At 60.9% G+C, this 104438-nt stretch carries 59 protein-coding genes and 5 tRNA genes; 36 read left to right on the top strand and 28 right to left on the bottom strand.

Translation table 11 applies throughout. From position 1 onward, the window contains the following. Positions 1-306 precede the first annotated feature (306 nt). The gene (locus tag ACWR1S_RS13485; RefSeq protein WP_368968547.1) at positions 307-672 is read left to right on the top strand and encodes a DUF6124 family protein; all 366 of its coding nucleotides are present in this window, start codon (positions 307-309) and stop codon (positions 670-672) included. Positions 673-1452: 780 nt separating this feature from the next. On the opposite strand, the gene ACWR1S_RS13480 is transcribed toward ACWR1S_RS13485, so the two are convergent. The 4 genes from ACWR1S_RS13480 to inhA all read right to left on the bottom strand — a co-directional run bounded on the left by ACWR1S_RS13480 (position 1453) and on the right by inhA (position 5632). After that, positions 1453-1923, bottom strand: a complete 471-nt coding sequence (locus ACWR1S_RS13480) for a hypothetical protein (RefSeq protein WP_454563837.1) — start codon at positions 1921-1923, stop codon at positions 1453-1455. Positions 1924-2254: 331 nt separating this feature from the next. After that, positions 2255-3820, bottom strand: coding sequence for a methyl-accepting chemotaxis protein (locus ACWR1S_RS13475; RefSeq protein ID WP_053118810.1), 1566 nt, complete (start codon positions 3818-3820; stop codon positions 2255-2257). A 102-nt stretch (positions 3821-3922) separates the two neighbouring features. Beyond that, positions 3923-4714, bottom strand: coding sequence for a CPBP family intramembrane glutamic endopeptidase (locus tag ACWR1S_RS13470; RefSeq protein WP_454563836.1), 792 nt, complete (start codon positions 4712-4714; stop codon positions 3923-3925). A gap of 231 nt (positions 4715-4945) precedes the next feature. Beyond that, positions 4946-5632, bottom strand: a complete 687-nt coding sequence (gene inhA, locus ACWR1S_RS13465; RefSeq protein ID WP_454563835.1) for an isonitrile hydratase — start codon at positions 5630-5632, stop codon at positions 4946-4948. Positions 5633-5721: 89 nt separating this feature from the next. Here inhA and ACWR1S_RS13460 point away from each other — a divergent pair, with 89 nt between their 5' ends. Then, positions 5722-6696, top strand: a complete 975-nt coding sequence (locus ACWR1S_RS13460; protein WP_454563834.1) for a GlxA family transcriptional regulator — start codon at positions 5722-5724, stop codon at positions 6694-6696. Positions 6697-6718: 22 nt separating this feature from the next. Here the strand turns inward: ACWR1S_RS13460 and ACWR1S_RS13455 are convergent, their stop codons facing one another. The 3 genes from ACWR1S_RS13455 to ACWR1S_RS13445 form a co-directional block, all read right to left on the bottom strand. Next, positions 6719-7108, bottom strand: a complete 390-nt coding sequence (locus ACWR1S_RS13455; protein WP_454563833.1) for a hypothetical protein — start codon at positions 7106-7108, stop codon at positions 6719-6721. 359 nt (positions 7109-7467) lie between these two features. Then, positions 7468-9294: a glycoside hydrolase family 15 protein gene (locus ACWR1S_RS13450; protein ID WP_454563832.1), complete on the bottom strand. Its 1827-nt coding sequence runs from the start codon at positions 9292-9294 to the stop codon at positions 7468-7470. Continuing rightward, the gene (locus ACWR1S_RS13445; protein WP_454563831.1) at positions 9287-10087 is read right to left on the bottom strand and encodes a glucose 1-dehydrogenase; all 801 of its coding nucleotides are present in this window, start codon (positions 10085-10087) and stop codon (positions 9287-9289) included. Before ACWR1S_RS13445 ends, ACWR1S_RS13450 begins: the two co-directional genes overlap by 8 nt. 260 nt (positions 10088-10347) lie before the next feature. Here ACWR1S_RS13445 and ACWR1S_RS13440 point away from each other — a divergent pair, with 260 nt between their 5' ends. Next, positions 10348-11520, top strand: coding sequence for an MFS transporter (locus tag ACWR1S_RS13440; protein WP_454563830.1), 1173 nt, complete (start codon positions 10348-10350; stop codon positions 11518-11520). A 50-nt stretch (positions 11521-11570) separates the two neighbouring features. Here the strand turns inward: ACWR1S_RS13440 and ACWR1S_RS13435 are convergent, their stop codons facing one another. Beyond that, positions 11571-12704 carry a cupin-like domain-containing protein gene (locus ACWR1S_RS13435; RefSeq protein ID WP_454563829.1) on the bottom strand — a complete coding sequence of 378 codons (1134 nt, stop codon included), beginning with the start codon at positions 12702-12704 and terminating at the stop codon, positions 11571-11573. A gap of 131 nt (positions 12705-12835) precedes the next feature. On the opposite strand from ACWR1S_RS13435, the gene ACWR1S_RS13430 reads away from it, so the two are divergent. The 5 genes from ACWR1S_RS13430 to ACWR1S_RS13410 all read left to right on the top strand — a co-directional run bounded on the left by ACWR1S_RS13430 (position 12836) and on the right by ACWR1S_RS13410 (position 45869). Continuing rightward, positions 12836-13573, top strand: a complete 738-nt coding sequence (locus ACWR1S_RS13430) for a thioesterase II family protein (RefSeq protein ID WP_454563828.1) — start codon at positions 12836-12838, stop codon at positions 13571-13573. A 244-nt stretch (positions 13574-13817) separates the two neighbouring features. Further along, positions 13818-26231 carry a non-ribosomal peptide synthase/polyketide synthase gene (locus tag ACWR1S_RS13425; protein ID WP_454563827.1) on the top strand — a complete coding sequence of 4138 codons (12414 nt, stop codon included), beginning with the start codon at positions 13818-13820 and terminating at the stop codon, positions 26229-26231. Further along, positions 26231-39814, top strand: a complete 13584-nt coding sequence (locus tag ACWR1S_RS13420) for a non-ribosomal peptide synthase/polyketide synthase (RefSeq protein ID WP_454563826.1) — start codon at positions 26231-26233, stop codon at positions 39812-39814. Before ACWR1S_RS13425 ends, ACWR1S_RS13420 begins: the two co-directional genes overlap by 1 nt. Continuing rightward, positions 39811-43041, top strand: coding sequence for a non-ribosomal peptide synthetase (locus ACWR1S_RS13415; RefSeq protein ID WP_454563825.1), 3231 nt, complete (start codon positions 39811-39813; stop codon positions 43039-43041). The genes ACWR1S_RS13420 and ACWR1S_RS13415 overlap by 4 nt, the downstream gene beginning before the upstream one ends. Positions 43042-43379: 338 nt before the next feature. Further along, complete coding sequence (locus ACWR1S_RS13410; RefSeq protein ID WP_454563824.1) at positions 43380-45869, top strand: TonB-dependent siderophore receptor; 2490 nt, start codon at positions 43380-43382, stop codon at positions 45867-45869. 162 nt (positions 45870-46031) lie between these two features. Here ACWR1S_RS13410 and ACWR1S_RS13405 read toward each other — a convergent pair whose 3' ends face one another. From ACWR1S_RS13405 to pvdM, 5 genes are all read right to left on the bottom strand, one after another. Next, positions 46032-50207 (bottom strand): amino acid adenylation domain-containing protein, encoded by a 4176-nt coding sequence (locus ACWR1S_RS13405; RefSeq protein ID WP_454563839.1) that lies wholly within the window; start codon positions 50205-50207, stop codon positions 46032-46034. A 125-nt stretch (positions 50208-50332) separates the two neighbouring features. Then, positions 50333-51994 (bottom strand): cyclic peptide export ABC transporter, encoded by a 1662-nt coding sequence (locus ACWR1S_RS13400; RefSeq protein ID WP_454563823.1) that lies wholly within the window; start codon positions 51992-51994, stop codon positions 50333-50335. A gap of 134 nt (positions 51995-52128) precedes the next feature. Beyond that, positions 52129-53040, bottom strand: a complete 912-nt coding sequence (gene pvdO, locus ACWR1S_RS13395) for a dihydropyoverdine dehydrogenase (RefSeq protein ID WP_454563822.1) — start codon at positions 53038-53040, stop codon at positions 52129-52131. Positions 53041-53087: 47 nt separating this feature from the next. Further along, positions 53088-54368 (bottom strand): pyoverdine-tailoring periplasmic protein PvdN, encoded by a 1281-nt coding sequence (gene pvdN, locus ACWR1S_RS13390; protein WP_454563821.1) that lies wholly within the window; start codon positions 54366-54368, stop codon positions 53088-53090. Then, entirely contained in the window at positions 54365-55735 is a 1371-nt protein-coding gene (gene pvdM, locus ACWR1S_RS13385) for a pyoverdine-tailoring dipeptidase-like protein PvdM (RefSeq protein ID WP_454563820.1), read from the bottom strand. The genes pvdN and pvdM overlap by 4 nt, the downstream gene beginning before the upstream one ends. Before the next feature lie 185 nt (positions 55736-55920). Between pvdM and pvdP the strand changes: the two genes are divergently transcribed. Further along, positions 55921-57540, top strand: coding sequence for a pyoverdine maturation tyrosinase PvdP (gene pvdP, locus ACWR1S_RS13380; RefSeq protein WP_454563819.1), 1620 nt, complete (start codon positions 55921-55923; stop codon positions 57538-57540). Positions 57541-57661: 121 nt separating this feature from the next. Here the strand turns inward: pvdP and ACWR1S_RS13375 are convergent, their stop codons facing one another. Genes ACWR1S_RS13375 through ACWR1S_RS13365 form a run of 3 tightly spaced genes read right to left on the bottom strand, consistent with a single transcriptional unit; the run spans position 57662 to position 62210 of the window. Continuing rightward, on the bottom strand, positions 57662-59056 hold the full coding sequence (locus ACWR1S_RS13375) for an efflux transporter outer membrane subunit (protein WP_454563818.1): 1395 nt from the start codon (positions 59054-59056) through the stop codon (positions 57662-57664). 7 nt (positions 59057-59063) lie between these two features. Further along, positions 59064-61037: a MacB family efflux pump subunit gene (locus ACWR1S_RS13370; RefSeq protein ID WP_454563817.1), complete on the bottom strand. Its 1974-nt coding sequence runs from the start codon at positions 61035-61037 to the stop codon at positions 59064-59066. Further along, on the bottom strand, positions 61038-62210 hold the full coding sequence (locus ACWR1S_RS13365; protein WP_454563816.1) for an efflux RND transporter periplasmic adaptor subunit: 1173 nt from the start codon (positions 62208-62210) through the stop codon (positions 61038-61040). 319 nt (positions 62211-62529) lie between these two features. Here ACWR1S_RS13365 and ACWR1S_RS13360 point away from each other — a divergent pair, with 319 nt between their 5' ends. From ACWR1S_RS13360 to ACWR1S_RS13330, 7 genes are all read left to right on the top strand, one after another. Then, positions 62530-63012: a sigma-70 family RNA polymerase sigma factor gene (locus tag ACWR1S_RS13360; RefSeq protein ID WP_454563815.1), complete on the top strand. Its 483-nt coding sequence runs from the start codon at positions 62530-62532 to the stop codon at positions 63010-63012. A 131-nt stretch (positions 63013-63143) separates the two neighbouring features. Next, complete coding sequence (locus tag ACWR1S_RS13355) at positions 63144-64478, top strand: lysine N(6)-hydroxylase/L-ornithine N(5)-oxygenase family protein (RefSeq protein WP_454563814.1); 1335 nt, start codon at positions 63144-63146, stop codon at positions 64476-64478. Positions 64479-65053: 575 nt separating this feature from the next. Further along, complete coding sequence (gene mgtA, locus ACWR1S_RS13350; RefSeq protein WP_454563813.1) at positions 65054-67753, top strand: magnesium-translocating P-type ATPase; 2700 nt, start codon at positions 65054-65056, stop codon at positions 67751-67753. A gap of 140 nt (positions 67754-67893) precedes the next feature. Then, the gene (locus ACWR1S_RS13345) at positions 67894-68610 is read left to right on the top strand and encodes an MgtC/SapB family protein (RefSeq protein ID WP_007913384.1); all 717 of its coding nucleotides are present in this window, start codon (positions 67894-67896) and stop codon (positions 68608-68610) included. Positions 68611-68722: 112 nt separating this feature from the next. After that, a complete protein-coding gene (locus tag ACWR1S_RS13340; protein ID WP_454563812.1) occupies positions 68723-69166 on the top strand; it encodes a chemotaxis protein CheY in 444 nt (147 codons plus the stop codon). Positions 69167-69301: 135 nt separating this feature from the next. Next, entirely contained in the window at positions 69302-69928 is a 627-nt protein-coding gene (locus ACWR1S_RS13335; protein WP_454563811.1) for a response regulator, read from the top strand. 52 nt (positions 69929-69980) lie between these two features. Further along, the gene (locus tag ACWR1S_RS13330) at positions 69981-73154 is read left to right on the top strand and encodes a transporter substrate-binding domain-containing protein (RefSeq protein ID WP_454563810.1); all 3174 of its coding nucleotides are present in this window, start codon (positions 69981-69983) and stop codon (positions 73152-73154) included. 18 nt (positions 73155-73172) lie between these two features. Here the strand turns inward: ACWR1S_RS13330 and dkgB are convergent, their stop codons facing one another. Together dkgB and ACWR1S_RS13320 are read right to left on the bottom strand one after the other, a co-directional pair. Then, positions 73173-73976 (bottom strand): 2,5-didehydrogluconate reductase DkgB, encoded by an 804-nt coding sequence (gene dkgB, locus ACWR1S_RS13325; RefSeq protein ID WP_454563809.1) that lies wholly within the window; start codon positions 73974-73976, stop codon positions 73173-73175. A gap of 218 nt (positions 73977-74194) precedes the next feature. Further along, the gene (locus tag ACWR1S_RS13320; RefSeq protein WP_454563808.1) at positions 74195-75103 is read right to left on the bottom strand and encodes a LysR substrate-binding domain-containing protein; all 909 of its coding nucleotides are present in this window, start codon (positions 75101-75103) and stop codon (positions 74195-74197) included. Between the two features lie 105 nt (positions 75104-75208). Between ACWR1S_RS13320 and ACWR1S_RS13315 the strand changes: the two genes are divergently transcribed. From ACWR1S_RS13315 to ACWR1S_RS13305, 3 genes are all read left to right on the top strand, one after another. After that, complete coding sequence (locus tag ACWR1S_RS13315; protein WP_454563807.1) at positions 75209-76075, top strand: pirin family protein; 867 nt, start codon at positions 75209-75211, stop codon at positions 76073-76075. An 86-nt stretch (positions 76076-76161) separates the two neighbouring features. Further along, positions 76162-76788, top strand: a complete 627-nt coding sequence (gene ycaC, locus ACWR1S_RS13310) for an isochorismate family cysteine hydrolase YcaC (protein WP_454563806.1) — start codon at positions 76162-76164, stop codon at positions 76786-76788. 218 nt (positions 76789-77006) lie between these two features. Next, a complete protein-coding gene (locus tag ACWR1S_RS13305; protein ID WP_454563805.1) occupies positions 77007-78449 on the top strand; it encodes a mechanosensitive ion channel domain-containing protein in 1443 nt (480 codons plus the stop codon). Positions 78450-78452: 3 nt separating this feature from the next. On the opposite strand, the gene ACWR1S_RS13300 is transcribed toward ACWR1S_RS13305, so the two are convergent. Further along, complete coding sequence (locus ACWR1S_RS13300; RefSeq protein WP_454563804.1) at positions 78453-79034, bottom strand: GNAT family N-acetyltransferase; 582 nt, start codon at positions 79032-79034, stop codon at positions 78453-78455. Positions 79035-79163: 129 nt separating this feature from the next. Between ACWR1S_RS13300 and xth the strand changes: the two genes are divergently transcribed. Further along, complete coding sequence (gene xth / locus ACWR1S_RS13295; protein WP_454563803.1) at positions 79164-79958, top strand: exodeoxyribonuclease III; 795 nt, start codon at positions 79164-79166, stop codon at positions 79956-79958. Between the two features lie 101 nt (positions 79959-80059). Then, positions 80060-80893 carry an arylamine N-acetyltransferase family protein gene (locus ACWR1S_RS13290; protein WP_454563802.1) on the top strand — a complete coding sequence of 278 codons (834 nt, stop codon included), beginning with the start codon at positions 80060-80062 and terminating at the stop codon, positions 80891-80893. Here the strand turns inward: ACWR1S_RS13290 and ACWR1S_RS13285 are convergent. Both ACWR1S_RS13285 and ACWR1S_RS13280 read right to left on the bottom strand, forming a co-directional pair. After that, on the bottom strand, positions 80890-81216 hold the full coding sequence (locus ACWR1S_RS13285) for a BrnA antitoxin family protein (protein ID WP_454563801.1): 327 nt from the start codon (positions 81214-81216) through the stop codon (positions 80890-80892). The two genes, ACWR1S_RS13290 and ACWR1S_RS13285, sit on opposite strands and share 4 nt — an antisense overlap. A gap of 3 nt (positions 81217-81219) precedes the next feature. After that, the gene (locus ACWR1S_RS13280) at positions 81220-81504 is read right to left on the bottom strand and encodes a BrnT family toxin (RefSeq protein ID WP_454563800.1); all 285 of its coding nucleotides are present in this window, start codon (positions 81502-81504) and stop codon (positions 81220-81222) included. A 254-nt stretch (positions 81505-81758) separates the two neighbouring features. Between ACWR1S_RS13280 and ACWR1S_RS13275 the strand changes: the two genes are divergently transcribed. Continuing rightward, positions 81759-83282 (top strand): nucleobase:cation symporter-2 family protein, encoded by a 1524-nt coding sequence (locus tag ACWR1S_RS13275; RefSeq protein WP_064116831.1) that lies wholly within the window; start codon positions 81759-81761, stop codon positions 83280-83282. Positions 83283-83415: 133 nt separating this feature from the next. On the opposite strand, the gene ACWR1S_RS13270 is transcribed toward ACWR1S_RS13275, so the two are convergent. Beyond that, a tRNA-Asn gene (locus ACWR1S_RS13270) sits at positions 83416-83491 on the bottom strand. A 220-nt stretch (positions 83492-83711) separates the two neighbouring features. Between ACWR1S_RS13270 and ACWR1S_RS13265 the strand changes: the two genes are divergently transcribed. Continuing rightward, positions 83712-83942: a hypothetical protein gene (locus ACWR1S_RS13265; protein WP_034152784.1), complete on the top strand. Its 231-nt coding sequence runs from the start codon at positions 83712-83714 to the stop codon at positions 83940-83942. Here the strand turns inward: ACWR1S_RS13265 and ACWR1S_RS13260 are convergent. Together ACWR1S_RS13260 and ACWR1S_RS13255 are read right to left on the bottom strand one after the other, a co-directional pair. After that, entirely contained in the window at positions 83939-84139 is a 201-nt protein-coding gene (locus ACWR1S_RS13260; RefSeq protein ID WP_454563799.1) for a hypothetical protein, read from the bottom strand. The two genes, ACWR1S_RS13265 and ACWR1S_RS13260, sit on opposite strands and share 4 nt — an antisense overlap. A 224-nt stretch (positions 84140-84363) precedes the next feature. Then, positions 84364-85560, bottom strand: coding sequence for an amino acid aminotransferase (locus tag ACWR1S_RS13255; RefSeq protein ID WP_454563798.1), 1197 nt, complete (start codon positions 85558-85560; stop codon positions 84364-84366). A 337-nt stretch (positions 85561-85897) separates the two neighbouring features. Here ACWR1S_RS13255 and uvrB point away from each other — a divergent pair, with 337 nt between their 5' ends. Beyond that, positions 85898-87913: an excinuclease ABC subunit UvrB gene (gene uvrB / locus ACWR1S_RS13250; RefSeq protein WP_007913411.1), complete on the top strand. Its 2016-nt coding sequence runs from the start codon at positions 85898-85900 to the stop codon at positions 87911-87913. Positions 87914-88029: 116 nt separating this feature from the next. Here uvrB and ACWR1S_RS13245 read toward each other — a convergent pair whose 3' ends face one another. Together ACWR1S_RS13245 and ACWR1S_RS13240 are read right to left on the bottom strand one after the other, a co-directional pair. Next, on the bottom strand, positions 88030-89520 hold the full coding sequence (locus tag ACWR1S_RS13245; RefSeq protein ID WP_454563838.1) for an MDR family MFS transporter: 1491 nt from the start codon (positions 89518-89520) through the stop codon (positions 88030-88032). 49 nt (positions 89521-89569) lie between these two features. Then, positions 89570-90619, bottom strand: coding sequence for an HlyD family secretion protein (locus tag ACWR1S_RS13240; protein WP_454563797.1), 1050 nt, complete (start codon positions 90617-90619; stop codon positions 89570-89572). Positions 90620-90848: 229 nt separating this feature from the next. Here ACWR1S_RS13240 and gltX point away from each other — a divergent pair, with 229 nt between their 5' ends. The 12 genes from gltX to ACWR1S_RS13180 all read left to right on the top strand — a co-directional run bounded on the left by gltX (position 90849) and on the right by ACWR1S_RS13180 (position 100437). Then, positions 90849-92330: a glutamate--tRNA ligase gene (gltX, locus tag ACWR1S_RS13235; protein WP_454563796.1), complete on the top strand. Its 1482-nt coding sequence runs from the start codon at positions 90849-90851 to the stop codon at positions 92328-92330. A 256-nt stretch (positions 92331-92586) separates the two neighbouring features. Next, positions 92587-92662, top strand: a tRNA-Ala gene (locus ACWR1S_RS13230). Positions 92663-92742: 80 nt separating this feature from the next. Then, positions 92743-92818 (top strand) — tRNA-Glu (locus ACWR1S_RS13225). Between the two features lie 52 nt (positions 92819-92870). Further along, positions 92871-92946, top strand: a tRNA-Ala gene (locus ACWR1S_RS13220). Positions 92947-93025: 79 nt separating this feature from the next. Next, positions 93026-93101, top strand: a tRNA-Glu gene (locus ACWR1S_RS13215). Between the two features lie 182 nt (positions 93102-93283). Next, entirely contained in the window at positions 93284-93823 is a 540-nt protein-coding gene (locus tag ACWR1S_RS13210) for a TetR/AcrR family transcriptional regulator (protein ID WP_007913421.1), read from the top strand. A gap of 30 nt (positions 93824-93853) precedes the next feature. Continuing rightward, on the top strand, positions 93854-94687 hold the full coding sequence (locus tag ACWR1S_RS13205) for an alpha/beta fold hydrolase (protein WP_454563795.1): 834 nt from the start codon (positions 93854-93856) through the stop codon (positions 94685-94687). A 46-nt stretch (positions 94688-94733) separates the two neighbouring features. Then, positions 94734-95183 (top strand): acyl-CoA thioesterase, encoded by a 450-nt coding sequence (locus ACWR1S_RS13200; RefSeq protein WP_454563794.1) that lies wholly within the window; start codon positions 94734-94736, stop codon positions 95181-95183. 167 nt (positions 95184-95350) lie between these two features. Further along, on the top strand, positions 95351-96310 hold the full coding sequence (locus ACWR1S_RS13195; RefSeq protein ID WP_116031011.1) for a tRNA dihydrouridine synthase: 960 nt from the start codon (positions 95351-95353) through the stop codon (positions 96308-96310). 121 nt (positions 96311-96431) lie between these two features. Beyond that, on the top strand, positions 96432-96878 hold the full coding sequence (locus ACWR1S_RS13190) for an Hsp20 family protein (RefSeq protein ID WP_016985252.1): 447 nt from the start codon (positions 96432-96434) through the stop codon (positions 96876-96878). Between the two features lie 188 nt (positions 96879-97066). Further along, on the top strand, positions 97067-97762 hold the full coding sequence (locus tag ACWR1S_RS13185; protein ID WP_454563793.1) for a DUF1266 domain-containing protein: 696 nt from the start codon (positions 97067-97069) through the stop codon (positions 97760-97762). After that, complete coding sequence (locus tag ACWR1S_RS13180; protein WP_454563792.1) at positions 97759-100437, top strand: DUF805 domain-containing protein; 2679 nt, start codon at positions 97759-97761, stop codon at positions 100435-100437. Before ACWR1S_RS13185 ends, ACWR1S_RS13180 begins: the two co-directional genes overlap by 4 nt. Here ACWR1S_RS13180 and ACWR1S_RS13175 read toward each other — a convergent pair. Further along, the gene (locus ACWR1S_RS13175) at positions 100434-102125 is read right to left on the bottom strand and encodes an Hsp70 family protein (protein WP_454563791.1); all 1692 of its coding nucleotides are present in this window, start codon (positions 102123-102125) and stop codon (positions 100434-100436) included. The two genes, ACWR1S_RS13180 and ACWR1S_RS13175, sit on opposite strands and share 4 nt — an antisense overlap. A gap of 86 nt (positions 102126-102211) precedes the next feature. Continuing rightward, on the bottom strand, positions 102212-104438 hold a 2227-nt coding region (locus ACWR1S_RS13170; protein ID WP_454563790.1), incomplete at its 5' end, for a putative bifunctional diguanylate cyclase/phosphodiesterase.

Genomic DNA, 104438 nt, shown 5'->3' with positions numbered 1-104438 from the left:
CTACAACACCTTGCGCCGTTACCTACGCGTACGCCAGAATCCGCCGGCTTACACGACCATAGCGCGGGCTATATCGTTTGCCTGCCACTGCCCATCAGTGGTCGGGTTTAGTAGCCCGTATGGTTTTAGTAAGTGCATAGGTCCCATTAAGTCAGGCGCATCTGCCTGTACTCAATGGTGGCTGTGCTCAGGGCGCTTTCGAGCGCGCCGGTCTTGCTAATTCCTCCGGTCTACTAACCTGCGCACAGCCGCCACCCTTCTTTTAGTAGAGAACGGTCGCGGCCCTTGTTCAGGAATTAGATATTTATGTTCAAAGCCACGCCAAACCCTCCGGGCACAGACCCAACCCCTCACGACCCAGCGCTTGAGTCTCAAAAGACAAAAGAAGCGACTGATCGCGCCCTCGACTACTACCTCCGACCCGAAGCACTGGGGGCCCCGCCAAACTCGCCCAAGTTTCGCCCCGTCTACCTCGTCGACCCCACGCTGGATGACGAAACCCTACTGGTCGAAGCGAGCGAATCGCTTTCATACGCCCACGCCATGGCCGGTAACATCGCCAACTCGGTGGGTGGCCCGGAACGCAAACCATTGCTGGCGCTGCAACAGGTGATCATGCTCAACGAGCTGTTGGTTAATCGACTGTTGGATAAGCTGAAATTGCCTCGGTAATTTCGCTGGCTGTTATGGCCTCATCGCGAGCAGGCTCACTCCTACATTGGATCTGCGGTGATCACTGATTGAGTGCCCGACAACGATCCCCTGTAGGAGTGAGCCTGCTCGCGATGGCGGCCTAAGAGTCGACCAACCTCTAACTGATTGCATCCGGTCCAAATGTGGGAGCGAGCTTGCTCGCGAAAGCGGTCTGACAGACACCATCAAAAGAACAGGGCATTTGCGGATTTTTCTGTCGGTAAACGCAATCCTGTAAGCACGTTTAAATCACACAATCCGTTACGCCGCAGGGCCTACAACACCTTGCGCCGTTACCTACGCGTACGCCAGAATCCGCCGGCTTACACGGCTATGGGCCGGGCTATATCGTTTGCCTGTCACTGCAAATCAGTGATCGGGTTTGGTAGCCCGTCTGTAATAGCTGTGTGGCAACACCTTATGGAGCCTCTTTCTTGAGGTTCGGCTTTATGGTGGTCATGCGTGGGGCTCACTCGTGAGCGCCGGGTTCCTATTGCAGCCGGTCTACCAACCCGCGTACGGCCACCACCCACTCGAAGTTGCCTCAGTAATTTCGCTGGCTGTTATTACCTCATCGCGAGCAGGCTCACTCCTACAGGGGATTGTCGTCGGGTACATAACCTGTGGCCACCGCATCTCTAATGTAGGAGTGGGCCTCTTCGCGAAAACGTTACACGGCTATAAGGTGTGCTATATCGATTGCCTGTCACTGAAATATCTTTTTATGGCAGAGCGGGTCGAAGCGTTGTTTGCAGAAGATCACAAATCATCTCTTAACAAGTTGAAAGTTCCTTTCGGCTGTGTACGGTACCCATGACTTTTAAACTTTGCTTCAAATGTACCTTTGGCAATCCCTTTGGTGGGATGGATGTCGATATTGACTGTGGCCTCATCAGCATCAATGTAGGTGAATCCATAAAATCCAGACGGCCCAGGCGATGAGTGGCCGTGCTGGAATCTCAGTCCATCGTTCAACGTATAGGTTTTATGGAACGGGGCGTCATTGGTATAGGGGATCGAGAAAAGGTAGAGAAAGATATTTTCGTCCTCCAGCGTTCCTGTCGATCCTGAGATTGACCAGCTCTTTTCGCCTGTCGGAATAAAATGGTGTAGATCAAAAAAAGTTTTTACGGCCGTCGTTTCGGGATTGGTGCCGAATTGCCAAGTGAGGACATTTCCCTGCTTCTGAGTAAAATCTGTTTTCGGTATGTAAATAAGTTGTGCAGTCATCTTCAACTCCTTGGTCTTATCGTGTGAACAGTTGCGAGTGTCTGTTCGACGATTTATAAATAAACCCATGAAAGTTGACTGTCTACTGTCAGGTCTGACAGTAGACGGTTGTAATGTTTTGTGGGTTGATTTTGGAATGTTCAACACAAGATTTATTAAAGAAGTGCACCGTGGGTATTAGATTCCTCGGTCGGCGGTTGTGGCGAAATGAGTGACTGAGCTCTTCATGCGCAGCTCAACTCAAACCGAACCCCGGATTGGGTAATTTCAATGACACAATAAAAAACCCGGAAGCTCTCGCCATCCGGGTTTTTTGTTATCACCAGTTCAATCAGCGGTTAAACCGCTCCACCAACGAGTACTGCGTATTCGCCGTCTTCGTCAGCTCTTCACTCAACAACGCCGAGTTATGCGCTTGTTCCGAGGTCTGATCCGCCAGCTCCGAAATATTGCTGATGTTGCGGCTGATCTCTTCAGCCACCGCACTTTGCTCTTCGGTCGCCGCAGCAATCTGGGTGGTCATGTCGGTGATGTTGGCCACCGCTTCACTGATCCCGACCAACGCCTGATCCGCTTCCAGCACCCGCGCTACACCTTCTTCTGCCTGGCGATGCCCGGCTTCCATGGTCTGCACGGCACTCGAAGCCGTCTGCTGCAGCTTGGCGATCAGGGCATGAATCTGCCCGGTGGATTCGCTGGTGCGTTGCGCCAGTTGGCGCACTTCGTCAGCGACTACGGCAAAGCCACGGCCCATCTCGCCGGCACGTGCAGCCTCGATGGCGGCGTTGAGGGCGAGCAGGTTGGTCTGGTCGGCGATGCCTTTGATCACGTCGACCACGCCGCCGATTTCGTCGCTGTCCTTGGCCAGTTGCGTCACGGTCAGGCCGGTTTCCCCAACAACCACTGACAAACGCTGAATGGCTTCGCGGGTTTCGCCGGCGATGTCACGGCCGCGACCGGTCAGGCGATTGGCTTCCTGAGTGGCGTCAGCAGTGCGCTGCACGTGGCTCGCCACTTCCTGAGTGGTGGCGGCCATCTGGTTGACGGCGGTGGCGACCTGTTCGGTTTCCACGCGCTGACGTTCCAGGCCGCTGGAGCTGTTGTGCGCCAGGACGTCGGACTGTTTGGCCTGATCGGTCAGGTGTTCGGCGGTGTCCTGCAGACGGGTCAGGCAGGTTTTCAGACGGGCTTCCTGGCTGAGGATCGACATTTCCAGACGCGCCTGGGCGCCACGGCTGTCGGTGTACATCTGCGCGATCAGCGGGTCGGAGGTGGTTTGCTCGGCCAGGCGCAACAGGCGCTTGAGTCCGCGTTGCTGCCATTGCAGGCCCATCAGGCCCAGTGGCACCGACAAACCGGCGGCGAGGGCGAAGCCCCAGTGCGAGTTGAGGGTCGCGCCGATCACGAAGCTCAGTTGGCTGACCAGAATGAACGGCAGCCAGTCTTGCAGCACCGGCAGCCATTTATCGCTGGAAGGGATCGCCGACTTGCCTTGGTTGATGCGTTGGTAGAGCGCTTCGGCACGGCGGATCTGTTCGGCGGTGGGTTTGATCCGCACCGACTCGTAACCGACCACCTGATTGCCGTCGAACACCGGTGTGACATAGGCGTTAACCCAGTAATGATCACCGGTCTTGCAGCGATTCTTGACAATGCCCATCCATGGCAAGCCTTGTTTCAGTGTGCCCCACATGTGCGAAAACACCGCCGCCGGTACGTCTGGGTGACGGACCAGGTTGTGCGGCGCACGGATCAGTTCCTCACGCGAAAACCCGCTGATTTCGACGAAAGCGTCGTTGCAGTAGGTGATCACGCCCTTGGCGTCGGTTGTGGAAATCAACCGCTGCTGAGCCGGGAAAGTCCGTTCGCGTTGTGTAATGGGCTGGTTATTACGCATGGTTTTTCAATCCGCAAGGCTTTGAAAGGTTGTCGGCGGTGACAGCTTTTTATTGAAATTTTTTTTCAATAATCAGCACGGCGTCGCAAAACGGCGCTTGCTTCAGCCGGCGAGCATCGGATAGGTGAACAGGCCGAAGTGCAGCAGGTTCAGGCCGAAATGCGTGGCGATCGCCGCGCCGAGTCCGCCAAAACGGTAGGCCAGACCATAGCCGACCCCCGCCAGCCCTGCCAGCAACACCCAGGTCCAGCCCGCGCCGGCATGCACCAGGCCAAACAGCAGCGAGGCCAGCAGCAGGGCGAGGTTGTCGCCGTAAGGCAGGTGTTTGAAGCGTTGACTGAGGCCGCCCTGTATATAGCCGCGAAACAGCGCTTCCTCGACCAAGGTCACCAGCAGCAGGTTGTTCAGCACCCACAGCCACGCCTGATCCGGCCACTTCGGCGCCCAGGCAATCACGCCCAGCAACAGCGCGCCACCGAGGGCCAGAACCGCGCTCAAGGTCAGGGCGAGGGCGGTGGCGTACACGCTCAGGCGCAGCGAACGTCGCCCGACAATCCACGGGCAGGCCAGCAACAGCCAGAAGCCAACCAGCGGTTTATCAAGATTCAGGTACATCGAGAACGGCACGGCGTTATCGGTGAAGCGTTGCGGATCAATGGCGCGACCATTGGCGAAGCCCGGCAGCCAGTGCAATGCCAGCGCGAGGGCCAGCACGATGAACAGGCCATGGCCGAGAAAACGCGCGACCGGCACCTGTTGTTGGCGCACGGCAAAGCCGGCGAACACTAGCAATCCAACAGAAATCAAAGCCAGCCAGCCGAGGTGGCCGAAGCTCAGCGCCCATCCATAACCGAGGCTGAGAAGCGCAAGATAGAGCCATGGCAAAGCCTTCATCGAAAGTCCCTGTGCAAATTTGTGGAAGGGCTTTCTACACGGGTGGGGGCGTGGGGACAAGTGAAGGTGTGGTGGCAAACCGGGACAGTGCGCGAACCTGCGGCAACCCCCGATCAACTGTAGGAGTGAGCCTGCTCGCGATAGCGGTGTGTCATTCAACGCAGATGTTGGCTGATCCACCGCAATCGCGAGCAGGCTCACTCCTACAGGGTTTTGCGTTTGGCGTGGGATCTAGCGCAAGTTAAGTTTCGCCGCCGCACGCTCGGTGATTTCCGTGCGCAGCTTCAACGATGGCGCTGCACGCAAACGTGCTTCATCGACAATTGCGCTCGGCGCAGTCTCCGGGCTGCCCGCGTTGAACGGCGGCGCCGGTGCGTATTCCAATTGCAACTGAATCAGTTGCGCCGCGTCAGCACTCACCAACTCTTCAGCCAACACCAAGGCAAAATCGATCCCCGCGGTAATTCCGCCACCGGTAAACAAATTGCCGTCACGCACCACCCGATCCTTCACCGCAATCGCCCCCAGTGTTGGCAGCAGATCGTGATACGCCCAATGCGTAGTCGCCCGTTTGCCTTGCAGCAGGCCCGCCGCGCCGAGCACCAGCGAACCGGTGCACACCGATGTCACGTACTTCGCCTGAGCAGCCTGACGCTTGATGAAGGCCAGCGTTACCTCGTCTTCCATCAACGCGCCGACACCGCCGCCACCGGGAATGCAGATCACATCCAGACAAGGGCAATCTTCAAACGTGGTGGTCGGTTTAAGTAGCAGCCCGGTGCTGGCGGTGACCGGCATCAGATCCTTCCAGATCAAGTGCACCTGCACGCCCGGCAACGAGGCGAGCACGTCATACGGCCCGGTCAGGTCGAGTTGCTGAACCTGTGGAAACAACAGAAAACCGATCTGCAGCGTCATCGTTCTTGCTCCGTGAAAAGGGGTGGACGGCTTCACTGTAGGCGCGTAGGTTCTGGCGCATACGCCAATCACCCCACGAATTACGCCAAATGCCCAAAGCCATCCACGTACTCGCGTTTGCCAACATGCAGATCCTCGACGTCACCGGCCCATTGCAGGTGTTCGCCTCGGCCAATGACATCGCCCGTCAGCGCGGCTTGCCGATCCCGTATGCGCCGAGCGTGATTGCCAGCAGCGGCGGGGCGGTGATGTCGTCGGCGGGGTTGGCGGTGTTAGCGGAACCTTTGCCCGAAGCGCCCAGCGATACGTTGATCATCGCCGGTGGCTGGGGCATTTATCCGGCGGCCGAAGATGTGCTGTTGGTGGATTGGGTGCGCGAACATGCCGGCAAATGTCGACGCGTGGCTTCCGTGTGTACCGGTGCATTTCTGTTGGCCGCCAGTGGCTGGCTCGACGGTCGTCGCGTGGTCACTCACTGGACTCGCTGCGAACAACTGGCGCAGCAACACCCCAATCTGCACGTTGAGGCGAATCCGATTTTCATCAACGACGGCCCGGTGTGGACCTCGGCGGGTGTCACGGCTGGCATCGATCTGGCCCTGGCGATGGTTGAAGGAGACTTGGGCAGTGAAATCGCCTTGGACGTCGCCCGGCATCTGGTGGTGTTCCTCAAGCGCCCGGGCGGGCAATCGCAATTCAGCGTGACCTTGTCGTTGCAGAATCAGGGCAATCGCTTTGATGAACTGCACGCGTGGATCGCCGAAAACCTCACCTGCGACCTCGGCATTCCGACCCTGGCCGAGCAGGCTGGCATGAGCGAACGCAGCTTCGTCCGCCATTACCGCGCCGACACCGGCCAGACCCCGGCGCGGGCGATTGAACTGATCCGCGTCGAGACGGCGCGGCGATTGCTCAGTGACACCGGTTTGCCGGTCAAACGCATAGCCGCCAATTGCGGGTTTGGCAGTGAAGAGACGTTGCGGCGCAGTTTCTTGCGCGCGATCGGCGTGACGCCGCAAGCCTATCGTGAGCGGTTCTCGGTCAATGCAGTGGTTAACCCGTAATGCCTTGGGGGTTCTCCTTCAACTAAACCTCAGCTTCCGCCACCTGATTGAAATACTTCGTCCGATCCGGCGTAAACGTCACTCGCATCTTCGTCCCTGAGCACGTCAGCGAACGCTCTTCACTCAAATCAATATCCAGATCCTCGCCACGCAAGCCCTGCCACTGGGCCAGGTATTTCAGTGAGCCATATTTCTCGTTTTTCTTCAGGCTGCGGCTAACGCCACCTTTCCAGCCGAGCACGGGCAGTTCGCCGGCGAGGCATTTTTGTGCGAGGTCGGGGAAGCGTGCGGCGCGCTGGCGGCCGATTTCCCAGCATTTGATCAGGCCTTTGTCCGCGGCTTCCCAGAGTTGGGTGCGGGTCAGGCCGCTGCGAAGGGGCGTGTCGATGGTGCGCTGGACGTGCTGGGACATTCTGGTTCCTTGAATTCGGGTTTTATTGGACAGCTCCGCTGTGCCCGTTGCGGTGGATGGTAGGGGCGGATGTAACAGGTGGCAACAGGGTATTTCCGGGTGTGACTGCGAGTTGCGGGGGAGGGATGAGAGGGGGGATGTTGAACCGCTGTAGTCCGCAGGTGTGCCCAAATGTGGCGAGGGGATGTATCCCGTTAGGCTGCGCAGTGGCCCAAATCTCAGAAGCTCCGGTACTTCTGGATGAATGAGTCGAGTGGTTTTGGGGCTGCTTAACAGCCCATCGGGGATAAATCCCCTGGCCACAGGGGTCCTACAAAGTCATCGTTTTGTGGGCTATTTCCTACAGTCACTGGCGAACATTACGGCTGCCACTCACTCTTTTCCCCGCTCAAACGTCGATCCAGAAAGCTCGCTGCACTGATCAACGCCAGATGTGTTAACGCCTGTGGCGTATTGCCAAGGTGCCGGCCATGGCTGTCGAACTCTTCTGCATACAACCCGAGCGGGTTGGCGTAACGCAGCAGTTGCTCAAACTCCAGATGGGCTTTTTCCACCTGGCCGGCGCGGGCCAGGCATTCGACGTACCAGAATGAACACGCAGCGAAGGCGCCTTCGGTGCCGGCCAGGCCATCGATATTGCTGTCGTCGTTGCGATAGCGATACACCATGCCATCGCGCACCAGATGCTTTTCAATCGCCTCGAGCGTCGACAGCCAACGTGGATCCTTGGCGCTGACGAAACGCACCAGCGGCATCAACAGCATCGAACCGTCGAGTGCGGTGCCACCCTTGTACTGGACGAAATGCCCGCGCTCTTCATTCCAGAAGTTGTCCCAGATGTCGGCGTAGATTGCCTGCCGGGTCTGGTCCCATTGCGCAAACGGTGCTGGCAGCGAGCGCTTTGAGGCCAATCGAATCGCCCGGTCCAGCGCCACCCAGCACATCAGCCGCGAGTGCAGGAAGTGGTGCTGTTCACCGCGCATTTCCCAAATCCCTACATCTTTGGTCTGCCACGTCTCACAGACTTGATCGACCACTTCGCGCACATGCTTCCAGCCTTCGTGGGAAATCGCATCGCCGTATTTGTTGACCAGATACACCGCGTCCATCAGCTCGCCGAAGATGTCGAGCTGGATCTGGTCGTACGCGCCGTTGCCGATGCGCACCGGTTTCGCGCCGCCGTGTCCGGACAGGTGATCGAGTTCGGTTTCCGGCAATTCCTGTTGCCCGTCGATGGCGTACAAAATGTTCAGTTTCATCGGTTGCCCATGACAATCGCTGACACGTCCGCGCAGCCAGCCCATGTAGGCGTTGGCTTCGCCGACAAAGCCCAGGCGCATGAACGCGTACACCGTGAACGAGGCGTCGCGGATCCATGTGTAGCGGTAGTCCCAGTTGCGTTCGCCCCCCGGCGTTTCCGGTAGACCGAAAGTGGCGGCGGCGAGAATCGCGCCGTGTTTGCGTGAGGTCAGCAGCTTCAACGCAAGGGCCGAACGGTTGACCATTTCGCGCCAGCGCCCGCGGTAAATCGACTGACCGATCCAGTCGCGCCAGAACTTCAGCGTGCGCTCCATGCACAAGTGTCCGGCGCCTTCGGCGAATCGTGGATCATCGGTCGCACCGAGCATGAACGCCGCCGTTTCATCCTGCTTGAGCGTGAATTGCGCCACCGCTGCTTGCGCGTCGATCTGCATCGGCTGGTCCGAAGCCAGGCGCAGTGACGGCTGGCCAGCCGCGCTGAACGTCACGTCTTGTTGATCCATCTCTGCTCGGGTGTCGGCTCGGGCGTAATCGTGGCGCACGGCGCAGCGCATCGTGAAAGTCGCCGAGCCGCTCACTACACGAACCCGCCGCATCAGCAGCGGCAGGGCATCGTCACTGTCTCCGATGGGCAGCAGATCGGTCACTTCCACCACCGCGCGCTCACTCAGCCAACGGGTTTGCAGGACATTGGTGTCAGGCAGGTAAATCTGCTCGCGTCGAGCATCGGGCAAGTCCGGCGCCAACTGGAAGATCCCTGCGTCAGGGGTGTCCAGCAAAGAGCAAAAAATCGATGGACTGTCGAACTCCGGCCAGCAGAAAAAATCCACGCTGCCACGGTCGTTGACCAGCGCCGCGCTGCGCATGTCGCCGATGATGCCGTGGGCATCGATCGGACTTTGTCGTTCCAGGTGATGCTCAGCCATTGCCGCGAAACTCCGGATAGAGGCTCATGCCGCCGTCGATGAACAGGGTGGTGCCGACGATGTAATCGGAGGCGTCGGAAGCGAGGAAGACGACCGCATTGGCGACGTCTTCGACATCGCCGATGCGCCCGTAGGGAATCAGTTTGAGCAGGTCTTGTTCGGCATCTCCCGTGGTCGCCGCAGCATTGATCGGCGTACGAATCGCCCCCGGCGCAATGCCATTGATGCGAATGCGTTGGTGGCTGACTTCCTGTGCGAGGGTCTGCATCAACTGGTCGACGCCACCCTTGGACGCGGCGTAATTGACGTGCCCGGCCCAGGGAATGCGCTGGTGCACCGAACTCATGTGGATGATCTTGCCGGCCGCGCGCGACACGCCTTCACGAACGCCCTGGCGATTGAAGATCCGCAGGGCGGCGCGGGCGCAGAGGAACTGCCCGGTGAGATTGACGCCGATCACCGCGTTCCAGTCGTCCAGCGACATATCCACAGCGGCGGCGTCTTTTTGCAACCCCGAGTTGGCCACCAGAATGTCCAGCGAACCGAAGGCATCGAGGGTTTCGGCGAACAGCCGTTCAACTTCGTCTTCCTTTGAGACATCGGCGCCAATGGCGAGGGCCTGGCCACCGTCAGCGATGATCTGCCGGGCCAGTGCTTCGGCAGGTTCTGCCTGGCGGTTGTAGTTGATGACAACTGCGGCGCCGGCAGCGGCCAGGGCTTTGGCGCACGCCTGGCCAATGCCGGAGCTGGCGCCCGTGATCAGGGCTGTTTGTCCGATGAGGGAGATGTGCATGCAATGGCGCGCCTTGAGTGAGGGCCTACATAGCTGACCGGTTGCCATTAGTGAGAGTTCATTCGGCAGAAAGGGCTGCGGTGATTTCGCCGCCGCTTTCGCGAGCAGGCTCGCGCCCACAGGGGGATTTGTGTACACCACTGATCCAGTGTGGGAGCGAGCCTGCTCGCGAAGGGGCCTTCACATTCCACCAACAATTCCCTACTTCCACGCCACCCGACCCTATGGCAACTTGGCGGCCCTAGTTGAGGCTGCAACCCATGGCAAACCCCTACCGCGAATTGTTCAACGCCCCCGGCGCACGCAATTTTGTGCTGGCCGGGATGATCGCGCGCATGCCGATCTCCATGACCGGTATCGGCGTGATCACCATGCTTTCGCAGTTGAAGGGTGGCTATGCCTTGGCCGGTGCGGTGGCGGCGACGTTCGCACTGGCAACGGCGTTTTGCGCGCCACAGGTGTCGCGTCTGGTTGACCGTTATGGCCAGCGAAAAATTCTCCCGGTGTCGGCGTTGGTTGGCGGCGGGGCGCTGTTGATGTTGCTGCTCTGCACCCGCTTGCAGGCGCCGACCTGGACGTTATTTGTGTTCGCCGCGCTGGCCGGGTGCATGCCGAGCATGTCGGCGATGGTGCGCGCACGCTGGACCGAAATCTATCGCGGCCAGCCGCAATTGCAGACTGCGTATGCGCTGGAATCGGTGCTCGATGAGGTGTGTTTCATCGTCGGCCCGCCGCTGTCGGTGGGTTTGTGCGTGGCGGTGTTTCCCGAAGCCGGGCCGCTGGCGGCATTGCTGGCGCTGGCGATCGGCGTGACGGCGTTTGTTGCCCAGCGCAGCACCGAGCCACCGGTGCATCCGCATGCGTCCGGGCATCAAGGCTCGATCATTGGTTCGACTGACGTTCAGTTGCTGCTGGCGCTGATGATCGCCATGGGCGTCATCGTCGGTGTGATCGACGTGGTCAGCGTCGCGTTCGCCCAACAACAGGGCCAACCGGCGGCCGCCAGTATTGTGTTGTCCGTGTACGCCATCGGTTCGTGCCTGGCCGGCATCGCCTTCGGTGCGATGCGCTCGAAATTGCCATTGCCGCAGTTGTTCCTGTACGGCGGTGTGGCGACAGCGGTGACGACGTTGCCGCTGTTGCTGGCGAGCAATATTCTGGGCTTGTCGCTGGCGGTGTTTATCGCCGGGCTGTTCTTCTCGCCGACGCTGATTGTGGCGATGGCGTTGATCGAACGCATTGTGCCAGCGGCCAAACTCACCGAAGGTTTGACCTGGCTGGTGACCGGTCTGAGTATCGGCGTGGCAGTCGGGGCCGCCGGCTCCGGTTGGCTGGTGGATGCCTTTGGCGCGCGCAGCGGATTCTGGCTGGCGATCGCGGCGGGGGCGGTGGTGTTGGGTTCGGCGGTGCAGAGTCACCGCCATTTGAAATGAGATCGCCAAGGGTGTGAGCGAGCTTGCTCGCTCACACAGGGTTTGCAGTGTTACCACCCCCGTGCCGAATTCACCCAGAAGTTCACCGACAGTGAGGTCGACACCGACTCCACCTGATGGAACCAGCCCTCCGGCAAAAACAGCAAATCCCCGGCCTCCAGCGTCACGCGCAGGAATGGCACCTCACGTGCCGCCGGGAAGCGCTCATAGTCCGGTGCATCCGGGTTGAAATCGCAACCGTCCAGCCCACCCTCCGGAGCCGTCGACCAAGTGCCCAGCGCTTCCCGGTGATGCGGGGCGGCGAGGGTGAATTTTTTCTGTCCCCAGACCTGGGCGAACAGATTATCGGTGTCATCGCGGTGCAACGGCGTCAACGTGCCCTTCGGCCCGATCCAGATTCGCGGCGGTATAAACAGCGCGGCATCGAAGTAGGCCGGGTACTGGATCTGTTGCATCAGCGCGGCGGGCAGGATGTTGTTGCCCATGTAGGCCGGCGGTTCGCCGTCCGTCCCTTTTACTGCCGGGCGGTCCAGCGAAGCAATGAAATCGGCCATGGACGTTGAGCGGAAATCACGTTCGGTGGAAAAGGTTTTCTTCACGTAATCGCCGTGGCGGGTGATGCCTTGCAACTCGGCGAAATGCACCAGTGACGCTTCGCGGCTGAGCTTGAACAACGGCCAGTCGTGCAGCGCATGACTGATGATCACCGGAATACCGTTGCGCAAGTAATGGCGTTCGAACTCGGCGACTGACAACTCGCTGCGCGGGCGACGCTCGACAGTGAGTTGGGTCGGCAGGCCACGGGTGAGTCTTTCGCTGAAGCGTGGCGGCGTCGGATAGCGCTTGTTCATGTCGACCTTTTCCACCACCGCACTCCCGTGGCGGGCATGGTCGATGATTTGCGGCAGCAGCGTCGCCAGGCCCATGTTGCCGCCGATCTTCAAGCGACCGCTGGCAAACAGCTCTTCGACATTGGCCGTGCCATGCATGATCCCGACGAAGTCCTGTTGCGCAACTTCGATGGTCACGTCCGGGCTGGCGTGGTGCCCGGCCTCGGTGCGGCTACCGGCCTTGACCTCGGACCAGTAGGCCTGTTGCGGGCCAAAAACGAATTGGAAAACACCTTCGATGCCGACGGCACCGGCATTGGCGAACAGCTTGCCCAGAATGCTCTGCAAGTCCACGGCGAATCCTCGTTATTGGTTTTGGTCTGAACAGTTAACGAGCGCCTGTGGGGGGGGATTTAGCTCGCACCGACTAATTTGTGTGGTCGGCGATCCGTTTCTCTTTACAGACGAATTTTTTTGAGGAAAGTGTGGTGACCCAGCTGACTCTGCTGTGCCTGCCGTATTCCGGTGCCAGTGCGATGGTCTATAGCCGCTGGCGGCCGAAGTTGCCGCAATGGCTGCAACTCAAACCGGTTGAGTTGCCGGGCCGTGGCGCGCGCTTTGATGAGCCGCTCCAGACCGACATGCGCGCTCTGGCGATGCAATTGGCCAAGGAGTTGCAACCCACGCTGAAGACGCCTTATGCGTTGTTCGGTCATAGCCTCGGCGCCTTGCTGGCGTGCGAAATGGCTCATGCCCTGCGTACGTTGGGTTGCCCGGAGCCGGTGGCCCTGTTTGCCTCTGGTACCGCGGCGCCGACGATGCGCCTTGATTACGATCGCGGCTTTGCCGACCCCAAGACCGATGCCGAGTTGATCGATCAGTTGCGCACACTCAATGGCACCAGCGAGGAAGTGCTGGCCAATGCTGAGTTGATGAGCCTGACTTTGCCGATCCTGCGCGCCGATTTCCTGTTGTGCGGCAAGTTCGAGCCGCTGCAGCGACCACTGCTCAATTGCCCGGTGCATGTACTGGGCGGCAAGACCGATCGCGCCACTACCGAGCAATTGATTGGCTGGAGCAAGGAAACCCGCGGCAGCTTTTCGGTGGACATGCTGGCCGGCGGGCACTTCTTCATCCATGAGCACGAAGCGAAAGTGCTCAAGGTGATCAAGGATCAGCTCGACGTACACCACCGCCGCCACACCATGGTCGCGACCGCCTGAACAGCGCATAACCTGTGGGAGCGAGCCTGCTCGCGAAAGCGTCGTCACAGTCGACATTTTCATTGCCTGACATACCGCTTTCGCGAGCAGGCTCGCTCCCACCTTTGATTTGTGCTGCCCGAAAAAGCCCCGCTCTGCCTCCCGCCTGACAGTTGTTCTCAATCGCTAATTTTTCCGTTGTGCATTCGTTTTATAGGGATGACGTGCCTTTGTGCTTCCTGCCTACTGATCCGGATGCTAAGAAATGAATGCTGAAGACTCCCTGAAACTTGCTCGCCGGTTTATCGGGCTGCCCCTGGAAAAGCGCCAGATGTTCCTCGCGGCCTTGCAGAGGGAAGGGGTGGATTTTTCCCGGTTTCCGATCCCCGTTGGCGTTGAGGCCGAGGATCGTCAGGCGCTGTCCTATGCGCAGCAACGCATGTGGTTTCTCTGGCACCTGGATCCGCAGAGCGGCGCTTACAACCTGCCGGCGGCGGTGCGTCTGAGCGGGCGCCTGAATCAGCCGGCGCTGGAGCAGGCGTTTGCCAGCCTGATCGAACGCCACGAAACCCTGCGCACGGTGTTCCAGCAACAGCCCGATGACAGCTTGCTGCAAGTGCCGTTGCAACAACCACTGGATATTCAGCGCATCGACCTCAGTGCCTTGCCGGCGGCCGAGCGCGAAACCCGTGTAGCGGCGGCGGCCGAAGAGCAATCGTTAGTGCCGTTCGATCTGGCCAACGGTCCGCTGTTGCGCGTGCGTCTGCTGCAACTGGCCGAGCAGGAACACGTGCTGCTGCTGACCCTGCATCACATCGTTTCCGATGGCTGGTCGATGAACGTGTTGATCGACGAGTTCTGCCGTTTCTACGATGCCCATGATCAGGGTCGGGTCGCTGAACTGCCGGCGATGACTGTGCAGTACAGCGATTACGCGCTGTGGCAACGGCGTTGGCTGGAGGCGGGTGAACAACAGCGGCAACTCGATTACTGGCTGGCGCAAATGGGTGATGAGCACCCGGTGCTGGAGCTGCCGCTGGACCGTCCGCGCCCGGTCATACCGAGCAATCGCGGGCGTCGCCACGAGCACGTGGTGGACGCGGCGCTGGTCGAGCAGCTGCGCGGTGTGGCGCGCCAACACGGCGTCACGCTGTTCATGCTGCTGCTCGGCACCTTCAATGTTCTGCTGCACCGCTACACCGGGCAGAACGATTTGCGCGTCGGTGTGCCGATTGCCAACCGTAACCGCCGCGAGATCGAAGGTTTGATCGGCTTCTTCGTCAACACTCAGGTGCTGCGCGTACAGCTCGACGGTCAGACCGCATTCGCTGATCTGCTCAGCGCGCTCAAGGAAACCGCGCTCGGTGCCCAGGCGCATCAGGATCTGCCGTTCGAGCGGCTGGTCGAAGCGCTGAAACTGGAACGCAGCCTGAGTTACAACCCGCTGTTCCAGGTGATGTACAACCATCAACCGGAAGTGGCCGACGTCACCACCCTCAAGGTCGGCAGCGGTCTGGAACTGGGCGTGATCGAATGGGAAAGCCGCAGCACCCAGTTCGACCTGAGCCTGGACACCTATGAAAAGGGCGGCCAACTGCACGCCGCGTTCACCTATGCCAGCGACCTGTTCGACGGCGAAACCATCGAGCGCATGGCGCGGCACTGGACGCACGTGCTGCACAGCATCGTCAACGATCCGCTGCAGCGGGTTGGCGAGATCGGTTTGCTGCACGCGCAAGAGTTCGAGCAACTGACACGGGATTGGGGGCGTCACGATACGGTCTGGCCGAGCCAGCGCCCGGTGCACGAACTGTTTGCAGCGCAAGCCGCGCAAACGCCGGATGCCATCGCGCTGATGTTCGACGCTCAGCAACTGACCTATGCACAGCTCAACGCCCGCGCCAACCGTCTGGCCCGTACGTTGCTGGCGCAGGGTGTCGGCCCGGAAGTGCTGGTCGGCGTGGCCGTTGACCGGGGACTGGAGCTGATCGTTGCGATACTCGCCGTGCTCAAGGCTGGCGGCGCGTATGTGCCGCTGGATCCGCAATACCCGCGCGATCGCTTGCTGTGCATGATCGAAGACAGCGGCAGTCGCTTGCTGCTGACCCAAAGCCATTTGCTGGAACGTCTGCCGCTGCCGCACAACGTGCAGAACCTGTGCCTGGATCAGGCCGAGGCTTGGCAGCACGCCGACGAAAGCAATCCGCAGCGCGCGGTGTGGGCGGATAACCTTGCCTACGTGATGTTCACCTCCGGCTCCACCGGCCGCCCGAAAGGCGTCGGCATCAGCCATGGTGCGTTGAGCAGGCATGCCTTTGCCTCGCAGTATTACTACGACTTGAGCGCCGCCGATTGCGCGCTGCAATTTGCCACGTTCAACTTCGATGCCTTTGGCGAACAACTGTTCGGCCCGCTGACCTGCGGCGCCTCGGTGCTGTTGCGCGGCAACGAGGTGTGGGACAGCGAAACCCTGTACCGCAACATCGTCGAGCACGGCGTTACGGTGATGGACTTGACCACCGCCTACTGGAACATGATCGCCAAGGAGTTCGCCGCCGCCGGCCCGCGTGACTACGCCGCGCTGCGTCAGGTACACAGCGGTGGCGAAGCGATGCCGCCGGAAGGTGTGCAGGCCTGGCGTCTGGCCGGGCTGGAGCACGTCAAACTGCTCAATACTTATGGCCCGACCGAAGCCACGGTCACCGCGACCACCCTCGATTGCAGCGATTACGTATTCGGTCGTCAGCCGTTGCCGCTGACCCTGCCGATTGGTCAGCCATTGCCGGGGCGCCATGCCTATCTGCTGGATGCTGACGGTCAGCCGACGCCGATTGGCGTGGTCGGTGAATTGTTGATTGGCGGCGAGTTGCTGGCGCGCGGTTACTTCCAGCGAGCGGACTTGACCGCCGAGCGTTTTATTCCTGATCCGTTTTCCACGACGGGCGCGCGTCTTTACCGTACCGGCGACCTTGCGCGCTTCAACGCCAAAGGCCAGCTCGAATACGTCGGCCGCGTCGACCATCAAGTAAAAATCCGAGGCTTCCGTATCGAGCTGGGCGAAGTCGAAGCGCGCCTGCTGGAACTCGATGCCGTCAAAGAAGCCGTGGTGCTGGCGGTGCAGGGCGGTAGCAGCCTACAACTGGTGGCGTACGTGGTGCCGCAAGACGCCATGGTGGTTTCGGCGTCCAGCGAAGCCCAAGGCGCCAAGCGCGACGCGATCAAAGCGCAACTCAAGGACAGCCTGCCGGATTACATGGTGCCGACGCAGCTGTTGTTCCTCGACGCTTTGCCGCTGAGCCCGAACGGCAAACTCGATCGCAAGGCCTTGCCGGCGCCGGACGCCAGCCAGATGCAGCAGGCCTTTGTGGCGCCGCGCAGTGAGCTGGAACAGAAAATCGCGGCGATCTGGCAGGACGTGCTCAAGCTCGAACAGGTCGGTCTGACCGACAATTTCTTCGAGCTGGGCGGTGACTCGATCATCTCGATTCAAGTGGTCAGCCGTTCGCGTCAGGCCGGGATTCATTTCAGCCCCCGCGACCTGTTCCAGCACCAGACTGTGCAAGGTCTGGCCAGCGTCGCCCGGCAAGGCAACCTCGCTGTGAGCATCGATCAAGGCCCGGTCATCGGTGAGCTGCTGTTGCTGCCGATCCAGCAGACCTTCTTCGCTGAAGACATTCCCCAGCGTCATCACTGGAACCAGGCGGTGCTGCTGCGCAGTCATCAAGTTCTGGATGCCGAGGCGCTGTTGCAAGCGCTGAATGCCTTACTGGTGCAGCACGATGCTTTGCGTTCGCGCTTCGTCGAAAGCGCTGAGGGTTGGCGTGCAGAAGTGGCGCCGGTCGCGGCGGATCCTGAGCTGTTGTGGACGGCTGACCGTCTCGACGCTGATGATCTGCAAGCGCTATACGCCAAGGCCCAGCAAAGCCTGAACCTGCAAAACGGCCCACTGTTGCGCGCGGTACTGGCGACCGTCGCTGATGGCAGTCAGCGTCTATTGCTGGCCGTGCATCACTTGGCGGTAGACGGTGTTTCGTGGCGGATTCTGCTCGAGGATTTGCAACAGGCTTATCAGCAAGCAGTGCAAGGCACGAGCATCAAACTGCCGGCCAAGACCCGTTCGTACAAGGCCTGGGGCGAGCATCTGCAAGCCTATGCCGCGACTGACGCGGTGCAGGCCGAGTTGCGTTTCTGGCAGCAGCAACTCGACGGCGCGGCGCTGGATCTGCCGTGCGACAACCCGCAGGGCAGCCGGCAAAGTCGCCACGCTCAAGTGCTGCACAGCCGCCTCGACACAACCTTCACCCGCCAACTGCTGCAACAGGCACCGGCGGCGTATCGCACCCAGGTCAACGACCTGCTGCTGACCGCACTGGCGCGGGTGATCTGCCGCTGGAGCGGGCATGCCGACACGCTGATTCAACTGGAAGGTCACGGTCGTGAAGACCTGTTCGACGACGTCGATCTGACCCGCACCGTCGGCTGGTTCACCAGCCTGTTCCCGGTGCGCCTGACCCCGGTGGAATCGCTGCCGGGCGCGATCAAACAGATCAAGGAGCAACTGCGCGCGATCCCCAACAAGGGCATCGGTTTTGGTCTGCTGCGCTACCTTGGCGACGCGTCGGCGCAGGCCTCGCTCAAAGCGCTGCCAGTGCCGCGCATCACCTTCAACTACCTCGGCCAGTTCGACGGCAGTTTCGATGCCGAGGAGGGCGCACTGTTCAGCCCGGCCGGTGAACGTGGCGGGCTCGAGCAGAATCCGGACGCGCCGCTGGACAATTGGCTGGGCGTCGAAGGCCAGGTCTACGACGGTGAACTGGATCTGCGCTGGACCTTCAGCCGCGAACAGTTCAACGAGGCGACCATCGCTCGTCTGGCTGACGAATACGCCGCTGAACTGCAAGCGCTGATCAGCCATTGCTGCGAGCCGCAATCGATGGGTGTTACGCCGTCGGACTTCCCGCTGGCGCACATCGCCCAGGCACAACTGGACGCAATCCCGGTCGCCGCTGCCGGTATCGAAGACATCTATCCGCTGTCGCCAATGCAGCAGGGCATGCTGTTCCACACCTTGTACGAGCAGGGCAGCGGCACTTATATCAATCAGCTCTGTGTCGATGTCGACGGCCTCGATCCCGAGCGTTTCCGCGCCGCGTGGCAGGCGACCATGGACGCCCATGACATCCTGCGCAGTGGCTTTGTCTGGCAGGGCGAACTGCAGGAACAACTGCAGATCATCCATCGCCGTCTCGAATTGCCGTACACGCTGCTTGATTGGCGCGCGCGCGCCGACATCGCTCAGGCGCTCAAGGATTTCACCGCTGCCGATCTGGCGCAGGGCTTCGATTTGACCGAGGCCGGCCTGCTGCGCGTGACGCTGATTCAAATCGCTGATCAGCGTCATCACTTGATCTTCACCAACCATCACATCCTCATGGACGGCTGGAGCAGCGCGCAGATGCTCGGCGAAGTGCTGCAGCGTTATGCCGGCCAGCAACCGCCGCGTCCGCTGAGCCGTTACGCCGATTACATCCAGTGGCTGCAACGTCAGGACGGTGCCGTCAGCGAAGCGTTCTGGCTGGCGCAACTGGCCGACTTCCACGAGCCGACCGTGCTGGCGCAAGCCGCTGCGGGTGGCGGTGAAGTGCGTGCCGAGCGCGGTCATGCGCTCACCCATTACCAGCTCGACGCACCGCGCACGCAACGCCTGAACGAGTTCGCCCGGCAGCAGAAAGTCACCGCCAATACCTTGGTGCAAGCCGCGTGGTTGCTGCTGTTGCAGCGTTACACCGGCAGTGCTTGCGTGGCGTTCGGCACCACCGTCGCCGGGCGTCCGGCGGAACTGGTCGGCATCGAGCAGCAAGTCGGCCTGTTCATCAACACCTTGCCGGTAATTGCCGGTTCGCGTCCGGATCAAAGCGTTGCCGCGTGGCTGGCGGCGGTGCAGGCGCAGAACCTCAGCCTGCGCGAGTTCGAGCACACGCCGCTGGCGAACATTCAGCGTTGGGCCGGGCAGGGCGGCGAGTCGTTGTTCGACACGCTGCTGGTGTTCGAGAACTTCCCGATTTCCGAGGCGCTGCAACACGGCACTGCGCAAGGCGTGGTGTTCGGCGAAGTGGCCAACCAGGATCAGACTCACTACCCACTGACCCTGGGCGTGACGCTGGGCGAAACCCTGGCGCTGCACATGAGCTTTGATCAGGCGCATTTCAGTGTCACGACTGTCGAGCGTCTCAGCGCGCAACTGCTGCATCTGCTGGAGCAATTCGCCGAATCTGCCGAGCGTCGTCTCGGTGAAATTGCCTTGGCAACGGCGGAGGAACACACCCGGCAGATCCTCGAAAATCAACCGCAGGCCTACCCGGTCGATCTCGCCGTACATCAGCGTTATGCGCGACTGGCGGCGCAACAGCCGGATCGCACCGCGGTCATTTTCGACGGCAAGCATTTCAGCTACGGCGACATCGACGCCCGTGCCAACCGTCTCGCCCATGAGCTGGTGGCGCGTGGCGTTGGCGCCGAAGTGCGCGTCGGTGTCGCGCTGCCGCGCAGTGAAGGTTTGATTGTCGCGCTGCTGGCGGTGCTCAAGGCCGGTGGCGCCTATGTGCCGCTGGACACCAGTTACCCGCGTGAGCGTCTGGCCTACCTGATGCAGGATTGCGGTCTGGCGCTGCTACTGACCGATTCGCGAGTGACGGCGCAATTGCCGATCGCTGACACACTGACCGTGCTGGAACTCGATCACCTCGACCTGCGCGCGCATTCGGCGCAGGCACCTGCCGTGGTGCTGGATCCGCACAACCTTGCCTACGTGATTTACACCTCGGGTTCCACCGGCAACCCGAAAGGTGTCAGCGTCAGTCACGGCCCGCTGGCCATGCACTGCCTGGCGATCGGCGAGCGTTACGAAATGCGCGACAGCGATTGCGAATTCCACTTCATGTCGTTCGCTTTCGACGGCGCCCACGAGCGCTGGCTGACCAGCCTGACCCACGGCGGCTCGCTGCTGATTCGCGACGACAGCCTGTGGACACCCGAGCAAACCTACAACGCGATGATCGAACACGGCGTGACCGTGGTCGCGTTCCCGCCGGTGTACCTGCAACAACTGGCCGAGCACGCCGAACGTGTCGGCAATCCACCGAAGGTGCGTATCTACTGCTTCGGCGGTGATGCGGTGCCGAACGCCAGTTTCGAGCGGGTCAAGCGTGCACTGAATCCCGAGTACATCATCAATGGCTACGGCCCGACCGAAACCGTGGTCACGCCATTGATCTGGAAGGCCGGTCGCGACGAACCGTGTGGCGCCGCGTATGCGCCAATCGGCAGCCGTATCGGTGACCGCAGCGCCTATGTGCTGGACGCCGATCTGAACCTGTTGCCGCAAGGCATGGCCGGTGAGCTGTATCTGGGCGGCAGCGGCGTGGCGCGGGGTTATCTGAACCGTCCGGCGATGACCGCCGAGCGGTTTGTCGCCGACCCGTTCAGCCGCAGCGGTGGCGTGCTCTATCGCACCGGCGACCTGGTGCGTCAGCGTGTCGATGGCACGTTCGACTACCTCGAACGGATCGACAATCAAGTGAAAATCCGTGGCTTCCGCATCGAACTGGGCGAGATCGAAGCCCGTCTGCAAGCCCTCGACGACGTGCGCGAGGCGGTGGTCGTGGCGCAGGAAAGTGCCGGCAGCAAACGCTTGGTCGCGTACGTGGTCAGCGATTCGCCGCGGGCAGATTTCGCCGAGCAACTGCGCGAACAACTCAAGGTCACGCTGCCGGCACACATGGTGCCGGCTTACGTGTTGCGTCTGGAGCGCATGCCACTGACGCCGAACGGCAAACTGGATCGCAAGAACTTGCCCAAGCCGGATGTCAGTCAATTGCAGCAAGTATATGTCGCGCCGCAAAGCGCGCTGGAGCAGCAACTGGCGACGATCTGGCAGGACGTGCTGAAGCTGGAACGCGTGGGTCTCAGTGACAATTTCTTCGAGCTGGGCGGCGACTCGATCATCTCGATTCAAGTGGTCAGCCGTGCCCGTCAGGGCGGTTTGCGCTTCACCCCGAAAGATCTGTTCCAGCACCAGACTATTCAGGCGCTGGCCACCGTGGTGCAAACCGGCGAGCCGCTGCAACTGATCGATCAGCAACCAGTGACTGGCGACACCGCGCTGCTGCCGATTCATCAGTGGTTCTTCGCTCAGCCGATTCCCGATCGTCATCACTGGAACCAGTCGGTGATGCTCAAACCGTCGCAAGCGCTGGACGCGCAGGTGCTGGAGCAGGCACTGGATGCGCTGGTGGTGCATCACGACAGCCTGCGACTGAATTTTGCCGAGCAGGCGCAGGGCTGGTCGGCGCAGTACCGCGATGTCGCGACGCAAGCAGGGGAAACCATTGTGTGGCAGGTCGAGGTCGCTGATCTGGCGGCACTTGAGGTGTTGGGCAATCAGGCCCAGCGCAGCTTGCAACTGAGCGGCGGATCGCTGATCCGCGCGGTGCTGGCCAATCTCGCCGATGGCACTCAACGCTTGTTATTGGTGGTTCACCACTTGGTGGTCGACGGCGTGTCGTGGCGGATTCTGTTCGACGATCTGCAAAGCGCTTATCGGCAGATTCAGTCGGGTGCGGCCGTGCAATTGCCGGCCAAAACCAGTGCCGTCAAAGCCTGGGCCGAAGCACTGCAAGACTATGCCGCCAGCGCGCCGTTGCAGGCGGAGCTGGGCTTCTGGCAACAACAACTGCAAGGTGCCTCGAGCGAGTTGCCGTGCGATAACCCGCAAGGTGCTCAGCAACACAACCAGGCGCAATCGATCCGCACGCAACTGGACAAAACCCTGACCCGGCAGCTGTTGCAGGAAGCGCCGGCGGCCTACCGCACGCAAGTCAACGACCTGTTGTTGACCGCACTGGCGCGAGTGATGGTGCGCTGGACCGGTGACGACAGTGTGCTGGTGCAACTGGAAGGTCATGGTCGCGAAGACTTGTTCGATAATGTCGATCTGACCCGCACCGTCGGCTGGTTCACCAGTGTGTTCCCGGCCCGTTTGGTGCCGGTCGCCGACCTCGGCGCTTCGCTGAAACAGATCAAGGAACAACTGCGCGCGATCCCCAACAGAGGCATCGGTTTCGGTGCGCTCGCGCACCTTGGCGACGCGTCTGCACGGCAAGCGCTGCAAGCCTTGCCGAAGCCGCGCCTGACCTTCAACTACCTCGGGCAGTTCGACGGCAGCTTCGAGGCTGGCGACGAGGCCTTGTTCGTGCCGACCAGCGAGTCCGGCGGCGAAGAGGTGAACATGGCAGGCCCGTTGGGCAGCCCGTTGGCGCTCGACGGCAAAGTGTTCGGCGGTGAGCTTGATCTGAGCTGGACGTTCAGCCGTGAGATGTTCAACCCGGCGACGATCCAGCGTCTGGCCGACGATTACCTGCAGGAACTCACTACGCTGATCGCGCATTGCTGCGACAGCGCCAACCGTGGCGTGACCCCTTCGGACTTCCCGCTGGCGACGCTGACGCAGGCGCAACTGGACGTGTTGGTGCCACAGCCGCCAACCGTCGACGACATCTACCCGCTGTCGCCGATGCAGCAGGGCATGCTGTTCCACACCTTGCTTGAACAGGGCGGTGGCGACTACGTCAACCAGATGCGTCTGGACGTTGACGGCGTCGATCCGCAGCGTTTCCGCGCGGCGTGGCAAGCAGTGGTCGATGCTCATGACATTCTGCGCACAGGCTTTTTCTGGCAGGGCGATCTGCCGCAACCGGTGCAAGTGGTGCAGCGTCATCTCGACGTGCCGTTCCGAATTCTCGACTGGAGCGCGCAGCCGGACCTGGACGCCGCGCTGCAAAAACTCGCTGATGAGGAGCGTGCGCAAGGTCTGGATCTGACCGCTGCACCGCTGATGCGTCTGGTCCTGGTGCGTACTGCTGCTGACCGTCATCACCTGATCTACACCAACCATCACATCCTCATGGACGGTTGGAGCAGCGCGCAGTTGCTCGGCGAAGTGCTGCAGCATTACAGCGGTGAAGCGGTGGCCCGGTCGAGTGGGCGTTATCGCGATTACATTGGCTGGTTGCAGCGTCAGGATGCTGCGCTGGCGCAAGGGTATTGGCAGGCCGCGCTGGCCGATCTGCAAGAACCGACACGTCTGGCCCACGCTATCGCTAAACCGCACGACCATCACGCGGTGGTCGGTTACGGCGATCATTTCCAGACGCTCGACGCTGATCTGACCCGACGTCTGGGCGAGTTCGCCCGTGCTTCGAAAGTCACCGTCAACACGCTGGTGCAAGCCGCATGGTTGTTGCTGTTGCAGCGCTACACCGGCAAGGATTGCGTGGCGTTCGGCGCCACGGTTGCCGGGCGTCCGGCGGATCTGCCGGGGGCCGAACAGCAGATTGGCCTGTTCATCAACACCCTGCCAGTGATTGCTGCGCCACAACCGCAACAACGTCTGGCGGCGTGGCTGCAAGCGGTGCAGGCGCAGAACCTGCAACTGCGCGAATTCGAGCACACGCCACTGGCGGATATCCAACGCTGGGCCGGGCAGGGCGGTGACGCGCTGTTCGACAGCCTGATGGTGTTCGAGAACTACCCGATTGCCGAGGCACTGGCGCAGGGCGCGCCGCAAGGTCTGCGTTTCGGTCCGGTCATCAACCATGAACAAACCAACTATCCGTTGACGCTGCTGGTGCACATGGGCGCTGAGCTTTCGGTGCATTTCAGCTACCAGCGCGACTGCTTTGCAGGCACCAGCGTGGCGCAGTTGGGCGTGCACCTTGAGCATTTGTTGAGCCAGATGACCGAGGTGGGTGAATGCTCGCTCAGCGAGTTGACGCTGATTGAGCAAGCAGCAACCGTTGCCAGCGAATTCGCTACAGAGCTGTGCATTCATCAAGGCATTGCCCACCAAGTCGCTTCGACGCCGGATGCACTGGCCGTGACTTTTGGCACTGTGCAACTGACGTACGCGCAACTGGACGCACAGGCCAACCGTCTGGCGCACAAACTGATCGAACTCGGTGTTGGCCCGGAAGTGCGGGTGGGCGTGGCGATGCCACGTTCCGAACAGTTGCTGGTTGCCCTGTTGGCCGTGCTCAAGGCGGGCGGCGCCTACGTGCCGCTGGACCCGGACTACCCCCCCGATCGCGTCGCCTACATGCTTGAAGACAGCCGTGCGCGGGTGCTCCTGACCGAGCAAGTCGTTGCGCAGACGCTGAGCGTGCCAGGTGGTACTCAAACGCTGCTGATGGATCAACAGGGGCTGGATGCCTGGCCGGCTCACGCGCCGCAAACGACGGTGCAAGCAGATAACCTTGCCTATGTGATCTACACCTCCGGCTCCACCGGCAAGCCGAAAGGCGTGGCCATCGCCCATCGCAACGTCATGGCGTTGATCGACTGGTCGGCCAAGGTCTATGGCCGCGACGACATCCAGGGTGTGCTGGCTTCGACCTCGGTGTGCTTCGACCTGTCGGTGTGGGAGTTGTTTGTCACGTTGGCCAATGGTGGCTCGCTGATCATCGCGCGCAATGCACTGGAGCTGCCGCAGTTGCCGGCGCGCGACAGCGTGCGTTTGATCAACACCGTGCCGTCGGCCATCGCTGCGCTGCAACGCGCCGGGCAGATTCCACCGAGCGTGCGCATCATCAATCTGGCTGGCGAGCCGCTCAAGCAAGGGCTGGTTGACGCTTTGTATGAGCAGTCGACGGTCGCGCACGTTTACGACCTGTACGGCCCGTCGGAAGACACCACCTATTCGACCTGGACCCGCCGCAATGCCGGTGGCCAGGCGCGCATTGGTCGTGCCCTCGACCACAGCGCCAGCCATCTGCTCGACGCCGATCTGCAAGCGGTGCCACAAGGGGTTTCAGCTGAGCTGTACTTGTCCGGCGCCGGCATCACGCGCGGTTATCTGGGGCGTGCGGCGATGACCGCCGAGCGCTTTGTGCCGAACCCGTTCGTCGGCCATGGCGAGCGCATGTACCGCACCGGCGACCTGATTCGCCAGCGTGAAGACAGCGATCTGGAGTACATGGGGCGCATCGACCATCAGGTGAAAATTCGTGGATTCCGCATCGAACTGGGGGAGATCGAGGCGCGATTGCTCGCTCAAGCCGAGGTTACCGAGGCGGCGGTGCTCGCCGTCGACAGCGCCACCGGCGCGCAACTGGTGGCCTATGTGGTCGCCCCGGCACTGGATCTGTACGACGGCGAAGCGCAACGGCAACTGCGCGACGGACTAAAGACTGGCCTCAAGTCTTCGTTACCTGACTACATGATTCCCGCGCACCTGCTGTTCCTTGAGCAGTTGCCACTGACCCCCAACGGCAAACTCGACCGCAAGGCCCTGCCAGCGGTGGATGCCAGCCAGATGCAGGCCGCGTACGTCGCGCCGCAGAGTGAGCTTGAGCAGCAGGTCGCGGCGATCTGGCAGCAAGTGCTCGACGTCGAACGCATCGGTCTCAACGATCACTTCTTCGAACTGGGCGGGCACTCGCTGCTGGCGGTCAACGTGGTGTCGCGCATCGCCCTCGAACTGGGCCTGACGCTGACCCCGCAACTGTTATTCCAGCACCCCGTCCTGAGTGACTTTGTCGCTCGACTCGATACAGGAGGCGGGGCAATCAACGAACAGAAACTGAGCAAGCTGGAAGCCCTGCTTGACGATATGGAGGAAGTCTGATGGACAAGAGTGTTGCTTTGAGGGTTGCCAAGCGCTTTATCACTCTGCCGCTGGACAAACGTAAGCTGTACCTGGAAAAGATGCTCGAAGAGGGCGTCTCGCCGGCCAACCTGCCGATTCCGCAAACGCGCAGCGGCTTTGCGGCGATCCCGCTGTCCTATGCCCAGGAACGTCAATTGTTCCTGTGGCAGATGGATCCGCACAGCAGCGCTTACCACATTCCCAGTGCGCTGCGTCTGAAGGGGCGTCTCGATGTCGCGGCGCTGGAGCGCAGCTTCAATGCCTTGGTCGCGCGTCACGAAAGCTTGCGTACGACATTCACCGAGCAGGGCGAGACGTTCTGTCAGGTGATCCATCCGCAGATGCCGTTGAGCATCCGTGTCGAGCCGTTGCCGCAAGGCCTGGGCGCCGAAGGTGTCGAAGCCTGCATCAAGGCGTTCGTCGAAGCGCAAACGTCGCGTCCGTTCAACTTGCAGCAAGGGCCGTTGCTGCGCGTGTCGCTGCTGAAAGTCGCGGAAGACGATCACGTGCTGGCGCTGATTCAGCACCACATCATCTCCGATGGCTGGTCGATGCAGGTGTTGGTCGGCGAGTTGATCCAGCATTACGCCGCCGACACCAGCGGCCAGTCGCTGACCCTGCCGGAACTGGACGTGCAATACGCCGACTACGCGATCTGGCAGCGCCACTGGCTGGAAGCCGGTGAGCGTGAGCGTCAGTTGGCTTACTGGGTCAAGACCCTGGGCAGCGAGCAAGCGGTGCTGGAGTTGCCGATCGATCAGCCGCGCCCGGCCGTGCAAAGTTTCCGCGGGGCGCGCCTCGACCTGCAATTGCCGCCGGCGCTGGGCGATGCGCTCAAGCAACTGGCGCAACGTGAGGGTGCGAGCCTGTTCATGGTCTTGCTGGCGTCGTTCCAGGCCTTGCTGCACCGCTACAGCGGTCAGTCGCACATTCGTGTCGGCGTGCCGACAGCCAACCGCAACCGGGTGGAAACCGAAGGCCTGATTGGCTTCTTCGTCAACACCCAAGTGCTCAGCGCCGAGGTTCACGGGCAACTGCCGTTCAATCAGTTGCTGGCTCAGGTCAAGCAATCGGCGATGGCGGCTCAAGCGCATCAGGATTTGCCGTTCGAGCAACTGATCGAAGCGCTGCAACCGGAGCGCAGCCTGAGCCACAGCCCGTTGTTCCAGGTGATGTACAACCATCAGGCGGTCAACGACCAGACCCAACGTCAGAGCCAGATGCAGTTGCCGCAACTGAGCGTCGAGGACATTGTCTGGGAAGGCCGCACGGCGCAATTCGACCTGACGCTGGGCACGTACGAGTCCAGCACAGGCGTGGCGGCAGAGCTGACGTACGCTACCGATCTGTTCAAACCTGAAACCATCGAGCGTCTGGCGCGGCACTGGCAGAACCTGCTGCAAGGCATTGTGGCCGCGCCAACCCGGCGCATTGGCGAATTGCCGCTGCTGGACGACCGCGAGCACGACGTGCTGTTGCAAGACTGGTTCCGCGTCGCTGATCACACCGCGCAAGCCGAATGCGTGCAACAGGCCTTTGCCTTGCAGGCGCAACAAACCCCGGACGCCAGCGCACTGATCATCGGCGAAGTTGTGCTGACCTATGGCGAGCTGGAGGCCCGCGCCAATCAACTCGCGCACAAGCTGATCGAAGAGGGCGTCGGCCCGGATCGTCTGGTCGGCATTGCGGTCGAGCGCAGCGTGGAAATGATCGTTGGCCTGCTGGCGATCCTCAAGGCCGGCGGCGCGTATGTGCCGCTGGACCCGGCGTACCCGGAAGATCGTCTGGCCTACATGATCGAGGACAGCGGCCTGCAATTGCTGCTGACCCAAGCGCACCTGCAGACGCAATTGCCGATCCCGGCGGGCGTGCAGACGCTGCTGCTGGATCAGCCACAGGGCTGGCTGGCGGCTTATCCGCAGACCGCACCGAACGTTGCCATCAATGGCGAGCATCTGGCTTATACGATCTACACCTCCGGCTCCACCGGTAAACCCAAAGGCGTGATGGTGCGTCATGCGGCGCTGAGCAACTTCGTCGCGAGCATGATCAAACAGCCGGGTATCGCGGCGTCGGACCGCATGCTGTCGCTGACCACGTTTTCGTTCGATATTTTTGGCCTGGAACTCTACGGCCCGCTGCTCGCGGGTGCCTGTGTGGTGCTGACCGGCAAAGACGTGCATCAGGACCCGCAAGCGGTGCTGGAGCTGATCGAGCGTCACGCCGTCAGCATTCTGCAAGCCACGCCGTCGACCTGGCGCATGCTGCTCGACAACGAACACGCGGCGATTCTCGATGGCCGCACGTTCCTGTGTGGCGGTGAAGCGCTGCCGCAGGAACTGGCCCACCGCATGCTGGCGCTGACGCCGAGCGTGTGGAACCTCTATGGCCCGACCGAAACCACTATCTGGTCGGCGCAACATGCACTCAGTGCGGACAACAGCCGCCCGTTCCTCGGCACGCCGATCGATAACACGGGCTTGTACATTCTCGGTAGTGACCTTGAGCTCAATCCGCTCGGCGCGCCGGGTGAATTGCTCATCGGTGGCGAAGGCCTGGCGCGCGGTTACTTCCAGCGTCCGAGCCTGACTGCCGAACGATTTGTACCGGATCCGTTCGCGAAAAATGGTGCGCGTCTGTACCGCACCGGCGACCTGACACGCTACCGCGCAGAAGGCGTGATCGAGTACATCGGTCGTATCGACCATCAGGTGAAGATTCGCGGTTTCCGTATCGAGCTCGGCGAAATCGAAGCGCGCCTCCTGGCACTGGACAGCGTGCGCGAAACCGTCGTGGTCGCGCAGGACGGCCCGACCGGTCCGCAGCTGGTGGGCTACGTTGTGCCATCCGCCAGCGATGTTCCGGACGCCGATTTGCGTGCTGCGCTCAAGGCCAGCCTCAAGGCTGAACTGCCGGAATACATGGTGCCCGCGCACTTGCTGTTCCTCGCGCAATTGCCGCTGACCCCCAACGGCAAAGTCGATCGCAAAGCCTTGCCGGCCCCGGATGCCAACCAGTTGCAGTCGACCTATGTCGCCCCGCAAACCGCTACCCAGCACACGGTTGCCGAGATCTGGCAAGCGGTGCTCAAACTTGAGCAGGTCGGCCTGAGCGACAACTTCTTCGAGCTGGGCGGCCACTCGCTGCTGGTCACGCAAGTGGTCTCGCGGGTGCGCCAGGCGCTCAACGTACAAGTGCCGCTGCGGACCTTGTTCGAACACAGCACGCTGATCGATTTCGTCGCGGCACTGGGTGTCGAACAGGCGCAGCAACAACCGCCGATTGTCGCGTTGCCGCGTCTGCAACCGCTGGCGCTTTCGTATGCGCAGGAACGCCAATGGTTCCTCTGGCAACTGGAGCCGACCAGCACCGCCTATCACGTCCCGGCCGCGCTGCGTCTGCGTGGCGAGCTGGATCTGCCGGCGTTGCAACGCAGCTTCGATGCCTTGATCGCGCGTCATGAATCCCTGCGCACCTGCTTCGTTGAAGAACAGGGCCAGACACTGCAAGTGATTCAGGCCGAGGCGACGCTGGATCTGCAGGTGCAGAATGTCGGCAATGTCGATGAGTCTGCCTTGCAGGCGCTGGTGGCTGAAGAAACCCTGCATCTGTTCAATCTGCAGCAAGGCCCGTTGCTGCGGGTCAAGCTGCTGCGTCTGGCCGCCGATGACCATGCGCTGATCATCACCTTGCACCACATCGTTGCCGATGGCTGGTCGATGAGCATCATGGTCGACGAACTGGTCGCCCTGTATGCCGCCCACAGTCAAGGCCAGACGGCCAGGTTGCCAGCGTTGCCGGTGCAATACGCCGATTACGCGGTGTGGCAGCGCCAGTGGATGGACGCCGGCGAGCGTGAGCGGCAATTGAATTACTGGACGGCGCAGTTGGGGGACGGCGACCAGCCGCTGCTGGAACTGCCGACTGACCGTCCGCGTCCGGCCGAGCAAAGCTATCGCGGCGCCCGTCAGGACATTGCGTTGAGCGCTGAACTGGCGGCTGGCCTCAAAGCACTGGCACAGCGTGAAAACGTCACCCTGTTTGCGCTGTTGCTGGCGTCGTTCCAGACCGTTTTGCACCGTTACAGCGGTCAGGCCGATATTCGCGTCGGCGTCCCCGTGGCCAACCGCAACCGGGTCGAGACCGAAGGCCTGATCGGCTTCTTCGTCAACACGCAGGTGCTCAAGGCCGAATTCGACAGTCAGCAGACGTTCCGCAGCCTGTTGCAACAAGTGAAAAATACCGTGCTCGGCGCCCAGGCCCATCAGGATCTGCCGTTCGAGCAATTAGTCGATGCACTGCAGCCGCAGCGCAGCCTGAGCCACAGCCCGTTGTTCCAGGTGTTGCACAACCATCAAAGCCAGACTCGCCAGGCGCAGGGCGCGACACGCCTGCCGGATATCGCCATCGAAGGCTTGAGCTGGGTCTCGCACACCGCGCAGTTCGATCTGACGCTGGACACCTTTGAATCGGCCGATAACGTCTGGGCCGAGCTGACTTACGCCACCGACCTGTTCGACGCCGACACCATGGCGCGTTTCGCCCGCCACTGGAGCAACCTGTTGCAAGCGATCGTCGCCGATTGCGGGCAGCGCATTGCCGAGCTGCCATTGCAGGATCTGGCCGAGCGTGAGGCAACGTTGTTGCAGTGGAACCCGGCGGTGGTCGATTTCCACAGCGAACAATGCCTGCATCACTTGATCGAGGCGCAGGCGGCGCGAGCACCGCAAGCGATTGCCGTGACTTACGCCGGGCAATCGCTGAGCTACGGTGAGCTCAACAGCCGCGCCAACCAACTGGCACACAAGTTGATCGACAGCGGTGTCGGCCCGGACGTGCGCGTCGGTCTGGCGGTCGAGCGCAGCCTCGACATGCTGGTTGGCCTGCTGGCGATCCTCAAGGCCGGCGGCGCTTATGTGCCGCTGGATCCGAGCTATCCGGAAGAACGCCTGAGCTACATGATCGGCGACAGTGGCATTGGTCTGCTGTTGAGCCAAAGCCATTTGCTCGCGCGCCTGCCGGTACCCGATTCGGTCCGCAGCCTGATCCTCGATCAGGATCGCGAGGACTACAGCGACAGCAATCCGTCTGTGCGCATGAGCGCCGACAACCTGGCGTATGTGATCTACACCTCGGGTTCGACCGGTCAGCCGAAGGGCACTTTGCTCGCCCATCGCAACGTGCTGCGCCTGTTCGAAGCCACCGCTGCGTGGTTCGATTTCGGTGCACAGGACGTCTGGAGCCTGTTCCATTCCTACGCGTTCGACTTCTCCGTGTGGGAGATTTTCGGTGCGCTGTTGTACGGCGGCAAACTGGTGGTGGTGCCTTACGAGGTCAGCCGCTCGCCGGAAGATTTCTTTGCCTTGCTCGGCCGCGAAGGCATCACGGTGCTCAACCAGACGCCGTCGGCGTTCAAGCAATTGATGCAAGTGGCCTGCGCCCCGGAACACTCGGTGCAGCCCTTGGCATTGCGGCATGTGGTGTTCGGCGGTGAGGCGCTGGAGGTGAAAAGTCTGCGGCCGTGGTTCGAACGTTTCGGCGATCAAACGCCGCAACTGATCAACATGTATGGCATCACTGAAACCACCGTGCACGTGACCTACCGGCCGATCTCGTTGGCTGATTTGCAGCGTGACGCCAGCAGCCCGATCGGCGAGCCGGTTCCGGACCTGTCGTGGTATTTGCTCGACGGCGACCTGAACCCGGTGGCCAAGGGTTGCATCGGTGAGTTGTACGTCGGTCGCGCCGGTCTGGCGCGCGGTTACCTGAACCGTGCCGATCTGACGTCGTTGCGGTTCATTCCCGATCCGTTTGCCGCTGACGGCGGTCGCCTGTACCGCACCGGCGACCTGGCGCGCTACCGCGCCGACGGTGTGATCGAGTACATCGGGCGGATCGACCATCAGGTGAAGATTCGCGGCTTCCGTATCGAGTTGGGCGAGATTGAAGCGCAACTGCTCGAACAAGTCGCGGTGCGCCAGGCCGTGGTGCTGGCCCAACCGGGCCTGAGCGGTCAGCAACTGGTCGCGTATCTGGTGCCGAGCGAAGCGGCGTTACTTGACGCAAGCCCGGCTGAACAGGCGCAGTGGCGCGACAGCGTGCGTGCCGAACTCAAGGAAAACCTGCCGGATCACATGATCCCGGCGCACCTGTTGTTGCTTGCGCAATTGCCATTGACCGCCAACGGCAAACTCAACCGCAGCGCGTTGCCGTCCCCGGATGCCAGCCAGGCGCAGCAGGCTTATCAGGCGCCGCAAAGCGAGCTGGAACAACGCTTGGCCGCGATCTGGCAAGACGTGTTGAAGCTGCCGCAAGTGGGGCTTAACGATAACTTCTTTGAACTGGGTGGCGACTCGATCATCTCGATTCAGGTGGTCAGCCGTGCGCGTCAGGCCGGCATTCGCCTGAACCCGAAAGACCTGTTCCAGCACCAGACCATTCAACGTCTGGCGCTGGTCGCGCAGTGGGGCGATGACGAATCGAGCATCGACCAACAAGCGGTGACCGGCGCGGCGTTGCTGCTGCCGATTCAACAGCAGTTCTTTGAGGATGAAATTCCTGAGCGTCACCACTGGAACCAGTCGGTGCTGCTCACACCGCGCCAACCGCTGCACGCGGACAAAGTCGAACACGTGCTGCGTGCGCTGGTCGCTCATCACGACGCCCTGCGCTTGAGCTTCACCCGGCACAACGGTGCATGGCAGGCCGAGCACCGCGCGGTTGAAGATCAATCACAAAACCTGCTGTGGCAGGAAGACGTTGTCGATGCCGCCGGCCTTGAAGCCCTGGGCAACCGTGCCCAGCGCAGCCTCGATCTGCAAAACGGACCGTTGCTGCGTGCGACCGTGGCGACGCTGGCCGATGGCACCCAGCGGTTGCAGTTGGTGATTCATCACCTGGTGGTGGACGGTGTGTCGTGGCGGATTCTGCTGGAAGACCTGCAAAACGCGTATCAGCAATTGCTCGACGGCCAGCCACTGAAATTACCGTCGAAAACCAGTGCTTTCAAAGACTGGAGCGAGCACCTGCAGCGCTACGCCAACAGTGCAGCATTGCGGCAGGAGCTGGCGTACTGGCAGGCCTGTCTGAGTGACGTCAGCACCGATCTGCCGTGCAAGCGTGTGGACGCCGGCCAGCAAAATCGCCTGGCGCACACCGTGCAGACCCGACTGGATGCCGAGCTGACCCGCCAATTGCTGCAAGAAGCCCCGGCGGCCTATCGCACCCAGGTCAACGATTTACTGCTGACAGCACTGGCACGGGTCATTGGCCGTTGGAGCGGGCAGGCGTCGACGCTGATCCAGCTCGAAGGCCATGGTCGTGAAGAGCTGTTCGACGGGGTCGACCTGACGCGCACCGTCGGCTGGTTCACCAGTCTGTTCCCGGTGCGCCTGACGCCGGCCGCGACGACGCAGGACTCGATCAAACAGATCAAGGAACAACTGCGCTCGATCCCCGACAAAGGCATTGGTTTCGGCGCACTGCGTCACCTCGGTGATGCTCAGGCGCAGGAAAGTCTGCGTGCCTTGCCGAGCCCGCGCATCACCTTCAACTACCTCGGCCAGTTCGACGGCAGTTTCGCCAGTGATGACGGTGCGCTGTTTGTGCCTTCGCCGGACAATGCCGGCCTTGATCAGAGCGAAGAGGCGCCGCTGGGCAATTGGCTGACCCTCAACGGTCAGGTGTATGGCGGGGAGTTGCGCGTGGGCTGGACGTTCAGCACCGAGCGTTTCGACAGCGCGGTGATCGAAGCATTGGCCGAGGAGTACGCCGCAGAGCTGGCCGTGCTGATCCGCCACTGCCTGACGCCGGGCGTCGAAGGGCTGACGCCGTCGGACTTCCCGCTGGCCGGCCTGAACCAGGTGCAGCTCGATGCCTTGCCGGTCGTGCCGCGCCAGGTCGAGGACATTTATCCGTTGTCGCCGATGCAGCAGGGCATGCTGTTCCACACCCTGTACGAACAGCAATCGGGCGATTACATCAATCAGATGTGCGTGGCGGTTGATGGCCTGCAGGTCGAGCGTTTCCGCGACGCCTGGCAAGCCGCGATGGACAGCCATGACGTGCTGCGCAGCGGTTTCGTCTGGGAGGGGGGGCTGCAACGTCCGCTGCAAGTGGTGCACAAAGGCTTGCAGGTACCGTTCAGCGTGCTCGACTGGCGTGATCGCAACGATCTGCCTCAGGCCCTGCGTGAGCTGGAGCGTGCGCAACGTCTGCAAGGTTTCGATCTGCACGCTGCGCCGCTGCTGAGATTGGTGGTGGTGCAGGTCGCGACTGAGCGCTACCACCTGATTTACACGTCGCACCACATTCTGATGGATGGCTGGAGCAACTCGCAGTTGCTCGGCGAAGTACTGCAGCGCTATCACGGCCAGGCGCCGGTGATGGGGGCGGGCCGCTATCGCGACTACATCGAGTGGCTGGCGCAACAGGATGTACAGGTCACCGAGCACTTCTGGAAAGGCCAGTTGGCCGACTTCGACACACCGACGTATCTGGCCGATGCCGTGCCGCACGTCGCTGACGTGATGGTCGCAGGACAAGGCGAATACCTGCTGACGCTGGACAGCGCTGCGACGGCAGAACTCAACCGCTTTGCCCGTGCGCAAAAAGTCACGGTCAACACGCTGGTGCAAGCTGCGTGGTTGCTGCTGTTGCAACGTTACACCGGGCAGGACAGCGTCGCGTTCGGTGCCACCGTTTCGGGACGACCGGCGCAGTTGAGCGGTGTCGAAGGGCAGATCGGTCTGTTCATCAATACGCTGCCGATCATCGCCAGCCCGCGTGCCGAACAGCCATTGACGCAATGGTTGCAACAGGTGCAGGCACAGAACCTGTTGCTGCGCGAGCAGGAACACACGCCACTGTTCGACATCCAGCGTTGGGCGGGGCAGAGCGGTGAGGCACTGTTCGACAATATTCTGGTGTTCGAGAACTACCCGATTGCCGAGGCGTTGCAGCAAGCCGAATCGGCGGAGCTGCGCTTTGGCGAGGTTGATCGTTATGAGCAGACCAACTATGCAATGACGTTGATGGTCAATCTGGATCAGCAACTGAGCGTGCATTTCAGCTATCAGCACGCCAGTTTTGCTGCCGACACCGTGGTCAATCTGGCGACACAGTTGCAACAGCTCTTGAGCGGCATGAGCGCCAGTGCCGAAGGGCCCCTGGGCGACTGGAACATGCTGGGTGCGGCTGACGAGCAACACATGCTGCGTGACTGGAACCCGGCCGTGGCCGACTTCCCGAGCGAGGCGTGCCTGCATCAACTGATCGAAGCGCAAGCCGAGCGCGCGCCGCAAGCGATTGCCGTGACTTGTGCCGGGCAGACCCTGAGCTACGGCGAGCTCAACCGTCGCGCCAACCAAATGGCTCATCAGTTGATTGCCAGTGGCGTCGGGCCGGACGTGCGCGTCGGGCTGGCGGTGGAGCGCAGCCTGGACATGCTCGTGGGGTTGCTGGCCATTCTCAAGGCCGGTGGCGCGTATGTGCCGCTGGATCCGACCTACCCGGAAGATCGCCTGGCCTACATGATCGCTGACAGTGGCATTGGCCTGCTGCTGACCCAGCGTCATTTGCTCGGCCGCTTGCCGGTCCCGGACTCGGTGCACAGCCTGGTGCTCGATCAGGATCCAGCGCGTCTTCAAGGCTATAGCGAACGTAATCCACAGGTCCGCATGAGCCCGGATAACCTGGCGTATGTGATTTACACCTCGGGTTCCACGGGGCAGCCCAAAGGCACGTTGCTGGCTCATCACAACGTATTGCGTCTGTTCAAAGCCACTGATGCGTGGTTCGATTTCGGCGCACAGGATGTCTGGAGCCTGTTCCATTCCTTCGCGTTCGACTTCTCGGTATGGGAAATCTTCGGCGCGTTGCTGTACGGCGGCAAACTGGTGGTGGTGCCTTACGACGTCAGCCGCTCGCCGGAAGATTTCTTCACCTTGCTGAGCCGTGAAGGGGTCACCGTGCTCAACCAGACGCCGTCGGCGTTCAAGCAACTGATGGCGGTGGCGTGCGCGCCGGAACAGGCGGCGCAGACGTTGTCGCTACGTTACGTGGTGTTCGGTGGCGAGGCGCTGGAGGTCAGAAGCCTGCGCCCATGGTTCGAGCGTTTCGGCGACCAGGCGCCGCAACTGATCAATATGTACGGCATCACCGAAACCACCGTGCACGTGACCTACCGGCCGATCTCGCAGGCCGATTTGCAACGTGATGCCAGCAGTCCGATCGGCGAGCCGATTCCGGACCTGTCGTGGTACTTGCTCGATGGTGATCTGAACCCGGTCGCCAAGGGTTGCACCGGTGAGTTGTATGTCGGTCGCGCCGGGCTGGCGCGGGGCTATCTGAACCGTCCTGACCTGACCACGTTGCGCTTTATTCCCGATCCGTTCGCCGCTGATGGCGGTCGTCTGTACCGCACCGGTGACCTGGCGCGTTATCGCACCGATGGTGTCATCGAATACGTCGGGCGGATCGACCACCAAGTGAAGATTCGCGGCTTCCGTATCGAACTCGGCGAGATCGAAGCGCAACTGCTCGAGCAAACGGCCGTGCGCCAGGTTGTCGTGCTGGCGCAGCCGGGCCCGAGCGGTCAGCAACTGGTCGCCTGGCTGGTACCGGACGACGCGGCATTGCTCGACGCCAGCCCGGCCGAACAAGCCCTGTGGCGTGACCGCGTACGTACAGAACTCAAGGAAAACCTGCCCGATCACATGATTCCGGCGCACCTGTTGCTGCTGGCGCAACTGCCGTTGACCGCGAATGGAAAACTCAACCGCAAAGCCTTGCCGAGCGTTGATGCCTTTGTTTCGTCGGGAGACTTCGTGGCGCCGGTGGGTGAGCTGGAACAGCAGATCGCGGCGATCTGGCAGAACGTGCTGGAACTCGATCAGGTCGGCCGCGAGGATCATTTCTTCGAGTTGGGCGGGCACTCGCTGCTGGCCACGCAGGCGGTGTCGCGTTTGCGCCAGCTGACCACGGGGACGTTGAGCCTGCGTGATCTGTTCAACTATCCGCGCCTCAAGGATCTGGCGACATGGATGGCCCGGGAGCAGTCGCCCATCATCGACGGCTCGGCCAGCCATGCGGTGCCGCTGAAGGCATGGGGCAGCAAATCGACCGCGCCGCTGTCGCTGGTGCAACGGCGTTTGTGGGTGGCCGAGCAATTGTCTGGCGGCAGTTCGGCCTACGGCATGCCCCTGGCCCTGCGCTTGCGTGGCGAGTTGTCGGTGGAGCGTTTCATCAGCAGCTTCGCCGAGGTTGTGCGCCGTCATGAGGTATTGCGAACGGCGTACTCGCAGGATGACGAAGGTGATCCGATTGCGCTGATTGCCGAGCAGGTCGATGTCGACTTCCCGGTGCTCGACTTGTCCGGTCTGTCGCGCAGTGCCCAGGAAGAACAGGTCGCGCAGGCAGCGCTGGATAACGCGCGAACGCCGATCGATCTGGAGCAGGCGCCATTGTGGCGCGGGCGCATCCTGCATCTGTCACCGACCGAGCATGTGCTGCTGTTCTCCATGCATCACATCATTTCTGACGGTTGGTCGATGGGCGTACTGGTCAACGAACTGGTGCAGATCCATGAGTTGAGCAAGGCCGGTGACACCACGCCGTTGCCGGCGCTGGAGGTGCAATATTCCGACTTTGCCCTGTGGCAACAGGAACTGGAACGCCAAGGGATTCTCGGCCAGCAGGCGGTTTATTGGAGAGAGGCGCTCAGTGGCTACAGCGGGCAGCTCAACCTGCCGCTGGATACACCGCGCGGGCCGGTGGCGTCGTACGACGGTGATGCCGTGCAGTTCCGTCTGCCGACGGATTTGAGCCAGGCCTTGCGCAAGGTTGCCAGTGAGGCGGGGGTGACCTTGTACAGCACGCTGCTGGCGTCGTTCCAGGTGTTGTTGCATCAATTCAGTGGCGGCGACGACGTACTGGTCGGTGCGGACGTTGCCGGGCGCGAGCAGGCGCAGTTGGAGCAGTTGATCGGCTTCTTCGTCAATGTCTTGCCGCTGCGTTCACGCTTCTCGGCCGACACGGCGTTCTCGACATTCCTGGCGCGTACTCAGGACACCTTGCTCGGCGCGCTGGAGCATCAGGACCTGCCGCTGGACATGATCGTCGAATCCTCTGGCGTGCCGCGCCACAAGGGCATGAACCCGTTGGTGCAGGTGTTGTTCGTGATGAACAACCTGCCGGGTCGCACCCAGTCCATGGGCGGTTTGAGCGTCGAGCCGCTGGCGGCGCTGCAGAGCCATTCTAAATTCGACATGGCATTGTTCGTTGACGAAGAAGAAGGGCAATTGCTGGGTAATTGGCAATTCGCCACAACCTTGTTCGGACACGAGCGCATTCAGTACCTGGTGCAGGCCTGGATAGCCCTGTTGGAACAGATCGTCGCTGATCAGGACATTCAATTGGGAGCTATCAGCATGCCAGTCGACAATTTAGCAGTGGCCGCCAAACCCGCTGCCCCCGGACCCAAGGCCGACAAACTGGGCAAGTTCCTCAAGCGTGGCGCCACCCCGGTGGCCAAGGTTCGCCCAGCGCCGATCCGCGAATCGCTGATCGCTGCGCCGCAGCCGTTCCCACTGTTGATGGAGCCGAACGAGGCGCAGCTGGATTTGATTGAGTGGATCAAGCACAACCGGCCGCTGATCGAAGAAAAACTGGCGACCCACGCCGGCATTCTCTTCCGCGGTTTCGAACTCGACGGCATTCAGGGTTTTGAAGCGTTCGCCGAAGCGATCCAGCCGGGCCTGTACGGTCAGTACGGTGACCTGCCGAAGAAAGAGGGCGGCAAGAACACCTACCGCTCCACGCCGTACCCGGAACGCAAGATGATCCTGTTCCACAACGAGAGCTCGCACCAGGATCGCTGGCCGCGCAAGCAGATGTTCTATTGCGAGCAAGCGGCGCCGGTCGGCGGTGCAACGCCGGTAGTCGACTGCCGCTTGATGTACGAAAAACTGCCGGCGGACCTGCGTGACAAGTTCGAGTCCAAAGGTTTGCTGTATGTGCGCACCTTCACCGACAACCTCGACGTGTCGTGGCAGCACTTCTTCAAGACTGAAGACCGCGCCGAAGTCGAAGCCCGCTGCCGCGCTGGCGGTATCGAGTGGCGCTGGCTCGACAACAACGAACTGCAAACCCGCACACCGGGGCCGGCGATCATTCGTCACCCGGTCACCGGCGCCAAGTCATTCTTCAACCAGGTGCAGTTGCACCACATCTACTGGCTGGAGCCGGATGTGCGTGAAGACCTGCTGTCGATGTTCGGCGCCGAGCGCATGCCGCGTCACGTGTATTACGGCGACGGCACACCGATCGAAGATGAAGTGATGCAACGCATCGGCGAGCTGTATGAAGCGTGTGCCGTGCGGTTCGACTGGCAGAAGGGTGACGCCATTCTGCTCGACAACATGCTGGTGGCGCATGCCCGTGATCCGTTCGAGGGCCCGCGCAAGATTGTCGTCGCCATGGGTGACATGTACGACCACAGCAGCCTGGAGCGCCCGGCCAGCAACGCCCGGGCGGCACTGAACACCGAGGAAAGCGGCGCATGAGCGAAGTCATGAAGGACATGCAGGATCCGGGTTTCGCCCTGACGCCTGAGCAACAGGCGCTGCTTGAGCGCCTGTCGAACACCGCCACCTGTGGCGAGGCCTTGCGCTGGCTCAGCGTTGGCATTGACGGCGATCTTGATCCGCAACGTTTGCAGGCCGCGTTCGATACCGTGCTGGCACAACAGCCGATGCTGGTGGCGCGGCTGGACAAGGTCAGCGGTTTCCACGGTTTGCGCCAGGCAGCGGCCGACAGCGAACGCTTCCCGCTGACGATCCATGCCGGCGAGCAACGCGCCGAGGACGTTCAGGCGCACATCGGCGAATCGCTGGCGCGCGCCTTTGTCATCGGCGAATCCGCCAGTGTCCAGGCGGTGCTTTATCGGCTGGCGCCACAGCAATGGCAACTGCTGCTGGGCATTGCTCGCCACAGTGCCGACACGCGATCGTTGCACCTGGTGCTGGAGCAAGTGCAGCAAGCGTACGCCGGGGTTCAGCCAAGCGAAGACGACGAGTCGGGGGAATTCGCCCAGTATCTGGAATGGCGCAGTGAGGTGGTGCTCGACGAAGACGCTGCCAGCGCGCGTACCTACTGGCAGCAACACCTGCACGGCGTGCAGACGGACATCGCTTCGCCATGGCTGGCCGCTCGCCGCGCCGGCCTCGAAGTGAGTGCCGCCGATACGTGCGTATCGCTGGAACTGCAGTCGGCGCAGCGTGATGCTCTGCAAGCGCTGGCCGAGCAGCTCGGTCAGCCAGTCGCGACGTTGCTGCAAGCCGCGTGGTGGGTGTTGCTGGGGCGTTTGAGCGGGCTCGATCAGGTACTGGTCGGTCTGCGGCATGACAGCCGTGCTGACTATGAATATTTCGCCAACGCCGTGGGCGTGTTCGAGAAAACCTTGCCGCTGTCGCTGGAACTGCCTGGCGGTGCACGCTTCAGTGACTGGCTGGGGCAACTGGCGGCGCGCCTCGAAGAGCATCGCACCTGGCAGGAATACTGGACGCCGGAACTGGCGCCTGACGCAGCGCGCCCGGCTTACGGCTTCAGCCTTGGCCCGATCGGCGTTGCCGCCGGCAGCGGCGGTCTGCGCTGGGGCGCGGCTGACGCCGTGCAGGTGCAGGCGGACGCTTTCGAATGGTTGTTGCAGGTGCAACTGGACGGACACCAACGCCTTGCCGGCATTGGTCTGCAGTACGCCGCTTCGCGCTATTCGCCAGCGGCGGCCAACGCTGTACTGGAACAGTTCGGCGTGCTGTTGAGCGCGATTGTCGAGGCGCCGCACACCGCACTGGCGCAACTCAACTTGCTCAGTCGCGCCGCCGAACAGCGCTTGCTGGCGATCAACCCGCCGATACAGGCGCTGGCTGATCAGCGTTATCTGCCACAGCGCATCGCTGATCTGGCGCTGCGTACGCCGCACGCCATCGCCTTGACCGACGCTGAGCAGTCATTGAGCTACGGCCAGTTGCAGGCCCGCGTCGAAAGCGCCGCCCAGGGCCTGAACAATCAAGGTGTCAGCGCAGGCTCGATCATTGCGCTGGCGTTGCCACGCTCGGCGGATCTGGTGATCGCGATGCTGGCGAGCTGGCGCCTCGGTTGCGCGTATCTGCCGCTGGATGTGCAGTGGCCACAGGCGCGTCAGGCATTGATGCTGGAACAGGCCGGCGCCGCACTGTTGTTGACCGATGCAACACACGTGACGGCCTGGCAGGGTCAGTCGCACAAAGCCCTGACGCTGGCACAACTCGACGCGTCGGGCGTGCCGTTGCCGGTGCTTGCGACTCAAGGCACCGACATCGCTTACGTGCTGTTTACCTCCGGCTCTACCGGTGTGCCAAAAGGCGTGGTGATCGAGCATCGGCAATTGCTCAATTACGTCGCTCAGGCCAGTCAGGCGCTGGGTCTGGAGCCATGCAAAAACATCGGTTTCAGTTCTACGGTCGCGGCAGATCTGGGCAACACGGCGTTGTTCGGTGCGTTGTTCAATGGGGCCACTCTGCACGTCGCCAGCGATGCACAGATGCAAGACGGTGCCTTGTTCGCCGAGTTCCTGCAGCAGCATCAGATCGACTGCCTGAAAATCGTGCCGTCGCACCTTGCGGCGTTGCTCGACCATCAGCAGGCAACCTTGCCGCACACGCTGGTACTGGGCGGCGAACCGGTTGCGCCGACGCTGATCGAGCGCATTGCGCGACTGCGCAGTGATTGCCGGGTGTTCAACCACTATGGCCCGACCGAAGCCACCGTCGGCGTGATGATTCACCCACTGACACTGGACGGCACGGCCAGCGATTGCTCGGCGCTGAGCCACGTGCTGGGCAACAATCAGGTGTATGTGCTGGACGCTGATTTGCGTCTGGCGCCCGTCGGGGTGCTGGGCGAGTTGTACCTGGGCGGTGCGCAATTGTGCCGTGGCTACCTGAATGCCGAGGCCGATGCGCAGACGTTCATCCAGAGTCCATTCGATGCTGCGCAGCGTCTGTATCGCAGCGGAGATCTGGCACGTTACCGCGCCGACGGGGCGATCCAGTTGCACGGTCGGCGTGATCAGCAGGTCAAGGTGCGCGGGTTCCGTATCGAACTCGCGGAAATCGAAGCCGAGCTGCTGCGCCTGCCATCGGTTGCCGAAGCGCTGGTGCTGCCTGCCGTGTCGGCTGAACAGGGCCTGCTGGCGTTTATCGTGGCGCAACCGGATGCGACCGCGGGTCAGCTCGACATCGCACGTGCCGAGCTGAGTGCACGTCTGCCTGCCGTGATGGTGCCGCAGCACCTGCAACTGATCGAGCGTTTCCCACGGCTGGCCAACGGTAAGATTGATCGCAAGGCGCTGCAACAATTGGCCGCTACGGCAGCGGATGACGAAGGCGTAGCGCCGCGTGATGCACTTGAGCAACTGCTCGCCGCGCGCATGGCGCAACTGCTGGGGCTTGAACGCTTGAGCATCGAGCGCGACTTCTTCGCGGCCGGAGGCCATTCGCTGTTGGTGATCAAACTGGTGGCCGGTATTCGCAAGTTGCTGCAATGCGAAATCCACCCGGGCCTGGTCTTCGACCATCCGACCGTGGCGTCGCTGGCGCTGGCGTTGCGGGCGCTGGAAAGCAGCCCGGGGCAGTTGGAAAAACTGGCTCAGGTACGTCTGCGCATGGAAGCGATGAGTCCCGAGGAAAAGGCCCGTCTGACCGAGCAGGCGCGGCAGTTGCAGGCCGCCAAGGCTGCGCAAACAAGCTGACACAGAAAGAAACAAAAGGCCGTCGCCCAACAGCGTCGGCCTTTTTTTTAACTTTCTGCGTTAATGATAAATAAACTCATTCCGGTTTTTTGCAGGTGCTGCGTCTTAATAGGGTATGTGGGCAAATCGTGTCAGGCAGGGCCGCCAATGCACTGGTTTGTTCAGCAGAAAATATTTCGCCGATGTCCAGCCAGATGATCGAGCCCGGGGAGGGGCCGATCGGCCACACACTGCCATGTCGCCCGCAGGGCCAATGACAGCGTGCGGTTCACCTGTGCAGACAGCGGCGGGCCCGTTGGCCCAATGGACTTTCACTTCTACCAATAATAGAGAGCACGATGTCAGCAATTCATGAGTTGAAACCTCTGTTCAAGGCACTCGTCATGTCCCGCGGCCTGCGTTCACGTCGCGTGTTGAGCGGTCTGGGGCTGGTCTGTGTATTGCCTTTAAGCGCTCAGGTGATGGCTGAAAACGTCAGCATCAATATTCCGGCGCAATCGCTGCCACAGGCGCTACAGGCGTTCGGTCAACAGACCAACCAGCAAGTGATCTACAACGCTGACGACATGGCCGGGCTCAAGAGCCACGCGGTCAGCGGCAAGATGAGCCCGCAGGCGGCCATCGCCGAATTGCTCAGGGGCACCGACGTGCGCTACAGCGTCGAGGGCAACACCCTGATGCTGGTGCGTGGCAGCAGCACCCAGGGCCTGGAACTGGGCGCGACCAACATCAGCGCACAACAGGTCGGCGCGACGACCGAAGGCAGCAACTCGTACACCTCCAATGCCGTCACGATCGGCAAGGGCACCCACACCCTCAAGGAAATTCCGCAGTCGGTCACGGTGATGACGCGCAAGCAGATGGACGACCAGGATCTGGTCGACCTCAAAGATGCGTTGAACCAGACCACCGGTATCGTCGGCCTGCAAGGCGTCGGCAAGGGCCTGATCATCTCCTCGCGCGGTTTCCAGATCGACGATTGGCAATATGACGGTGTACCGATTCCACGCAACACCTATTCGCTGGGCAACTGGGCGACCCAGGACCTGATCTTCTTCGACCGTCTGGAAATCCTGCGCGGTGCCTCGGGCCTGCTGCAGGGCACCGGCAGCCCGGGCGGCGCCATCAACCTGGTACGCAAGCGCGGTCAGGCGGCACCGACCGTGACCATTACCGGCAAGGCCGGTTCGTGGGATCACTATGGTCTGCAACTGGACGCGGGTGGCCCGCTGAATCAGGCCGGTAATATCCGTGGTCGCCTCGTTGTCGACGAAGACCAGAGCAACTCTTTCATCGACAGCGAGTGGAGTAAAACCCATTCGCTGTATGGCTCGATGGACTTCGATCTGAGTGAAGACACCACGCTGGGTCTGGCGGTCAGCCGCACTGAAGCCGAGTCGCGCCCGATGATCCGTGGCCTGCCTCGCTACGCCGACGGTTCGATGCCGGACGTCGGACGCTCGACCTACGGTGGTGCCAAATGGAACCACTCGCAAATCGATGTCACCACCCTTTATGCGGACCTCGAACATCGCTTCAACGAAGACTGGGCGTTCAAAGTCGGTGCGGTGCAAATGACCGAAACCAACACCTCGAAAAGCCAGCGCCTGCAAAGCTCCGGTGCCGGTCTCAAGGCGGATGGCAGCGGTCTGCAATATGCCGACTTCGTGACCGATTTCGACTCCACCAAAGTGGGTCTGGACATGAACCTGACCGGCAAGTTCGAAGCGTTGTCGATGCAGCAGGAAGTCATGCTGGGTGGCAACTACTCCCAGCTGGAGACGGATGATCAGCTCGGTCGTACGTTCACCAACAGCGCGACCGACACGATCTTCAATATCAATCACGACCGTCCGGACATCAGCTACGACAGCCTGCTCAACACCCCGGGTGGTCGCGGCATCAACAGTAAGTACGACATCCGTCAGAAAGGTCTGTATGGCACCTGGCGTGTCAAACCGGTCGATGACCTGACGCTGGTGCTGGGCTCGCGCGTCAGTTGGTATGACTACAGCTACAAATCCAAGACTCAGACGGCTTTAAGCAGCACGATCGTTACCGATGAGCCAAGCACCTTGACCGAAACCGGTGAAGTCACGCCTTACGCCGGTATCGTCTACGACCTGAGCCGCGAGTGGGCGGTGTACGCCAGCTACACCGACGTGTTCCAGCCGCAGACCGTGCGTGATGCCGGTGGTTCGATGCTCAAGCCGATCATCGGCAGCAACTACGAAATCGGCCTCAAGGGTGAGCTGATGGACGGTCGGGTCAACACCTCCCTGGCCCTGTTCCGTTACGACCAGGAAAACCGCGCCGTCGACGATATTTCCGGGGGCATGGAATGTGATGGCTGGTACTGCTCGACCGCTGCGGGCAAGGTGCGCAGCCAGGGCCTGGATGCCGAAATCAGTGGTGCTGTAACGGACAACCTGCAGCTGTTTGCCGGTTATACCTACAACACCACCAAGTACCTCGATGATCCGGACATGGAAGGCCGCACCTTCAGCACCTGGACGCCGAAACACATGTTGCGCGTGTGGGGCAACTACCAGTTCACCGGTGACTTCAACCGTCTGAGCACAGGTCTGGGCTTCACCACGCAGAACCACACCCTGGGTTACGAAGGCACTTACGAGGTGCCGGGTTACACCGTGTGGAACGCGCGTGTCGCCTACCAGCTGACGCCTGAGATCGGTCTGGCCGTCAATGCCAACAACCTGTTCGACAAGAGCTACGTGACCTCGGCCTACAACCAGCTCAGTGGTAACAACAACTTCGGTGACCCACGCAACGTGATGTTCTCCGTGAAGTACACCCCGCAGTTCTGATGCGCTGACGCAACGCCGAAACGGCCCACGCTTCTTGACGAAGAGCGTGGGCCGTTTTTTTTTGCGCGGGTTTTCTCGTCGATACCACGACGGAAGAAATGACGGACAAAAAAAACGCAGAAGCCATGGCTTCTACGTTTTTCATTGGCAGCGGGTGAGGGTTCAGCCGTGCGCCGCCTCACATTCAAGGAGTACGGTTTCGAAGGAGTCCAGCAGGGATTCGCCATAGATCATGCTGCGGTGCGGCAATGGCGAGTGAACCGAACCTTGCAACTGACCGCCCACGGTGTGTTGGCGCAAGACCTGTTCGGAGTGCAGCACTTGCTCCAGGGTCTTGTGCGACAGCGACCACCAGCAACTGGCCTTGACGGCAAGCAGCGGCAGCGAAAAGGCGTCAAAGCTTTTCACCAGTCGGTCATGGATGTCGAACGCCTGGGCATTCATGATTTCCTGCTTGATGGCTTCCAGGGTCTTGATCATCGCCTGCTCGTCCGTGGCGGCCTGCTGGCTGGCCCACTGATAAAAGGCCTTGAGATCAGTCGTCGGATTCGCGGCGATGTAGCGTGCCGCCGGCTCCTCGAGATGAGCAAACATCAAACTGAACATTTCCACGGCCACCGACAGTTCGTTGTCCGCGCTGAGGTAATCGGGGTTGTCTTCTTCCCGTGGTTTGCGGGGCAGATCGGCGGGGAAAATATTCTCCGGCAGGGTGGTATCGACCAGCCCCAGGAACGTCACCTGCCTGCCTTGGCGTTCCAGCGCAGCGGCGACATCCATGGCAATCGCTCCGCCGAGCGACCAACCCATCAGGCGATAAGGACCCTCGGGGTGTCTGGCGACAATCTGCTCGGTGTATTCGGCAATCATCTCGGCCCAGGTCTGGGTGCTGGCGTCCTTGTCGGCAAAGCCTTTGTGCATGATGCCGAAGGTGCGTGTGTGTTGGCTCAAACGCTGGGCCAGCGGCTGATAACAGAAGACGATTCCGCCGCTCGGGTGCAGGCAAAACAGTGGGGAAGCCGAAGCGTTCGCGGCTGTGAGTTCGACCACGCATTGCACCTGCTGTTGATGGTCCATGGCGATGAATCGCGCCAATGTTTCCACGGTCGGGTGCGCGAGCATCTGCTGCAAGGCCAGTTTGATTCCCAGGCGCGTATTCAATGCGCCAATGAACTGAATGGCCAGGATCGAATGCCCGCCCAGCTCGAAGAAGTTATCGTCGAGGCTCACGCGTTCGACGTGCAGCACTTCTTGCCAGAGCTCGGCCAGAGCTGTTTCCAGGGGTGTCTGCGGTGCGCGGAACGTTGCGTGAGGCTGATTGAACTCGGGCAATGGCAACGCCTTGCGGTCCAGTTTGCCGTTCGGACTCAGCGGCATCGCCGTCAGCACCATCAGGTGCCCCGGCACCATGTAGCCTGGCAACTGGCTGCCGAGTTCGGCCTTGAGGGTCTGGCGCAGGGCCTGCTGTTGTTGCTGTTCATTCGAGACCTCGCTGGCGTGAGGCACTACGTAGGCGATCAACTGTGTACCGGTCACCGCCTCGCGGGCGACGACCACGGCTTCACGCACGGCTGGCGACTGCAGCAGGCATGACTCGATTTCGCCCAGCTCAATGCGGAAACCGCGAATTTTCACTTGATGGTCGAGGCGGCCGACGTATTCGATCACGCCGTCAGCGTTGAAGCGGGCCAGATCGCCGGTGCGATAGAGGCGTCCACCGCGGGGGCTGAACGGATCCGGGATAAAGCGTTCGGCGCTCAGTTGCGGTTGATTGAAGTAACCCCGCGCAAGCAGATCGCCGGCAATCATCAGTTCACCCACGGTGCCGACGGGAGCCAGTTGGCCGCCGCTGTCGAGCAGATAAACCGCGCGACCAGGCAGCGGCCGGCCAATCGGCATGGTTTTCGGCAGCGCCACGCGTCCAGCGGCGTAGTCGCTGCAATCGAGCATCGTCGAGTCGACAGTGGCTTCTGTCGGGCCGTAGACATTGAGCAGGCGCACATGGCCAAGCCCGGCGGTACCCCACGCGGCGACGGCCTCTGGCGGCATCGCTTCACCGCCGACGACGACCTGGCGCAGTGTCGCGTAATCCCGTGGGCCGGCAGCGGCAAAGTCCTTGGCCAGCATGTTCCAGTACGTGGTGGTCAGTTCGCTGACGCTGAATTTCTTGTCCAGCAATTGTTCGTACCACGTTTGACTGTCCCAGAGTTCCTGCCCGCGCAGGACCACCGAGGCGCCGCAGATCAAGGCCGGGTAGAGCTGGTCGACAAACGCGTCGAAATTGAAGGTGCCATATTGCAGCACGCGATCAGCAGGCGTCAGCCCGAGGAATTCCAGGCCGACTTGTGCATGCCGGGCCAGCGCCGCGTGGGTGATGCCGACACCTTTCGGGCGACCGGTGGAACCCGACGTGAACATCACATACGCCAGGTTGCTGGCGAAGGTACGGCACGGTGGATTGTCGCTGTGACGGTCATCGTGAGGGGGGCTGTCATCGACGCAGACCACGTTCACCGAGGGCACTGACGGCAGGCGTGCAAGCAGCGAATGTTGCGTCAGCAGAACGCTCAGGCCGCTGCCTTCGATCATCCAGGTCAGGCGCTCCGGCGGGTAATCGGGGTCGAGGGGCACATACACGCCGCCCGCCTTGAGCACCGCCAGCAAGCTGATGATCATCTGCGCCGAGCGTTCAACCGCGATGCCCACCCGTACTTCGGGGCCGACATTGCAGTCGATCAAGCTGCCAGCCAACTGATTGGCCGCACGGTTCAGCTGCGCATAGCTCAATTGCAGATCATCAACGATCAGCGCAGGCGCGTCCGGTGTCGTCTGTGCCTGGCGTTCGAACAACTGGTGCACGCCTTCGGTGGGCAGGGCGCAGGCGGGCGGATTCCATTGCACGCGTTGGACGCGGTTTTCTTCTGGGCTCAGAAGCGCCAGTTCACTGAGCGCGACACTGGAATCTTCAATGATGGCGTGCAACAGAGTCTGCCAATGGCCGGCGAGGCGCTCGATCGTGGCAGGGGTGTACAAATCGCGGCTGTACTCGAGACTGGCGTCGATGCCGTCCAGGGCGTAACCGACGTCCAGCGACAGGTCGAATTTGGCCTGCGTCGTGCCCGCCTGGACAAAGTCCACGGCCAGATCACCCAGCGTCAGCGGCCCCTCGCCAGGCGTTTCCGTGCGCCAGTTGAACAACACTTGAAACAACGGATTGCTCTGCCGGTTGCTCTGCAGTTGCAAGTCATCGAAGCTCAGCTCCAACGGGTAGTCGGCATGATCCAGTGCGGCCAGGGTTTCCCCGCGCAGGCGCTGCAGGAAATCCTTGCACGGCAGCTGCGGATCTAGCCTGACGCGATAAACCTGGGCGCTGACAAAAAAGCCCACCAGCTCCTGGGTTTCGCTGCGATTACGGCTGGCGTTCGGCACGCCGACGGTAAAGTCGTACTGGTTGCTGTAGCGGCTCAACAGCAGTTGCCAGGCGCCGAGCGCCACCACAAACGGCGTCAGCCCGCCATGCTGGCAGAAGCGGTTGAGTTTCTGCGTCAACTCGAGCGGCAGGCTGAAGGCGTGTTTGCCGGCCGGATGGCTGTGGTGTTCCTGGCGAGGGAAATCGGTCGCCAGGTCCAGTGGCGGCAGGGCCTGGCCGAGGTAGTTGCGCCAATAGTCGGCGCTGGCGGCGCACGCCGGGCTGTTGAGGTATTCGCCGCGTTGCCAGTGGGCGTAGTCGGCGTATTGAATGGCGGGTCGGCGCAACGGCGATGGATCATCCGCCCTGACCTGCGCATACGCTTGCATCAGATCGTTAAGCAGAATCGCGTTCGACCAGGCATCGGACGCGATGTGGTGCATGTTCAGCAATAACAGGTATTCGTCTTCGCCAATCTGTAGCAGCGTCGCGCGCATCAGCGGCGCCCGTGTCAGGTCGAAGGGCATGCCGGCGTCGATGGCGATGCGCTCGGCAATCTGCGGCTCACGCGCCTGGGCGCTCAAGTGGCGCAGGTCTTCGACGGCGAGGTTCAGTGCCGCCTGCTCATCGACCACCTGCATCGCCACGCCGTCGATTTGGACAATCCTGCTGCGCAGCACATCGTGGCGTCCAATGACTTTGTTCAGCGCCGCTTCCAGGTGCCGGGGTTGCAGGGCGCCGGTCAGGCGCACCGCGCGTGGCAAATTGTACGCGGCACTGTGCGGGTTCAGTTGTTGCACGAACCACAAACGCTGCTGCGCAAATGAGAGTGGGGCCGGGGCCGGAAGGGGGCGGGCAGTGATGCCCTGGTGTTGCAGGCCGGCATCCGCCATCAACAGCGCCAGCACCTCATCATCGAGTAAGTCGTTCATCGGTTTCTCGCGGTTGGCAGCACCGTGGCCGCTGACGGTGTTGCCGACAGCCGGATCCACGGTGATAAACATTCAGGTGAAGGCCGACAGCACGCCGGTGCTGTCGGCAGGCAAGGGGCATTTGCTCAGGCAGTTTCGAGGGGCTTTTTGTGGGTGACGACCCGGCCACCTTCCATGCGCACCAGTTGATCGGCGACGTCGAAGTAACGGTCGTCGTGGGAGATCACGATGATGGTCTTGCCCAGCTGTTTCAGTTCCGGCAGCAACTCGGTGTAGAAAATCCGCCGGAAGGCCGGATCCTGGTCGGCGGCCCACTCGTCGAATACCAGCACCGGACGCTCCTCCAGCCAGGCGTTGATCAGGGCCAGACGCTTGCGTTGACCGGTGGACAGGTCCGTGGTGCTGAATACGCCGTCGTGGATGCTCACCTTGTGGGCAATGTCCAGACGCTCCAGATAATGGCCGGCGTCGGCCGGTACCTGTTGATCGCCCTGGACCAGTTCATCGAACAGGTAGTAGTCGGCAAAAATGGTCGTGAACAGTTGGCGGTAGTCATCGCGGGCACGCGCATCAACCACTTCGCCATTGAACAGCACTTCACCGCGTTGCGGCGCGTAAAGGCCCAGCAGCAATTTGATCAGGGTGGTTTTACCGCCGCCGTTCTCGCCGACGATAAACACGATGTCGCCCTGTGCGATGTTCAGGTTGACCGGTCCCAACTCGAACGCGGCACTGCCTTTGACCGGTGGGAAAGCGTAATGCACGTTATGCATTTGCAGGTGCTGGACCGGTGTTTTGCTCACCGGTGCGGCATCGTTCAGCAGCAGGTGCGGTTCTGGCGATGAAAACTGTTCGGCCAGGTCATTGATGCGTCTGAACGCGATGTTCGCGCGGCTGATCACCGGCAGGGTGGTGATCAGGTATTCCAGCGGGCCCTTCATGTACAGCAGCACCAGCACAAACCCGCTGAGCACGGCTTTGTCAGTGTCCAGCCACAGCGACTGCAAGGCCAGTACCAGGCCGATGACCACGAAAAACAGCATCGAGCCAAACGTCTTCGCCATCACGAAAATGTTCACCGAGCGGATATGGGTCTGGCAGATGAAGTCGGCGGTGCCTTCGATGCGCTGGCTGAACATGCGCTGGCGGCGTGGCCGGTGAATGCGCAACTCCTTGGCGCCCGCGGCAATCGCGCTGTAATGCTTTTGCAGTTCATCCTCGGCTTCGCGCGCTGTTTCGAAGCCTTTGATGCCTTTGTTGCGGGCGACGTATTGCACGGCAATGCCGATCACCAGGGCCACCAGCAGCAGGATGAACATCGGTACGGAGAGGAACGCCAGATAACCCAGGCAACCGAGGGTCACGGTAAACGCGATGGCCAGTGGCGCGAAGGAAAAGGCGAAGTCGCTGACCGTGTCGACATCGTGGGTCAACACCGGAATCAAGCGGTGGCTGCGGAACCGCTCAATCTGTTCAATGGGCGCCAGCAGGACCTTTTCACCCAGCGATTTACGCAGCCCGGCAATGATGTGCTGGCCGACATGGTTGGTGCCGATGTCCGACAGAATCGAGGTCAACAGGGCAAAGGCGCAGAGGCCGGCAAACGTCGCCAGTACCGTCGCGGACGGACTGCCTGTGCCGTTGAGGGCTTTGTTGATGGTCGCCAGCAGGGCGGTGACGCTGACGCCACCGAGCATGCCGAGCAGGATCGACAGCGCCACGACGACCCGGTAAGGCTTGAGCAGGCCGAGGACTTCACTGATGGCTCCGCGCGATTTTGTGGTCATGGAGGTTTCCGCTTCTGGTGCCTGTAAGGGCATTGGTTCAAGGGTTGGGCTGGTTAAAAGACGAAACCCGCGGGCAGCGATTTAGCCGCCCGCGGGTTTATCGAGGACTGAGGCGACGAGCGAGCGGCTCGGCGTTACAGATCGCGCGCGACGCGAAAGCCGATCCAGTCGCCGCGGTCGTCGATGTAAGTCGCGTTGCGGTTGCCGGAGCGCGAGAACACCGGTGCTTCGCCCCAGTCGTTACCGCGGATGCGGCGAATCTTGCAGTCGCCGGTCAGCCACGCGCTGCCGTCGCTCGGCGCATCAACGTAGTTTTCGTGGTAGCAGTCGGCCGTCCACTCGTAGATGTTGCCGTGCATGTCGTAGACGCCGAAGGCGTTGGCCGGGAAGGTGCCGGCCGGCGCCGTGAAGTTATAGCCATCGGCAGCGCCATAGGTGTTGGCGTGTTTGGCAATGCTGTATTCCTTGCCTTCATCGAACGGGAAGGGGAAAGGCCCGGTACTGCCGGCGCGGGCGGCGTATTCACGCAGCGATTCGCTGACCAGTCGATAAGCCTTGCCGGTTTTCTTCGACAGCCAGGCCACATAGGCCTCGGCTTCAGTGAAATTCATGCACACCGCTGGATGTTTGTCGGTGTACTGCTGCTTCGGATCGCTGCCCTGGTAGTCGGGGATGCCGGCCTTGCACGCGCGACCCGGGCGCTTGTCGCCATCGGGCATCGCGTAACCGCTGTCGGCCAGGTAGGCGTCCCACTGGCCCCGGAGCACCTGGAAACGGCTGATGGCCAGCGGTTTGGCAAAGGTCACCGGGTGCATCGGACCTTCGTCCGGTTCGCGGCCGACTTCGTCGTCCGGCGTGCCCATGGTGAAAGTACCGGTGGGCAGCACGACCATTTCCGGGCAGTCCTTGCAGTCCTTGAAAACCTTGCCGGGTTTGAGGGACTCGGACGCTTGGGCAAGCCCTGGCAGTGCGCTGGCCAGCACCGCCAGCAGGCCCAGAGCGGGCAACGTCTTCAGGGAAAATTTACGCAGTTCACGACTGTTCATCAGGGTTCTCGATAACAGGTTGAAAGGAAACGGGGGCGCGGGGGCGCTTACAGCTGTCTGGTCAGCAGCGCCATCAAGCGGTCGATTTGCGCTTCGTCGTTAAGCAAGCCCGGCGCCGTGCGCACCACCGGGCCGACATCGCGCTCCACGGCATCGGCGACCACCCGGTTCTGCATCAGGTAGGCGGCGACCTTGCCGCTGTCCCGGCCCTTGATGCGGAAGAAGGTGAAACCGGCGGACAGTTGCGGACTCAGCGGCGTAACCAGTTCGATCTGCGGGTGTTCCAGCAGACGTTTCTTCAGATAGCTGTTGAGTGCATGGATACGTGCTTCGACGTCGGCCTTGCCCAGTTGCAGGTGCAGCTTGAAGGCTTCGTCCAGCGCCCAGCGATACTCGAAGGCGTGGTAGCCGCCGGGTGTCATGGTGGTGGAAAACGTCGTGGCCTCGGAGAAGGTCGGGGTGATCGGCGTCACGTATTTGACCTCCTCGAAACGGCTGCAGACGATGCCGGTGCCGCGCGGGCCGAACATCCACTTGTGGGTGCCGGCGATGAAGAAATCGCAGTTCATCTGCGCGAAACTCAGGTCGTCCACGCCGAAACCGTGCACGCCGTCGACCACGTAGATGATCCGGTCGGCATCGCTGCGGCCACGGTTGTGCTTGTCGACGATGGCGCCGATGTCACCGATCGGCAGCTTCACGCCGCTGCCCGAATGCACCCAGCACATGCCCACTACGCGAGTTTGCGGTCGGATCGCATTGTCGATGGCGGCGAGAATTTCAGCTTTGGTTGCGGTCTGCGGGTCCTTGAACAGGCGGATCTTGCGCACCTGCGTACCCTCGCGCTCCTTGCGCAGGTCGAGGATGGTGTGGGTGGCATAGTGTTCGTGAACGGTGGTCAGGATTTCCTGATCGGGACGGACATGCACGCCGCCGTAAATCATGGTCAGGCCTTCGGTGGTGCTGCCGGTCAGGGCGATCTGTTTAGCGTTGGCTTGCAGGTATTGACCGGCCCACACACGTACGTTTTCCTCGCGTTGCTCAATCACGCCGAAGTCCCAGTCCATGGCCAGACCCGGATTTTTGTCGAGCGCGGCGCGATGCCGTTCAATGGCCTCTCGCACCGGTTGCGGGTGCGAGGTGATCAGGAAATTGGAGAAGTGCAGGTAGTCCGGATCCTGATCGAACAATTGCTGCAGCTGCGCCCATTTGTTGCGCGGTGCAGGTGCAGCCACGACGGCGCTGGCGATAGTCGGCAGGCTGGCGCCCAGTGGCAACGCGGCGGCGAGAACCCCGGCTTGTTTCAGAAAGTCACGACGGTTGCTCATGGCTTGGCGGTTCCCTGTGCGCTGGCCAGTGCCGGTTTTGCGGCTTTCTCGACTTCGCCCCAGACCCGCAGGAAATTGCCGCCCCAGAGCTTGGCGATGTTGGCTTCGGAGTAACCGCGCGACAGCAGTTCGGCGGTGACATTACGGACCTCGCCGACGTTCTCGAAACCTTTGACGCCGCCACCTTCATTGAAGTCGGAGCTGATCCCGACATAGTCGATGCCAATCTTGCGCACGGCGTATTCGATGGCGTCGCCCAGATCCTTGAGGCTGGCTTTCGGCTCGCCTTCGAGGATCGCGTAGAGGCGGCTGGCGTACTGACCGAACTTGCGCTCGGACCAGGCGGCAATGATCGGATCGCCAGGCATCAACGCCATCGCCAGGTTTGGCAGCGGCGGCAGGTCGAACTCCTTGCGCAGTTCGTTGAGTTTGTCCTGGGTTTGCTGAGTGAGCGGACGCAGGTACTGCGAGAACGCGACGATCTGCACCACGCCGCCGCTGTTCTTGATCAGCTGCATTTCCTTGTCGCTGAGGTTGCGCGGAATGTCGACCATCGCTCGCGGCGCCGAGTGCGAGGCGACCAGTGGCGTACGGCTCAGTTGTGCGACTTGCTCCAACGCCTTGGTGGACATTTGCGAGACGTCGATGATCACGCCCAGATCGTTAAGACGTTTGACGGCCTGCTTGCCCAGGTCCGAGAGGCCGTCGAGGGCGTCCGGCGAATCATTCAGAAACGGCAGCGGGCGCGAAGAATCGGCCCAGTCGTTATTGCCGATGTAACTGAAGGCGAACATGCGCATGCCGCGTGCCGTCCACAGGTCCAGCAGGTTCAGGTCATGACCCAGTGGATAGGCGTTGAGCATGCTGATGAAAATCGCGAATTTGCCTTCGCCGTGCAGGCGCCGCATATCGTCCGGGGTATAGGCGATCGCGACTTGATTGGGGTAGTCGCGGACCATGCCGGAGATCATCCGGTAACGGATTTCCTGCTGATTGCGGGCCTCGTCGATGAAACCTGCGGTTGGCTTGTGCGGCGCGCCGGGGCCGTTCCACATCTCCGGCCAGCCGAAAATGGTCAGCGCGGCGCCGGACAAGCGCCCACGGCCAGCCTTGGCCAGGTCGAACTGGCCTGTACCGTCTTTATCGGCTTCGTTGCCCTGGGTGCCGAAGTCCTGCAGCAGGCTGACATGGCTGTCGAAGGAGAGCATGCGTTCGTGCAGTTCATCCGCCTGCTTGACGATCTTCGCCGGGTAGCCGAGCTCATCCTTGAACCCGTGCTGCCAAGCGGCAAAGCCTGCGCCGGCGCTGATCGCCAGGGCTAAGGGCAGGCCGATGAATAGAGCCTTTTTCGAACGTGGTTTTGTCATTGCCATCTCAGTCGGGTTCGCCATCGAGGTGCAGGCGCAAAGCCTTTGCTATCTGGGAGGAACGAGCGATCGGCAGGGAAATTTAGGACGAGCGCCCCGTGACGAAAATGACTGCTTAAATTTGCCCGGGCAGCAAACGTTCTAGCTTGGATAAAGCCTGCTTCATGGCTGACACAGGTAGGGCAATGAAGATTTCTCGACGATGGTTCATGGCGGGCCTGGCGCTGACCGGCGCTGCCGTGCCGGCGGCTTATTTTGGGCATCGTGAGTGGACGAAGCCGGATCCGACGATCACACCGGGTGAAGCGTCTTTCGACGTCGCCGACCTCGCCGGACAACGTTTGGCCAGTGCCCTGCGTGGCATCTGGGATATTCGCTTTGAAGGCCGTGACGCTGGCCTCGAAGGCCTGCCGACCAAGGGCCTGCAAGTATTCCTCGACATCGGCCAGAAAGGCCGTGGCGTCTGTGGTTTCCTTGATACGCCGGAGCGTCTGCGCTCCGGCGAAACACCGCGTTACCGAATTCTTGGCGATCTGGCCGGTGCCGATGCGGCGAAACTGAGCTGGCGACTGGTCGGTGCGCAAGGCCAGATCAACTATGAGCTGGAAATGATCCTGGATGAGGTCTGGGCCGATTTCGGCAACGCCGGCAAAGGCACCCTCAGCGGTAAAGCGTTGCGTCTGGATCGTCCCTTGTCCTTGCCGGCACAGGACAATGGTTTCGTCGCGGTCAAGCGCCTGTTTCCCGAGGCGCGTGAACGTACGCCACTGAATCCGCCGCTGCTGGCCTGGCTGATTTCCCCCGAACACCGACTGTTTCACCAGTTGTGGCATGCCACGCGGGACAAGTGGCACACCTTGCCTGAAGACAAGCGCGAAGCCTTGCGCGGCATCGGCTGGCAGCCTGGACCACGCGACAAGGAGCGCGATGCCCGTGGGCCGCGCAAGGACCGCAATGGCTCCGGTGTGGATTTCTTCTTCATGCACCGGCACATGCTCGGCACGGCGCGTTCAATGCAGGACCTGCCATCGTGGGAATACTTTCCGCTGCCACAGCCGGAATTGATCCGTGATCGCCCGGGCTTCGCCCGTTACTTCGACAACCATGACGGCACGGCGCTGCCGCCCGCATGGCTGGCTGACGGAGATGACGAGTACAGCAAGTGGGTCAGCGACATCAAGACCGCCGAGACCTACGAAAGCAACTTCCAGGTCTGGGAGTCGCAATACCGTGACCCGGTGTACCTGGCCAGGCTCACGCTCGGCCAGTTCGGTTCCGAGGTCGAGTTGGGGCTGCACGACTGGCTGCACATGCGCTGGGCGTCAGTGCCGCGTGATCCGTCCAACGGTCAGCCAGTGCCGTTCGCCCGCGATCAGGCCGATTTCGCACCGCGCTGGTATGGCGCGGAAAACGACTTTTTGGGCGATCCTTTTTCGTCTCACGTCAACCCGGCCTTCTGGCATTTCCATGGCTGGATCGACGATCGTATTGAGGACTGGTTCCGCGCCCACGAGCGCTTCCATCCAGGCCAGGTCACTCGCAAAGTGGTCAATGGTGTGCAGTGGTTTGCACCGGGGCGCTGGAACGAGGTCGATGATCCGTGGCTGGGTCCGGTCACCCATGGTTGCAGCACCACACCGGGGTTGCAGGCGGGCAAGACCGTGGAGATGGACCCGGAAACCATGAAGCTGGCGCTGCGTATCACCTTCCTCAATGACGAGAAGAAACTCGCCGGGCTGTTCCGCCGCGTGCCGCAACGGCCGTGGTATGCGCGCAATCTGAAACCGAAACAGACTTCGCTCTGAGACGGCGTCATCGTTCTTCGCGAGCAAGCTCGCTCCCACAGGTTGACCGCATTCCTCCAATTGGAACGTGATCCCTGTGGGAGCGAGCCTGCTCGCGAAAGCGCTTGGCCGGGCTGCGCGATTACAGCGCCTGCCAGCCGCCGCCCAGTGCTTTGTACAAAGCAATACTCGCCTGCATTCGCGACAGCCGCAGTTGCACATTCTGGTCTTGCGCTGCATACAGCGTGCGCTGGGTTTCCAGCACGGTCAGCAAGTCCTCGGCGCCGGCCTGATACCGGCTCTGGGCGATGTTGAAAGCGGTTTGCGCCTGGTTCAGTTCTTCACTCTGCCACTGCCGTTGTTGATCAAGGCCGCGGATGCTGTTGAGGGCTTTTTCGACGTCGGCGAAACCGTTGATGATGGCGCCCCGATAGGTTTGCAGCAGCTCTTCCTGGCGGGCCGTGGCCTTGTCGCGTTCAGCGCCCAGACGGCCGTTGTTGAAGATCGGTGCGATCAACCCGGCGGTGAGGTTGTAGAACGGACTGCGCCAGATATCATCAGCCTGGTTGGCGCCGGAGCCAATGCTCGCGCCCAAGGTGATTTTCGGCAGCATCGACGCCCGTGCCACCGTCACGTTCGCCTGAGCTGCCGCCAATTGCGCCTCGGCACGGGCAATATCCGGACGCCGGATCAGCAGTTCGCTGGGCACACCGGCGGAGATCGGCGGCCATTGCAACTGGTCGAAGGACTCGTGGCTGGCCGGCAGGTCTTGCACCGGGCGGCCGAGCAGTGCCGCCAGCGCGATCTGCGCGTCTCGGACCTGTTGCTGGACGGTCGGCAGTTGGCGTTGCTGCGCCGCCACCAGGCTTTTTTGTTGCGCCAGCTCCAGCGCCGTGGCGGAACCTGCGTTGTAGCGCGTCTGCACCAGTTGCAGGACGTTTTGCGCGTTGGCCAGATTAAGCGCGGTAATGCGACTTTGTTCCTGCAGTGACAACACTTGCGTGTAGCTGTTGGCGACGCCGCTGAGCAGGGTCAGCTCGACGGTGGCTCGATCGAACTCGCTGGCCTGCAGGCTGAACTGCGCACTGTCGCGCGATGCGCGCTGGCCACCCCAGAAGTCGATTTCGTAACTGGCGCTGAGGCCGACGTCGAAATAGTCCACAGCCTTGTTGTTGCTGTCGGCATCCAATTGACGATAGCCATCGCCGCGCAACAGCTTCTGCCGATTGGCGTTGCCGGTGCCTTGTATTTCCGGCCACTGCGAACCGCCGGCAATGACCGTGTCGGCCCGCGCCTGACGGACGCGAGCGATGGCCGCGGCGAGGTCATAACTGCCGACCTGGGCCTGCTCGATCAGTTGATCGAGTTGCGGGCTGGCGAAGCCCGTCCACCAGCGCAGCGCGTCGCGTTCGGCGCCGGTGCTGTGCGGCGATTGCCAGGCGGGCGGCGGCATGATGCCGCTGTCCGGGGGTTGTGGGGCACTGCCGCAAGCGCTGAGTATCAGGCAGGCGGTCAACAGACTGAGGCGCGGTTTCATAGAGCGATCATTCACTGGTAAGGGCCGTGACCGGGTCGAGCCGGGCAGCTTTGCGGGCCGGCATGAAGCCGAAGACAACACCGGTGACCAGGGCGCAACCAAAAGCGCCGAGTACCGCCATCAATGAGAACGCCACCGCGACTTCACTGAGAATCAGCACGCCGCCAATGATCAGCGCGAGGGCGATGCCGGCGATGCCGCCGACCACCGAGAGCATCACCGCTTCGGTGAGAAACTGGCGCAGGATGTCGCGCTGGCGGGCGCCGGTGGCCATGCGGATGCCGATCTCGCGGGTACGTTCGCGGACGGTCATGAGCATGATGTTCATCACGCCAATCCCACCGACCAGCAGCGAGATGGCGGCAATCGAGCCGAGCATCAGCGACAGGGTGTTTTGCGTGCGCGCTTCGGCCTGGATCATCGCGGCGTTGTTGGTCAGTTCGAAATCCTTCTTGCCGTTGTGCAGGTTCAGCATCAGTTGTTCGATGGCGTGTTCGGTGTCCTTGACCTTGCGCGCGTCGGCGGCAGCGATGGCCACGTACTCGGGATTGCGCGTGCCGAACAACCTGACGCTGGCGGCGGAGTAGGGCACGGCAATACGGTTGTCGCTGTCGGAATCGCCGGAGCTGGCACCTTTTTCCGCCAGCACCCCGACCACCTGAAACGGCACGTTCTCGATCAGGATGTACTGGCCGATCGGGTTCGGTACGTCTTTGAGGAGTTTGGTGCGCACCTTGTGGCCGATCACTGCAACGGCGGCCGCGTTCTGTTCGTCGGCTTCAGTGAAGTAACTGCCTTGAACCACCGGCCAGTTGAAGATTGCCGGGAAGTTGGTGTCATTGCCGCCGACGTAACTCAGGTGGTCGGCATTGCCGAAGCGCACGCCGGCCTCGGCGCCATTCACCGGCATGATCCGCTGCACTTGCGGCAGGCTTGCCAGGGCATGCACATCGTCGAGAGTGATGATGCCCGGTGGCGTTCGCGGATTGGGCGCCGAGCCGCTGAGATAAATGATGTTGGAGCCGAACGCGCCCATTTGCGCCATGACCTGGCGCTTGCTGCCTTCACCGACGGCGAGCATGACCACCACCGAGGCTACGCCGATGATGATGCCGAGCAGGGTCAGCGCGGTGCGAAAGCGGTTGATCCACATCACCCGCCACGCCGCGTGCAGGGCGTCCACCAGTTCGCCTTTCCAGGCCCCGGTGGCTTCGGCGCCTTCGCTCAAGCGTTTGCGCAGATCCACTGCTTGCAGGGCGCCGGGATTGGCGCTGGTCTGGGCGTCGGGGTTGTTTCTGGCGCTATCGCTGATGATCAAGCCATCGCTGATTTCGATAATGCGCTTGGCCCGTGCCGCCACTTCGCGGTCGTGGGTGATGAGAATGACCACATGCCCCTGGCTCGCCAGTTCATCGAGCAGCGCCATGACTTCCTTGCCGCTGTGGCTGTCGAGGGCGCCGGTCGGTTCGTCGGCCAGAATGATATGGCCGCCGTTCATCAGCGCGCGGGCAATCGACACGCGTTGTTGCTGACCGCCGGAAAGCTGATGCGGGCGGTTGCCGGTGCGCGAGGCCAGGCCGAGACGGTCGAGCAGGGCGGCGGCGCGGGCATGCCGTTCGGCGGCAGGTGTGCCGGCGTAGATGGCCGGCATCTCGACGTTTTCCTGAGCCGAGCCGGACGGAATCAGGTGATAGCCCTGGAACACGAAACCGAACGCTTCGCGGCGTAGCCAGGCCAGTTCATCGCTGTCGAGTCCGGCGACGTTTTCCCCGGCAAAACGGTATTCACCGCTGGTCGGTCGGTCGAGGCAGCCGAGAATGTTCATCAACGTTGATTTGCCAGAGCCGGACGCCCCGACAATCGCCACGAACTCGCCGGCGTGGATCGACAGGTCGATCCCGCGCAACACGTGAACTTCGGGGGCGTCGCCACCGCCGTAGGATTTGCGGATGTCCTGCAGGTCGATCAGAGGCGTTTGCATTCAACCTCCGCTGCCGTCGGCCGGGCCGATCAGCAAGTGATCGCCTTCGTTCAAGCCTTCGATAATCTGCACTTTAAGACGGTCGCTGATGCCGGTGCTCACTTCGCGGGACTGAATCTCGCCATTGGCGGCGATGACCTGCGCGGTCTGCCGGTTGGCGACGGCGCTGCCTTGCAGGGCGGCGACCGGTGCGGTGAGCACGTTTTTCGCCTGGTCGGCAACGAAGAACACTTGCGTGGTCATCTCTGCCATCAAGGCGTTGTCGGCGTTATCGACGTCCAGCAGCACGGTGTACAGCACCACGCGCGCGCTGCCGCTTTTACTCGAACTGGCCGGGCTGCCACCGCCCTGGCTGGTCTGGTCCAGCGGTTTGGGTGGCACCGGCAGAATCTGCCGAACGGTGCTGCTCCAGCGCCGATTACCCCCGCTGAGCGTGGTGAAGTACGCGGTCATGCCCGGTTTGACATGGCCGATATCGGCTTCGGAGACTTCGGCCCAGACCGTCATCGGCGAGAGTTTGGCGATGCGCAGAATCAGCGGTGTCTGTTGCTGGGCATTGAGTGTCTGGCCTTCGCGGGCATCGAGTGCGACCACGGTGCCTGCCATTGGCGCATAAATCCGCGTGTAGCCCAGTTCGGCCTGATCGCTGCGCAGGCTGGCTTCGGCTTGGCGGATCTGCGCGCGGAACATGTCGATTCGCGCCTGGGTGGCCTTGAGTTCGGCGCGCGCGGTCTGCACATCTTCTTCACGCGTGGCGCCGCCGGCCGCGAGGTTTTGCTGGCGCTGGTACTTCTGCCGTGCGAGCTCGTGTTGGGCCTGTTGCTCTTGTAGCTGCGCCTTGAGGTTTTCGATGGAGAACTGGCTGGCGTCGAGTTTGGCCTTTTGCGTGGACGGGTCGATTTCGACGAGCAATTGGCCTTGCTTGACCACGTCGCCGACTTCCACATGGATTTTGCGGATCTGCCCGGACGCCTGGGCGCCGACGTCCACGTAGCGCCGTGGCTGCAACGTGCCGAGCGCGGTGACGCTGCTTTCAATGTCACCGCGACTGACTTGCACGGTGGCGAACTTGTCCCGGCCGGGGGGCAATATCTGCCAGGCGGCTACGGCGACAACGGGAATCAGACAAAGGGCTACGAGCAGGGCGCGTCGGGCGGGGCGGGGACGTTTCATGCAGGGTTCCGGCCAGTGAAAATCGACCCGTCATCCAGCCGGCACCGCACGCGGGCCACGACCGAACGCTGGCGCAGGACGCGACAGATACGGGGAACTGTCCTTTAAACGAGAGACGCGGTGGGTAATTTAAGCGCTGAAAAACGCGGTAACAGGTATAGGCGGCAACAATTTGTCGGGCAAATCGAAACAGCACTTTAAATCTATATGAGAATTACTATAAATTACGCATCTGAAATTGCCACCATCGTGCCATTGTCCTTTTGACCCTGGCGCAGATGGCTCAAGGATCGAAACCGCACCGCTGCGGTCGGGAGTCATGTTGGAAAACTACTATCGCGAGCTGGTGTGTTTCCTAAACGCCAGGCTGGGCAACCGTCAGGTGGCCGAAGATGTGGTGCATGACGCTTATGTGCGGGTGCTGGAGCGTTCCAGCGATACGCCGATCGAACAACCGCGGGCCTTCCTTTATCGCACGGCATTGAACCTGGTCATCGACGATCATCGACGCAACGCCTTGCGTCAGGTCGAATCGCTTGACGTGCTGGACAGCGAAGAGCGCTATTTCACCCCGTCGCCCCATGGCACCCTCGATCATGGCCAGCGTCTGGAGATGCTCCAGCGCGCGCTGGCCGAGTTGCCGCCGCGCTGCCGGGAAAGTTTTCTGCTGCGCAAGATCGAAGGTCTGTCCCATCCGGAAATTGCCGAGCACCTCGGGATTTCCAAGGCATTGGTGGAAAAGCACATCGTCAACGCCATGAAACATTGCCGCTTGCGGATCAAACAATGGGATGCCCATTGATCCTTGCTGGTTAAATTTCTTTTCATCGTCCTCGTTCCTACTCAACAGACGACCTGCTGACCTGATTCAGGCCGGTCAGGCCACCCAGGCTTTATCCCCGCGTTGAGGGGTTCATCCAGAGGACACTGGAAATGACACAGGCAATTGCATCGCCCATCGTTCACGACCTGATCGGCGTCGGTTTCGGCCCTTCGAACCTGGCGCTGGCCATCGCTCTGCAAGAGCGCGGCCCGACCCAGGGCGAGCTGGATGTGCTGTTCCTCGACAAGCAGGCCAACTACAGCTGGCACGGCAACACCCTGTCGACGCAGAGCGAATTGCAGATTTCCTTCCTCAAGGATCTGGTGACCCTGCGCAATCCGACCAGCCCGTACTCGTTCGTCAATTACCTCAAGTATCACGGTCGTCTGGTCGACTTCATCAACCTCGGCACCTTCTATCCGTGCCGCATGGAGTACAACGACTACCTGCGCTGGGTCGCCGGGCAGTTCACCGAGCAGAGCCGTTACGGCGAAGAAGTGCTGACCATCGAGCCGGTGCTGCACAACCATCAGGTTGAAGCACTGCGTGTGATTTCCCGCGACAGCCAGGGCCTGCAGCATGTGCGGACCACCCGTTCGGTGGTGGTCAGCGCCGGCGGCACGCCGCGCATTCCCGAGGCGTTCAAGGCGTTGAAGGGCGACACCCGGGTGTTCCACCACTCGCAGTATCTGTCGCAAATGGCCAAGCAGCCGTGCGTGAACAATCAGCCGATGAGCATTGCAATCATCGGTGGTGGGCAGAGCGCGGCGGAAGCCTTTATCGACCTGAATGATTCGTTCCCGTCGGTACAGGTCGACATGATCCTGCGCGGCTCGGCACTCAAGCCTGCGGACGACAGCCCGTTCGTCAACGAAGTGTTTTCGCCGGAGTTCACCGACCTGGTCTTCCAGCAGAACAGCGCCGAGCGTGAGCGTCTGGTCAACGAGTACCACAACACCAACTATTCGGTAGTCGACATCGACCTGATCGAACGCATCTACGGCATCTTCTATCGTCAGAAGGTATCCGGGGTTGCCCGTCATTCCTTCCGCACCCTGACCACCGTCGAGAAAGCCACCGCTACCGAGAATGGCATCGAGTTGGCCGTGCGCAACAACGCCACCGGTGAAGTCACCGTGCGCAACTACGACGCCGTGGTTCTGGCCACCGGTTACGAGCGGCAGATGCACCGCAAACTGCTGGCGCCGCTGGAAGAATACCTGGGCGACTTCGAGGTCGATCGCAACTACAAACTGATCACCGACGAGCGCTGCAAGGCCGGCATCTACATGCAGGGGTTCTGCCAGGCCAGCCACGGTCTGAGCGACACGCTGCTGTCGGTGCTGCCGATTCGTGCGGACGAGATTGCCGGTTCGTTGTATGAGCATGGCAAGAACCGTGGGCATCGTTCGATGGCGGATCTGTTGTTGGCGACTGCCAGCTAACGCCGATTTCCAGGCCAGATCATTCCCACGCTCTGCGTGGGAATGCAGCCCGGGACGCTCCGCGTCCCTATCGAAGGCCGAACGCGGAGCGTCCGTTGAGGCATTCCCACGCAGAGCGTGGGAACGATCATCCTGAACCCTTCCTGAACATCCCCCACATTCCCCGACACACCTCCTTTTGCCGGTTTACTCTCCCATCATCGGGGCGTAAGCTTCGCGCGTTTTCATCAATAGCGGAGACCCACAGTGGGTACTTGTTCGAGTGACAGTTGTCGGCCGGTCTCGGTAACCGGCAGATTCTCGGCAAGATAACGCGCAGCCTTTCTGCCGTTGTCTCGCCGTAACAGCGAGCAGCGGCATCCCGTGCATGACCCGTCCTGGGCCATGTCTGGACGTTCCTTCTCATCGACGCTGAACAGAGCGTGATTTCGACTGCACAGTCGTGATCGCAGCCCTATCGACACGCCTGTCTTTTCTGACCGGCGCGCCAGGCCTTGCCGTGCCGGTTGTTCCGGCGGACGAGGCGCGGCCGTACCTGCTTGACGGTTTCCCGGCTGACCATAGGGGCAACAGCCATGAAACTTACGCTCAAGGAATTTTTCGCAGGTTTTCTGCGGACCCGCCACATCGCCCGGCACTTCCGTCGCCTGGCGCTGCTGGAATCGATCAACGACACCACGGTCAGCCGTGAAGTCCCGCCGACCTTGGCCAACACTTTGGTCGACGCTGCGCATTGCGACAGCGGCGTATTGCTGTCGTCACTCGGCACGCATTCCGATGGCCTCACCGATTTCGAAGTCGATGCGCTGCGTGCGCAATACGGCCTCAACGAAGTCGAACACGAGCAGCCGCTGCCATGGTGGATTCACCTGTGGCACTGCTACAAAAACCCGTTCAACCTGCTGCTGACGTTGTTGGCGGTGATCTCGTGGCTGACCGAAGACCTCAAAGCCGCCGTGGTGATTTTCTCCATGGTGGTGCTGTCGACGCTGCTGCGCTTCTGGCAGGAAAGCAAATCCAACCAGGCCGCCGACGCACTGAAAGCCATGGTCAGCAACACCGCCACGGTGATGCGCCGTGACGCGCCGCGCAGCGAATTGCCGATCAAGCAACTGGTGCCGGGCGATTTGATCGTGCTTTCGGCCGGCGACATGATTCCGGCCGATTGCCGGGTGCTCAGCGCCAAGGACCTGTTCGTCAGTCAGGCAGCGATGACTGGCGAATCGATGCCGGTGGAAAAATTCCCGCGTCAGGCCGATCGCGACACGCGCAATCCGCTGGAGCTCGACAACATCCTGTTCATGGGCACCAACGTCGTCTCCGGAACGGCGGTGGCGGTGATTCTCACCACGGGCAACAGCACCTATTTCGGTGCGCTGGCGCAGCGTGTCGGCGCAACCGATCGCGCGGTGACTTCGTTCCAGCAAGGCGTCAACAAAGTCAGCTGGCTGTTGATCCGCTTCATGTTCGTCATGGCGCCGCTGGTGCTGTTCATCAACGGTTTCACCAAGGGTGACTGGACCGAAGCATTGCTGTTCGCGCTGTCGATTGCCGTGGGCCTGACCCCGGAAATGCTGCCGATGATCGTCACCTCGACGCTGGCCAAAGGCGCGGTGTTCCTGTCGCGGAAAAAAGTCATCGTCAAACGTCTCGATGCGATCCAGAACTTCGGCGCCATGGACGTGCTGTGCACCGACAAGACCGGCACGCTGACCCAGGACAAGATCTTCCTCGCGCGCAATGTCGATGTCTGGGGCGAAGACTCCGATGACGTGCTGGAAATGGCTTACCTCAACAGCTACTACCAGACCGGCCTGAAAAACCTGCTGGATGTCGCGGTGCTGGAACACGTGGAAGTCCACCGCGAACTGAAAGTCGGCACGACGTTTCGCAAGGTCGACGAGATCCCGTTCGACTTCAATCGTCGGCGCATGTCGGTGGTGGTCGAAGGACGTGGCCAGCCACATCAGTTGATCTGCAAAGGTGCGGTCGAAGAAGTCTTGGCGGTGTGCAGCCGCGTGCGGCACGGCGAGGTCGATGAAGCCTTGAGCGATGAATTGCTGACCAAGATTCGTCAGGTCACCGCAGCATTCAACGCTGAAGGCTTGCGCGTGGTGGCGGTTGCCGCCCGCTCGATGCCCGAAGGTCGCGAAGTTTATAGCCTGGCCGATGAGCAGGAACTGACGCTGATCGGTTATGTGGCGTTCCTCGATCCGCCGAAGGAAAGCACCGCGCCAGCGCTCAAGGCCCTGGCCGAACATGGCGTGGCGGTGAAAGTGCTGACCGGCGACAACGAGCTGGTGACCGCGAAGATCTGCCGCGAAGTGGGCCTTGCGCAACAAGGCCTGCTGCTGGGCAACGACGTCGAGCGCATGAGCGATGCCGAACTGGCAGTGGCAGTGGAAACCACCAACGTCTTCGCCAAACTGACGCCGTCACACAAGGAACGCATCGTGCGCATCCTCAAAGGCAACGGTCACGTGGTCGGCTTCATGGGTGACGGCATCAACGATGCACCGGCACTGCGTACCGCCGACATCGGTATTTCCGTGGACAGCGCGGTGGACATCGCCAAGGAAGCGGCTGACATCATCCTGTTGGAAAAGAGCCTGATGGTGCTGGAGGAGGGCGTGCTCGAAGGGCGGCGCACCTTCGCCAACATGCTCAAGTACATCAAAATGACCGCCAGTTCCAACTTCGGCAACGTGTTCTCGGTGCTGGTCGCCAGTGCGTTTATTCCGTTCCTGCCGATGCTGCCGATGCACCTGCTGGTGCAGAACCTGCTCTACGACATTTCGCAGATTGCCATTCCGTTCGATAACGTCGACGAGGACATGCTGAAAAAACCACAACGCTGGCAGCCGGGCGATGTCGGGCGCTTCATGCTGTTCTTCGGCCCGATCAGTTCGATCTTTGACATCACCACGTTCGCCTTGATGTGGTACGTGTTCGATGCCAACACCCCGGATCACCAGACGCTGTTCCAGTCTGGCTGGTTCGTGGTCGGGTTGCTGACCCAGACGCTGATCGTGCACATGATCCGCACGCCGAAGATTCCCTTTCTGCAAAGCCGTGCAGCCCTGCCGCTGCTGGTGATGACCGGGATCATAATGGCGGTCGGCATCTTCCTGCCGATGGGGCCGCTGGCGCACTACTTCAAATTGCAGGCACTGCCGTCGCTGTACTTCGTGTTCCTGCCGGTGATTCTGCTGGCGTACATGGCGCTGACCCAAGCGGTGAAAGGCTTCTACATCCGCCGGTTCGGCTGGCAATAACCGCAGGGCCAACGCTGTTCCCCCTGTAGGAGTGAGCCTGCTCGCGATAGCAATCTGTCAGTCAATATTGCAGTGACTGACACACCGCTATCGCGAGCAGGCTCACTCCTACAGGGATCGCGTGTTTTCAAGGGTTTTTTATGCAAGCCATCAACAACCTCAACCTCGATTCGCTGCTCGACACCCTCGTCAGCCTCAGCGCCGCGTTCATCCTCGGTGGTCTGATCGGTTTCGAGCGCCAGTACCGGCAACGCACCGCCGGCCTGCGCACCAACGTACTGGTCGCCGTCGGCGCGGCGATTTTTGTCGACATGGCCAACCGTCTCGCCGGCGCCGAAGGCGCGGTGCGCGTGGTCGCCTATGTGGTGTCCGGCATCGGCTTTCTCGGCGCCGGGGTGATCATGCGCGAAGAGGGCAACGTGCGCGGTCTCAATACCGCCGCGACCCTGTGGACCTCCGCAGCGGTCGGCGCCTGTGCCGGTGCCGACCTGCTCGCCGAAGCCGTGCTCGGCACATTGTTCATCCTCGCCGCCAACACCTTGCTGCGGCCGATCGTCAACAATATCAACCGCCAGCCACTGGACGTGGTCTCGGCGGAAGTCACCAACATCGTCTACGTCATCGCCCGCCGCTCACAGCAAACCGCCGTGTTCGCCTTGCTCGAAGCCGAGCTTGAGCGCAGCAACTACCCGGCCAGTGATGTCGATGTGCATGCGTTTGGCGCCGATGAAATCGAAATCGAAGCGACACTGGCGACAACGTCGGTCGATGGTGATGAACTGGATGCCCTGGTCGCGAGAATCTCGACGTCGGCATTGGTGGTGCAGGCGTTCTGGAGTCCGAGTACCACTGAATAAACTGTTCACCCTCCGATGAATAGCTGTTTTTTTCGGAATATTCCTACAGATCCCGCCACGGAGCTTGCGTAGTCTTGCCGCACCCAGAAACCGTGACATCGGGAGATCAATCATGATCAATAAAGCCCTGCGCATCCTGATCGCCGACTCGCAGCACTTCCACCGGATGAAAGTCGAGCGCTTATTCAACAGCCTCGATTACTACCGCGTGGCGCCGGCGCAAAGCCTTATCGAACTGATGACGCTGGTGGACTACGGTTGCGAGCCGTTCGATGTGGTGGTCATCAATGCCGAACTGGCGGCGGGTTCGCTGGATTTGTTGGGGTTTTTCCTCGATAACCCGCAGGTTCGTCAGGCGTTGATCTACAACGAAGGCACGGCGCCGTTGCAACCGGCCTTGGGATTCGCCCAGGAGAATGTGCAGATCAGCCATTTGGTGCTGCCTTCCAGACAATCGATCAGCCAGTTGATGGCGCTGGTCGATGCACCCGCCAGACGCCAGGATCCGGCCGTGAGCAAGTACTACCCGTTAGTGCAAAACGCTGCACATGCATAAAAAATTACCGGCCGCAACTGTCAGGTCTGACAGGTGATTTGCTCCCCGTTCCATGCAACAGTCCCGGTACAGCCACTGAGTCTGGATCAACCCGTGTCGGTGACCGTTTCGTCAGACTTTGCACCTGGAGTGGCCATGAAGTCAGCGCTGATCGTCGACGATCATCCGGTGGTGCGCGCCGCCATCCGAATCGTATTGCTAGCCGCGGGTTTCAAACAGATATACGAGGCGTCTCAAGGCAACGAGGTGGTGTCGCTTATTCGTGAACACGAGCCTCAACTGGTGATACTCGATCTGAATTTGCCAGTGCTCGATGGACTGGACGTTCTGGAGCGGATCAGGGCCAATAATCTGCGATCTCGAGTGCTGGTTTTCAGTACACACGACCCGATGTTCTATCAGGAGCGCTGCGTGCGAGCCGGGGCCATGGCCTACGTAACCAAAACCAATCAACTGGAACAGTTGCGCCATGCCATTAAGGCAGTCGTTTCGGGGCATACCTTTTTTTCCGCGCTTCCGGACTACCTCAGCACGCTGAATGCCGTGCAAACCACCGAAAAACAAATGATTGATCAGCTCTCTGATCGTGAGTTGAGCATTTTCGTGCAACTGGGGCTGGGCAAGTCCAATAAAGCGATTGCCGAGGACATGCACCTGAGCCACAAGACCGTGAGTACCTACAAGACCCGTCTGATGAAAAAGCTCGGGGTCGGTTCAGCGGTGCACTTGCGCGATTTCGCCAAGCGCAATCATGTGATCTGAGCGGTCGCACATGAGGCCGGGAAGCTGGATTGTCTGGCTGTGGTTGGGTCTGATGGCCGGCTGCTGGGCCGATGACACGCCGCAGGTGCTGCAAGTGCTGAGCCGGACCGGGCTGGAAAACGTCCAGTTGCGCCTCGACGAACAGGACCGGCAATGGCTGCGTTTGCACCCGGTATTGCGCATGGGGATTTCCGGACCGGATTACCCACCGTTCGAGATCACCCGCAATCAACAGGAACTCGAAGGGTTGACCGCCGATTATGCCGACCTGCTGGCGCAGTTGCTCGGCGTGCGCATCGAAGTACGCCGTTTTGCCAACCGCGATGGCGTGATGGCGGCACTCAAGCGCGGTGATCTCGATCTGCTGGGCACATCCAACAGTTTCGAGGCCGCCGACCCGGACTTCATCCTGTCCCGACCCTACGCCGAAGATCAGCCGATGCTGGTGACCCGCCTCGAAGAGCGGCTGCCGAGCGATCTTGCGGGCAAGCGCCTGGCGATGGTCGAGGACTATCTGCCGCTGGCGAGCGTGCAAGCGTTTTATCCCCAGGCCAGCGTGCAGCGCTACCCTTCGGCAATGGATGCGCTCGGTGCGGTGGCCTTCGGCGCGGATGATGTTTATCTGGGCGACTTCATCAGTGCCAACTACCTGATCAACACCAATTATCGTAACGACCTGCAGTTGGCCGGCCCGGCGGGACTGGACGCCAACTCGTTCGGCTTCGCCCTGTTGCGCAGCGACGCGCGCCTCAAGCGCATCGTCGATAGGGCGTTGGCGGCCATCCCCATGGAGCGCCGTCAACGCATCGAACAACGCTGGAGCGCGGGCTTTGCGGAGATGGCTGAACAGTCGCGGGTGCAGCTCAGTGCCAATGAGCAGGAGTGGCTGGACCAGCACCCGGTGGTGCGCGTCGGTGCCATCGACGATTTCGCACCACTGACGTTCTTTGACGCCGATGGTCGTTTCAGCGGGCTGTCGGCACAACTGCTGAGCTTGATCAGCCAGCGCAGCGGGCTGAAGTTCGACATCGTGCGCGGCGCCTCGCTGGATCGCCAGATCGAACAGCTCAAGGCCGGTGAACTGGATGTATTGCCGGTGGTGACGCCGAGCAGCGAGCGCGAAATCGAACTGCAATTTACTCGCGCTTATCTGAACAATCCGTTTGTGCTGGTCAGTGCGAGCACCGCGCAGGGACCGCTCAACCTTGATGACCTGGCAGGAAAGCGGCTGGCGATTTATCGCGGCCATCCGTTGCGCAGTTATCTCTCGGAACGCGTGCCGCGCGTTCGTCTGGTCGACGTCAAAAGCCCCGCTGAAGGCATGGCAATGACTGCCAAAGGCCAGGTCGACGCGACGGTGAGTTCGTTGCTGGTCGCGCGCTTTCTGATCGCGCGCCACTACCGCGACCGTCTACGCATTACTGGCACGGTCGGAGATCAACCGGCGCGTATCGCGTTGGCGACGGCCCCGCAAGTGCCGGCACTGCACTCGATCCTGAACAAGGCACTCCTGAGCATCGCCCCGCAACAGATGGACGAGCTGGTTGAGCGCTGGAGCCACGATGTGGTGGTGGATGACAGTTACTGGATACAACATCGGCGCGAAATTCTCCTGGGCTTCGCCGGTGCGGCGGTCTTGCTGGCGCTTGCGCTAGCCTGGATCGTTTTTCAGCGCCAACAGATTCGCCGGCGTCAGCAGTGGTTGCAGCAATTGCAGGAAGCCAAGGACGCGGCGGACGACGCCAATCGGGCGAAAACCACGTTTCTGGCGACCATGAGCCATGAAATCCGCACACCGATGAATGCCTTGATCGGCATGCTTGAATTGGCCTTGAAGCGCGCAGAAGAGGGCGTGACCGATCGTCTGGCGATTCAGGTGGCGTCCAACGCGGGGCAACAGTTGCTGGCGCTGATCGGCGACATTCTCGACATCGCGCGGATCGAGACCGGGCATTTGTCCCTCGCGCCCGAACGCGCCAACCTGCGTGAGCTGGTGGTGTCGGTGTGCCGGGTGTTTGAAGGGCTGGCGCGGCAGAAGCGTTTGCTGTGGCACATCGAACTCGATGCCCGTAGCAACGTCGACGTGCTGATGGATCCGACACGCCTCAAACAGGTGCTGTCGAATCTGCTGAGCAACGCAATCAAGTTCACCGAAGAGGGCGAGGTCAGTCTGCGGCTGGTGGTGACCGCCGCGACCTCCGAGCGCCTGGCCCTGAAAGTCTTGATTGAAGACAGCGGGGTGGGGATTAGCCAGGACGATCGGCAACGGCTGTTCAGCCCATTCGTGCAGGCGAACAATCACACGCAATCGGCACGCAGCGGTTCCGGACTGGGCCTGGTCATTAGTCGCAGCCTTTGCGAAATGATGGGTGGCACACTGCGGCTCGACAGTGCACCGGGTGAAGGCACGCAAGTCGAGGTCAGTCTCGACCTGCCGTTGTTGGCTGTCCTCGCTGAGGCTCCAAGCCCGGAAACAAAAGTCGCCGCCACCTGTTCACTGAGTGTTCTGGTGGTCGACGATCACCCGGTGAACCGTTTGCTGTTGTGCTGGCAATTGACTGAACTCGGCCATCACACGGTCGACACCGAGAATGGTGATGAGGGCCTGGAACGCTGGCGGACTCAGGCGTTCGATGTGGTGATCAGCGATTGCAACATGCCGCGGCGCAACGGTTATGAACTGGCGCGGGCGATTCGCGATGAGGAAGCGATTAGCGACCGCCAAGCGTGTCTGATCCTCGGTTTTACCGCCAACGCGCAGGCCGAAGAGCGCACGCGTTGCCTGAATGCCGGTATGGACGAATGCCTGTTCAAACCGATTCGCTTGCACGATCTGGCACAGGCCTTGGCGGCAGCCAGCCAGTGCGACATGCCGGCGGAGTCCGGTGAAATACCGGCACTGGCGGAAATCGACCTGAGCACCCTGGAGCAAATGGCCGGGGATGATCGCGCCCTGATCGAACAGTTGCGCAAGGAGGTGTTGAACAGTTTGCAACTCGATCTGCAACGCCTTGATGATTTGCAGCCTGAGCAGGATCGCGCAGGGCTGCGTGAACTGACTCATCACATCAAGGGCGGGGCGCAGATGGTGGGCGCGGCGCGGGTAGTGGCGGCGTGTGTTGATCTGGAGCTGGCGAGTCAACAGGCGCCTGCGGCAACGCTGGGCATCGCGGTCGAAACGTTGCGCAAGGCCATGACCGGTCTCGCGCAACGTCTGCAGGCCTGAACGGGCAATATCGCCGGCTCAGTCCCAGTCTGGCGCGATGCCTTTCGGGCTGGTCAGGCGATGGCCGCGTTCGAGCGAGGCAATCAGCGCCATGTCGGCGTCGCTCAACGTCAGCGCCATGGCGGCAAGGTTGCTTTGCAGGTTGGCCCGTTTGGTCGACGACGGGATCACCGCGTAGCCCGACTGCATGGCCCAGGCCAGGGTGATTTGCGCCGGGGTAGCCTGCAGGCGCTCGGCGATCTGCTGGATCAGTGGATCTTTCAGCACTTCACCGTAGGCGAGGGTCATGTACGAGGTGATGTGGATGCCCTGGCGCTGGGCAAACTCGACGACTTTGCGGTTTTGCAGGTACGGGTGCAGTTCGATCTGGTGGGTGGCGATGTTGTCGGCACCGACCGCCGCGATCGCCTGCTTCATCAGCTCAATGGTGAAGTTGGACACACCGATCTGCCGGGTCAGGCCCAGGCGCTTGGCTTCGAGCAGAGCAGCCATGAATTCTTCGACCGGCACCTGGTTTTCCGGCGACGGCCAGTGAATCAGGGTCAGGTCGAGGTAGTCGGTCTGCAGTTTTTGCAGGCTTTCCTTGAGGCTGTCGATCAGACGATCTTTGGCGAAGTTGGCGACCCAGATCTTGCTGGTGATGAACAGCTCTTTACGCGGGATACCGCTGGCCGCGATGGCCTCGCCGACATCGGCTTCGTTTTCGTAGATCTGCGCGGTGTCGATGACCCGGTAGCCGAGTTCAAGGGCGGTGCTCACTGAGTCAATGACGACCTGGCCATGCAGGCGAAAGGTGCCAAGGCCGAAAGCGGGAACAGACATGCAGGACTCCAGGGGTTGCAGTGGGAATGGGCAGGAGTATCCGTGTCTGCATCGTTGAGAAAAACCGCTGGCGGGACAAAGCACTGTTGATCAGAAATCATGAATCATTTTCAGGATTTGTGTTGTCCGGGCTGGCCTCTTCGCGAGCAGGCTCGCTCCCACATTGGAATGCGTGTTCATGTGGGAGCGAGCCTGCTCGCGAAGGGCGCGCCGCAGATTCAGGCTATGTCGCTGTGGGCAAACTCCTCTCCGAGAAAATCAATCAACGTGCGCACCGACGGCAACAACCCGCGCCGAGACGGAAAAATCGCATGCACCACCCCGCACTTCGGCGCCCAGCCTGGAATCAATTCCACGACGCGTCCGGCGGCAATATCCTCACGCACCACCACACTCGGCAAATGCGCCACGCCAACGCCGGCAATCACCGCCTGACGCAAGGCAATCAAGTCATCGGTGACCATGCGCGGCGTATGCCGAATCAGCGCCGTGTGGTCATTCGGCCCGAGCAGTTCCCACTGATATTCGCGCTGCGCCGCCCCCCAATGCAGGCTGGGCAAGCCATTGAGGTCGGCAGGCGAGGGCGGTGACGACAGACGTTCGACAAATACCGGGCTGCCGACCACTGATTGCATGCTGTTGCCGAGCACCTTCATGACCATGTCGGTGTTTTCCAGTGGCGGAAAACGCACCCGCAACGCGATGTCGAAACCCTCGTGAATCAGGTCGACGCGGCGATTGGTGCTCTCGATAAACAACTCCACCAACGGATACTTGAGCATGTAGCGCGTGAGCATCGGCCCGACCCAGGAGTTGAGCAGCGCCGTCGGGCAACTGAGGCGAACCAGGCCTTGCGGCTCGGAACGGTTGCGCTCAATCAGCTCGGCGGCGCTCTCGGCTTCGATGCGCATGGCCAGGCAGCGCTGGTAATAGGCCTGACCGATTTCAGTCATCGAGCAATGGCGACTGGTGCGGTGCAGCAGGCGTACGCCGAGGCGTTCTTCCAGTTCGGAAATGCGCCGGCTGAGCTTTGATTTCGGCATGTCCAGTGCGCGCCCGGCGGCAGCGAAACCATGATGTTCGACCACTTGGGTGAAGTAGTAGAGGGTGTTGAGGTCTTCCACCATCGTTCTCCAGATAGAACGCTAAGGCTGATTTTTGCAGTCTAGTGCATTAATGCTCATGGATTTAAGCTTGATCCATCGCGTCATTCACCCAAATTGGAGACAACCATGAAAAACATCATCGGTATCTACACCAGCCCGCGGGGCCATTGGGTCGGCGATGGTTTCCCGGTTCGCACGCTGTTTTCCTACGACAACTTGGGCAAACACATCAGCCCGTTCCTGCTGCTCGATCACGCTGGTCCTGCCGATTTCACCCCGACCACCGAACGCCGTGGCGTTGGTCAGCATCCGCACCGTGGCTTCGAAACCGTGACTATCGTGTATGAAGGCGAAGTGCAGCACCGCGATTCGACCGGCAGTGGCGGCGTCATCGGTCCGGGCGATGTGCAATGGATGACCGCCGCTTCCGGGATCCTCCACGAGGAGTTCCACTCGGAAAACTTCGCCAAAACCGGCGGCAAACTGGAAATGGTCCAGCTGTGGGTCAACCTGCCGGCCAAGGACAAAATGGCCGCGCCGGGCTACCAGACCATTCTCGACAGCGACATCCCGAGCATCGCGCTCAAAGACAACGCCGGCAGCCTGCGCCTGATCGCCGGTGAGTTCGAGGGCCACACCGGCCCGTCGCGGACTTTCACGCCGATCGACGTGTGGGATCTGCGCCTCAACGCCGGCAAGTTGCTGACGCTGGATCTGCACGAGGGTCGCAATACCGCGCTGGTGGTGTTGAAAGGTTCGGTGCAGGTCAATGGTGTGGAATCGGTGCGCGAAGGGCAGCTGGCCCTGTTCGAACGTGACGGCCATCAGTTGACGCTCGAATCCAGCCAGGACGCGGTGGTGTTGCTGCTCAGCGGCGAGCCGATCGACGAGCCGATCGTCGGCCACGGCCCGTTCGTGATGAACACCGAGCAGGAAATCCACCAGGCGTTCGCCGACTTCCAGTCTGGCTGCTTCGGCCAGATGCACGCTTAACGCACCACCACTCCGCTCTACACAGGACGCGTAGGCCGGTTCGCAGGCCAGGGATGGCTGTTGCCTATAGAAAAGAGGAAACGCCCATGAACACTCAATACAAACGTCTGGACAAGAACAACGCAGCGGTGCTGCTGGTCGACCATCAGGCCGGGCTGCTGTCGCTGGTGCGCGACATTGAACCGGACAAATTCAAGAACAACGTGCTGGCGCTGGCCGATCTGGCCAAGTACTTCAAACTGCCGACGATCCTCACCACCAGTTTTGAAACCGGCCCCAACGGCCCGCTGGTGCCGGAGCTGAAAGCGCTGTTCCCGGACGCGCCGTACATCGCCCGACCGGGGCAGATCAACGCCTGGGACAACGAAGATTTCGTCAAGGCGATCAAGGCGACTGGCAAGAAGCAGTTGATCATTGCTGGTGTGGTGACCGAGGTCTGCGTGGCGTTCCCTGCACTGTCGGCGATAGAGGAAGGTTTTGATGTGTTCGTGGTCACCGATGCCTCGGGCACGTTCAACGAACTGACCCGTGAATCGGCCTGGAATCGCATGTCCTCGGCCGGCGCGCAATTGATGACCTGGTTCGGTCTGGCCTGCGAGCTGCACCGCGACTGGCGCAACGACATCGAAGGGCTGGGCACGCTGTTCTCCAACCACATCCCGGACTACCGCAACCTGTTCACCAGCTACAACAGCCTGACCAACGGCAAATAACTCAAATCCTATGCAATAACTGTAGGAGTGAGCCTGCTCGCGATAGCGGAATGTCAGTCGAAGTCTCTTTGACTGACCCAACGCCATCGCGAGCAGGCTCACTCCTACATGGGTTTTGTGGTGTTTTTGAGTGCGGGTTCATTCGCTGAAATCAATTGCTCCTACACTTGCTCAATCTGTGCGATCTTCTCGCGATTGGCCCCCGTCGGAGTTGTTTGATGCTGTCTCTGCTCACCGAACATCCGTTGTTCTGCGCGTTGATCCTGATCCTCCTCGATCTGGGCCTGTGGCGCCTGATCAGCTCCCATGGCAGCGAATGGAAACTGCTGGTGCGGGTGCTGATTTTCAGTCTGTTCAGCGTGCTGCTGTTCAACGAAGGCCTCAACCCGATGGAGCCGGCGCCGTGGGCCGACAACGTGCCGCTGCATTTGGCGGCGACCGGATTGCAGATTGGCTGGTGGTTGTTCGGTGCGCGGACTCTAACGGTGTTGATCGGCGCGGTGATGATGCAGCGAGTCGGCCACACCGGGCGGCTGTTGCAGGATCTGCTCGGCGCGGTGATTTTCCTTATTGCGATCATTGCGGCGCTGGCCTATGTGCTGGATCTGCCGGTCAAAGGCGTGCTCGCCACCTCCGGCGCCTTGGCGATCATCGTCGGTCTGGCCTTGCAGAGCACGCTCAGCGACGTGTTCTCCGGGATCGTCCTCAACACCACCAAGCCTTATCAACTCGATGACTGGATTTCCATCGACGGCACCGAAGGCCGGGTCACTGATATCGATTGGCGCGCCACGCGCCTGCAAACCAGCCAGGGCAGCATGGCGGTGATTCCCAACTCGCTGGCGGCCAAGGCGAAGATCATCAACTTCAGTCGGCCGAGCAATATGTTCGGTGTCGCGGTCAGCGTGCAGGTCAGCCCGCATGCCCGGCCCAGCTCGGTAATCGATGCGCTGGAACGGGCGATGCAGGGCTGCCGGCAACTGCTCGACACGCCGGCGCCGAGCGTGGCACTGAAAAGCTCCGGCAGCAGCGGTGCGGAATACGAGATCAGCGGGTTCGTCGCCTCGATGGGCGAGAAGCGCGTGGTGCGCAATCAGTTGTTTGATCTGGCCTATCGGCACTTGCAGGCGTCCGGGGTCAATCTGCTGTCGAGCGATGAAAACTCTGCGCCGACCAACCTGTCGCGGCCCCGGGCGCTGCTCGACAGCTCGCCGATTTTCTCGACGTTACGCCAGGAAGAGAAGGACACCTTCAGCCAGAACATGAACCTGCAGAGCTTCCGTGCCGGCGAGACGATTCTTGAGGCGGGGGAGGTCAGCGATCACTTGTTCATTATCGAGTCGGGTGTGGTCACGGTGACCTTGACTCGCCATGGCTCGCCGTTCGAGTCCGGGCGCATGGGCCCCGGCGAAGTCATCGGCGAGGCCGGCATACTTTCCGATTCTTCTGTGCCGGCCAGGTTTGCCGCGAAAACTTTTTGCGCCTTGTATCGCATCGAGAAGACTTACTTGAAGCCGTGTCTGGACGCTCGCCACGATATCAGCGATGCCATGAAAACCTTGCTCGATTACCGCCTGCACAAGGCGCAATCGCTGACCGAGGATGCGCCGGTGGTGGTGGCGAAAAAAGGCTTTCTGCAATGGCTGCGCAATCGCGCCTGAGTGTTACGCGCAGGCGGCGAGTTTCTGTTCCAGGTGCAGACGCACCTGCGGCCACTCGTCGTCAATGATGCTGAAGCGCACCGAGTTGCGCTTGCGCCCGTCCGGCATGATCCGCTCATGGCGGACGATGCCTTCCTGTTGCGCGCCAAGGCGCAGAATCGCGTTGCGTGACTTCTCGTTGTTCTCGTCGGTGGTGAACTGCACGCGCACGCAATCGAGCACTTCGAAAGCGTGGCGCAGCATCAGGTACTTGGCTTCGGTATTGACGAAGGATTTCTGCCAGCTCGCCGCGATCCAGCTGCTGCCGATTTCCAGCTTGCGATTGAGCGGGTCGATCTTCCAGAAGCGCGTTGAGCCGATCACTTCCCCGGTGTCTTTCAAGACGATGACAAACGGCAGCACCGTGCCGGCGTCACGGCCGTCGAGGGCTTTTTTCAGATAGCTGTCGACGGTGCTGGGCGAAGGCACCACGGTGACGGTGAGGTTCCACAACTCGCCGTCGGCGGCAGCGTGGAGCAGGGCGGCGGCATCTGAAGACTGAAGCGGGCGCAAGACGATGCGCTGACCTTGCAGCGTGGTTGGCATGGGATTCAGGTCTCGGCAGTGCGGGCGAATGACGAGTATCTATTACGCCGCAACGGGCCGATCCGATGCAACCCGTGCGAGGGTCGCACGGTCACAATTTTTACCACCCATGGGCAGGAGCCTCAGCCGATGAAAAACCTGCGGATTGCCACTTACAACGTCAACGGTTTACGCGCACGTTTGCCGAACCTGCTGGATTGGCTCAAACGCGAGCAACCGGACATCGCTTGCCTGCAAGAACTCAAGTCGGTTGATACGGCATTCCCCGTCGCTGAACTGGAAGCCGTCGGTTATGGCGCGATCTGGCAGGGCCAGGCGTCGTGGAACGGCGTGGCGATTCTCGCCCGTGACGCGCAGCCGCTGGAGAGCCGCCGCGGTCTGCCGGGCGATCCGGATGACAAGCACAGTCGTTATCTGGAGGCAGCGGTGCACGGCGTGCTGGTCGGGTGCCTGTACCTGCCCAATGGCAACCCGCAACCGGGACCGAAATTCGATTACAAACTGGCCTGGTTCGAACGGCTCATCGCGTATGCGAAGGATTTGCAAAGTAGCGATCACCCGGTGGTGCTGGCCGGTGACTACAACGTCGTGCCCACCGACATGGATATCTACAACACCCGCTCCTGGCTCAAGGACGCGTTGCTGCAACCCGAGAGTCGCGAGTGTTATCAGCGCCTGCTCGATCAAGGCTGGACCGATTCGCTGCGACATCTGTATCCCGAGGATCGTCTCTACACGTTTTGGGATTACTTCCGCCAGCACTGGCAAACCAACTCCGGCCTGCGCATCGATCATCTGCTGCTCAACCCGGCGCTGAGTCCGTATCTGCATGAGGCCGGGGTCGACGCCTGGGTGCGCAACGAGCCGCATGCCAGCGACCACGCGCCGACGTGGATTCGTATTGGTTCACGCAAGAAACGTTAGCAGGCGATTGGCGAAATCAATTGTCGAAGACAGTGCCGGATCCCGTATACATGGCGACCATCAACGCAGTGACCTGCGGCCCCATGCATAAGGACCTAGCAATGAGCGAGCCACGCCTGACGAATCTGAAGCTGTACCTGCAACGGCTCGGGTTTGATACCCCGCCGGCACCCACGCTGGAAACCTTGCGTGTGTTGCAATTGCGCCACACCGGTGTGTTTGCTTTCGAGAATCTGGCGACAATCACCGGGGCTCCGGTGTTGATCGGTCTGCCGTCCATCGAGGAAAAAGTCCTGCTCGGGGGGCGCGGTGGTTACTGCTATGAGCTGAACAACCTGTTTTTTGCCTTGTTGCTGGAGCTGGGTTTCGACGCTCGCGCCATCAGCGGGCGGGTGGTGATGAATCAGCCCGAAGGCAGTTGGACAGCGCGCACGCACCGTTTGAGTCTGGTGAGCATCGACGACGTGCGTTACATCAGCGATGTCGGCTTCGGTGGCATGGTCCCGACCGCGCCGCTGCTCCTCGATACCGAGACCGAGCAAGCGACCCCTCACGAACCTTATCGCATTGAAAAACAAGCCGACGGCTACATGCTGCGTGCCAACGTAGCGGGTGAATGGCGGCCGATGTACCTGTTCGACCTGCAGCGCCAGGAAGACATCGATTACACCATTGGCAACTGGTACGTCTCGACGCATCCGGAGTCACCGTTTACCCAGCGTCTGATGGTCGCGCGTACTGGCGATGGCTGGCGCAAGACGCTGAACAACGGCAGCTTCGCTGTTCATCGCATGGGCGCCAGCAGTGAGCGGCGCGAGGTGACGCAGGTCGATGAGCTGATTGAATTGCTGGCGCGCGAGTTTGCTCTGCACCTGCCGGATCTGCCCCACATACGGCAGGCTCTGGCGCGGATGATCGCACCGGTTTCCGTTTAGGGCTTGGCGTCTGGCTCCAGCACTCGGCGGATTTCCCCGACCGCTGCCGACAGTTTTTTCTCGAGACTCTTGAGGTCTGCGGCGGTGATGCCTTTCTTGAATTGCCCGCTCGATTCGGCTTGTTCCGGTTTGGCGATGGCATCGAGCAGGGCATGACGCAGGGTGTTATTGATTACCGTCTGATAACCGAACCCTTCGCTCTCTGCAACCGTACGCGCCGCTTCGATGACGGCGTCATCGAGCATGATGGTGATGCGTGTTTTACCCTTGTTGGGCGCCAATGCACCGCGTTTGCCCTGAGAGAAGTCATATTCGTCTTTCATCGGTCAAGCCTCCAGAAAATAAGCGCAACGTTCGCTCGGTGTCGCGACACGTGCAGAAATGATTCGAACGACATTCGCATCCCGGTAACTGTAAGCAACGACCAACAAGCGCCCTTTGCCGTTGAGGCCAATAGTGATCCAGCGCTGTTCGTCATGGTCGTTGTCCTCGATCGTCAGTGCTCGTTCGTCGTGAAAGACCGGTTCGGTCTCGGCGAGGCTGACGCCCTTGTGCTTGAGTTTGTTGGCTGCGTTCTTGCTTTTGTCGTACTGAATTTCAATTGACTTCATTATGCATACTTTATATGTATAAAAAAGAGCGCGACCGCACCGTCGGTCGCCGTGAACACTTCAGCGTAGTGGCGGCAGGCGAGGGCACTGGAGAGGAAGTGTTGCCGGATTTGTGGGGGATGGGAGCAGCGGGTTAGAAGCTTGGGTGGCTACCTATCCATTATGTGACTGATAAGTTGTATACAACTCTATGGACATTTGTCACGAGTATTGAATACAGTGTGCGCATAACAAAAACCAGGGAACCCCCCACCATGAAAACGCCCCATGTTTCACACCAACGGCCCGAGGACGAAAATCTCGGGGTCGGCGCGAATATGGCTTACGGCCTGCAACATGTTCTGACCATGTACGGCGGTATCGTTGCGGTGCCACTGATCATCGGCCAGGCGGCCGGCCTGTCGCCGGCGGACATTGGTTTGCTGATTGCTGCTTCATTGTTTGCGGGGGGGCTGGCGACGCTGCTGCAAACCCTGGGTCTGCCGTTTTTTGGCTGTCAGTTGCCGCTGGTACAGGGCGTGTCGTTCTCCGGCGTAGCGACCATGGTCGCGATCGTCAGCAGTGGCGGGGAGGGCGGCTTCCAGTCGGTGCTTGGCGCCGTTATTGCGGCATCGCTGATCGGCTTGCTGATCACGCCGGTGTTCTCGCGGATCACCAAGTTCTTCCCGCCATTGGTTACCGGCATTGTGATCACCACCATCGGCCTGACGCTGATGCCGGTGGCCGCACGCTGGGCGATGGGCGGCAACAGTCATGCGCCGGACTTCGGCAGCATGCAGAACATCGGTCTGGCGGCAGTCACGCTGGTGCTGGTGTTGTTGCTAAGCAAGGTCGGCAGCTCGACCATCTCGCGTCTGTCGATCCTGTTGGCCATGGTGATCGGCACGGTGCTGGCGGTGTTCCTCGGCATGGCGGACTTCTCCAGCGTCACCACCGGGCCGATGTTCGGCTTCCCGACGCCGTTCCATTTCGGCATGCCAACGTTCCACTTTGCGGCGATCCTGTCGATGTGCATCGTGGTCATGGTGACCTTGGTAGAGACTTCGGCAGACATTCTGGCGGTCGGTGAAATCATCGGCACCAAGGTCGATTCCAAACGTTTGGGCAATGGCCTGCGGGCGGACATGCTGTCGAGCATGTTTGCACCGATCTTCGGCTCGTTCACCCAGAGTGCCTTCGCCCAGAACGTCGGACTGGTGGCAGTGACCGGCATCAAGAGCCGTTACGTGGTGGCGACTGGCGGTGTCTTCCTGGTCATTCTCGGCCTGCTGCCGTTCATGGGCCGGGTGATCGCAGCCGTGCCGACGTCGGTACTCGGCGGCGCCGGTATCGTGTTGTTCGGTACCGTGGCGGCGAGCGGCATTCGTACGCTGTCCAAGGTTGATTACCGCAACAACGTCAACCTGATCATCGTTGCCACCTCGATCGGTTTCGGCATGATCCCGATTGCTGCGCCGAACTTCTACGATCATTTCCCGAGCTGGTTCGCGACCATTTTCCACTCGGGCATCAGTTCGTCGGCGATCATGGCGATCCTGCTTAACCTGGCCTTCAACCACTTCACCGCCGGTAACTCGGATCAGCAGTCGGTGTTTGCCGCGGCGGAGGAGCGGACCCTGCGTTATCGCGATCTGGCGGCGCTGCGTGAAGGCGATTACTTCAGCGACGGCAAGCTGCATGATTGCGATGGCAAGGAAGTGCCGGTGATCGAGCCGGATGATCACGATCATGGGCACGGTGCGCCGAAGGTGCAGGTGCGACCCAGCGAGCACGTCTGACGACTGCGCCTGAATAGAACAGGGCCGATCTGTTAAACACAGATCGGCCCTTTTCGTTTGTAGATCAATAGATGATCTTTTCGAGCGCCCACAAAAAAGCCCCTGAATCTTTCAATTCAGGGGCTTTGCTATTTGGCTCCACAACCTGGACTCGAACCAGGGACCCAATGATTAACAGTCATTTGCTCTACCAACTGAGCTATTGCGGAATTGGTGCGTATGTTACTGATTCAAAAAGAGAAGTCAAGCATCGATTGTGAAAATGAATGATTCGCCGGGATGCGCGGTGGATTGTCAGCGATTGGCGGTTACCAGATTCCCGCCAGAGGTCTACCATGGCCGCCCGGAAGTGGTCACACGCGCTGCCGGCCATTCGCCGAAAAAGGTACGCGTCATGAACCATTTGTCCCGCAACAGCGAGGTGTTCGCATGAGCATCGCGCAAATCAGCCTGCCCAAAGGCGTCGGTCCTCACGCCGAAAAACTCTTCGATGCAATAACCCAGGCCAGCACCGCCGAGGAATTGAACCGCGCGGGTGGCAAGGCCGAAGGTTTTGTCCTCGGTCTGGAAAGCACCAAGGCGATCAAGAGCCAGATCGCCGAATCGCTGTACGTCGTCTATGACGATGCTGCGACTCAGCGTGCGACTGAACTGGCTTAACTGCCGAAGGTAATAGTGCCCAACAACAGCTTGGCGTAAGCCGCGGTGGCGGCCAGTTGCACCAGCCACAAAGCCAGGCCGCCGAGAAACACCCCGGCGGCGACTTGCAGCACCAGGCTTTTCTCGCGTTTGGCCGAGGCACGAGGGATGAAATCTTCCAGATCGTCACGGTCGGCGCGCAGGTTGTCGTTTTTCATATCTGATCTCACAAAATTCTGGAATGTACTCATCACCTGTGGGAGCGAGCTTGCTCGCGAAGGCGTCATGTCAGTCAACAACGATGTTGAATGACAGATCGCTTTCGCGAGCAAGCTCGCTCCCACATTTGGACATGTGTGCAGTTTAGAGGGGATAGGGATTGTTTCGTGACAATAAAAAACGGGAAGCCCCAAGGCTTCCCGTTTTTCATCACAGTGCGAAATCAGATGACCTGAACGATCGCGTCCGTCACAGCCTTGATGTTGCTCTGGTTCAACGCAGCCACGCAGATGCGGCCGGTGTCCAGCGCGTAAATGCCGAACTCGTTGCGCAGGCGATGCACTTGTTCAGTGGTCAGGCCCGAGTAGGAGAACATGCCGCGCTGACGACCGACGAAGCTGAAGTCGCGGCCCGGGGCTTTCTCTGCCAGCAGGGCAACCATCTGCTCGCGCATGCCGCGAATGCGCAGACGCATTTCGGCCAGCTCGGTTTCCCACTGCGTGCGCAGTTCCGGGCTGTTCAGCACCGCCGCAACGATGCTTGCACCGTGAGTCGGCGGGTTGGAGTAGTTGGTGCGGATCACGCGTTTGACTTGCGACAGCACGCGCGCGCTTTCTTCTTTCGATTCGCTGATGATCGACAGGGCGCCAACGCGCTCGCCGTACAGCGAGAACGACTTGGAGAACGAGCTCGATACAAAGAAAGTCAGGCCGGATTCAGCGAACAGGCGCACGGCAGCGGCGTCTTCGTCGATACCATCGCCAAAACCCTGGTAAGCCATGTCGAGGAACGGCACGTGACCTTTGGCCTTGACCACTTCCAGCACGTTGTTCCAGTCCGCCGGGGTCAGGTCGACGCCGGTCGGGTTGTGGCAGCACGCGTGGAGGATAACGATCGAGCCGTTCGGCAGGGCGTTGAGGTCTTCGAGCATGCCGGCACGGTTGACGTCGTGGGTGGCGGCGTCGTAGTAACGGTAGTTCTGCACCGGGAAACCGGCGGTTTCGAACAGCGCGCGGTGGTTTTCCCAGCTCGGGTCGCTGATTGCCACAACGGCGTTCGGCAGCAGCTGCTTGAGGAAGTCGGCACCGATTTTCAGTGCGCCGGTACCGCCGACAGCCTGAGTGGTGATCACGCGACCGGCGCTGATCAGCGGCGAGTCGTTGCCGAACAGCAGCTTTTGCACGGCCTGGTCGTAGGCAGCGATGCCATCGATCGGCAGGTAACCGCGCGACGCGTGTTGAGCAGCGCGAACGGTTTCGGCCTCGATCACGGCGCGCAGAAGTGGAATTCGCCCCTCTTCGTTGCAGTAAACACCCACGCCCAGGTTGACCTTGGTGGTCCGGGTATCGGCGTTGAATGCTTCGTTGAGGCCCAGGATTGGATCGCGGGGTGCCATTTCGACAGCGGAGAACAGGCTCATTATTGCGGCGGCTCTGAATGGAGAATGGAGGGACGTGTCGCGCTCCAGCCGGATGCACTAGAGCGGTGCACAAACGGGGAGCTAGTATAGAGGCCATTACTGAACAATGGCGACAGGCGATTCGGCTTTTACGGTAAGTTTTTCAGATTATTTCTTGACCGTTAGTCGACTGCTCGTGTCAGAGTCTTTACCGGATGTAGGACGTTTGCCTTGAAAGGTGAGGCAATCGCCACCACATTGAGCACAATCCAGCTATTTTCTTGCGCGACACCGGTCGTTTGCGGTCGTCCCCGGGGTGCTCCGCTTTGCTCGGAATGCCGCGATCCCAGAGGTGTATATGTCCGAATTCCAGCTCGTCACCCGCTTCGAGCCCGCCGGCGATCAACCGGAAGCCATTCGCCAATTGGTCGAGGGCATCGAAGCCGGGCTGGCGCACCAGACGCTGCTCGGTGTGACCGGCTCGGGCAAGACCTTCAGCATCGCCAATGTCATCTCGCAGATTCAACGGCCGACGCTGGTGCTGGCGCCGAACAAAACCCTCGCCGCGCAGCTGTACGGCGAGTTCAAGGCGTTCTTCCCGAACAACGCCGTGGAATACTTCGTTTCCTACTACGACTACTACCAGCCCGAAGCCTATGTGCCGTCGTCCGACACCTTCATCGAGAAGGATGCGTCGATCAACGACCACATCGAGCAGATGCGCCTGTCCGCGACCAAAGCCTTGCTGGAGCGAAAAGACGCGATCATCGTCACCACGGTGTCGTGCATCTACGGTCTCGGTAGCCCGGAAACCTATCTGAAGATGGTCTTGCACGTCGATCGCGGCGACAAACTCGATCAGCGTGCGCTGCTGCGGCGTTTGGCCGATCTGCAATACACCCGCAATGACATGGATTTTGCCCGCGCGACCTTCCGCGTGCGTGGCGATGTGATCGACATTTACCCGGCGGAATCCGATCTGGAGGCGATCCGCATCGAGCTGTTCGATGACGAAGTCGAAAGCATTTCCGCATTCGATCCGCTGACCGGCGAAGTCATCCGCAAGATGCCGCGCTTCACCTTCTACCCGAAAAGCCACTATGTGACGCCACGGGAAACCCTGCTCGACGCCATCGAACACATCAAGGTCGAATTGCAGGAACGCCTCGAATACCTGCGCAGCAACAACAAACTGGTGGAAGCCCAGCGTCTGGAGCAGCGCACCCGTTTCGACCTGGAGATGATTCTCGAGTTGGGCTACTGCAACGGCATCGAAAACTACTCGCGCTATCTGTCCGGTCGTCCGGCCGGCGCGGCGCCGCCAACCCTTTACGATTACCTGCCGGCCGACGCCTTGCTGGTGATCGACGAATCCCACGTCAGCGTGCCGCAAGTGGGCGCGATGTATAAGGGCGACCGGTCGCGCAAGGAAACCCTCGTCGAATATGGCTTCCGTCTGCCTTCCGCGCTGGACAATCGGCCGATGCGTTTTGACGAGTGGGAAGGGGTCAGCCCGCAGACCATTTTTGTCTCGGCGACGCCGGGCAACTACGAAGCCGAGCACGCCGGGCGGGTGGTCGAGCAAGTGGTGCGGCCGACCGGTCTCGTCGATCCGCAGGTTGAAGTACGTCCGGCGCTGACTCAGGTCGACGATCTGCTCTCGGAAATCAGCAAGCGTGTCGCGGTCGAAGAGCGGGTGCTGGTCACCACGCTGACCAAACGCATGGCCGAAGACCTCACCGATTACCTCGCCGACCACGGTGTGCGCGTACGTTATCTGCACTCGGACATCGACACCGTCGAGCGGGTCGAGATCATCCGCGACCTGCGCCTCGGCACCTTTGATGTACTGGTGGGGATCAACCTTCTGCGAGAAGGTCTGGACATGCCGGAAGTGTCGCTGGTGGCAATTCTCGACGCAGACAAGGAAGGCTTCCTGCGTTCCGAGCGCTCGCTGATCCAGACCATTGGCCGGGCGGCGCGGAACCTCAATGGTCGGGCGATTCTGTATGCCGATCGCATGACCGGTTCGATGGAGCGGGCGATTGGCGAGACCGAGCGTCGGCGCGACAAGCAGATAGCGTTCAACCTGGAAAACGGCATCACCCCGCGCGGTGTGATCAAGGATGTCGCCGACATCATGGAAGGCGCCACTGTGCCGGGCTCGCGCAGCAAGAAGCGCAAAGGCATGGCCAAAGCCGCCGAAGAGAACGCCAAGTACGAAGCCGAACTGCGCTCGCCGAGCGAAATCACCAAGCGTATTCGTGCGCTGGAAGAGAAGATGTATCAGCTGGCGCGGGATCTGGAGTTTGAAGCGGCGGCGCAGATGCGCGACGAGATTGCCAAGTTGCGTGAGCGGCTATTGGCTGTGTAAGGATGATCGTTCCCACGCTCTGCGTGGGAATGCAGCCTCAGACGCTCCGCGTCCGCTGTGACGCAGAGCGTCACCGGAGTCATTCCCACGCGGAGCATGGGAACGATCAGTCGCAGCTAGTGAGACTCCCCAGCCTTCAGCCCTTGCGGCAATTTCTTGGTCAGCAATATCGCCAGCATGCTCACCCCCAACGCAATCCCGACAAAGTGAAACGCATCGTTGTAAGCCATGATCGCCGCCTGCTGATGGACGATCTCACTTAACTTGCCCAACGCCGCCGTATCACTGCCAAACCGATCGGTCATCGACGCCAGCCGTTCGGCCACTTGCGGATTGGTCGGCACCACCGCCTCGCGCAAATAATCGAAGTAGGTCTTGGTGCGCGCGTCCAGCAGCGTCGCCAGCAGAGCAATACCAATCGCGCCGCCCAGATTTCGCAGGATATTGAACAGACTCGACGCTGACCCTGCGTCCTGCGGCAGGATGTACGCCGTGGCGATCAGCGAAATGGTCACCATGATCAACGGCTGCCCCAGCGCCCGAATGATCTGAATCTGATTGAACTGCGGCCCGGCGAAATCCGGGTTGAGCACTCCCGACGAAAAACTCGCCAGACCAAACAAGCCGAACCCCAACGTGCACAGCCATTTCGGCGAAATGATCTTCATCAGCTTCGGTACCAGCGGAATCAGAAACAGCTGCGGCACGCCCATCCACATGATCACTTCGCCGATCTGCAGGGCGTTGTAGTTCTGGATCTGCGCCAGGTACAACGGCAACAGATAAATTGAGCCGTACAACCCGACACCCATGCCCAGGCTGGAAATACTCGATAAACCGAAATTGCGATTACGCAGAATGCCAAGGTTGATCAGCGGATTGGGTTTGGATATCTGCACGATCACAAAAGTGATCAGGCTCACCAGCGCAATGCTGCCCAGCGTCACGATCAGGCTTGATTCGAGCCAGTCCTTGCGATGACCTTCTTCGAGAAAAACCTGCAAGCAGCCGAGGCCGATGCCCAGCGTGAGGATGCCGGTGTAGTCGGTGCTCTTCAGCAGTTCCCAGTGCGCTTCTTTCTTTTCCAGGCCGTACATCAGGCCGGCGATCATGATCAGACCCGGCGGAATGTTGATGTAGAAGATGTATTCCCAGCCCCAGTTTTCCGTGAGCCAGCCGCCCAGTGTCGGGCCGATGGACGGCGCAAACGTCGCGGTCATGGCGAACATCGCCATGCCTTTGGCGCGGTGGTGTTCGGGGAGTTTGATCAAGGTCAGGGTGAAGGCCAACGGGATCAGTGCGCCGCCGGTAAAGCCCTGCATCGCGCGGAAAACGATCATGCTCTCCAGGCTCCAGGCCATCGAGCACAGCAGCGATGAAACCAGAAACCCCAGCGACACCCACACAGCCAATCGCCGCGCCGAGAGCAACTGCACCAGCCACGCGGTCAGCGGAATCATGATGATTTCCGCGACCAGATAGGAGGTGGAAATCCACGAACCTTCTTCCAGCGTCGCCGACAGCGCGCCCTGAATATCCTTGAGCGAAGAGTTGGTGATCTGGATGTCGAGCACCGCCATAAAGGCGCCGAGCATTACGCTCATCACCGCGATCCAATCGCGCCGGGTCGGTTCGCCGACCGGGCGGATCAGCGAATCACCGGCCATCTTCAGGGGCGTCTTTGATGTTTACGGTCGCGGTGACCGACATGCCCGGACGGATTTTGCCGTGCAGCGGGTTATCGGCTTTGAAGGTCAGTTTCACCGGAATCCGTTGCACGACTTTGGTGAAATTGCCGGTGGCGTTGTCCGGTGGCAGCAGGCTGAACTGCGCGCCAGATGCGGCGAACAGGCTCTCGACCCGCGCGTCGATCGGCGTGTCGCCATAGGCATCGAAGGTTAACTCGGCTTTTTGTCCCGGCTGCATGTGGCCGATCTGGGTTTCCTTGAAGTTGGCCTGTACCCAGATGTCTTCGTCCGGAACGATCGACAGCAAATAGGCGCCGGCCTGCACCACTTGACCATTGCGCGCGGCGCGTTGACCGACGAGGCCGCTGATCGGTGCGTGGATTTCGCTGCGGGTCAGGTTGAGTTCGGCTTGCGCAATATCGGCGTGGGCGTTGGCGATCTGTGCGTCGAGGCGTTTGATTTCAGCGTTCAGGGCGTTGACCTGCTGACGCTGACCTTGCGCGTCAGCCTGCGCCTTGGCCACTTGCGAACGAGCAATGTGGGCGTCGGCGGAGAGGGTGGTCACGCGTTCTTCGGAAACGTAACCGGGTTTGCGCAGGGTTTCGGCGCGCGACAAATCCATCTGCGAGCGGCCAAGCGTCGCTTGGGTGGTCGCCACTTGCGCATCGCTGGCGGCGATCAGGCTCGATTGTTGGGTCAGTTTGCTTTGCGCTTGCAGGCGTTCGGCTTCGCGGGTGGCGAGGGCGGCGTTGGCGCGGTCTACCGCGAGGCGGAAATCATTCGGTTCGAGGCGTACCAGCAACTGGCCTTTTTCCACGTGCTGATTGTCCTGCACCAGCACTTCATCGATGCGCGCGCCCAATTGGCTCGAGACACGAGTGATCTCACCCTGGACATAGGCGTTGTCGGTGCTTTCATAAAAGCGTCCTTTGAAGAACCAGTGGGCGAAGAAGCCCCCGGCAATCAGCAGGACGAGCAGCAGGAAAATAAACAGGCGACGCTTGAGTTGGGCAGGCATGGGGCAAACTGTAGTCGAGGAATTGTAAGGAAAGTTATCAGCAGGCAAATTTGGCATACAGCCGATAAACGGTAAATGCCATCTGCTGATATTCCGCTATTCATCACGGCTTACGGGCCTTACAGACGCAAACTTGGCTTAAATGCCCTGCCCGCTGGAGCGGGGCGGGTGTCGCCTGTTACCATTCGCCGCTTGATTGTTTTGCTTTTCATTATTTTCGAGACATGCCATGACCACCGTCCGCACTCGCATCGCGCCATCGCCTACCGGGGATCCCCACGTAGGTACCGCTTACATCGCATTGTTCAACTACTGCTTTGCCAAGCAGCACGGCGGTGAGTTCATCCTGCGGATCGAAGACACCGACCAGTTGCGTTCGACCCGCGAGTCCGAACAGCAGATCTTCGACGCCCTGCGCTGGTTGGGCATCGACTGGAGCGAAGGCCCGGACGTTGGCGGCCCGCACGGCCCGTATCGGCAGAGCGAGCGCGGCGACATCTATCAGAAGTACTGCCAGCAACTGGTCGACATGGGTCATGCGTTCCCATGCTTCTGCACCGCTGAAGAACTCGATCAGATGCGCGCCGAGCAAATGGCTCGCGGCGAAACCCCGCGCTACGACGGCCGCGCGCTGCTGCTGTCGAAAGAAGAAGTTGCGGCGCGTCTGGCCGCTGGCGAACCCCACGTGATCCGCATGAAAGTGCCGAGCGAAGGCGTTTGCGTGGTGCCGGACATGCTCCGTGGCGACGTCGAGATCCCGTGGGATCGCATGGACATGCAAGTGCTGATGAAGACCGACGGCCTGCCGACGTACTTCCTCGCCAACGTGGTTGACGATCACCTGATGGGCATCACCCACGTGCTGCGCGGCGAAGAATGGCTGCCATCGGCACCGAAACTGATTCTGCTGTATGAGTACTTCGGCTGGGAGCAACCAGAGCTGTGCTACATGCCGCTGCTGCGTAACCCGGACAAGAGCAAGCTGTCCAAGCGCAAGAACCCGACTTCGGTGACGTTCTACGAGCGCATGGGCTTCATGCCGGAAGCGATGCTCAACTACCTCGGCCGCATGGGCTGGTCGATGCCGGACGAGCGCGAGAAGTTTTCGCTGCAGGAAATGGTCGACAACTTCGACCTCAAGCGTGTCTCGCTCGGTGGGCCGATCTTCGACATCGAGAAGCTGTCCTGGCTCAACGGCCAGTGGCTGCGTGATCTGCCGGTGGAAGAGTTCGCCAGCCGCTTGCAGACCTGGGCGTTGAACCCGGAATACATGATGAAGATCGCGCCGCTGGTGCAGGGCCGCGTTGAAACCTTCAGCCAGGTTGCACCGCTGGGCGGGTTCTTCTTCGCCGGTGGCGTCAATCCGGATGCCAAACTGTTCGAATCGAAAAAGCTCTCGGGCGATCAGGTTCGTCAGTTGATGCAGTTGATCCTGTGGAAGCTGGAAAGCCTGCGTCAGTGGGAGAAAGACAACATCACCGCAACGATTCAGGCAGTGGTTGAATCGCTGGAATTGAAACTGCGTGACGCGATGCCGCTGATGTTTGCGGCGATCACTGGTCAGGCGAGCTCGGTGTCGGTGCTCGATGCGATGGAAATCATCGGCCCGGATCTGACCCGCTTCCGTCTGCGTCAGGCGATCGACCTGCTGGGCGGCGTGTCGAAGAAAGAAAACAAAGAGTGGGAAAAGCTCCTGGTCGCCATCGCCTAAGCGCTTCGCCTCCTGTAGGAACTGCCGCAGGCTGCGATCTTTTGATCTTGTTTTCAAAAGATAAAGTCAAAAGATCGCAGCCTGCGGCAGCTCCTACAGGTCTGTGTGACATCCCGAGTCCCGAATTTACGGGGGGGAGGGCGGTAAGTGATTGTTATGCCGACGAAAAACTTTGAAATTTTTCAAAAATAAGTTTGACAGGCTTTCGATACGCCCTTAAGATTCGCCCCGTCCTCAGCGATGACATCAACGATGAGGGGCTATAGCTCAGCTGGGAGAGCGCCTGCATGGCATGCAGGAGGTCAACGGTTCGATCCCGTTTAGCTCCACCAATTTTACACTTCGAGGTCTGGCCACACCGGCCTTGAAGCGATCAGCACTCAGTGTTGGTCTGTTGTATAGAAGGGTTTGCGTCCCCTTCGTCTAGTGGCCTAGGACACCGCCCTTTCACGGCGGTAACAGGGGTTCGAGTCCCCTAGGGGACGCCAGTTTTACAGAAGTGATGTTGCGAAATGTCACTCCGCCGCGAGGCGATAAATCGGGGCTTTAGCTCAGCTGGGAGAGCGCCTGCATGGCATGCAGGAGGTCAGCGGTTCGATCCCGCTAAGCTCCACCAATTTACACGTTCAAGGTCTGGCCACACCGGCCTTGAATCGATCAGTTCTCAGCGCTGATCAGTTGTATAGAAGGTTTGTGTCCCCTTCGTCTAGTGGCCTAGGACACCGCCCTTTCACGGCGGTAACAGGGGTTCGAGTCCCCTAGGGGACGCCACGATTACCCGCTCTGCGGGATTTTATAAGGGTCATTCAATTATTGAATGGCCCTTTTGTTTGTCTGGCGTTTGGCCAATTCTCCTTTTTCCTTACACTGTGCTTCAGACCAGCGGTCATATCCTTGACTTGCAGAATATTATTATGCGAATAATATTCTAGTCGTAATATTCGGAGGCAACGATGAACGATAAAAAAGCTCAAACCCGCGAACGCATCCTCAAGGCTGCCAGCGCCGCACTGATTCAGCGTGGCCCGGCCGACCCGAGCGTGGGCGAAGTGATGGGCGCGGCCGGCCTGACGGTTGGCGGCTTCTATGCGCACTTCGAAAGCAAGGACGCAATGATGCTCGAAGCGTTCAAGCAACTGCTCGGTCGCCGCCGCGACCTGATTGCCGACATGGATGCCGAACTGACCGGCGAAGAGCGTCGCGCCCTGGTCGCAGCGTTCTACCTGTCGCGCAAGCACCGTGATTCCAGCGACGCGGCATGCCCGATTCCAGCGTCCATCGGTGAGTTGGGTCGTTTGCCGGAATCGTTCCGCATCGCGCTGAACGAACACCTGGAGTTGATGATTGCGCAGTTGGCGTCCAGCCCTGAGGACACCGACAAAGCCTTGGCCGACGTGGCCTTGATGGTGGGTGGTCTGGCCCTCGCCAGGGCGCTGGGCCCGGGAGATTTATCCGATCGATTGCTGCGCGCTGCCAAGTCGGCGGTGCGTTGACCTGAAGGCAACAGGCCTGAGGAGAGAGCGATGAACACGTTGAAGTGGGTTCGTGGCGTTAATGGCACCTTGGGCTGGATTGCACCGCAACGGGTAGCGAGCAAAATGCGTCTGGCGTTCATGACGCCGCGATCGCTGCCTCTGCGGGATTGGGAGTTGCCGTTGCTGGCCAATTCCGAGCGCATCACCTTGCGCTTCGGTCTCTCGGCGCTGCGCTGGGGGCAAGGCCCGACCGTGCTGCTGATGCATGGTTGGGAAGGGCGGCCCACCCAGTTCGCCGCGCTGATCACTGCGCTGGTCGACGCCGGATACACCGTTGTCGCGCTCGATGGTCCGGCCCACGGTCGCTCGCCGGGGCGTGAAGCCAATGTCGTGTTGTTCGCTCGGGCAATGCTCGAAGCCGCTGCCGAATTACCGCCACTGCAAGCAGTGATCGGCCATTCCATGGGCGGCGCCAGCGCGATGCTCGCGGTGCAATTGGGCTTGCGCACCGAAACCCTCGTCAGCATCGCCGCGCCTGCACGCATTCTCGGTGTGCTGCGCGGGTTTGCCCGCTACGTCGGCATGCCGCCGCGAGCCCGTTCCGCCTTCATTCGCCAGGTCGAGCAAGATGTCGGTATGCGCGCCGCCACGCTGGATGTTGCGCATTATCAACTGGATATGCCCGGTCTGATCGTGCATGCCGAAGACGACAATTTCGTCTCGGTCAAGGAATCGCAACTGATCCACGAATCCTGGTTCGACAGCCGCCTGTTGCGTCTTGAAGGCGGCGGGCATCAACGCGTGCTGGCCGACCCTCGGGTGGTTGATGGCGTGTTATCACTGCTGGCCGGCCGCAGCCTTCAGGCGCGCCAATCGGCCTGAGCTCCGTTACACTGCCCCGGTTGAATACATTGACCGGGAGTGGGGCATGGGCTGGGATCGGGCAACGCCGTTTACCATTGATCTGCAAGTAGGCGCCGAGGACATCGACGGGTTGGGGCACGCGAACAACGCGGTGTACGTGACCTGGCTAGAGCGCTGCGCCTGGCGCCACTCGCAGCGTCTGGGGCTGGATCTGGTCGAGTATCGGCGGCTGGATCGGGCGATGGCCGTGGTCCGTCACGAGATCGATTATCTGGCCGCCGCCTATGAAGGCGACGAACTGCAATTGGCGACCTGGATCGTCGATTGGGATCAGCGCCTGAAAATGACCCGGCATTTCCAGCTCAAACGTCCGAGTGACAACACCACGCTGTTGCGTGCGCAGACCACGTTTGTGTGCATTGAGCTGTCCAGCGGCAAGCCCAAGCGCATGCCGGCCGAGTTCATCGAAGGCTATGGCCCGGCGATCCATATCTCAGAATCTGCGAAAATCTAATGTAGGCCTTCGCCTGCTCGCGATAGCGGTGTGTCAGTCACATATTTTTTGACTGACACACCGCTATCGCGAGCAGGCTCACTCCTACAAGGGAAATGTGTTGTTCTGCGGATTTGTGCGATATCCAGTAAACTGCCGCACGTTTTTTCTTCAAGTAGTGTTTTCCCATGCAAATTGCTCTGGCGCCCATGGAGGGGTTGGTCGACGACATCCTCCGCGACGTGCTGACCCGTGTTGGCGGCATCGACTGGTGCGTGACCGAATTCATCCGGGTCAACGATCAGTTGCTCACGCCGGCCTATTTCCACAAGTTCGGCCCGGAGCTGCTCAACGGCGCGCGCACCGCGTCCGGTGTGCCATTGCGCGTGCAATTGCTCGGTTCCGATCCGGTGTGTCTGGCGGAAAACGCTGCACTGGCCTGCGAACTCGGCTCTGAAGTGATTGACCTCAACTTCGGCTGCCCGGCCAAGACCGTGAACAAATCCCGTGGTGGCGCGGTTCTGCTCAAAGAGCCGGAACTGCTCAACCAGATCGTCGAGCACGTGCGCCGTGCCGTACCTGCGCACATTCCTGTCACCGCAAAAATGCGCCTCGGTTTCGACAGTCCGGACGGTTCGCTGGTCTGCGCCACCGCATTGGCTGAGGGCGGCGCGGAGCACATCGTGGTGCATGCCCGAACCAAAATGGACGGCTACAAACCGCCGGCGCATTGGGAGTGGATTCCGCGCGTGCAGGATGTGGTCAAAGTCCCGGTGTTTGCCAACGGCGATATCTGGAGCGTCGAAGACTGGCGCCGCTGCCGCGAAATCAGTGGCGTGGAAGACATCATGCTCGGTCGCGGTCTGGTGTCGCGCCCGGATCTGGCCAAGCAGATCGCCGCCGCCCGTGCCGGTGAGGAAGTCGTCGAGATGACCTGGGCCGAGCTGATGCCGCTGATCCAGGACTTCTGGTTGCAAGCCAAAGCGCAGATGACCGCACGCCAATCGCCGGGCCGCTTGAAGCAATGGCTGGCCATGCTGACGCGCAATTATCCTGAGGCTACCGAGCTGTTCACCGTCCTGCGCCGTGAGACGGAGCCGGATCACGTCTCGCGTTTGCTCGGTCTGCCGGTTGCCGAAGCGGCCTGAAAAAAATCTGCAAATACTCTCTTGAAATCATTTCAGCGGTCCCTATCTAAGGGTTACGCGATGCCGAATTCGGGTCGCGGAGTCAAAAAACCTTGCTGATTGTTTTCAGGAGATTTGAACCATGAGTACTGCATTTTCCCTCGCGCCACTGTTCCGTTCCTCGGTAGGTTTCGACCGTTTCAACGACCTGTTCGAAACCGCCCTGCGCAACGAGCCAGGCAGCAGCTACCCACCTTACAACGTCGAAAAACACGGTGATGATCAATACCGTATCGTCGTTGCCGCCGCCGGTTTCCAGGAAGAAGACCTGGAGCTGCAAGTCGAGAAAGGTGTGCTGACCATCAGTGGCGGCAAACGTGATGCCAACGAAGGCGTGACCTTCCTGCACCAGGGCATCGCCCAGCGTGCGTTCAAGCTGTCCTTCCGTCTGGCCGATCACATCGAGATCAAGGCTGCGGACCTGAGCAACGGTCTGCTGAGCATCGACCTGTTGCGGGTGATCCCGGAAGAAGCGAAAGCCAAACGCATCCCGATCAACGGGGTGCAGAAACCGGCGTTGCAGCACTGAGTCATGTGCCGCAACACAATCGCCTGAACCGGCGATGAGCCGCACAAAAAAGGCCCCGATACGTCGGGGCCTTTTTTGTGCGCGCAAGAAAGCCGACGCAACGTTTGCCGCTGCTGTCGTGGCTCTTTACAATCCGCGCCAACAAGGCCGGCACTCCCTCATTCCCGCTGGCCCCGGAGCCTTTGTTCATGGACGAATTGGAACAGCGCTGGCTGTATGCGCTTTCTGCGCCTTTGGTCGCCCTCAATCCCGACGCCGATTACGCCGCACCCACCTATTGTTTCGATCTCAAACACGTCGATGTCGAGGGCGGTTGGGGTATCACCACACGCCAGCAACTACTGGACATGCTCAGTACGGCTGACACCGGCCACGCAACACAGTTGAACGAAGCCTATCGGCAGTGGGAGCGGTGTCTGCCGTCTGAATGGCAGGCATTGCTCGAAACACTCGACACCCGCCAGCGCGCCTTTTACGAACTAGCCAGTCGTACCTTTGGCGAGTGCGGTTCCGGCGGCATCCGTGCCTGGGACATTGGTCGCATGGGCTTTCTGCTGCGCTCAGCGGTGTTGCACGGCTGGATCGATCTCACTGAAAGCCTCTGGCTGCACGGTCGCATGGCGGCGCGCGCGCGTTACTACTACGACAGCTGGACGAGCTACCTGAACGGCTTTGTCTTCGGCAAAGCGTTCTGGCATTGCCTCGGCAACAAAGATGAAGAGCTCAGCCACGAATACGATCGGCAGGGCGACTACATCGGCACCACCGTGGTCATCACCAAGCTGGACCGCGATGCCCGCGAGTTTTTCGCGCAATTGCCGTGGGACATGCCCCTGCATCTACCCGAACGGCCCGACTCGCTAGGGGAGTTTGACTGGTCATGAGCTGCTGGATTCGCTTGGGTATCGAGCCCACCAAAGACAACGACGCCATTCGCGTTGCCTATCGCGCGCGCCTGCCGCAACACCACCCGGAAACCGACCCGGAAGGTTTTCAGGCACTGCGCGAGGCTTATGAGCTGGCGCTTCGATTCGCTCGTGAGGAAACTCCCGAGCCGGATGAGCCGGCCGATGATGAGGTAAGCCCTGCCGATCAGACGATGGCGGATTTCGACGCCTTGCTGCTTGATTCAACGCGTCGCTTCCATCCTGCGGCCTGGCAGGCGTTCAACCTTGAGCTCGATCGTCTGCCGCTGGAAGTGCTGGACGAGGTGTGTTGGCCATTGTTGCGCGAGTTGCTCGACGCCGGTCCGATTTCCCACGTCTGCGCACGCTTGTTGGCCCAACGGCTGGGCTGGGCAAGCCGCCTGCTGGATCTGGATTTCGAAAACGCACGGCATGTCGACGAATTTTTGCAGCGTATCGACGCGGCGGATCCGTTCGACACCGCGTTGATGAGCCACTGGCCCGCTGTCGCGCAACTGGAAACGCTCTGGTATGTGCGCACGCTGAATCACCTGCACCGAGAAGCCTCGCTGGACGACTACCGCTATTTCGCCAGCCTGCATACCTGTATCCCGCTGCCTGCGGATGATCAGTTGATGCAGCGTCTGGCAATACAGTCCAGTCAGGCCGGCGTCGCCAGCAAAGACTTTCTCGACATTTTCAGTGAGCAGCATCGACTCGCGCCGCAGAATGTCGACTGGCTCTATCTGTTGGCGAGTCAGCGCAGCGCGCTGGGCATGGAGGAGTTGGCGCTCCAGGCCTGGGTGCAGCTCTGGCGTGAACATCAGCACCCGAAAGCCGCGACCTGGCTGTTGGCGCTGTGCGCGCGTCATCAGCCGCAACGCTTGCCGCTGCTGATTCAGGCGTTCGATCGTCTGGAAAACTTCCGCGACTGGTCCGATAACCTGAGTGATGTCAGCCAGGAATATGGCAGTCCATCGCAGCGCCCGGAAACGTTGGGCCGCTGGTTCCGGGCGCGGCAACTCGACTTGCAAGACATCGCCGATGCCTTCGTCGAGTGGCGTATCAGCGAGGATGAGTTGCCGTTGCTGGCGTGGCTGATCACTGACAGCGATGACCGGCCGCTGCAAACCCTCTATCAACACGCCTGGGCTTTGCATCGCGGTGATGTGCCATTGCTGCAACGGATCATGGCGGCGCCCGAGCCGCCGGACGTGATCGATCAACTGATCCTGGAGGGTTTCCGCTATCAGGCAGATCAGCAGATCTGCTGGTTGACCCAGGCGCCGATTCCGTTGGCGCTGGAGGCCTTTCTGGCCGGCGATTCAGCGACTGCACTCGCGCCCGAACTGCACAAGGGCGAACCGCTGGAGCTCAGCTTGCGGTGGATGCGGCGTTTGCGCGCCTATGACGTCCAGTCGCTGGCGCGGCTGGACGAGGCATTCAGTCTCAACAAGCGCGACGCGGTGCTGGATGGGCTCAAGCTGCAAGCGCGACTGGCCGAACAAGGCCTGCGCCTCCCGCTGATCGATGGCCATTGTGATGTCTGGGAGTGGCACCGTCAGGCGCTGTACCTGCTCGCTACGCTCAACGAGCCGGTGCGCTGGCTGGGTGCGCAATCGGCGCACTGCATCGACGCGATGAATATTGTGCGTGAACATCCACTGGCACGTTTGCAGCCGTTGCTCTGCCGCTTGAACCGTGAACAGGGGAGTGCCAGTGGTCTGTTGGGCTGGTTGCAGGCGGCAGATCCGGTGCATGCCTTGCTCGCGCGGCAGTTGTTCAGCGTTCAGGAGGCGCTCGACAGCACCCGGCTGTTGAGCAATGACCGTTTGTTCGAATGCATGCGCAGCGATGTCGGCAGCTTCAGCGAGGATCTGCTCGGCCGCATGCTCGCGGCAGGCGTGCTGTATCACGATCCGTTACTCAATGCGCAACAACGCAAATACCTGCTCGAAAGCATCACCGAGGTGGTCAATCCTCAGGATTGGTTCGACGGATTCCGTCACGGCCTGATCAAGGGCGAACCGACGCGCCCACCACGTCAGGCGCTGACGGATGAAGGCGTTAACGATTGCGCTGCGTTTTATCTGGCCCTGGATGTGCTCAAGGACCTGGTGGCCTACGGCAGTGCTGGTGTGCCACGGCAGAAAATTCTGCTGCGCCTGCAGCGGGCCAAGGACGATGGGCAAAATGGCCTCGGTTTGCGCTTTGCGTTGAGTGCGCTGTTGTCGTGGTCAGAGCGTTTGCTGCTGGCCAAAGCCGACACTCGCCCGACGCCGGCGATGGCGTTCTGGCGTATCGGCACGCGATTGGGCCGTGAGGCATTTATCGGTCAGGTCATTGCCACCTTGCTGCTGACGCCACTGTTGGCATTGTTCAGTGGATCAATGGCATTCGCCTACGGGGTGTTGGCCCTTGCGCTGGTGCTGTTGTTAAGCGCCATCCTGCGCCGCCTGCATGATATGGGGCGAGGCGTTGCGACGTTCTTGCTTCTGGCCGGACTGTCTCCGGTCTTGCCGTTTCTGCCGTTGGTGTTGTTCGGTTTCCCCGGCGAGAAATTACCCAATCGCTATGGCGTGCCACCGGACAGTGATCGTGAGGACACGTTGTCCGGTGGGTTGCAGGCGGCTTTGCGCCGGCTCAACGGCTAGAGGCGCAACTCATCGAGTACCTTGTTGAGTTGTGAGCGGTGGCTGGCGATCTCTTCCGATCGCTGGCCGCCCAGCACCGTGGTGAAGCTGTCCAGCCAGTCGGCAATGCGCTGGCGTTCTTCCCCAAGACTTTGTGTCCACGCCCGTTCCAGTCGAGCCAGCAAGGTGCGGTTGGGCAGGGTGTCGCGCGGATGAATCTTCAGCGAGGTCAAGCGCTCATGGCTGGCTTGACGTGATTGCGCGTCCAGCCCGGTCGGGCTGCGATCGATGCTGTGGCTGTGGCGTTCGCCCGTCTCCGCTAGCGTGACGTCCACTTCAAGCAGGCCGTTGATGTCATAACTGAAGCGCACATCCAGCGCCTGGATATGCTCGCTGGGCGTCAGTTTGACATCGAAGGCATCGATGAAAATGTTGTCGCGCACCCACGGACGTTCGCCCTGATAGACCGAGATACGGATGAGTTCCTGGCCTGGAGAGGTCGTGTGATAACGCTCCACCTTTGAGGTCGGGATGATGGTGTTGCGCTCGATGATGGGCGAGAAAGCCCCTTTGATGTCGCCGCCACGCATAGTTGAAATCCCCAGCGTATACGGGCAGACATCCGTCAGAATCAACTCTTCAACCGCCCCGTCGCGCGCCTTGCACGCCGCTTGCGTCGCCGCCCCGAGCGCAACAATGGTATCCGGATCAAGATGCCGGTAAGGCAGGCGCCCGAATAGCGTGGCGACCATTTGCTGGACTGCCGGCATGCGCGTGGCGCCGCCGACCAATACCAGGCTGTCGAGGTCGCGAGGTTTGAGGCGAGCATCGCGCAGGGCTTGTTCGATCGGCGCGCGCAAACGCGCCAGTAGCGGCTCCCAGATTTTTACCGCAGCCGCTTCGTCCAGTGACCATTCGAACGTCTTGTCGGCGTGACGCCAACTCAGTTGTTGAATGCCTTCAGCGAGTTTGCATTTGAGCTGCTCAAGCGCATCACCGAGGCTGGCCATGCTTTGCGCATCGACCATGGCCGGGGTCAGTTGCCAGTGCTTCAGGCAGGCCTGTAACAGCGCGGCAGTGAAGTCTTCGCCACCTAAAAAGTTGTCGCCGGTGGAGGCGTGCACTTCGATCAGTGGCAAAGCGTATTCCAGCACCGTGACGTCGAAAGTACCGCCGCCGAGATCGAAGATCAGTGTGCGTTCGAATTTCTGCTCATGCAGCCCGTAAGCCATCGCAGCGGCGGTCGGCTCGTTGATCAGGCGTGTCACCGAGAGATCGGCCAGTTCGGCGGCAAACAGTGTGCGTTTGCGTTGTTCGTCACTGAAATACGCCGGCACGGAAATCACCGCTTCCGACACCGGATGGCCAAGAAAGGCTTCGGCGTCCTGCTTGAGCGAACCGAGGACCAGCGCCGACAACTCTTCCGGGCTGAACTGACGTGTGCCGAGCTGGACTCGTTTATCGCTGCCCATGAAACGCTTGAACGCCGCAGCGGTGCGATCCGGGTGCGTGGTCAGGCGGGCGCGGGCGGCTTTGCCGACCAGAATCGTGTCGTCTTCATCGAGACTGACCACCGAGGGCGTCAGCACATCGCCGAGGGCGTTGGGAATCAGGCGGGCCTGACCGTCCTGCCAGACGGCGATCAGACTGTTGGTGGTGCCAAGGTCGATGCCCAGCAGAGCCGGGCGGGGGAGGGATGCATCCTGCATGACAGATCTCGAAACGGCGCAAAAACCGCGACCCTACAGGTTGGCGCAAAGCGTGGCAATTGCGCTTCTGTTGCAACGTGCACCGGTTATGGCAGAAGCTTTTTCAGATCCTCCAGCGCAACCGGACGGCTGTGCAGATAGCCCTGATACAAATGGCAGCCCAAGCCTTGCAGGAACGCCAGTTGTTCCGGGGTCTCCACGCCCTCGGCAATCACCTCCAGCTCGAGGCTGCGGGCCATGGCGACAATTGCGCGAATGATCTCGGCATCGTTCGGGTCGGTCGTTGCATCGCGGATAAACGACTGATCGATTTTCAACGTGTCGACCGGCAAACGCTTGAGGTAAGTCAGCGACGAATAACCGGTGCCGAAGTCGTCCATGGCGAAACTCACGCCGAGCTTTTTCAGTCGGCGCATTTTGCTGATGGTGTCTTCCAGGTTCTGGATGACGATGCCTTCGGTGATTTCCAGCTTCAGCAGCGAGCAAGGCAGGCCATGGCTGCTCATGCTGTGTTCGATGCGCTCGACGAAGTCGTTCTGGCGGAACTGCCGTGGGCTGATGTTCACGCAGAGGCTGAAATTCAGCGGGTCGACCAGCTTCAGCGCGATCAGTTGTTTGAAGGCATTGCAGGCTTCGTCGAGGATCCAGGTGCCGACTTCGAGAATCAGCCCGCTGTCTTCCAGCACCTTGATGAACTCGGTGGGCGACTGCGCACCCAGTTCCGGGTGATTCCAGCGCACCAGGGCTTCGGCGCCGATGATGCGGTTGTCGCGGGCATCCACCTGCGGCTGAAAGTGCACGTTGAATTCACCGCGCGACAGCGCCAGGCGCAAGTCGGTCTCCATGCGCAGTCGCTCGCTGGCGGCTTTCTGCATGGTGTTGTGGTACATCTGCGTGGTGTTGCGCCCGGAATCCTTGGCCCGATACAGCGCAATGTCGGCGCGTTTGAGCAGGTCGGTCGGCGTTGAGCCGTGATCGGGGATCAGTGCCACGCCGATGCTTGGCGTCACTTGCAGGCGCTGGCCGTCGAGGAACATCGGTTCCGAGAGCAATTCGCGCAGAGTGTCGGCCAGATTACGCACCTGCACGCTGACCTCATTGCGCGAGCCTTCGAGGCCGCTGAGCAGCACGACAAACTCGTCGCCACCGAGGCGCGCGACCGTGTCTTCCATGCGCACACTGGCTTCGAGCCGCGCGGTAATGATCTTCAGCACGGTGTCGCCGACCGGGTGACCGAGGGAATCGTTGATGTGTTTGAAGTGATCGAGGTCGAGAAACAGCAAGGCGCCGCGCAGATTGTGACGCTTGAGCAAGGCGATCTGCTGGCTCAGGCGATCCATCAGCAGGGCGCGGTTGGGCAGGTTGGTCAGCGGGTCGTGATAGGCCAGATGACGAATCTGCGCTTCGGCGTTTTTCAACAGGCTGACGTCCCGTGCGGTCAGCAGCAGGCACGCGGTTTCATTGAGGGTGATCGGCTCGACCGAGACCTCCACCGTCAGCATTTCCCCGCGTTTGTTGCGCCCGAGCATTTCCTGATGGTGCACGCGACCCTTGATCTGCAGCTCGGCCAGTAACGCCGAACGCTGTTTCTCCTCGGCCCAGATGCCGACCTGATACACAGTTTTGCCCACGACCTCTTCGGCGCGATAGCCAGTGAGGCGGCAGAAGCCGTCGTTGACCTCCAGATAACGCCCGGTGTCGCGTTCGGTGATGGTGATCGCGTCGGGGCTTGAGTGAAAGGCCTTGGCGAATTTCTCTTCGCTGGCCTTGAGCGCCGCTTCCGAGCGCTGCTGCTGGGTGATGTCGCGCAGGGTGGTGACGATACACGGCTGATCGCCGACGCTGATCTGCCGGCTGGAAATCACACAGGTCAGCGACTGGCCGTCCTTGTGCTGGACGATGATCGCGACATTGCTCAGGCCCTGTTCGCGGATCACCCGTTCGATGCGTTGCAGGCTTTTCGCCGAGGCGTCCCACAAGCCGATTTCTTCGGCGGTGTGGCCGATGACGTCGGCGGCGCTCCAGCCGAAGGTCTGGGTAAAGCTGTTATTGATTTCAATGAACTCGCCACTGTCCTGGCGGGTGACGCAGATCGGGTCGGGACTGACCTGAAACAGCGTGGCGAATTTCTCTTCCGAGGCCACCAGCCTTTGCTCGCGCTCGACCTGATCGGTGATGTCGAGCAGTGTGCCGGCCATGCGCAGCGGCGCGCCATTGTCGTCGCGGTAGAGGCGGGCGCGGCTTTCCAGATACCGCGAGCCCCCCCCCGGCGGGGGGCCCCCCCCGGGCCGCGGATAAATTTCCCCCCCGCCC

This window comes from Pseudomonas sp. AIG, from assembly GCF_977020205.1.
This window is presented reverse-complemented; position numbering and strand designations above follow the sequence as displayed.

Coding starts and splice junctions, on each gene's coding strand:
- ACWR1S_RS13485 (WP_368968547.1), top strand. CDS start 307: ATGTTCAAAGCCACGCCAAACCCTCCGGGCACAGACCCAACCCCTCAC.
- ACWR1S_RS13480 (WP_454563837.1), bottom strand. CDS start 1,923: ATGACTGCACAACTTATTTACATACCGAAAACAGATTTTACTCAGAAG.
- ACWR1S_RS13475 (WP_053118810.1), bottom strand. CDS start 3,820: ATGCGTAATAACCAGCCCATTACACAACGCGAACGGACTTTCCCGGCT.
- ACWR1S_RS13470 (WP_454563836.1), bottom strand. CDS start 4,714: ATGAAGGCTTTGCCATGGCTCTATCTTGCGCTTCTCAGCCTCGGTTAT.
- inhA (WP_454563835.1), bottom strand. CDS start 5,632: ATGACGCTGCAGATCGGTTTTCTGTTGTTTCCACAGGTTCAGCAACTC.
- ACWR1S_RS13460 (WP_454563834.1), top strand. CDS start 5,722: ATGCCCAAAGCCATCCACGTACTCGCGTTTGCCAACATGCAGATCCTC.
- ACWR1S_RS13455 (WP_454563833.1), bottom strand. CDS start 7,108: ATGTCCCAGCACGTCCAGCGCACCATCGACACGCCCCTTCGCAGCGGC.
- ACWR1S_RS13450 (WP_454563832.1), bottom strand. CDS start 9,294: ATGGCTGAGCATCACCTGGAACGACAAAGTCCGATCGATGCCCACGGC.
- ACWR1S_RS13445 (WP_454563831.1), bottom strand. CDS start 10,087: ATGCACATCTCCCTCATCGGACAAACAGCCCTGATCACGGGCGCCAGC.
- ACWR1S_RS13440 (WP_454563830.1), top strand. CDS start 10,348: ATGGCAAACCCCTACCGCGAATTGTTCAACGCCCCCGGCGCACGCAAT.
- ACWR1S_RS13425 (WP_454563827.1), top strand. CDS start 13,818: ATGAATGCTGAAGACTCCCTGAAACTTGCTCGCCGGTTTATCGGGCTG.
- ACWR1S_RS13420 (WP_454563826.1), top strand. CDS start 26,231: ATGGACAAGAGTGTTGCTTTGAGGGTTGCCAAGCGCTTTATCACTCTG.
- ACWR1S_RS13415 (WP_454563825.1), top strand. CDS start 39,811: ATGAGCGAAGTCATGAAGGACATGCAGGATCCGGGTTTCGCCCTGACG.
- ACWR1S_RS13410 (WP_454563824.1), top strand. CDS start 43,380: ATGTCAGCAATTCATGAGTTGAAACCTCTGTTCAAGGCACTCGTCATG.
- ACWR1S_RS13405 (WP_454563839.1), bottom strand. CDS start 50,207: ATGAACGACTTACTCGATGATGAGGTGCTGGCGCTGTTGATGGCGGAT.
- ACWR1S_RS13400 (WP_454563823.1), bottom strand. CDS start 51,994: ATGACCACAAAATCGCGCGGAGCCATCAGTGAAGTCCTCGGCCTGCTC.
- pvdO (WP_454563822.1), bottom strand. CDS start 53,040: ATGAACAGTCGTGAACTGCGTAAATTTTCCCTGAAGACGTTGCCCGCT.
- pvdN (WP_454563821.1), bottom strand. CDS start 54,368: ATGAGCAACCGTCGTGACTTTCTGAAACAAGCCGGGGTTCTCGCCGCC.
- pvdM (WP_454563820.1), bottom strand. CDS start 55,735: ATGACAAAACCACGTTCGAAAAAGGCTCTATTCATCGGCCTGCCCTTA.
- pvdP (WP_454563819.1), top strand. CDS start 55,921: ATGAAGATTTCTCGACGATGGTTCATGGCGGGCCTGGCGCTGACCGGC.
- ACWR1S_RS13375 (WP_454563818.1), bottom strand. CDS start 59,056: ATGAAACCGCGCCTCAGTCTGTTGACCGCCTGCCTGATACTCAGCGCT.
- ACWR1S_RS13370 (WP_454563817.1), bottom strand. CDS start 61,037: ATGCAAACGCCTCTGATCGACCTGCAGGACATCCGCAAATCCTACGGC.
- ACWR1S_RS13365 (WP_454563816.1), bottom strand. CDS start 62,210: ATGAAACGTCCCCGCCCCGCCCGACGCGCCCTGCTCGTAGCCCTTTGT.
- ACWR1S_RS13360 (WP_454563815.1), top strand. CDS start 62,530: ATGTTGGAAAACTACTATCGCGAGCTGGTGTGTTTCCTAAACGCCAGG.
- ACWR1S_RS13355 (WP_454563814.1), top strand. CDS start 63,144: ATGACACAGGCAATTGCATCGCCCATCGTTCACGACCTGATCGGCGTC.
- mgtA (WP_454563813.1), top strand. CDS start 65,054: ATGAAACTTACGCTCAAGGAATTTTTCGCAGGTTTTCTGCGGACCCGC.
- ACWR1S_RS13345 (WP_007913384.1), top strand. CDS start 67,894: ATGCAAGCCATCAACAACCTCAACCTCGATTCGCTGCTCGACACCCTC.
- ACWR1S_RS13340 (WP_454563812.1), top strand. CDS start 68,723: ATGATCAATAAAGCCCTGCGCATCCTGATCGCCGACTCGCAGCACTTC.
- ACWR1S_RS13335 (WP_454563811.1), top strand. CDS start 69,302: ATGAAGTCAGCGCTGATCGTCGACGATCATCCGGTGGTGCGCGCCGCC.
- ACWR1S_RS13330 (WP_454563810.1), top strand. CDS start 69,981: ATGGCCGGCTGCTGGGCCGATGACACGCCGCAGGTGCTGCAAGTGCTG.
- dkgB (WP_454563809.1), bottom strand. CDS start 73,976: ATGTCTGTTCCCGCTTTCGGCCTTGGCACCTTTCGCCTGCATGGCCAG.
- ACWR1S_RS13320 (WP_454563808.1), bottom strand. CDS start 75,103: ATGGTGGAAGACCTCAACACCCTCTACTACTTCACCCAAGTGGTCGAA.
- ACWR1S_RS13315 (WP_454563807.1), top strand. CDS start 75,209: ATGAAAAACATCATCGGTATCTACACCAGCCCGCGGGGCCATTGGGTC.
- ycaC (WP_454563806.1), top strand. CDS start 76,162: ATGAACACTCAATACAAACGTCTGGACAAGAACAACGCAGCGGTGCTG.
- ACWR1S_RS13305 (WP_454563805.1), top strand. CDS start 77,007: ATGCTGTCTCTGCTCACCGAACATCCGTTGTTCTGCGCGTTGATCCTG.
- ACWR1S_RS13300 (WP_454563804.1), bottom strand. CDS start 79,034: ATGCCAACCACGCTGCAAGGTCAGCGCATCGTCTTGCGCCCGCTTCAG.
- xth (WP_454563803.1), top strand. CDS start 79,164: ATGAAAAACCTGCGGATTGCCACTTACAACGTCAACGGTTTACGCGCA.
- ACWR1S_RS13290 (WP_454563802.1), top strand. CDS start 80,060: ATGAGCGAGCCACGCCTGACGAATCTGAAGCTGTACCTGCAACGGCTC.
- ACWR1S_RS13285 (WP_454563801.1), bottom strand. CDS start 81,216: ATGAAAGACGAATATGACTTCTCTCAGGGCAAACGCGGTGCATTGGCG.
- ACWR1S_RS13280 (WP_454563800.1), bottom strand. CDS start 81,504: ATGAAGTCAATTGAAATTCAGTACGACAAAAGCAAGAACGCAGCCAAC.
- ACWR1S_RS13275 (WP_064116831.1), top strand. CDS start 81,759: ATGAAAACGCCCCATGTTTCACACCAACGGCCCGAGGACGAAAATCTC.
- ACWR1S_RS13265 (WP_034152784.1), top strand. CDS start 83,712: ATGAGCATCGCGCAAATCAGCCTGCCCAAAGGCGTCGGTCCTCACGCC.
- ACWR1S_RS13260 (WP_454563799.1), bottom strand. CDS start 84,139: ATGAAAAACGACAACCTGCGCGCCGACCGTGACGATCTGGAAGATTTC.
- ACWR1S_RS13255 (WP_454563798.1), bottom strand. CDS start 85,560: ATGAGCCTGTTCTCCGCTGTCGAAATGGCACCCCGCGATCCAATCCTG.
- uvrB (WP_007913411.1), top strand. CDS start 85,898: ATGTCCGAATTCCAGCTCGTCACCCGCTTCGAGCCCGCCGGCGATCAA.
- ACWR1S_RS13240 (WP_454563797.1), bottom strand. CDS start 90,619: ATGCCTGCCCAACTCAAGCGTCGCCTGTTTATTTTCCTGCTGCTCGTC.
- gltX (WP_454563796.1), top strand. CDS start 90,849: ATGACCACCGTCCGCACTCGCATCGCGCCATCGCCTACCGGGGATCCC.
- ACWR1S_RS13210 (WP_007913421.1), top strand. CDS start 93,284: ATGAACGATAAAAAAGCTCAAACCCGCGAACGCATCCTCAAGGCTGCC.
- ACWR1S_RS13205 (WP_454563795.1), top strand. CDS start 93,854: ATGAACACGTTGAAGTGGGTTCGTGGCGTTAATGGCACCTTGGGCTGG.
- ACWR1S_RS13200 (WP_454563794.1), top strand. CDS start 94,734: ATGGGCTGGGATCGGGCAACGCCGTTTACCATTGATCTGCAAGTAGGC.
- ACWR1S_RS13195 (WP_116031011.1), top strand. CDS start 95,351: ATGCAAATTGCTCTGGCGCCCATGGAGGGGTTGGTCGACGACATCCTC.
- ACWR1S_RS13190 (WP_016985252.1), top strand. CDS start 96,432: ATGAGTACTGCATTTTCCCTCGCGCCACTGTTCCGTTCCTCGGTAGGT.
- ACWR1S_RS13185 (WP_454563793.1), top strand. CDS start 97,067: ATGGACGAATTGGAACAGCGCTGGCTGTATGCGCTTTCTGCGCCTTTG.
- ACWR1S_RS13180 (WP_454563792.1), top strand. CDS start 97,759: ATGAGCTGCTGGATTCGCTTGGGTATCGAGCCCACCAAAGACAACGAC.
- ACWR1S_RS13175 (WP_454563791.1), bottom strand. CDS start 102,125: ATGCAGGATGCATCCCTCCCCCGCCCGGCTCTGCTGGGCATCGACCTT.